The 115,343-nt window shown below is 48.5% G+C and carries 89 protein-coding genes, 4 pseudogenes and 1 other annotated feature (2 of these 94 running past the window's edge); of the genes and pseudogenes, 26 read left to right on the top strand and 67 right to left on the bottom strand.

Features of this window, described 5'->3' with window-relative positions; translation table 11 throughout:
- Together NYE36_RS01875 and NYE36_RS01870 are read left to right on the top strand one after the other, a co-directional pair.
- A protein-coding gene (locus NYE36_RS01875) for a DMT family transporter (RefSeq protein WP_039062794.1) crosses the window boundary here: on the top strand, window positions 1-342 show its end. 618 nt of this gene lie to the left of the window's left edge; the window shows 342 of its 960 coding nt (coding positions 619-960); the start codon falls outside the window, past its left edge; it ends in the stop codon at window positions 340-342.
- Window positions 339-878 carry a YcxB family protein gene (locus tag NYE36_RS01870; protein ID WP_265451400.1) on the top strand — a complete coding sequence of 180 codons (540 nt, stop codon included), beginning with the start codon at window positions 339-341 and terminating at the stop codon, window positions 876-878. The genes NYE36_RS01875 and NYE36_RS01870 overlap by 4 nt, the downstream gene beginning before the upstream one ends.
- A 34-nt stretch (window positions 879-912) precedes the next feature.
- Here NYE36_RS01870 and NYE36_RS01865 read toward each other — a convergent pair whose 3' ends face one another.
- The 8 genes and pseudogenes from NYE36_RS01865 to NYE36_RS01830 all read right to left on the bottom strand — a co-directional run bounded on the left by NYE36_RS01865 (window position 913) and on the right by NYE36_RS01830 (window position 29,454).
- A complete protein-coding gene (locus NYE36_RS01865; RefSeq protein ID WP_265451399.1) occupies window positions 913-2,223 on the bottom strand; it encodes an aminotransferase class I/II-fold pyridoxal phosphate-dependent enzyme in 1,311 nt (436 codons plus the stop codon).
- Window positions 2,224-2,344: 121 nt separating this feature from the next.
- Window positions 2,345-3,076, bottom strand: a complete 732-nt coding sequence (gene srfAD, locus NYE36_RS01860; RefSeq protein WP_265451398.1) for a surfactin biosynthesis thioesterase SrfAD — start codon at window positions 3,074-3,076, stop codon at window positions 2,345-2,347.
- 19 nt (window positions 3,077-3,095) lie between these two features.
- Window positions 3,096-6,932 (bottom strand): surfactin non-ribosomal peptide synthetase SrfAC, encoded by a 3,837-nt coding sequence (gene srfAC / locus NYE36_RS01855; protein ID WP_265451397.1) that lies wholly within the window; start codon window positions 6,930-6,932, stop codon window positions 3,096-3,098.
- Window positions 6,933-6,966: 34 nt separating this feature from the next.
- Window positions 6,967-14,508 (bottom strand): annotated as a pseudogene (gene srfAB, locus NYE36_RS01850) (surfactin non-ribosomal peptide synthetase SrfAB); the annotation flags it as partial.
- On the bottom strand, window positions 14,454-14,618 hold the full coding sequence (gene comS, locus NYE36_RS01845) for a competence protein ComS (protein ID WP_269195032.1): 165 nt from the start codon (window positions 14,616-14,618) through the stop codon (window positions 14,454-14,456). The gene comS and the pseudogene srfAB (NYE36_RS01850), both read right to left, overlap by 55 nt.
- A 16-nt stretch (window positions 14,619-14,634) precedes the next feature.
- A pseudogene (gene srfAB, locus NYE36_RS01840) lies at window positions 14,635-17,727 on the bottom strand (surfactin non-ribosomal peptide synthetase SrfAB); the annotation flags it as partial.
- Between the two features lie 21 nt (window positions 17,728-17,748).
- Complete coding sequence (gene srfAA, locus NYE36_RS01835) at window positions 17,749-28,503, bottom strand: surfactin non-ribosomal peptide synthetase SrfAA (RefSeq protein WP_265451396.1); 10,755 nt, start codon at window positions 28,501-28,503, stop codon at window positions 17,749-17,751.
- Between the two features lie 588 nt (window positions 28,504-29,091).
- A complete protein-coding gene (locus tag NYE36_RS01830; protein ID WP_014304320.1) occupies window positions 29,092-29,454 on the bottom strand; it encodes a helix-turn-helix domain-containing protein in 363 nt (120 codons plus the stop codon).
- A 231-nt stretch (window positions 29,455-29,685) separates the two neighbouring features.
- On the opposite strand from NYE36_RS01830, the gene hxlA reads away from it, so the two are divergent.
- The 4 genes from hxlA to NYE36_RS01810 all read left to right on the top strand — a co-directional run bounded on the left by hxlA (window position 29,686) and on the right by NYE36_RS01810 (window position 32,089).
- Window positions 29,686-30,321, top strand: coding sequence for a 3-hexulose-6-phosphate synthase (hxlA, locus tag NYE36_RS01825; protein WP_095352416.1), 636 nt, complete (start codon window positions 29,686-29,688; stop codon window positions 30,319-30,321).
- Window positions 30,318-30,875, top strand: a complete 558-nt coding sequence (gene hxlB / locus NYE36_RS01820) for a 6-phospho-3-hexuloisomerase (RefSeq protein ID WP_015239129.1) — start codon at window positions 30,318-30,320, stop codon at window positions 30,873-30,875. Before hxlA ends, hxlB begins: the two co-directional genes overlap by 4 nt.
- Window positions 30,876-31,232: 357 nt before the next feature.
- Window positions 31,233-31,670, top strand: a complete 438-nt coding sequence (locus tag NYE36_RS01815; protein WP_003156588.1) for a NucA/NucB deoxyribonuclease domain-containing protein — start codon at window positions 31,233-31,235, stop codon at window positions 31,668-31,670.
- Window positions 31,671-31,690: 20 nt separating this feature from the next.
- On the top strand, window positions 31,691-32,089 hold the full coding sequence (locus NYE36_RS01810; RefSeq protein ID WP_144664492.1) for a competence protein ComJ: 399 nt from the start codon (window positions 31,691-31,693) through the stop codon (window positions 32,087-32,089).
- A gap of 40 nt (window positions 32,090-32,129) precedes the next feature.
- Here the strand turns inward: NYE36_RS01810 and NYE36_RS01805 are convergent, their stop codons facing one another.
- From NYE36_RS01805 to NYE36_RS01780, 6 genes are all read right to left on the bottom strand, one after another.
- Window positions 32,130-33,566, bottom strand: a complete 1,437-nt coding sequence (locus NYE36_RS01805; RefSeq protein WP_265451395.1) for a family 1 glycosylhydrolase — start codon at window positions 33,564-33,566, stop codon at window positions 32,130-32,132.
- Window positions 33,567-33,669: 103 nt separating this feature from the next.
- Window positions 33,670-33,993, bottom strand: coding sequence for a YckD family protein (locus NYE36_RS01800; RefSeq protein WP_007409357.1), 324 nt, complete (start codon window positions 33,991-33,993; stop codon window positions 33,670-33,672).
- Between the two features lie 71 nt (window positions 33,994-34,064).
- Window positions 34,065-34,499, bottom strand: a complete 435-nt coding sequence (locus NYE36_RS01795; RefSeq protein ID WP_007409358.1) for an RDD family protein — start codon at window positions 34,497-34,499, stop codon at window positions 34,065-34,067.
- Between the two features lie 14 nt (window positions 34,500-34,513).
- Entirely contained in the window at window positions 34,514-35,650 is a 1,137-nt protein-coding gene (locus NYE36_RS01790; RefSeq protein ID WP_007409359.1) for a zinc-dependent alcohol dehydrogenase, read from the bottom strand.
- A gap of 64 nt (window positions 35,651-35,714) precedes the next feature.
- A complete protein-coding gene (locus tag NYE36_RS01785; RefSeq protein WP_064107758.1) occupies window positions 35,715-36,917 on the bottom strand; it encodes a GTP-binding protein in 1,203 nt (400 codons plus the stop codon).
- 188 nt (window positions 36,918-37,105) lie between these two features.
- Complete coding sequence (locus NYE36_RS01780; RefSeq protein ID WP_342496876.1) at window positions 37,106-38,311, bottom strand: nitrate/nitrite transporter; 1,206 nt, start codon at window positions 38,309-38,311, stop codon at window positions 37,106-37,108.
- A 180-nt stretch (window positions 38,312-38,491) separates the two neighbouring features.
- On the opposite strand from NYE36_RS01780, the gene nirB reads away from it, so the two are divergent.
- The 5 genes from nirB (at window position 38,492) to cobA (ending at window position 47,329) form a co-directional block, all read left to right on the top strand.
- Window positions 38,492-40,819 (top strand): nitrite reductase large subunit NirB, encoded by a 2,328-nt coding sequence (nirB, locus tag NYE36_RS01775; RefSeq protein WP_020955299.1) that lies wholly within the window; start codon window positions 38,492-38,494, stop codon window positions 40,817-40,819.
- Window positions 40,812-42,944 (top strand): nitrate reductase, encoded by a 2,133-nt coding sequence (locus NYE36_RS01770; protein ID WP_265451394.1) that lies wholly within the window; start codon window positions 40,812-40,814, stop codon window positions 42,942-42,944. Before nirB ends, NYE36_RS01770 begins: the two co-directional genes overlap by 8 nt.
- Window positions 42,945-43,064: 120 nt before the next feature.
- Window positions 43,065-45,482 carry an NADPH-nitrite reductase gene (nasD, locus tag NYE36_RS01765; RefSeq protein WP_094032054.1) on the top strand — a complete coding sequence of 806 codons (2,418 nt, stop codon included), beginning with the start codon at window positions 43,065-43,067 and terminating at the stop codon, window positions 45,480-45,482.
- Window positions 45,483-45,502: 20 nt separating this feature from the next.
- Entirely contained in the window at window positions 45,503-45,823 is a 321-nt protein-coding gene (gene nirD / locus NYE36_RS01760) for a nitrite reductase small subunit NirD (protein ID WP_007409365.1), read from the top strand.
- A gap of 66 nt (window positions 45,824-45,889) precedes the next feature.
- Window positions 45,890-47,329 (top strand): uroporphyrinogen-III C-methyltransferase, encoded by a 1,440-nt coding sequence (gene cobA / locus NYE36_RS01755; protein ID WP_094032053.1) that lies wholly within the window; start codon window positions 45,890-45,892, stop codon window positions 47,327-47,329.
- A gap of 54 nt (window positions 47,330-47,383) precedes the next feature.
- On the opposite strand, the gene NYE36_RS01750 is transcribed toward cobA, so the two are convergent.
- From NYE36_RS01750 to cah, 7 genes are all read right to left on the bottom strand, one after another.
- Window positions 47,384-48,394 (bottom strand): NAD(P)/FAD-dependent oxidoreductase, encoded by a 1,011-nt coding sequence (locus tag NYE36_RS01750; protein ID WP_265451393.1) that lies wholly within the window; start codon window positions 48,392-48,394, stop codon window positions 47,384-47,386.
- 196 nt (window positions 48,395-48,590) lie between these two features.
- Window positions 48,591-49,826, bottom strand: coding sequence for a PucR family transcriptional regulator (locus NYE36_RS01745; RefSeq protein WP_003156600.1), 1,236 nt, complete (start codon window positions 49,824-49,826; stop codon window positions 48,591-48,593).
- 157 nt (window positions 49,827-49,983) lie between these two features.
- Window positions 49,984-51,438: a sodium/proline symporter PutP gene (putP, locus tag NYE36_RS01740; protein WP_015239118.1), complete on the bottom strand. Its 1,455-nt coding sequence runs from the start codon at window positions 51,436-51,438 to the stop codon at window positions 49,984-49,986.
- Between the two features lie 91 nt (window positions 51,439-51,529).
- A complete protein-coding gene (gene pruA / locus NYE36_RS01735; RefSeq protein ID WP_011996302.1) occupies window positions 51,530-53,077 on the bottom strand; it encodes an L-glutamate gamma-semialdehyde dehydrogenase in 1,548 nt (515 codons plus the stop codon).
- 17 nt (window positions 53,078-53,094) lie between these two features.
- Window positions 53,095-54,006, bottom strand: a complete 912-nt coding sequence (locus NYE36_RS01730) for a proline dehydrogenase (RefSeq protein ID WP_087920787.1) — start codon at window positions 54,004-54,006, stop codon at window positions 53,095-53,097.
- 187 nt (window positions 54,007-54,193) lie between these two features.
- On the bottom strand, window positions 54,194-54,979 hold the full coding sequence (locus tag NYE36_RS01725; protein WP_122503699.1) for a nucleotidyltransferase domain-containing protein: 786 nt from the start codon (window positions 54,977-54,979) through the stop codon (window positions 54,194-54,196).
- Between the two features lie 65 nt (window positions 54,980-55,044).
- Window positions 55,045-56,001 carry a cephalosporin C deacetylase gene (gene cah, locus NYE36_RS01720; protein WP_265451392.1) on the bottom strand — a complete coding sequence of 319 codons (957 nt, stop codon included), beginning with the start codon at window positions 55,999-56,001 and terminating at the stop codon, window positions 55,045-55,047.
- 220 nt (window positions 56,002-56,221) lie between these two features.
- On the opposite strand from cah, the gene NYE36_RS01715 reads away from it, so the two are divergent.
- Window positions 56,222-57,372, top strand: a protein-coding gene (locus NYE36_RS01715; protein ID WP_342496875.1) for an IS3 family transposase whose coding sequence is annotated in 2 segments (ribosomal slippage) — window positions 56,222-56,495 and window positions 56,495-57,372 — 1,152 coding nt in all. Because the reading frame shifts where the segments join, the coding sequence is not laid out codon by codon here.
- 57 nt (window positions 57,373-57,429) lie between these two features.
- On the opposite strand, the gene NYE36_RS01710 is transcribed toward NYE36_RS01715, so the two are convergent.
- Together NYE36_RS01710 and NYE36_RS01705 are read right to left on the bottom strand one after the other, a co-directional pair.
- On the bottom strand, window positions 57,430-57,990 hold the full coding sequence (locus NYE36_RS01710) for a shikimate kinase (RefSeq protein ID WP_094032909.1): 561 nt from the start codon (window positions 57,988-57,990) through the stop codon (window positions 57,430-57,432).
- A gap of 125 nt (window positions 57,991-58,115) precedes the next feature.
- Entirely contained in the window at window positions 58,116-59,426 is a 1,311-nt protein-coding gene (locus NYE36_RS01705; RefSeq protein ID WP_039062567.1) for an MFS transporter, read from the bottom strand.
- A 219-nt stretch (window positions 59,427-59,645) separates the two neighbouring features.
- Here NYE36_RS01705 and NYE36_RS01700 point away from each other — a divergent pair, with 219 nt between their 5' ends.
- From NYE36_RS01700 to NYE36_RS01690, 3 genes are all read left to right on the top strand, one after another.
- Window positions 59,646-60,434: a sugar phosphate isomerase/epimerase family protein gene (locus tag NYE36_RS01700; protein ID WP_038463590.1), complete on the top strand. Its 789-nt coding sequence runs from the start codon at window positions 59,646-59,648 to the stop codon at window positions 60,432-60,434.
- Between the two features lie 54 nt (window positions 60,435-60,488).
- Complete coding sequence (gene tmrB / locus NYE36_RS01695; RefSeq protein ID WP_241458318.1) at window positions 60,489-61,082, top strand: tunicamycin resistance ATP-binding TmrB; 594 nt, start codon at window positions 60,489-60,491, stop codon at window positions 61,080-61,082.
- A gap of 165 nt (window positions 61,083-61,247) precedes the next feature.
- On the top strand, window positions 61,248-61,532 hold the full coding sequence (locus NYE36_RS01690) for an antimicrobial peptide LCI (RefSeq protein WP_007409062.1): 285 nt from the start codon (window positions 61,248-61,250) through the stop codon (window positions 61,530-61,532).
- A gap of 50 nt (window positions 61,533-61,582) precedes the next feature.
- Here NYE36_RS01690 and nadE read toward each other — a convergent pair whose 3' ends face one another.
- Both nadE and NYE36_RS01680 read right to left on the bottom strand, forming a co-directional pair.
- Window positions 61,583-62,401 carry an ammonia-dependent NAD(+) synthetase gene (gene nadE / locus NYE36_RS01685; protein WP_007409061.1) on the bottom strand — a complete coding sequence of 273 codons (819 nt, stop codon included), beginning with the start codon at window positions 62,399-62,401 and terminating at the stop codon, window positions 61,583-61,585.
- 134 nt (window positions 62,402-62,535) lie between these two features.
- Complete coding sequence (locus NYE36_RS01680) at window positions 62,536-63,132, bottom strand: DUF1989 domain-containing protein (RefSeq protein WP_011996295.1); 597 nt, start codon at window positions 63,130-63,132, stop codon at window positions 62,536-62,538.
- 124 nt (window positions 63,133-63,256) lie between these two features.
- On the opposite strand from NYE36_RS01680, the gene NYE36_RS01675 reads away from it, so the two are divergent.
- Entirely contained in the window at window positions 63,257-64,585 is a 1,329-nt protein-coding gene (locus NYE36_RS01675; protein ID WP_053104602.1) for an amino acid permease, read from the top strand.
- Between the two features lies 1 nt (window position 64,586).
- On the opposite strand, the gene NYE36_RS01670 is transcribed toward NYE36_RS01675, so the two are convergent.
- From NYE36_RS01670 to NYE36_RS01660, 3 genes are all read right to left on the bottom strand, one after another.
- Entirely contained in the window at window positions 64,587-65,348 is a 762-nt protein-coding gene (locus tag NYE36_RS01670) for a YqcI/YcgG family protein (RefSeq protein WP_064115801.1), read from the bottom strand.
- Between the two features lie 67 nt (window positions 65,349-65,415).
- The gene (locus NYE36_RS01665) at window positions 65,416-66,045 is read right to left on the bottom strand and encodes a LysE family translocator (protein ID WP_043021494.1); all 630 of its coding nucleotides are present in this window, start codon (window positions 66,043-66,045) and stop codon (window positions 65,416-65,418) included.
- Window positions 66,046-66,108: 63 nt separating this feature from the next.
- Window positions 66,109-66,570, bottom strand: coding sequence for a MarR family transcriptional regulator (locus NYE36_RS01660; RefSeq protein WP_032872770.1), 462 nt, complete (start codon window positions 66,568-66,570; stop codon window positions 66,109-66,111).
- Window positions 66,571-66,683: 113 nt separating this feature from the next.
- Here NYE36_RS01660 and NYE36_RS01655 point away from each other — a divergent pair, with 113 nt between their 5' ends.
- Window positions 66,684-68,216, top strand: coding sequence for an MDR family MFS transporter (locus NYE36_RS01655; protein ID WP_003156627.1), 1,533 nt, complete (start codon window positions 66,684-66,686; stop codon window positions 68,214-68,216).
- Window positions 68,217-68,257: 41 nt separating this feature from the next.
- On the opposite strand, the gene NYE36_RS01650 is transcribed toward NYE36_RS01655, so the two are convergent.
- From NYE36_RS01650 to NYE36_RS01635, 4 genes are all read right to left on the bottom strand, one after another.
- On the bottom strand, window positions 68,258-69,211 hold the full coding sequence (locus tag NYE36_RS01650; RefSeq protein ID WP_014416851.1) for an L-lactate dehydrogenase: 954 nt from the start codon (window positions 69,209-69,211) through the stop codon (window positions 68,258-68,260).
- 270 nt (window positions 69,212-69,481) lie between these two features.
- Window positions 69,482-71,461 (bottom strand): starch-binding protein, encoded by a 1,980-nt coding sequence (locus NYE36_RS01645; protein ID WP_251257338.1) that lies wholly within the window; start codon window positions 71,459-71,461, stop codon window positions 69,482-69,484.
- Window positions 71,462-71,690: 229 nt separating this feature from the next.
- Entirely contained in the window at window positions 71,691-72,179 is a 489-nt protein-coding gene (locus tag NYE36_RS01640) for a DUF6773 family protein (RefSeq protein ID WP_015416759.1), read from the bottom strand.
- Between the two features lie 91 nt (window positions 72,180-72,270).
- Window positions 72,271-73,704, bottom strand: coding sequence for a YfcC family protein (locus NYE36_RS01635; RefSeq protein ID WP_144664471.1), 1,434 nt, complete (start codon window positions 73,702-73,704; stop codon window positions 72,271-72,273).
- 133 nt (window positions 73,705-73,837) lie between these two features.
- On the opposite strand from NYE36_RS01635, the gene NYE36_RS01630 reads away from it, so the two are divergent.
- Window positions 73,838-74,959 (top strand): M20 peptidase aminoacylase family protein, encoded by a 1,122-nt coding sequence (locus tag NYE36_RS01630; protein WP_039252859.1) that lies wholly within the window; start codon window positions 73,838-73,840, stop codon window positions 74,957-74,959.
- Between the two features lie 34 nt (window positions 74,960-74,993).
- Here the strand turns inward: NYE36_RS01630 and NYE36_RS01625 are convergent, their stop codons facing one another.
- The 10 genes from NYE36_RS01625 to NYE36_RS01580 form a co-directional block, all read right to left on the bottom strand.
- Window positions 74,994-75,875, bottom strand: coding sequence for a glycine betaine ABC transporter substrate-binding protein (locus NYE36_RS01625; RefSeq protein WP_007409051.1), 882 nt, complete (start codon window positions 75,873-75,875; stop codon window positions 74,994-74,996).
- On the bottom strand, window positions 75,875-76,723 hold the full coding sequence (opuAB, locus tag NYE36_RS01620) for a glycine/proline betaine ABC transporter permease subunit OpuAB (RefSeq protein ID WP_003156639.1): 849 nt from the start codon (window positions 76,721-76,723) through the stop codon (window positions 75,875-75,877). Before opuAB ends, NYE36_RS01625 begins: the two co-directional genes overlap by 1 nt.
- Window positions 76,724-77,980 carry a glycine/proline betaine ABC transporter ATP-binding protein OpuAA gene (gene opuAA / locus NYE36_RS01615; protein WP_015416756.1) on the bottom strand — a complete coding sequence of 419 codons (1,257 nt, stop codon included), beginning with the start codon at window positions 77,978-77,980 and terminating at the stop codon, window positions 76,724-76,726. It lies immediately after the preceding gene.
- 381 nt (window positions 77,981-78,361) lie between these two features.
- Complete coding sequence (locus NYE36_RS01610; protein ID WP_025284192.1) at window positions 78,362-79,564, bottom strand: MFS transporter; 1,203 nt, start codon at window positions 79,562-79,564, stop codon at window positions 78,362-78,364.
- Window positions 79,565-79,679: 115 nt separating this feature from the next.
- Window positions 79,680-80,768 (bottom strand): toxic anion resistance protein, encoded by a 1,089-nt coding sequence (locus NYE36_RS01605; protein WP_094032903.1) that lies wholly within the window; start codon window positions 80,766-80,768, stop codon window positions 79,680-79,682.
- Window positions 80,769-80,774: 6 nt separating this feature from the next.
- Window positions 80,775-82,397 carry a YceG family protein gene (locus NYE36_RS01600; protein ID WP_094032902.1) on the bottom strand — a complete coding sequence of 541 codons (1,623 nt, stop codon included), beginning with the start codon at window positions 82,395-82,397 and terminating at the stop codon, window positions 80,775-80,777.
- A 72-nt stretch (window positions 82,398-82,469) separates the two neighbouring features.
- Window positions 82,470-83,243 (bottom strand): TerC family protein, encoded by a 774-nt coding sequence (locus tag NYE36_RS01595; RefSeq protein ID WP_003156644.1) that lies wholly within the window; start codon window positions 83,241-83,243, stop codon window positions 82,470-82,472.
- Window positions 83,244-83,281: 38 nt separating this feature from the next.
- A complete protein-coding gene (locus NYE36_RS01590; protein ID WP_038456899.1) occupies window positions 83,282-83,860 on the bottom strand; it encodes a TerD family protein in 579 nt (192 codons plus the stop codon).
- Window positions 83,861-83,892: 32 nt separating this feature from the next.
- Window positions 83,893-84,474 (bottom strand): TerD family protein, encoded by a 582-nt coding sequence (locus NYE36_RS01585; protein WP_007409047.1) that lies wholly within the window; start codon window positions 84,472-84,474, stop codon window positions 83,893-83,895.
- A gap of 23 nt (window positions 84,475-84,497) precedes the next feature.
- Window positions 84,498-85,094, bottom strand: a complete 597-nt coding sequence (locus tag NYE36_RS01580) for a TerD family protein (protein WP_053104606.1) — start codon at window positions 85,092-85,094, stop codon at window positions 84,498-84,500.
- A gap of 275 nt (window positions 85,095-85,369) precedes the next feature.
- Here NYE36_RS01580 and NYE36_RS01575 point away from each other — a divergent pair, with 275 nt between their 5' ends.
- On the top strand, window positions 85,370-86,365 hold the full coding sequence (locus NYE36_RS01575) for an LLM class flavin-dependent oxidoreductase (RefSeq protein ID WP_007409045.1): 996 nt from the start codon (window positions 85,370-85,372) through the stop codon (window positions 86,363-86,365).
- Window positions 86,366-86,409: 44 nt separating this feature from the next.
- Here NYE36_RS01575 and NYE36_RS01570 read toward each other — a convergent pair whose 3' ends face one another.
- From NYE36_RS01570 to NYE36_RS01545, 6 genes are all read right to left on the bottom strand, one after another.
- The gene (locus tag NYE36_RS01570; protein ID WP_094032901.1) at window positions 86,410-87,249 is read right to left on the bottom strand and encodes a metal ABC transporter permease; all 840 of its coding nucleotides are present in this window, start codon (window positions 87,247-87,249) and stop codon (window positions 86,410-86,412) included.
- On the bottom strand, window positions 87,207-87,902 hold the full coding sequence (locus tag NYE36_RS01565) for a metal ABC transporter ATP-binding protein (protein WP_003156655.1): 696 nt from the start codon (window positions 87,900-87,902) through the stop codon (window positions 87,207-87,209). The genes NYE36_RS01570 and NYE36_RS01565 overlap by 43 nt, the downstream gene beginning before the upstream one ends.
- A gap of 54 nt (window positions 87,903-87,956) precedes the next feature.
- Window positions 87,957-88,916, bottom strand: a complete 960-nt coding sequence (locus NYE36_RS01560) for a metal ABC transporter substrate-binding protein (RefSeq protein ID WP_032867360.1) — start codon at window positions 88,914-88,916, stop codon at window positions 87,957-87,959.
- Window positions 88,917-89,100: 184 nt separating this feature from the next.
- Window positions 89,101-90,780 carry an alpha-glucosidase gene (locus NYE36_RS01555; RefSeq protein ID WP_094032900.1) on the bottom strand — a complete coding sequence of 560 codons (1,680 nt, stop codon included), beginning with the start codon at window positions 90,778-90,780 and terminating at the stop codon, window positions 89,101-89,103.
- 83 nt (window positions 90,781-90,863) lie between these two features.
- A complete protein-coding gene (locus NYE36_RS01550) occupies window positions 90,864-91,643 on the bottom strand; it encodes a glucose 1-dehydrogenase (RefSeq protein WP_094032899.1) in 780 nt (259 codons plus the stop codon).
- A gap of 115 nt (window positions 91,644-91,758) precedes the next feature.
- A complete protein-coding gene (locus NYE36_RS01545; RefSeq protein WP_061861129.1) occupies window positions 91,759-92,880 on the bottom strand; it encodes a Rap family tetratricopeptide repeat protein in 1,122 nt (373 codons plus the stop codon).
- A gap of 109 nt (window positions 92,881-92,989) precedes the next feature.
- On the opposite strand from NYE36_RS01545, the gene NYE36_RS01540 reads away from it, so the two are divergent.
- Window positions 92,990-93,493, top strand: a complete 504-nt coding sequence (locus NYE36_RS01540; RefSeq protein ID WP_064115796.1) for a M15 family metallopeptidase — start codon at window positions 92,990-92,992, stop codon at window positions 93,491-93,493.
- Here the strand turns inward: NYE36_RS01540 and NYE36_RS01535 are convergent.
- Together NYE36_RS01535 and NYE36_RS01530 are read right to left on the bottom strand one after the other, a co-directional pair.
- Window positions 93,490-94,848 (bottom strand): YcdB/YcdC domain-containing protein, encoded by a 1,359-nt coding sequence (locus NYE36_RS01535; RefSeq protein ID WP_094032898.1) that lies wholly within the window; start codon window positions 94,846-94,848, stop codon window positions 93,490-93,492. The genes NYE36_RS01540 and NYE36_RS01535 overlap by 4 nt on opposite strands.
- A gap of 200 nt (window positions 94,849-95,048) precedes the next feature.
- Complete coding sequence (locus NYE36_RS01530) at window positions 95,049-96,449, bottom strand: YcdB/YcdC domain-containing protein (RefSeq protein ID WP_094032897.1); 1,401 nt, start codon at window positions 96,447-96,449, stop codon at window positions 95,049-95,051.
- A 126-nt stretch (window positions 96,450-96,575) separates the two neighbouring features.
- Between NYE36_RS01530 and NYE36_RS01525 the strand changes: the two genes are divergently transcribed.
- Window positions 96,576-97,571 (top strand): DUF5105 domain-containing protein, encoded by a 996-nt coding sequence (locus NYE36_RS01525; protein WP_015416740.1) that lies wholly within the window; start codon window positions 96,576-96,578, stop codon window positions 97,569-97,571.
- A gap of 43 nt (window positions 97,572-97,614) precedes the next feature.
- Here the strand turns inward: NYE36_RS01525 and NYE36_RS01520 are convergent, their stop codons facing one another.
- The 4 genes from NYE36_RS01520 to NYE36_RS01505 form a co-directional block, all read right to left on the bottom strand.
- The gene (locus tag NYE36_RS01520) at window positions 97,615-98,547 is read right to left on the bottom strand and encodes an aldo/keto reductase (protein WP_039062535.1); all 933 of its coding nucleotides are present in this window, start codon (window positions 98,545-98,547) and stop codon (window positions 97,615-97,617) included.
- A gap of 130 nt (window positions 98,548-98,677) precedes the next feature.
- A complete protein-coding gene (locus NYE36_RS01515; protein WP_015416739.1) occupies window positions 98,678-99,748 on the bottom strand; it encodes a helix-turn-helix domain-containing protein in 1,071 nt (356 codons plus the stop codon).
- A 136-nt stretch (window positions 99,749-99,884) separates the two neighbouring features.
- Entirely contained in the window at window positions 99,885-100,529 is a 645-nt protein-coding gene (locus NYE36_RS01510; RefSeq protein ID WP_007409033.1) for a triacylglycerol lipase, read from the bottom strand.
- A 195-nt stretch (window positions 100,530-100,724) separates the two neighbouring features.
- Window positions 100,725-101,840 carry a type II asparaginase gene (locus NYE36_RS01505; RefSeq protein ID WP_011996274.1) on the bottom strand — a complete coding sequence of 372 codons (1,116 nt, stop codon included), beginning with the start codon at window positions 101,838-101,840 and terminating at the stop codon, window positions 100,725-100,727.
- Window positions 101,841-102,017: 177 nt separating this feature from the next.
- Between NYE36_RS01505 and NYE36_RS01500 the strand changes: the two genes are divergently transcribed.
- Together NYE36_RS01500 and lmr(B) are read left to right on the top strand one after the other, a co-directional pair.
- On the top strand, window positions 102,018-102,584 hold the full coding sequence (locus tag NYE36_RS01500) for a TetR/AcrR family transcriptional regulator (RefSeq protein ID WP_007409030.1): 567 nt from the start codon (window positions 102,018-102,020) through the stop codon (window positions 102,582-102,584).
- Window positions 102,585-102,620: 36 nt separating this feature from the next.
- Entirely contained in the window at window positions 102,621-104,060 is a 1,440-nt protein-coding gene (gene lmr(B) / locus NYE36_RS01495; protein WP_094032896.1) for a lincomycin efflux MFS transporter Lmr(B), read from the top strand.
- Window positions 104,061-104,096: 36 nt separating this feature from the next.
- On the opposite strand, the gene NYE36_RS01490 is transcribed toward lmr(B), so the two are convergent.
- Window positions 104,097-105,224, bottom strand: coding sequence for an aminotransferase class V-fold PLP-dependent enzyme (locus NYE36_RS01490; protein WP_094032895.1), 1,128 nt, complete (start codon window positions 105,222-105,224; stop codon window positions 104,097-104,099).
- Window positions 105,225-105,295: 71 nt separating this feature from the next.
- On the opposite strand from NYE36_RS01490, the gene pcp reads away from it, so the two are divergent.
- Window positions 105,296-105,943: a pyroglutamyl-peptidase I gene (gene pcp / locus NYE36_RS01485; RefSeq protein WP_094032894.1), complete on the top strand. Its 648-nt coding sequence runs from the start codon at window positions 105,296-105,298 to the stop codon at window positions 105,941-105,943.
- Here the strand turns inward: pcp and tatC are convergent.
- The 4 genes from tatC to NYE36_RS01465 form a co-directional block, all read right to left on the bottom strand.
- Entirely contained in the window at window positions 105,940-106,665 is a 726-nt protein-coding gene (tatC, locus tag NYE36_RS01480; RefSeq protein ID WP_039062529.1) for a twin-arginine translocase subunit TatC, read from the bottom strand. The genes pcp and tatC overlap by 4 nt on opposite strands.
- 61 nt (window positions 106,666-106,726) lie before the next feature.
- Window positions 106,727-106,924 carry a twin-arginine translocase TatA/TatE family subunit gene (locus tag NYE36_RS01475; RefSeq protein ID WP_003156681.1) on the bottom strand — a complete coding sequence of 66 codons (198 nt, stop codon included), beginning with the start codon at window positions 106,922-106,924 and terminating at the stop codon, window positions 106,727-106,729.
- A gap of 12 nt (window positions 106,925-106,936) precedes the next feature.
- A complete protein-coding gene (locus NYE36_RS01470; RefSeq protein WP_064115790.1) occupies window positions 106,937-108,688 on the bottom strand; it encodes an alkaline phosphatase in 1,752 nt (583 codons plus the stop codon).
- A 263-nt stretch (window positions 108,689-108,951) separates the two neighbouring features.
- A complete protein-coding gene (locus tag NYE36_RS01465; RefSeq protein ID WP_015416732.1) occupies window positions 108,952-109,380 on the bottom strand; it encodes a cell wall hydrolase in 429 nt (142 codons plus the stop codon).
- Between the two features lie 153 nt (window positions 109,381-109,533).
- Between NYE36_RS01465 and NYE36_RS01460 the strand changes: the two genes are divergently transcribed.
- Complete coding sequence (locus NYE36_RS01460) at window positions 109,534-109,917, top strand: DUF2512 family protein (protein ID WP_003156684.1); 384 nt, start codon at window positions 109,534-109,536, stop codon at window positions 109,915-109,917.
- A gap of 63 nt (window positions 109,918-109,980) precedes the next feature.
- Here NYE36_RS01460 and NYE36_RS01455 read toward each other — a convergent pair whose 3' ends face one another.
- The 4 genes from NYE36_RS01455 to NYE36_RS01440 all read right to left on the bottom strand — a co-directional run bounded on the left by NYE36_RS01455 (window position 109,981) and on the right by NYE36_RS01440 (window position 112,602).
- The gene (locus tag NYE36_RS01455) at window positions 109,981-110,319 is read right to left on the bottom strand and encodes a thioredoxin family protein (protein WP_007409022.1); all 339 of its coding nucleotides are present in this window, start codon (window positions 110,317-110,319) and stop codon (window positions 109,981-109,983) included.
- Between the two features lie 179 nt (window positions 110,320-110,498).
- Window positions 110,499-110,888: a DoxX family protein gene (locus NYE36_RS01450; protein WP_015239089.1), complete on the bottom strand. Its 390-nt coding sequence runs from the start codon at window positions 110,886-110,888 to the stop codon at window positions 110,499-110,501.
- 130 nt (window positions 110,889-111,018) lie between these two features.
- Entirely contained in the window at window positions 111,019-111,957 is a 939-nt protein-coding gene (locus NYE36_RS01445) for a ring-cleaving dioxygenase (RefSeq protein ID WP_064115788.1), read from the bottom strand.
- A gap of 24 nt (window positions 111,958-111,981) precedes the next feature.
- Window positions 111,982-112,602: a nitroreductase family protein gene (locus NYE36_RS01440; protein ID WP_015239087.1), complete on the bottom strand. Its 621-nt coding sequence runs from the start codon at window positions 112,600-112,602 to the stop codon at window positions 111,982-111,984.
- A 428-nt stretch (window positions 112,603-113,030) separates the two neighbouring features.
- Between NYE36_RS01440 and NYE36_RS01435 the strand changes: the two genes are divergently transcribed.
- Window positions 113,031-113,924, top strand: coding sequence for a cation diffusion facilitator family transporter (locus tag NYE36_RS01435; protein ID WP_064115786.1), 894 nt, complete (start codon window positions 113,031-113,033; stop codon window positions 113,922-113,924).
- A 144-nt stretch (window positions 113,925-114,068) separates the two neighbouring features.
- On the opposite strand, the pseudogene NYE36_RS01430 reads toward NYE36_RS01435, so the two are convergent.
- The 4 genes and pseudogenes from NYE36_RS01430 to NYE36_RS01415 form a co-directional block, all read right to left on the bottom strand.
- A pseudogene (locus tag NYE36_RS01430) lies at window positions 114,069-114,262 on the bottom strand (IS5/IS1182 family transposase); the annotation flags it as partial.
- 114 nt (window positions 114,263-114,376) lie between these two features.
- The gene (locus tag NYE36_RS01425; protein ID WP_007409016.1) at window positions 114,377-114,541 is read right to left on the bottom strand and encodes a tryptophan RNA-binding attenuator protein inhibitory protein; all 165 of its coding nucleotides are present in this window, start codon (window positions 114,539-114,541) and stop codon (window positions 114,377-114,379) included.
- 88 nt (window positions 114,542-114,629) lie between these two features.
- Window positions 114,630-114,879: a binding site (T-box leader), on the bottom strand.
- 48 nt (window positions 114,880-114,927) lie between these two features.
- Window positions 114,928-115,164 (bottom strand): annotated as a pseudogene (locus tag NYE36_RS01420) (hypothetical protein); the annotation flags it as partial.
- Window positions 115,165-115,169: 5 nt separating this feature from the next.
- On the bottom strand, window positions 115,170-115,343 hold the 3' end of the coding sequence (locus NYE36_RS01415) for a DNA-binding domain-containing protein (protein ID WP_007409014.1). The gene runs 774 nt beyond the window's last position; the window shows 174 of its 948 coding nt (coding positions 775-948); its start codon lies beyond the right edge, outside the window — the gene reads right to left on this strand; the stop codon is at window positions 115,170-115,172.

Raw genomic sequence — 115,343 nt, 5'->3', positions numbered from 1 at the left:
GCGGAAGGAACGATCGGGCAGTATTTTCTGCCCTTCCGCGATCCCGGTTTTATCGCAGCGATTCTGTATTTAGGCATTTTGTCTTCTCTCATTACATCATTGATGTCAAACTACGCGCTGTCCAAGATTGAAGCGTTTAAGATGAGCGCCTTTAACAATTTGTCCGTCATCGTGACGATGCTTGCGGGTGTCCTCGTTCTCCATGAGTCACTCCGCTGGTATCATATCGCCGGCGCCGTCTGTATCGTCATCGGAGTCTTGGGAAGTAATGCTTCAGGACGGCGGAAAAAAAGCATATTACGACATAGGGAAAAAATGAAAGGAAACGAAGACGGAATATGATCAACACACGAAATGAAAATATCTATCTCGCGGGCTGCTTAACATTTGCCGATGTAAGAAAACACTTTGCTTATCATCAAGGAAAATCCGCGGCTGTCTGTTTTTTGATTATGCTGCTGGCTTCTGCCATCTGTTTTGAAATGAACGGCCCGGTTACAGGCGGCACATGGGACGTCAGAGCTCTCCTGAATTTCCTTGCAGCTGTGATTCTCTCTTTGGCAGTCACGGTGATCGCAACGGCAATCTCATTCTTCCGTCTTTACAGAACATACAAAACGAATCAGCGGCTGAAATCTGCCAGAAGTATTACGATTCATCAGCTCGGAATCAGCCAAAAACAAAAAAACGCAAGCATTCTTTTTGAATGGGATGAACTGCTCTCGGCTAGGGAGCACAAAGATATGTTTCGATTACAAACATCGGGTTACGGAACACTTCTGCTGCCGAAACGACTTTTCTATTCGCAAAAAGATATCGCCGTTTTCAGGCAAATGCTCCGGGAAAATGTGAATGGGAAAGTAAATGTAACAGAATAAAAGACAAAAAGGAGGGTGCCCCCCTCCTTTTTTGTCAGCCTGATATTTCCGCCTGTTTCTGCAGCTGCTTTGCTTCCTGATAAATTTCTTCGAACAGATCCGCGATGTGTTCCTCTTCAACACATGAAAATGCGATTCGCAAATCGGTTTCATTAATGGATATCGTCCCGATTCCTCTCTTTTCAAGCAACGATACTCTCAATTCGCCGGCGTTTATGTCTTTCAGCCGGACACACATGAAATAACCAGAGTTAAACGGGTAAGGCGTCCATACGTCATCATAGTGCTTGTTTTCTGCAAGAACGGCTTTCACTTTGTCAGCCCGTTTTTTCATGATGTTATATTTCAGCGATTTTTCTTTCTCGTATTCCGGTGACTGCATCGCCCGCAGCATAAACGTTTGGGACGGGTGCGGGGCGCTTGAAATCGTTCCCCTGATAATCCCTTTTGTTTTTTCCTCGAGCACGCGCAGCGCTTTTTCGCTTTTTGTGCTGTACGTAATAAAACCGACGCGGAAGCCCCACGCGTAATTTTCCTTCGTCGCGCCGTCTATTTTCACGCAAAGCACCCGGTCGTGCACTTGGGCGAGTTTGCTGAAAATGGATTCCTGAATGGCCGTTTCATCGTAAAACAGATTGTAATACGCATCGTCTACGAGTACGACAATCTCTTTGCCGGCTTCTGCCGCCTCCAGGATCACGCTGACGATTTCTGCCGCTTCCTCTTCCCCCGGCGTGTAGCCTGTCGGATTATTCGGGAAATTCAGCACGACAATCGCCTTTTCTTCCTGCTTTTTCAGCAGCTCGGACAGCCCCGCCGCATTAAAACGCCCATCCTGCTGAAAAAGCGGGTACGTCTCAATGGATGCCTTGCGCCGGACACCGAAAATAAAATTGTAATTTCCCCAATATTTATCAGGCAGAAGCAGCGCATCCCCTTCATTGACGAACAAGTCGGCGGCGATGCTCAGCCCGTGTGTTAAAGCATTTGTCACGATCGGCGTGCTGATGTCTTTGCCGGCTAATGAAGGATTTTCGAGACGCATTTTTTTCAGCCATTCCTGCCTGAGCGGCTCTTTTCCCTGCGGCGGAGCATAATCGTAGATATCATCGGGGTTATAGGCGGACAGTGTCTCTTGAATATGGGAAAAGTGCATGGACTCGCCCTGTGAGGTGGCGATCCCGATCGTGGCATTATACTTTCCGGCCTTGGCTTTCGCTTCCGCCGATTGTGTCAGCACCCCTTTCGGATAAAACAACTCTCTGCCCAAATCAGAAAGCATATGAAGCACGTGCGGGTTTTCTTCAGACAATGTTCTGTTCAGCTCTTTTGCTGCATCATTCATGTACGACAATCCCTTCAAAATTATATTCCATCAAATCATAACATAAAATTTTTGATAAATGAGAAAACTCGCGGGCGGATTTTGTTACAAAAAACAGACAGCGAATGCTGTCTGTCATATCCTATAACAATTGGCCTGCAGTGCTCCTGTTAATAATCTCATAGATTCGTTCCGCCACTTTTTCAGTTTCATTTAATATGAACATGTGGCCGTCCGAAAACTCATGAAATACGGGATTGTCGGCCCATTTTTTCCATCCGTCCGCATCTTTGATACATTTTTTATCTTTCCGCCCGTTAAATATATGGACGGGTGATTGAATGATGTGAGAATCAGACGGACGAAAGCTTTCAAGCGCGCGGTAGTCGGATCTGAAAGAAGGCAGGAAAAATGACATGACCTCCTTATTCTCCACTAACTCCTGCGGCATTCCGCCAAGCTCGATAATATGGGCGAGAAATTTTTCATCATCAAGATGAGACACTTTTTTCCTTTCAACATGCGGCGGCTGAATGGCTGAGATGATCACGGCCTGCGGGTAAATGCCCTCCCGCTCCAGCTTTTGCGCCAGCCTGAAAGCGACCATGCCTCCCATACTGTGGCCGAACAGCACAAACGGGCGGTCAGGATGGAGATTCAACTCCTGCTTGTATAAACTGACAAGCTGTTCAAAATCCTCAACGGGGGACATTTGATTTGTTCCGTGTCCCGGCGGTTCCGCGGCAAGCATCTCACACTCACCTTGAAGATAGGTGTGGAGCGGGCGGAATGATGCGGAATAGCCTCCTGCGAACGGAAAACAGATAAGCTGCGTTTTTTCCGTGGTATCGAACGATTTAAAGAGCTGGACCATTGGCGGGCTTCCTCCTTTTCTATCGTGAAGCTGTCAGCTTCAGATGTTCCTTCCTTAGGAATTCGAGCAAATATGCCGCATTCCTTTCGAGACATTCTCCCTGAAGCATTTCTGCGTGAGTACCGCAGCCTTTTTTCACACGGTATTCACCTGTCGTGGCTTCCTCCCACGAAGCGAGCCACGGCGGCATCGCAAAGTCCGGTTCTGACGTTAATAGATCTATATCCGCTTTGACCGTGCCGGTGCTGACGGTATGCACAAAATAAGAATAAAACGCGGTTGTTTTTTTGGCGAGACCTTCTTTGACGGCTTCGTTATTCAGCGCTTCATTGTCCCGGTTTACCTTCATCAGCGCCTGGACATCACTTTCTACGGTGCGGCCTTCTAAGTCGCTGACGCCTTGTTTTTTATAAGAATCAACCATGATCAGCCGCTCCACTTTACGTCCTTCGGCTTCAAGCCGTTTGGCCGTTTCAAAGGCGAGCGTGCAGCCTGCCGAGTATCCGAACATCTTGACCGGTCCTTCCGGCTGGAGCTGATGGATCAGCTCTGTGTAGCGTTCGATGCGGTTGTCTTCCTCGATAAAATCAAACGCACAGATTCGAAAGCCGGACAGCTGTTTTGCCAGCGGCTGGTACATCAGCCCGTAACCGAGAACCGGCGGGAACGCAAACAGTGTGTCAGACTGATTTTTATTCATGATGGTGAGATCTTTCATTCCTTTTTCTTCACCGTGAAGCAGATAACCGGCAATGTCTGCGATTGTCGTCGCTTCGAATAACAGCTGCACCGGAATGTCAGTACCGAGCTCTTTTTTAATGCGCGACGCTGCCGTCATCGCTTTTAAGGAATGGCCTCCGAGCGCGAAGAAATCATCATGAATCCCGATCTGCTGTCTGCCGAGGATGTCGGACCAGATGTGTGCAATCGTTTCTTCCGTCGCGTTTCGAGGCCCGATCCATTCTTTCGCCAGCTGAGTCTGATCCGGTTTCGGCAGCTCCCGTTTATTGACCTTCCCGTTTGTCGTTAACGGAAGCTCCTCTAAGAAAGTAAAGGTTTGCGGCACCATGTAAGCAGGAAGCTGTTTTTTCAGGTGCCTCTTTACGTCTTCAGCTGAAAGCGGCGTCCGGTTCACGAGGTAGGCGTTGATTGATGCATCTCCAGACTCATGGCGGTCCGCAACAACGACCGCATCTTTCACACCCGGGTATTCCTGCAGCTGCTTTTCGATTTCTTCAAGCTCAATCCGGTGTCCGCGTATTTTGACCTGGTCGTCAATACGCCCGGCGTATTCAATTGTTCCATCCGGCAGCCAGCGTGCTAAATCCCCTGTGCGGTAAAGCATTTCTCCCGGCTTGAATGGATTTGGGATAAACGTTTGCTTCGTCAGGTCATGACGGTTCAGATACCCTTTTGATACACCCATTCCGCTGATGCACAGTTCACCGACAGCTCCGAACGGCTGAAGCTGATTTTGCCCGTTAAGAATATAAACACTGGCATTGCTGATCGGCTTTCCGATCGGCAATGAGGAAAGGGAATCCGGGATATCATGCACGACGTGAGCTGTCGCAAACACCGTTCCCTCAGTCGGCCCGTAGCAATTAATCAGCTTGCCAGGCCCCATGATCTCAAGCGCCTTTCTGACGTGAGGCACTGACGCGCGCTCACCCCCGAATAACACGCAGCGAAGCGCCTTCAGCCACTCCTCTCCCGCATCGGTGAGAAGATTAAAAAGTGCGGTTGTCGCAAACATGACATTGACATTCTCCTGCCGGATCAGATCAGTGAGCCGTTCTGTATCAAGCAGTGTATGTTCATCTGCGATAATGAGCCGTGCCGCATTCAGTATTGATGCGTAGAAATCAAAGGTAAATGCGTCAAAGGCGTAATTGGAAACAGATAAGAACGTATCTTTTTCAGAAAATGCCATGTAGTCTACATGCTTGACCAATCCTTGAATATTGGCATGAGTGGTGATATTGCCCTTTGGCTTTCCGGTTGTGCCGGACGTATACATAATATACGCCGGATCATCGGGATCAATTGCGGCTGCAGGATCGCTTGCCTGTTCCTCAAACCGTGCTCGATCATCGATGATGAGTGTTGTTCCTGTATACGGCAGCTGAGCCGCTTTTTCTTTCATCTCCTGATGTGTCAGCAGACAGGCTGCCGCACTGTCAGCCAGCATGTACGAGATTCGGTCCTCCGGCAGCTTCGGATCAACGGGCAGATAAGCCGCTCCCGCTTTTAATGCGCCGAGAATGCCGATCACCAGCTCAAGCGAGCGCTTCGTGTACAACGCGACAACGGTGTCCTTACCCGCACCTTGCTTTTGCAAACGGCGCGCAAGACGGTTCGCTTCCTCATCTAATTCACGATAGGAAAGAGTCTGGCCGGAATACGTAAGCGCCGGTGCATCAGGATTTACATTCACCGCTTCCTTGAACCAATCCGTCAGAGGCTTCGCCTGATGAGTCTGAGCCGGCGGGTTTAAGCCGGTAAGCAGAAGCTCTCTTTCCTTTTCATCCACAAGTCTGATCGTATTGACAGGCTGATCCGGCTTCTGGATGAGCTGCTGAATCGCTGTGAGAAGCTGAGATTTTAAGCGCAGGATAAACGCCTCATCAAACACATTCCCGTTATAGGCAAGCTTAATCAGCATCTCATCACCTGGAGAAGCCATCAGGTTGAGATCATAATTCGATTTCTCAAAAACATGGACGTCCTCCATATCAAAGCCGTTTTCACTGTTTTCTTCATTTTTTGCATCCTGAAGCGGATAATTTTCAAACACAATGATGTGGTCAATCAGCTTTGGCTGATCGGCCTGGCTTTGGATGTCATAGAGCGGCACATATTGATGCGGCTCAGACTGCAGCGATTGCTCCTGCAGCTGCTTGAGCAAGCCGTTAAATGTGGTATCCTCAGACAGCTTCACCCGCCTCGGGACAGCATTGATAAACAGCCCGACTATATGTTCAACGCCTTTGATTTCTGCGGGACGCCCGGAAACGACTGTGCCGAAGATCAAATCGCCGGACTGCTGGTAGCGGCTGATTAATACACTCCAAACCGCCTGAAGCGCCGTACTCAAAGTGGTATGCTGCGATTTTGCAAGCTCGGTAAATGCTTTTGTTTCCGCCTCCGGCAGTGAGAAGAGCAGCTCTTTCGGCTCATAGCCGTCCTTTTGTTTCTTTCTTTGCTCCGCAAATGTCGTTTGTCCTTCAAAATCTTCTAAGTACCCGCGCCAGTAATGCAGTGATGCTTGTTTATCCTGCTTTTCAAGCCACTTGATATAGTCTTTATACGGTTTGACCGGCGGCAGGCTGTACGGCTTTTGTTCGCGCAGGGCATTGTATACCTTAAACAGATCCTGCACGACGATGCCGAAGCACCAGCCGTCCAAAATGATGTGGTGGTAGCTCCACACCCATTCAAAGCTTTCTTCCGATTTTTTAAAAATGGCTGCCCGCATCGGAATATCCCGCGTCAAATCAAAACCCTTGATCTTATCCTGTTCTTTGTATTCATTGATTTTGGCTGTTTGCTCGCTGTCCGTTACATGTGTCAGATCGATTTCTTCTATCTGAAACTGCCGTTTTTTCAATACGACTTGGACCGGCCTTTTTACTTTTTCGTGAATGAACACGGTACGAAATACATCGTACCGGTCCATGATCACATTCATGCTTTCTTCAAGGCATCTGATATTCAAGCTGCCTTTTACTTTCATTGTCATTTGTTCGATGTAAAAACTTTGGCCGGGATTCAGGAGAGTATGAAACAGCATTCCCTCCTGCATCGGCGACAAATAATACATGTCCTGAACCTGATCTTTGCTGAATTGGCTCATCTGCTCCGCTCCCCCCTTCTGTGATCTGTTTTTGTCACGTTAAATTCTCCTCAAGCATGTCAAAGATGTCTCCCATTTCATCCATCTCAAGATCCTGCGCGCTGAAATCGCTCGGCGTAAATTCTTTCTCCTCTTTGGCCGTGCAATGGCGGATGATCATTAAGAGATTGTCTTTAAACCGCTGCATCTGTGTTTCGACGGTGCTTCTTTCATATTCTTCCTGATTGTATGAGCAGGAAATGACGAAGCGGCCGCCTGTAACCATCCCGCTGAAGCTCAGTGCGTATAACGCCTCTGACTCTTCGCTGACTTGGACTCCCATATCATATGGAGACGGCTCAAACCATTCCGTTTTCACTTCATTGTCAAACTGCCCCAAGTAGTTAAAACTGATTTCAGGCGTGACGCCTTTTTCTGCTTCATCGGATGACAGATACCGGAGAATCCCGTATCCTACACCTTTATCAGGAACGCGCCGCACCGTCTCTTTTACCGTTTTAATGACGGAAGAGATGCCGTCTTCCTTGCTGATCTGCAGAATCAAAGGATATTGGGCCGTAAACCAGCCGACCGTCCGTGAAATATTGACATTCGGTATGATTTCCTCCCGGCCGTGTCCTTCTAAGTTGATGCCGACTTTGCCGTTTTCCGTCCATTCACCGATCGTTAAGCCGAGCGCGCTGAGCAGAATGTCGTTGATTTCCGTTCCGTACGGATGATGAACATCTGTGAGCAGCTGTGCCGTTTCTTCCTCAGTCAATTCACATTTCACGGCCGCCGTATGTTTGACGAGCCGCTTGTTCGGATCATGGTCTTTGGGCAGCGGCCGGAGTTCTTCCGCATCTGCCTGCGCCCAATAATCCGTCTGCTTTTTCAGCTCTTCTGATTGCGCAAACGTGTTCAGCGCCTCCGCCCAATCTTTAAAGGAGTGGGTTTTTTGCGGGAGGACGATGCTGTTTTGCTGCTGCGCCTGTTTATAACCTGAAGCGAAATCCTCAAGCAGAATTCTCCATGAAACCCCGTCCACGACGAGATGGTGAATCGCGATTAACAGATGATCGCCTTGTTCTGTCCGGTATTGCTCCGCTTTTAACAGCGGGCCGTTCTCCAGATCCAGACTTCCCTGAAGATGATCGGCAAGCCGCTGAATCTGGCTTTTCAGCATATCCTCGTCAGTTCCGTACAGATCAACGATTTCAAAGCTTGCCTTGCATTCTGTGACAGGGAGGTATGTCTGAATGATGCCTTCCCTTTCTTCACGGTAAACCATGCGGAGCGCGTCATGGTGTTCAATCAATGCTTGCAGGGTTTTTTCCACCAGGTCCGGATCAAAGCCGTCTTTCGCGTGAAGCATGACGGATTGGTTCCAGTGGTGTTTGTCCGTGAAGTTTTTCTCAAAGAACCAGCGCTGGATCGGCGTTAAGTCCGCTTCGCCTTCGACAGGGCCCTGGTCGGCCTGCTTGCCTTCCGTCCGCTCCACATAGGAGACGAGCTCTTCGATGGTCGGGTGCTGGAAGAGATCTTTCATCTCCAGCTTGTAGCCGTGCTGGTTCAGACGGCTCGCCATTTGGATGCCTTTGATCGAGTCGCCGCCGAGCGTGAAGAAATTATCGCTTACGCCGATCTGGTCAAGACCGAGCACTTCCTGCCAAATGTCGGAAAGCAGCGTCTCCATCTCCGTTTCCGGCGCTTTGTATGCCGCGCTTCCCGCTTCAATATCCGGTTCCGGCAGGGCTTTTTTGTCAATCTTTCCGTTCGCGGTGACCGGAAGCTCGTCCATCTCCACCCAGAACGCCGGCACCATGTAGTCAGGCAGCGTGTCTTTCAGCGCGGACTTGAGCGCTTCAATATCGTCCTGCTGAGGCGCGACATAGGCGCAAAGCGCGGTATTGCCCGCTTTGTCTTCCACGGCCGTCACCGCTGCGTCATGAACGTCCGCAAGCTGGGCGAGGCGGACTTCGATTTCTGAAAGCTCGATCCGGTAGCCCCGCACTTTGACCTGCTGGTCGATACGGCCGATGTATTCGATGCCGCACTTCGCGTTCCATTTGACGAGGTCGCCGGTCCGGTACATGCGCTCTCCGGACACGAACGGATCTGCGGTAAACCGCTTCGCCGTTTCTTCTTCACGGTTCAGGTATCCGCGCGCAAGACCGCGGCCGGCCACGCACAATTCACCGGCAATGCCTTCCGGCTGCACCTGATCGCCGTCGCCGAGAATATAAACTCTCGTATTGGCAATCGCCCGTCCGATCGAAAGCGATCCTTCCTCCGGATTGATGACGCCGCTTGTCGCGACGACGGTGTTTTCCGTCGGGCCGTAGTTGTTGACGATCGTGTACGGCTGTTTCACCGCCCGCTTCAGCTTGTCGCCGCCGACGAGAAGCATGCGGAGAGAGGTATTTTCCAGCTCCATAAATTGTTCGGCCAGCTGCGTCGGCAGGAAGGTGATGGTCACGCCGTTCTCCTCAAAATAGTGATTTAAGCGGGTGATATCCAGCCGGATCGCTTCGTCAATGACGTGAAGCTCCGCGCCGATGGTCCATATCGGGAACATCTCCCAGATGGAGGCGTCAAAACCAAAGCCCGCGTATTTGGCGCTTTTATCATCCGCCGTCATGGCGAATGCGTCGTGATGCCAGAAGCACAGGTTCACCAGCGCATGGTGTTCGACCATGACACCCTTCGGCTGTCCGGTCGTTCCTGACGTGTAAATCATATAAGCGAGATGATCTGCCGTTGTTTCCGTCTGCGGGTTCGCTTCATCGTTTTCATCAAGCGGCAGGCTCAGAATGGAGCGGCTGCCGTCAAGCAGAATCGTTTCTCCGTTGTAGCTTTCCGGCACGTCCAGCGCTTCCTGTGTGAGAAGAAGCTTGGCGCCGCTGTCCTGCAGAATGTAGCTGATGCGCTCTTCCGGGTAGTCGGGATCAATCGGCACAAATGCCGCGCCCGCTTTCAGGACGCCAAGTACGCCTGCGGCCATTTCCAAGGACGGTTTCGTCAAAATGCCGACACGTTCGTCAGCCGTGACGCCGCAGTCCATGAGAATGCGCGCAATGCGGTTAGCCCTTGCGTTCAGCTCGCCGTACGTCCATTTCGCGCCGTTATATGCCGCGGCAGGCCGGTTCGCGTAGCGGGCGGCCGTTTCTTCAAAGAGACGGTGAACCGTTTTGTCCCGCGGCACAGAAAGTGTTTTTCCTTTCCATGCGTCAAGGAGAGCTTGTTTTTCAGCATCGCTGATCAGTGAAATCTCAGGCAGCTTTCTGTCCGGACTTTCTGCCGCTTGCTTCAGAATCCGCAGGAACCCGGCGCTCCACTTTTCAATTGTTTCTTTTTTAAACAGATCAGTCGCATATTCAAACTGAAGGCCGAGACCTTCTTGATCCGTAAAGCCGCCGAGTGTCAGATCGAATTTCGCCGTGCCTTGGTTTGACTCATACGGAGTGATGCGCAGGTTCTCCAGTTCCAGTGTTTCTTTATCCGGATCTTCTGTCGTCACCATAACCTGGAACAACGGGTTGCGGCTCATATCTCTCGGCAGGTCAAGCTTTCCGATCAGATCCTCAAACGGATAATCCTGATGCGCCAGCGCGTCGAGATTGGTTTGTTTCACTCGTTCGAGCAGCCCGGCGAAGGTCTGCTCTTTGCGCGTTTCATTGCGAAGCGCAAGCGTATTGACAAACATCCCCGGCATTTCCTGAACTTCGGCGCTCGTTCTTCCGGCGGTCACCGAGCCGATAATGATATCGCGCTGCCCCGTGATTTTGCTCAAAAAGACATGGAACGCGGCGTGAAGCACCATATGAAGAGTCGCTCCCGATGATTCCATTAATTCACGCACCGCTTTTTCCGTTTCACGCCCCGCTCTGAAACGGACGGATTGTCCTTTAAAACTTTGAACCGGCGGACGGGGGAAATCGGTCGGCAGATTCAATTCAGGAAGCTCGCCGGAAAATGCGGAGAGCCAATAACGCTCATGGTCTTTCATCCGTTCGGCCTGCTCAGGTTCATTCTGCCAGACGGCGAAGTCTTTATAGTGCAGGTTCGGCGACGGCAGGCTTCCGCCTTTGTAAAGATGAGCGAGCTCTTTGACCAGCATGCTTCTGGACACGCCGTCGGCAATAATATGATGCATATCCAGCAGCAGCAGGTGTTTCTTTTCATTCAGTCTGACAAGAGCGGCCCGAATGAGCGGAGCCGCACTCAGATCGAACGGCTTAATGAATGCCTGAATGATAAGATCCGCTTTCTCCTCGTCTGCTGCTTCAAAGATGTGCAGGTCAATGTCAGCCTGTTCTGCGATCTGCTGCATCGGGCGGCCGTTTTGATCGATAAAGGACGTCCGCAAAGACTCGTGGCGATTGATCATCTGATTGAGCGCTTCCTGAAGCCTTGAAGTATTGACTTCTCCTTCCATCAGAAGAACGGACGGCATATTATAACTGATTGTCTCCCGGTCAAGCTGGTTCAGGACGTACATCCGTTTTTGGGCGGATGATAACGGATACGCGTCTGCACTGTCGGCCGGTGAGATCATCCGATATCCCTCAGATACCGCTGATTTTTCGATATATGCGGCAAGCAGGCGGACAGTCGGCTGTTCGAACAGCGCTTTTAACGGAACCGTTTTGTCCAGTTCAGCCTGAATATTGGCGAGGAGCATCATGCCTTTTAAAGAGTGCCCGCCGTAATCGAAGAAATTATCGTCGATGCCGAGCGTATCTGTACCGAGTGTCTGTTTCCAAATGCGGCACAGCTTTTCCTCCAATTCCGTTTCCGGCAAGGCTGAAGCTGTTTGCGCCGTTTGGCTGACGCCCGGTTTCGGAAGGGCGTTTTTATCGGTTTTTCCGTTGGCTGTGAGCGGAATGCGGTCTACTTGCATGAAATAAGCCGGAAGCATATGAGACGGCAGTGTTTCGGAAAGCCGTTTGCGAAGCTCAGAGCCTTTCAGCTCGCTGTCGGCTTTATAGTACGCGCACAGTTCCGGCAGCCCGCCTTCGCTGACTGCGAGAACGACCGCCTCCTGAATGCCGTTTACGCTTAACAGCACGGTTTCAACCTCTTTTAATTCAATGCGGTAGCCCCGGATTTTCACCTGATCATCCGCACGGCCGATAAATTCAATCGTCCCGTCAGGAAGCCTGCGGACGACATCTCCCGTTTTGTACATGAGGCTGTCCGGTGAAAAAGGATTTGAGAGAAATTTCTCCGCCGTCAGCTGCGGACGGTGAAGATATCCTCTTGCAAGCCCCTTCCCGGTAATATAAAGCTCGCCGCTTGCGCCCGGAGGAACGAGCTGCATTGCTCCGTCCAATACAAGCGCGCCGGTATTTGCGATCGGGCGGCCGATGACGGGTCGCTGCTCATATTGATCAAGGCGCTCCATATTGATCCGTCCGGCAATGGCGCCGATCGTCGTTTCCGTCGGCCCGTAGTGATTGATGAAGTCGGTATGGGCGTATACGTCATGAAACTTGCGGACATCGGACGTGATGATCTTTTCTCCGCCGAGCACCACTAAACGAAGCGGGCTGAAACGGCGTTCTGACGTAAAACGGGCTGTATTGACGATCATATGGAACAATGACGGCGTCAGTTTCATATACGTAATGCCGTTTTTCTGTATATACTCACCAAGCTGATCAGGCGCGGTGTACATCTCTTTCGGCACAATGTGCAGCTCTCCGCCCGCCTGAAGAATCGGGAATATGGCCGTATAGCCGAGATCAAATGCGTAAGAAGACAGCAGCACAGATTTGTCAGCTTCGGTCAAACCGGCTTCACGGCTGAACCATGTGACATAATTGATTAGATTGCGGTGCTCCAGCTGGACGCCTTTCGGTTTGCCCGTTGTTCCCGAGGTATAAATGATATATGCAAGCTGGTCGGCGCCGGGCTCCGTTTCAAGCCGGCCGGCGCTTTCGTTCTGCCATTCTCCGTCTTCCATTACGACCGTTTTTCCTTTATAAACGGCGGCCGCGGTCATGTTTCTTTCATTGACGACCAGAAGCTTCGTTCCGCTGTCTTCAAGAGAGTAGCGGATTCTCTCTTCAGGAGTCTCCGGATCAATCGGGAGAAATGCCGCTCCGGCTTTCATGACGCCGAGAATCGCGGTAATCAAGTCGGCCGAACGATCCATCATAATGGCTACGATGTCCTCACTGCCCGTTCCGCAAGCCTGAAGGTGGCGGGCAAACCGGTTCGAGCGTTCATCAAGCTCACGATATGTCAGACTTATTCCGCCCGCAACCGCCGTGAGATCAGGCGTTTTTTGCGCTTGCCGTTCAAACAGCGAAACAAAAGTGCCCTCAGGCAGATCCGCTTCCGTACGTTTTTCATCAGAAAGGAGCGCTTCCCGTTCAGGAGCGGACAGCAGGCTTGCGGCGGCCAGCTGAATATCCGGATTTTCAGCGCAGGCTTTAATCAGATTGACAAAATGAGCGCTCCAGCGGCGGATGGTTTCGTCCGCAAATAAGGCTTTCGCGTAATCAAAACTCAATCCGACCTCTTCTCCGCGTTCAGCCGCTTCTAAGGAAAGATCAAATTTAGCGACATGATGATGCATGGAGTATGAAGAAATCTCCAAATCTCCGAGCCGCAGAGCCGGGATCTCCATGTTCTGCATATTAAATAACACGCTGAACAGCGGACTCCGGCTTGTGTCCCTCGTTAACGGCAGTTTTTCAATTAATTCTTCAAGCGGATAGCTTTGATGCTCAAAAGCTTGAAGGCTCGCCGTTTTCACCTCATCCAGAAATTGTTTGAACGTTTTTTTGCCGGCAGGATGCGACCGAAGCGCAACTGTGTTGACAAACATGCCCGGCACGTCTTGGAGATCAGGATGCTGTCTTCCGGCCGCCGGAGACCCGACTATGATGTCTTCCTGCCCCGAATATTTGGACAGCAGCACTTGAAAAGCGGCTAACAAGAACATGTACATCGTCGTATCCGTATCAGCCAGCAGCTTCTTAATCTGCGCCGTCACCTGTTTATCAAGCCCGAAGATGACGCGTTCCCCTTCAAAACTGCGCTCGGCAGGACGCGGGAAATCAAGCGGCAGATCCAGCACCGGCAGATCGCCTTTGAACGTATCAAGCCAGTAGGCTTCGTGCTGATCGAGATTTGCTTTTTCACGCTGCCAGACTGAAAAATCCTTATAATGAATCTTTGGCAGCGCAAGCTCCGTGCCTTGATAAAGCTTCGCAAGATCACCGATGAAAATGCCCATTGAGCTTCCGTCCGTAATAATGTGGTGCATGTCAATCAGCAGAAGATGCCGGTCTTCTTCAAGCCGGATCAGCTTCGAACGGACAAGCGGCGCGCGGTTGAGCGCAAACGGCCTGATAAAGGCTTTTGTCAGCTCTTCTGCATCTTCTTCCCGGCCCTCGGCGGTTTCAAGCTCAAACGACACATTTTTATGAATGGTCTGCACGACTTCTCCATCTGCCATGTCAAACGACGTACGCAAGGTCTCATGACGGTTGATTAATGCCTGCATGGCCTCCTCAAGACGCTTTTTGTCTACTGACCCTTCCAGCAAAAGTACAGCAGGGACGTTGTAGCTCGTGCTGGCCTGTCCGAGCTGATTAAGGATATACATCCTGCGCTGTGCTGAGGAAACAGGATAATGCTTCTGATAAGGCGCTTGTCGGATCGGTTCAAACTGCTGTTCCTCCTCGCTCTCATGCTCCAAATAATGCGCAAGCTCCTGAATGGTCGGCTTTTCAAATAACACTTTAATCGGTACTTCTTTTTGAAAGTGCTCCTGGATTTTAGCGGTCATCATCATGGCTTTTAAAGAATGTCCGCCAATCGTGAAGAAATTGTCAGTCACACCCGCTTTCACACCGAGAATGCCTTCCCAAATGTCGGCGAGTTTCTGCTCCGCTTCCGTTTTCGGCGCTACGTATTCTTGTTGAACGGCTTCAGCCTGAGGCTCAGGCAGCGCTTTTTTATCAATTTTTCCGTTCGCCGTCAGCGGAAACTGATTCATCTGGATGAAGTGTGCGGGAATCATGTATTCCGGAAGTGATTCCGAAAGTGTTTTGCGCAGGTCTTCCGGCGAAAGGGCTTGGTCTGCGGTAAAGTAAGCGCAGATTTCATTTTCATCCGCTTTATTTTTCCGGATCACAGCCGCAGATTCCGTCACATTCTCCGCCTGGCTGATTTTCGCCTCGATTTCGCCGAGCTCGATTCTGAAACCGCGGACCTTTACTTGGTTGTCAATTCTGCCGAGAAACTCGATCGTGCCGTCCGGAAGCCACTTCGCCAAGTCCCCCGTCCGGTATATCATTTCATCCGGTCTGAACGGATCGCGGACAAACTGCTTCTCCGTTAATTCAGGCAGGTTCACATAGCCTCTTGCCACTCCGCTTCCGCCGACGCACAGCTCACCGGGCGCGCCGATCGGCTGGAGGTTGCGGTTTTCATCCATAATGTACGCAGTGGAATTTCCGATCGGCTTCCCGATCGGGACCGAACCGTCATAATCCTGATCAATGAGAAAACTCGTCGAAAACGTCGTATTCTCCGTCGGCCCGTATCCGTTCCAAAGCGACAGCTCCGGTGATGCCTTTCTCACTTTGCTGACGATATGCGGCACAAGCGCATCACCGCCGATGATGAGGTGCCGGAGCGTGTTAAACATGCCGGCATCCTTTTGGGCAAGCTGATTAAACAGCGGAGACGTCAGCCACATGGTCGTGATCCGCTGCTCTTTCAGAAATTGGGCGAATTGTCCGGCGTCAAGCAGCGTCTCTTTTTTCACCGGGTGCAATGACGCTCCGTTCAGCAATGCGCCGAAGACTTCGAAGGTTCCGGCATCGAAGCTGACGGCTCCCGTTTGCGCCATCCGGTCTTCTTCATGAACCGGCACGTAATTCGAATGTTTGACGAGCCTGATGATATTTCTGTGTTCAATCATGACGCCTTTCGGTTTGCCGGTCGATCCGGATGTATACATGATATACGCCAAGTCGTTGCCGCCGGCCGGAAGATTCAAGTCTGTTCCGCTTACCGTTTCATCCGCGCTTTCATCCAGCATGACGACCGGGACTTGCAATGCGCCCGCTTGTTCTTGATAGTCCTGAACTGTCAGCACGAGCCGAATCGAGCTGTCTTCCGCCATAAAGCGGAGACGGTCCTCCGGAAAAGCCGGATCAATCGGCACATATGCGCCGCCTGCTTTTAGGACGGCAAGCATTCCGACAACGGTTTCCGCAGACCGGTCGTTCATAATAGCGGCGGTCCGGCCTTTTTCCAGCCCGCTCTTCACAAGGTGTCTCGCCAGGCGGTTGGCCGCTTCGTTCACTTCACGGTAGGTCCATTCGCGTCCCGCTTCTTTTATCGCGATGCTTGCAGGCGTCCGGTTTGCCTGTGCTTCAAACAAACGGTGAACGGCCTCCTCTTCCGGAAGCGCCGTTTTCGTATCATTGAATATCTCAACAATCTGCCGCTCTTCTTCGCCTGAAACAAGGCCGAGTTCCCGCACGGGCGCGTCAGGCGTTCCGACCGCGGCTTTCATCATGCGGGTCAGATGGTGCGCCGTTCGTTCGATGGCATCATGAGCGAAAGCCGCTCCATTGTATTTGATTTTGACAGTCCACGTTTTTCCCGGATACACGATGAGATTGAAATCAAAGCTCGTCTGCTCAAAAGCATGTTCAACTTTAATGGAAAAGCCGAGTCTTTCCTCCATGCCCCCGTTTTCCAGCTCTTTGTCCAGCGGATAGTTTTCAAACGCGACCAAATGATTTAAGAGGCTGCCGTCCAGGGCGGAGCGCTTTTGAATGTCATAGAGCGGCACATAATCATAGCGCTCGGCTTCCACGGCGTTTTTCTGAACTGCCGCCATCACGTCCGAAAAGGCTGCATCTTTGTCAATTTTGATTCTGACGGGAATTGTATTGATGAACAGCCCCGCCATCGTTTCTATGCCGTTGATTTCTGAAGGACGGCCTGATACGACGGTGCCGAACACCACATCGTCTGTATAGTTGTATTTGCTGAGCACCGCACCCCAAACGGCCTGAAACAGGTTAGGCCCCGTGACTTGATGCCGGTTGGCGGTCTGCTGAATCTGCGCGACCAGCTCTTCATCCCAGACAAAAGAATATTCTTCATTTTGGTAGTCTTTCTTTTCTGATGCCAGACGGCCCGGGAGCAGGCTCGGCTGTTCGAAATCCGCCAGTCGGCTGCTCCAATATTGTTCCGCCTCCTCATAATCCCGGCCTCCGAGCCATTTGATATAGTCAGAGTAAGGTTTGCCCTGGCTTCCCCCGGCGGGCCGGCCGGCACGAAGCGCTTCATAGTTTTGGAACAGGCTTTTCATCAAAACGCCCATACTCCAGCCGTCCATGACGATATGATGATTGCTCCAGACGAGATACAGCTCCTTCTCACTGAGTCTGAACACCGCTGCTTTGAAGAGAATATCTTTCGCCAGATGAAAGCCCTGCTGCTGCACGCCGCGTTTATAGCGTTCAATATATTCGGTTTGGCGCGCTTCATCTAATTGACTGATATCTTCATAGTGCACCTTCGTCTTCCGCTCGGCTAATACGACTTGGCGCGGTTTTTGAAGCTGCTGGTGCACGAATACCGTACGCAGGATGTCATATGTCCGGATCAGCTCATTGACGCTTTTTTCAAAAAGCTCCAGCTGAAAACTTCCGTGAATCCTAAGCTCTAATTGTGTGAAGTAGGAGGAAGAATGCGGATCAAGCAGCGCATGATACAGCATTCCCTCCTGCATCGGTGTGAGTGCATACACCTTTTGAATCGATTTTTTGCTCATATGTCACCTCTGTCTTTTCTGTTAGAGAATTTCCATTAATTTATCAAGTTCATCAAGCGTCAGATCATCATCGCCAAGATCGCTAGGCGTAAGCTCAGGTCCGTCTTGGGCCAGGCAGTGATCTATGATTTTCAAGAGGTGCCCTTTAAAGCTGTCACTGAACGATTGAATGGTTTTTTCATGAAATTCGAGAGAATGATAGGCAAACGTCATCGTCATCTGCCCATTTTCTATAAATCCGACAATATCAAGCGCATTCGGCTTCTCTGTGTCAGGGCTCAGCGATTGTCCTGACGGCATCCCGGATCTTGTAAATAAGCCGGAATCCGACATCTCATTAAACTGGCCTAAGTAGTTAAAGCTGATATCCGGATCAATCTCAAATGAAAGATTCTCTTTATGCTCAGGCGCCGTTATATAACGCAGAATGCCGTAGCCGACTCCTTTGTTCGGGATGTGTCTGATGTCTTCTTTCATTTGTTTCAGCTGATATGAAAGATCGTCGGTGTGCTTCATCTCAAGGATCATCGGATACATGCTCGTAAACCATCCGACCGTCCGGGTGATATTCAAGCCGTCAAGAATGTCTTCGCGCCCGTGGCCTTCCAAATGAACGCCGATCGTGTCTTCACCCGTCCACTCTTTCAGCGCCAGTCCGAGCGCCGTGAGCAGGATGTCATTCATTTCGGTGTGATAGGCTTCATGTACGTTTGTCGTCAGCTGTTCAGTTTGTTCAGGCGTCAGAGAGAAGCTGACCGTTCTCGTATGTCTCATGCGCTGATCACCAGACTGCCTGTCTTTCGGAAGCTGAGTGCATACCTCTTTTTCCTCAAGCTCTCTCCAGTAATCCGCTTCTTTCAGAAACGCCTTCGTATTTGCGTATTCTTTGATTCTCTCGGCAAATTCGGCGAATGAATGTGTTTTCGGCGGCAGCGCGGGTTCATTGCCTTGCTTCAGCTGCGTATAAACGGACGTAAAGTCCTCCAGTAAAATCCGCCAAGATACACCATCCACGACTAAGTGATGGATTGCGAGAAGAAGGTGGTCTCCATCTTCAGCCCGGAAGAGCCCGGCTTTCAAGAGATGTCCTGTTTCCAGTGAAATACTGCTTTGAAGACGGTCTGCTTCCCTTTCGATACGGTCCTCATGGTCTTCAGCAGGTCCGTTCAGCTCAAAGACGTTCAGTTCAACAGACGCATCCTCAAGCCCTCTGTAATACGGTTTTTGTTCACGATAAATCATCCGGAGCGCATCATGGTGCACCGTCAGGACATGTAATGTTTTTTCTGTTATCTCCGGATCAAATCCGTCTTTCGCGTGAAGCATGACGGATTGGTTCCAGTGGTGTTTGTCCGTGAAGTTTTTCTCAAAGAACCAGCGCTGGATCGGCGTTAAGGCCGCTTCGCCTTCGACAGGTCCCTGGTCGGCCTGCTTGCCTTCCGTCCGCTCCACATAGGAGACGAGCTCTTCGATGGTCGGGTGCTGGAAGAGATCTTTCATCTCCAGCTTGTAGCCGTGCTGGTTCAGACGGCTCGCCATTTGGATGCCTTTGATCGAGTCCCCGCCGAGCGTGAAGAAATTATCGCTTACGCCGATCTGGTCAAGACCGAGCACTTCCTGCCAAATGTCGGAAAGCAGCGTCTCCATCTCCGTTTCCGGCGCTTTGTACGCGGCGCTTCCCGCTTCAATGTCAGGCGCCGGCAGGGCTTTTTTGTCAATCTTTCCGTTCGCGGTGACCGGAAGCTCGTCCATCTCCACCCAGAAAGCCGGCACCATGTAGTCAGGCAGCGTGTCTTTCAGCGCGGACTTGAGCGCTTCAATATCGTCCTGCTGAGGCGCGACATAGGCGCAAAGCGCGGTATTGCCCGCTTTGTCTTCCACGGCCGTCACCGCTGCGTCATGAACGTCCGCAAGCTGGGCGAGGCGGACTTCGATTTCTGAAAGCTCGATCCGGTAGCCCCGCACTTTGACCTGCTGGTCGATACGGCCGATGTATTCGATGCCGCACTGCGCGTTCCATTTGACGAGGTCGCCGGTCCGGTACATGCGCTCGCCAGGCACGAACGGATCGGCGGTAAACCGCTTCGCCGTTTCTTCTTCACGGTTCAGGTATCCGCGCGCCAGACCGCGGCCGGCCACGCACAATTCACCGGCAATGCCTTCCGGCTGCACCTGATCGCCGTCGCCGAGAATATAAACTCTCGTATTGGCAATCGCCCGTCCGATCGAAAGCGATCCTTCCTCCGGATTGATGACGCCGCTTGTCGCGACGACGGTGTTTTCCGTCGGGCCGTAGTTGTTGATGATCGTGTACGGCTGTTTCACCGCCCGCTTCAGCTTGTCGCCGCCGACGAGAAGCATGCGGAGGGAGGTATTTTCCAGCTCCATAAATTGTTCGGCAAGCTGCGTCGGCAGGAAGGTGATGGTCACGCCGTTCTCCTCGAAATAGTGATTTAAGCGGGTGATATCCAGCCGGATCGCTTCGTCAATGACGTGAAGCTCCGCGCCGATGGTCCATGTCGGGAACATCTCCCAGATGGAGGCGTCAAAACCGAAGCCCGCGTATTTGGCGCTTTTATCATCCGCCGTCATGGCGAATGCGTCGTGATGCCAGAAGCACAGGTTCACCAGCGCATGGTGTTCGACCATGACACCCTTCGGCTGTCCGGTCGTTCCTGATGTGTAAATCATATAAGCGAGATGATCCGCCGTTGTTTCCGTCTGCGGGTTCGCTTCATCGTTTTCATCAAGCGGCAGGCTCAGAATGGAGCGGCTGCCGTCAAGCAGGATCGTTTCTCCGTTGTAGCTTTCCGGCACGCCCAGCGCTTCCTGGGTGAGAAGAAGCTTGGCGCCGCTGTCCTGCAGAATGTAGCTGATCCGCTCTTCCGGGTAGTCGGGATCAATCGGCACAAATGCCGCGCCTGCTTTCAGGACGCCGAGTACGCCCGCGGCCATTTCCAAGGACGGTTTCGTCAAAATGCCGACACGTTCGTCAGCCGTGACGCCGCAGTCCATGAGAATGCGCGCGATCCGGTTCGCCCTTGCGTTCAGCTCGCCGTACGTCCATTTCGCGCCGTTGTATGCCGCGGCCGGCCGGTTCGCGTAGCGGGCGGCCGTTTCTTCAAAGAGACGGTGAACCGTTTTGTCCCGCGGCACAGAAATTGTTTTTCCTTTCCATGCGTTGAGGAGGGCTTGTTTTTCTGTTTTATTTACCAATGAAAGCTCAGAAAGCTTTGCAGCCGGATTTTCCGCTGCGGCTTCTAACAGTTGAAGCCAGTAATGCTTCCATGTCTCTGCCGTTTCCGGTTTAAACAGCGCGGTGTTATATTCAAGCACAAACGTTAAGCCTTCGTCTGTGTCCTCAGCCGTCATTGTCAGGTCAAACTTGGCTGTTTTTCTGTCAAACGGATGGTGCTTCAGCTCAATTCCTTCCATGACCAGATCTTCCGCATTTGCATTTTGCATTGAGAATACCGCATCAAACAGCGGATTTCTGCTCGTATCACGCTGCACCTCAACCTTTTGCAGAAGGTCTTCAAGCGGATAATCCTGCGCGTCAAATGCATGTAAAGCGGTTTGTTTTACTTCTTTAAGATAGTCTGTGAACGTTTTGTCCGCTTCCGGATACGTACGAAGCGCGAGTGTATTCACAAAAACACCAATGACGTTTGCGAGATCCGCATGTGACCGTCCCGCAACCGGCGAGCCCACAATGATGTCATGCTGTCCGCTCAGTTTTGAGAGAAAGGCGCTGTATGACGCCAGCAGCACCATGTACATGGTAGAATCCGTTTGTTTCGCAAGACTGCGAAGAGCCGACGTCTGTTCCTCAGTCAGAGAAAAGACCAGCTTGTCTCCTTCAAAGGTTTGCACGGCCGGACGGCTGTAATCAGCCGGCAGCGTCAATACCGGAAGCTCGCCGTCAAGCTCCCGAAGCCAATGCTCCTCCTGCTTGCGGTACTGCTCTGATTGAATAAATTTCTGCTGCCATACCGCATAGTCTTTATAATGAATCCGCAGCGGCTCAAGCGTTTCACCGCCATACAAGCGGGACAGTTCATCTATCAGCACGCCGACTGAAGCGCCGTCCGAAATGATATGGTGCATGTCAAACAGCAGCAGGTGGTCATGTTCAGCCAGCTTGACCAGTCCCGTTCTGACGAGAGGAAGCTGATCCAGGCGGAACGGCCGGATAAAGCTCTGAATAATCCGTTCAGCATCTTCTTCAGAGGCTTCATAATATTCCATGTTGATATCAGCTTCCGTCCATATGCGCTGAACCGTTTCTCCATCCTTTATGTCAAATGTCGTTCTGAAGGCTTCATGGCGTTCTGTCAGCTGTTTCATGACGGATTTCAGCTTTTCTGCATCAAGCTTTCCTTTTAAGCGGAGCACAGACGGCATGTTATAGCTTGTTTCAGCGCCTTCCAGCTGCTGAAGCACGAACATCCGCTTCTGCGGTGAAGAAACCGGATACGTTTCCCGCTCGGTCGCCGGTGCGATGCTCTCAGCAGCCTTCCGCTCAGCCCCTTCAATCAGCTGCGCCAGCCCCGCAGCCGTCGGAGAAGTGAACAGATCCTTTAAGGTAAGCTGCACGCCGAATGTCTTCTGGATAAGGGCCAGCAGTTTCATCCCCGCTAACGAGTGGCCCCCGATCTCAAAGAACTGGTCATGGACGCCGACCCGCTCCATTTGCAGCACCTCAGCCCAAATATCCGCCAGTTTTTGTTCTGTTTCATTGCGCGGCGCCGTATATGACACGGCATTCGCTGCGGTCACATCCGGCATCGGCAGCGCCCGCCTGTCGATTTTTCCGTTCCCTGTAAGAGGCAGTTCATCCAATTGAATAAAGACGGACGGAATCATATAAGCCGGAAGATCCTTCGCCGTATGCTCCCTCAGCTCCCGGGAAGAGATTTCCCTGAGGCCGACAACATACGCGCAAAGAAGTTTGTCACCCGCGCCCTGATCCACAGCGAGCACAATGCATTCCTGAATCTGGTCATGGCTTTGGAGCTGATGCTCAATTTCGCCAAGCTCAATCCGCTGACCGCGGATTTTCACCTGATGGTCGATACGTCCGATAAACTCGATATCGCCATTCGGAAGCCATCTGGCCAAGTCGCCCGTTTTATACATCCGTTCACCTTCCTTAAACGGATGCTTTACAAATTTTTCTTCCGTCAGTTCAGGACGGTTGTAGTAGCCTTCTACGAGACCTTCACCGCTGACGCACAGCTCTCCCGCGATACCCGCCGGCTGAATGCGTCCGGCTGAGTTCATGATGAAGACTTCCGTATTGCTGACCGGTTTCCCGATCGGAACGGAGAGCGTATCCTCTTCAATGACATCCACCGGATGGTATGTCGCAAACACCGTGCTTTCCGACGGGCCGTACATATGAAGCAGTCTTCCTTTTCCGACTGCCGCAAGCGCCTTTTTGACATGTTCTACAGACGCTCTTTCGCCCCCGAACATGATTTTCCGAAGCGTCGTCAGACAGGACGGCTCCATATCAACAAGCAGGTGGAACAGGGCCGTCGTAATCATCAGAATGCTGACGTTCTCCCGTTTGATCACACGGGACAGGCGTGACATATCCAGCACCGTATCTTTCGGGACGATCACAAGCTTTGCACCGTTTAACAGCGAACCGAACATATCAAACATAAAAGCGTCAAAAACGTAGTTTGACAGACCGAGCACTGTGTCCTCTTCAGAAACAGTCAAATAGTTCGTGTTTTTTACCGTCCGCAAAATGTTGGCATGTGTGACGATGTTTCCTTTCGGCGTTCCCGTCGTGCCTGATGTATAAGTGAGATTGGCAATTGTTTTGGAATCAAACGGCAATGCTGGATTGTGAGAGTCCTTTTCATAGCTCGCCTCATCATCAGCAAGCACAATGACGCCTTGAAAACCGGCCTTTTCCGCAAGCGGCTTGAGGCTTTGCTGAGTCAGGAGCACATTCGCCCCGCTGTCGCGGAAGAAATGCTGAATCCGCTGAACCGGATGCTCAGGATCAATCGGCACATAGGCGGACCCCGCTTTTAACACAGCCATAATGGAAACAATCATATCCATTGACCGTTCACACAGAACAGCCGCGGTTTTTCCGCCGCCTCCGACCGAAAGAATATGCCGCGCAAGCCTGTTGGCGCGTTCATTCAGCTGCTGATACGACAGGGTTTCCCCTTCGAACTGAAGAGCCGTCCGGTCAGGGTTCTTTCGGGCCTGTTCTTCAAAGATCTGCACGATCGTTTGCTCTTTCGGATATGCCGTGCGTTCCGGGTTGAACCGCTGTAATTGATTCAAAGCCTCCCGTTCAGAAAGCAGATCATATTCGCTGATTTTCGCATCCGGCTGAGCTGCCGCGCTCTCCAGCAGACGGACATAGTGCGCAAGCATGCGATCCGCAGTTGAGCGCTTAAACAGCTTCGTGCAATAATCCAAATCAAGCGCAATGCCTTCCGCTGTTTCCCGAGCCTGCATGGTCAGGTCGAATTTGGCGATGTTGAAGTTTGTTTCATGAAGAGACAGCGTCAGATTACCGATCTCCGGAATTCCGTCCGAGGCGTTTTGCAGACTGAACATCGTGTCAAATATCGGATGCCTGCTCATGTCCCGGGGCACGTTCAGCTCCTCGGTCAGCCACTCAAACGGATAATCCTGATGAGAAAACGCATCCAGCACCTGCTTGCGCACATGACCTAACAAGCCGGCAAATGTCTGATCCTGCTTCACGGAGCTTCGCAGCGCAAGCGTGTTGACAAACATCCCGATAAGCCCCTCGGTATCGGAGTGATTTCTTCCCGCTGACGGTGTTCCCACGATGATGTCTTCCTGTCCCGAATACTTAGAAAGCAGCGTATAGTATGCTGATAACAGCACCATGTAAAGGGTGGCTCCGTTTTTCTCGGCAAACTTCTGCAGCCGTTCCCGCAGCATTTTCGGCAGCTTGGCGGACACGCGGTCACCTTCAAAGCTTTGCACCTGCGGCCGCGGATAATCAGGGAGCAGCTGAAGCACCGGCAGTTCGCCGCTGAAGACTTCTTTCCAGTACGCCCGCTCCTTCTTGTAGCCTTCTTTCGCCCGTTCCGCCTGCCATACGGCATAATCTTTATATTGAATGCGCAATTCAGGCAGCTGATTTCCGCCGTAGATGTCAGCCAGTTCCTTCAGCATTATGGAAATAGACACCCCGTCAGAAATCAGGTGATGCATATCAAACAGCAGCATATGGCGATTGTGACCGAGCGTTTGGAGGCCGATTCTGAACAGCGGCGCCTCAGATAAATCAAAACGGCGCACAAAGTCCTTCATGACCTGTTCATTCGTTCTTCCGCGCGCTTCGATCATTTCAATATGAAACGGAACATGCTCGCCAATCACTTGTCTCGGCGTGCCGTCCTCTGATTGAAACGATGTTCTGAGCGCTTCATGCCTGCTGATTAAGGCAGAAAATGCACGCTCAAGCTTTTCACGGTCTAAAGCGCCCTCAATCATGGCCGCAGCCGGCATGTTATATCCGACTCCCGCGTCTTCAAATTGGCTTGCGATATAAGTCCGCTGCTGAGCGAGCGAAAGCGGATAGCTCGCCTGCTTCTCAGCCGGCTCAATTGCACTGAATGCCGGTCCTTCGTTTCGGTTTTCCGCATAATCGGCAAGCGCCGCAATCGTCGGATGCTCAAACAAGTATTGCAGCGGAATTTCAACGCCCATTTGCTTATGAATTTTCGTCAGAAGCGTCATTGCCTTTAATGAATGACCGCCTGACTCGAAGAAATGATCATAAATGCCCGCCTTGTCCATTCCGAGAACTTCCTGCCAGATGACGGCAAGTGTTTCCTCCGTTTCATTTCTCGGCGCGGCATATTCAGATGAGCTGACAGCCTGCACATCAAGCGCAAACAGCTTTTTGCGGTCCGCCTTCCCGCTTGGCGTGAGCGGAATTTCGTCCGTTTTTGTAAAGTAAGCGGGCACCATGTAATCAGGAAGGTGCTTGGACACATACTCCCTGTACTCGGCAGGGTGAAACTCGGTTCCTTTTTCCTGAACGATATATGCGCAGACATCTAAGCTGCCCTGCTGATCCGGCCGTGCCAGCACGACGGCCTGCGCCGCGCCCGGAGCTTTTCTGAGCACCGTTTCAATTTCTCCCAGCTCAATGCGGTAGCCGCGGACTTTCACCTGATCATCTTCACGGCCGATATATTCGATCGTCCCGTCCGGCAGCCAGCGCGCCATATCACCCGTGCGGTACATGCGGCCGCTTCCGTTAAACGGGTCCTGCAAAAACTTCTCTGCGGTCAAATCCGGAAGATTTAAATAGCCGCGGCCTACACCGTCACCCGCGATATACAGCTCACCGGCCGTGCCGTCGGGCTGAAGCCGCTGGTGCTTATCCAATATATACAGACGGGCGTTGCCGAGCGGTTTTCCGATCGGAACGTACGCCGCCTGTTGATTCATTCCGTTATCCGCTGACATCTGATGCACGGACGCATCTACGCACGTTTCTGTCGGCCCGTAGACATTCGTCAGACGCGGCGTCCTGCCCGATTGATGAAAGAGCGTCATCAGCTGTTCAGCAACAGCCGCGGACAGACCCTCTCCCCCAATGAGCATGTGGCGCAATTCAATTCCGCTGACATCTCCCGCCGCAGCCATCATCTGCAGATGCGCAGGCGTTCCGTCAGTGGCTTCAATCCGATTTTGACGATAATAGTCCAGCAGTGCCGAGCCATTCGTTACAGTCGTTTTCGGCACGATATAAAGCGTCTGTCCCAAAAGAAGCGAGGCAAAAATCTGTTTGACGGACGCATCAAAATGAAACGGAGCCAAAAGCGCCATTCTTAATGTCTGCTCACCGCATTGATAAATCTCCTGCTGCAGTGATTGCACCAGATGATGAACTTGCCGGTGCTCAATCATCACGCCTTTCGGCCGCCCCGTTGTACCTGACGTGTAGATGATGTAAGCCAGCCGGTCTGATTGTGTGCTGACACCGTCCGCAGCCGTCTCATACTGAACAGCCTCGTCAAAATCAATCCGTTCGGCATCCGCTGCAGGCGCCTGTATTCCGGCCTCCGTCAGAACAGCCTTCGCTCCGCTGTCCTCCAAAATGTACTGAATCCGATCCGCCGGAAAATCAGGATCTATCGGCACATAGGCGCCGCCTGCTTTCAAAATTCCCAATATTGCCGCAATGACACGCTCAGAACGGCCAAGCAGCACCGCGACAGGAGAATCGGCTGATATCCCGGCTTTAAGAAGGCGTCCGGCAATTCGGCCTGACTGTTCATGCAATGTGCGATAGGACAATGTTCGGCCTTCATACACCACCGCCGATTTGTCAGACAGTGACTTCACCTTCTCTTCAAACAGCCCCGGTATCGTCATCTCCCCGCGGTAATTCACCGGATTGCCGGAGGCCCGTTTCAGCAGCTGCTCTTTCTCGGATTCAGAAAGAAGAGTAAGTTCATCAATTATGCGATCAGGAGATGAAATCGCATCTTCAATCAGCGTGATCAAACGTTCAGAAACAGATTCAATCTCTTCCCCCTTGAAAATGTCGCTGCGATAGTCAAAATCAATTGTCAATTTCCCGGTGTCCCATCGTTCCTTCACATGAATTGAAATATCATTTGTACCGCTTCCGCTGAAAATAGGGTCTGTCAGGAAGGACAGATTCTCTTTTTTCTGCCACTGCATCACCTGGTACTCCAGAGCCACCGTAAACAATCTGCTCAGCGAACTTTTCGAAGCGCGCAAATCATTGACAAGCAGGTTATACGGATACTTTTGGTGACGGAGAATTTTCATCAGATCCTTCATCCGGCCTTTAACGAATTCCAAGAACGACTGTCCTCCGTCAACACTTGTCCGCACAGGAACTGTAGATACGAACATCCCGAGCATCTGCTTTTCTTTCGCATTCGTCCGGTTTCCCATAAACGTACCTGTGACAACGTCATCCCGGCCGGTCACTTTGTAGAGATAAGTGATCAGAGCTGACTGGAACAGAGATAGTACGCTGACTTTATGCTCCTCGCAGAATGAATGAATGCGGCCATATAAGTCGTGAGGAATTTCTTGAGAAAACCGTTTCGCATCAAGACCCGCATCTGCCTGGCTCCGTTTCAGGGACACAAGCTCCGGCACGGTCTCAAACTGCCCGTTCCAAAAATCCCGATCCTTTTTAAACCGCTTCGACTGCACATATTCCTGCTCTGTCAGCACGTGCTCGATAAAAGAAGGAATCTCCGTCTGTTCCTCACTTGCTCCGCCTGAGAGCTCCAAATAAATATCGGTAATCGCATTGCCCAGAATCGTCATGGAAATCCCGTCTGAAATAATGTGATGCACATTAACGTAGAACCAGACCTCATTTTCGCTGATGGTATACACGGAAAAACGGAATAAATCCTGATCATATAACGCCAGAGGTTTGCCAGCTTCTTCACGCCCCCATTTGGACAGCTCGTCCGCAGAGCAGCCGGCTCGCCTGATGTCTGTATGTTCGATAGTCAGCGGACGGTATTCGCTCACATATTGAACGGGCTCCCCCTCATCATCAAGCCGCAGACGGATTCTCATCGACTCATACCGCCGGACGAATTCCTGTATCGCTTTCTCAACGTAATGAGCCTGTACGCCGTCTTCAGAAATGAGTTTCCCGAACCCGGCAAGATTTGAAATACTCGTGTTCGGATAGAATTTTTCTGTATACCAGATACGTTTTTGAGCATTTGTTAAAGGATAAAAAGTTATTTCCATATGTGTGCGCCTCCCCTTTTTAAGATAAAGATGTCAATTCTCCCTTAGAAACAGCCTCCCTCAATGTCCCTAACTCATTATCAAGCCAAAAGAACCACTTACCTCCAAAACAATCCCGATTCAATCACCGCCGAAATCCGTCATCCGTTCACCCGCAAAGTCCGAAATGCGGCTCAAATTTATGAGAAATCAAGACAAGAATCCAATGTTTGTAAGCAACAGGGTTTACCTATTTCTTCATGAATTACTATATATCTACTTACGTTCACTTTATATGAAATTATTGTTTTTATCACCGAAAAATGGGTGAAAAGTTTCATTCGGCACACCGAAAAAAATTCCGACAATTCCAGAGGGTATTTTGCGGCATCCCGCAATTTATTTTTAAAAATATTATTTATGTAAAATTAAAAATCTTTAAACTATAGTATAAATCTTTCGAATATCCAGTTATGGCAGAATGAAAACAGTTTTCATATATGAGTTGATGGGAAAAAAACAGCGCAAGAACCGAAACAGGAGATTTAATCGTTCGCAATATGATTTCATTAAACCGCAAAAAAAGCACTCTATTTTACATAGAGCACTTCAAAAAGATTCCTTTATTGCAGTTTTATCAATGTTGATTAATTCCATATATTCTTTTCCCCACTTATACATGGCGTCCAAAATCGGCATAAGGGTCTCTCCTTGCTCCGTTAATGAGTACTCCACTTTCGGAGGGACGACAGGGTAAACTTCCCTGTGAACGATCAGGTCCTGCTCCAGCTCCCTGAGCTGATTCACAAGAATTTTGTGCGTAATATCCGGAATTAAAGCTTTCAGCTCATTAAACCGCTTTGTCCCTTCTTTTCCCAGGTGCCACATAATCAGCATTTTCCACTTCCCGCCTATCACGGCAAGCGTCAATTCCTTTTCGCAATTAAACGTTTTCTCATCCATTCGGCTCACGGGCCATTCTCCTTCCTCTTACTTTTTGTACGTTCATCATCTATTCATACACGCTTACTTTTTTACACAACTTTCATCAGTTTATAGTACCACGCAGTTTTGCTGAAACAAAGCGCATTGCCTGCGGGGACAGTATCCTCAAAGTAACTATTAGACTTCAAAGTGCGTACTTCTCAACATACGGGGCACTTTATAGAATGGAAATACATGAAAAAGAGGAGTGGATATAAAGTGGAATTACAGCTGGCATTAGACTTAGTAAATATCCCGGAAGCAATTGAACTTGTGAAAGAGGTCGAACCATATATAGATGTTATAGAAATCGGCACTCCCGTTGTCATTAATGAAGGCCTGAAAGCCGTGCAGGAAATGAAAACAGCCTTTCCTCACTTGAAAGTGCTTGCCGATCTTAAAATCATGGATGCAGGCGGTTACGAGATTATGAAAGCGGCAGAAGCGGGAGCCGACATCATCACCGTTTTAGGAGCGACAGACGACTCAACGATCAAAGGGGCGGTTGCCGAAGCAAAAAAACAGCAGAAAAAAATTCTCGTCGACATGATTAACGTAAAAAACCTTGAAACACGGGCAAAAGAAATTGACCAACTCGGTGTTGATTATATTTGTGTTCACACAGGTTATGATCTTCAAGCAGAAGGAAAAAATTCATTTGAGGAACTGACGGCGATTAAAAAAGCGGTCAAGAGCGCTAAAACCGCAATTGCCGGAGGCATTAAACTTGATACGCTTCCTGAAGCCATCAAACAAAACCCAGATTTAATCATTGTCGGCGGAGGCATTACGGGAGCTGACAATAAAGCGGATGCTGCTGCTAAAATGAAACAGCTGATCACACAAGGATCATGAAAACGACTGAATACTTACATGAAATACTAAATGAAATATCCCGCACCGCAGCATTAATATCCGACAGTGAAGCTGACAAGCTTGCGAATCAGATTTTATCGGCAGATCAAATCTTCACGTCCGGAGCGGGACGTTCCGGCTTTATGGCTAAAGCGTTCGCCATGAGGATGATGCACATCGGTCTGAACGCTTACATCGTCGGTGAGACGCTTACCCCTCCCCTCCAAGAAGGCGGTCTCGTCATCATCGGCTCAGGCTCAGGCGAAACAAAAAGTCTGCTTCATACAGCTGAAAAAGCCAAAAGCCTTAACGGCATCATCACTGCATTAACGATTAACCCCGACTCAAGTCTCGGCAAACTTGCGGATCTTACAATAACGATTCCCGGCTCTCCTAAGGAAGAGACCGGCGGAGACAGAAAGACGATTCAGCCGATGGGTTCTTTATTCGAACAAACTCTTCTGCTGTTTTACGATGCGGTTATTCTAAAAATCATGGAGAAAAAAGAATTGAATTCAGCAGACATGTTTACAAAGCATGCGAATCTGGAATGATTTGCTGACGGCCTTCTTATCAGATGGCCGTCTTTTTATCGTCTTGTTGCGCACGGTCATGCAGACCAAGGTTTTCGGGTCGGACACTCGCAGACGAAGATATCCTGCCGGTGAGCTTATCGCTATAATAAGTCAATTGACGATACACCCGCAACCGTTCATTTCTGAATAGGGAAACTGCAAAAAACACTTTCTGATTGAATTTTTAATGAATAAAGTTGATTTGTGCGGATGGTTTTACAGATATTCAGCTGAATTGCGGCTGAGAAATATATTTTAACAGCTTTACAGCCGGCCGATTCTGCTTTATTCTTGGACCAGCTTTACAGCAATTAAAACTGGAGGTGATTGATACTCTTGAAAACATTAAAAGCACTGCTGCTTGTTCTTATCATCATTGCCGGAGCAGTCGCGGCCCTGATCAAGGGTGATCTTTTCTCAGATAACGAGCAGACCGTTCAGAAGAGTGATTACGACAAAGTAATCTTATTTCCGTCCGATCGATATCCGGAAACAGCAAAGCATATTAAGGACGCGATAAAAGAAGGGCATTCCAGCATATGCACCATTGACAGAGACGGAGTACATAAGCGGCGTGAGCAATCTCTTAAACATGTGCCCGTCAAAACGGGATACGATAGAGATGAATGGCCGATGGCGGTTTGTAAACAGGGCGGAAATAATGCCTCCGTAGAATATATTTCTCCGGCAGACAACCGCGGAGCCGGCTCTTGGGTCGGACACCAGCTTACCAATGATCCCGACGGAACGAGAGTATTATTTAAAATCAAGTAAAAAACAGGAGGAACAGCGCATTGAATAAATCATGGAAACCGCAAGAACTGGCCATTTCTTATCATCAATTTACAATCTTCCAAAAAGATTCAGAACCGCCTGTCATCGATTGGACCGATGAAGCCATTGAAAAAGGATATGCGGAAGCTGACGGAGCTGTTTCATTTGAGGCAAGGAGAAATACGAGGGCATTTATCGTCCTCAGGCTTAACACAAGTGAACCGGTACCATCCTATGAGAAAAAAGCGACTGTTCCCTTTGAGGCTGTAAAAGATGGAATTGAGATTGAAAGCGTGATGTCAAAGCGGCTTTCTTTTAATATTCCGAAAGGCCGATACAGCCTTACCTGTTATTCACTGCCTGCCGAAATATCCGATCTTCATGCGGATACGTATATTATTGATGCAGCCGCAATGTAAAAGAAAGCCCTGAGAGAATCTTATTTCTCTCAGGGAACTTTTATAAACTTTTACCGTTTGTTTCAATTACATTCTGGTACCAATAAAAACTTTTTTTCCTGATCCGTTTCAAATCCTTTTCATCTTCTTCATCTCGATTGATATAGACAAAACCGTAGCGTTTTTGATAGCCGTTCAGCCAGCTTAACAGATCCGTGAATGACCAGCTGCAGTAGCCGATGAGATGAACTCCGTCACTAATGGCCTCTCTGCACTGTTCAAGATGGGAGCGTAAATAGTCAATTCTGTAGTCATCCTGAATTGAGCCGTCTTCTTCTATTTTATCGAATTCCCCCAGCCCGTTTTCTGTTATAAAAACCGGCAGCTCATAGCGGCTCGTTATACGCCGGAGGCCGATGCGCAGACCTATCGGGTCAATCGTCCAATCCCAATTACTCGTCACGAGGTTCGAATTCTTTTTCGTTTTAAACAGACCCGGTATACCGGTATCCTGGTTTGTCCCTTTCTGACCAGTCGTGTTCATTTTCCCCTCCGATACACCGTCAAGAGGATTTCTTTCGTACGTAATCGTCTGATAATAATTAACACCGATAAAATCCGGCTTGCCTTTTGCAAGCAATTCCATATCCCCGGCTTCAATGGCGGGCGCCCAGCCCTTTTCCTTTAAATAATTGAAAGGAATTTGCGGATAAGTCCCCCGGCAATACATATCAAGCCACCAATGATTCATAAATTCCTCTGCGTTTTCAAATGCAGTTATGTCTTCAGGATGACTTGTAAGCGGATAAGCCGGTGAATAAGCGAAGCTCGGGCCGATCATGCCGTCAGGAACATATTGTCTGAAGGATTCAATCGCTTTGGCATTAGCTAAAAATGCGATATGATTCGCTTCATAAAATCGTTTTCTGTCCTTTACGCCGGGCGGATGTGCAGCTGTAATAAACCCGTTATGAAAATTATAATTCTGCTCGTTTAACGTGACCCAGTATTTCACCTTGCCGGCAAATCTTTTGTATAACGCAATGCAGTAATCATTAAAATCATCAATAATTTTTCTTGATTCAAAGCCGCCGTATTCATCCATCAGCGCCTGAGGCAAGTCCCAATGATAAAGAGTCAGCACCGGCTCAATATCGTTAGAAATCAATACATCGATCAGGTCTTCGTAAAATGCGATCCCTGATTCGTTGATTTCCCCTCTGCCATTCGGAAAAATTCTCGGCCAGCTGACAGAAAAGCGGTAAGCTTTCAAACCCATTTCTGCCATCAAGGCGATATCTTCTTTATAACGCTCATAATGGCCAACTGCTGTATCGCCATTTGAGCCTTTAAACGTTTTATCCGGTATTTTCGTGAATAAGTCCCATACTGAAGGTCCTTTACCGTCTTTATTCCATGCTCCTTCAACCTGATAGGCAGCCGAGGCTGATCCCCATAGAAATGTATCAGGGAACAGGCCCTGTTTTTTATGTATCATGTGTTTCATCCTCCTGATGCGTATGATATTGATATCATACGTTATGAAACGCGTTTCAGAGCAATCCCGATAAAAACAAAAAAGCATCCGGCTTGCCGGATGCTTAAGAATGATGATGCCGCTTTTCCAATTTATGAGGCGGAGGCTTCGGGACAAACCCATTTTGTTTCATCATGTTAAAGCGCCTGTCCATATGCTGTTTAATATGTTCTGCTTTTTCTTTCGGCAGGACTCCGTACTCAACATATTTGGATATGACATGTTTTCGTTTTTCGAGCACTTCTTTTTCAAGTGATTCAATTTCTTTTTTCTGCTGTTCCGTGAGTGACATGGTTGAAGGCATTTTTGTTCCGGCGGCGTGTGCCGGCATTGTGAAAACCATTGCTGTAATGAAAAACGCAGCTAAAGACAATGCAGCTTTTTTCATGACTCTTTCCTCCTTTAACGTTTGTTATATGTTGCTCCCTCATCCATTTTTTATGCAAAAAAAGAGCGAAATTATTCGCTCTTTTCAATCGATTCGTCCGGCAGCGCGTATGTGACATACGTTCCCGCTACAAAATCGTGGATTGACCGTCTGTCTTCTCTCATTCCGACCATGAATGCGCTCACGATCACACCAATTCCAAACGTCACGCCATATATCAGGCCGCCCACAAGCACTCTCAAAATCATAGTGAGGAAGCCTACCTGAGTGCCGTCTTTTTTGACGATGCGGATACCGCAGATCTTTTTGCCGATAACATAACCGTTCCAGTATACAGGGAGCAAAATAGCATAAAGAGTCAAAATGATGCTGATCATTGTGCTCTCATTCGGATCTTTTCCTGTTGCCAGCATAAAAATAATCGCCAAAGGCACTGAAGTAATTAAATAGTCGAGTACCACGGCTCCCAATCTGATCCAAAATCCCGCCGGTCTGTAAATATTCATCATGTTTCTCCTCGCTATGGCTTTAAAATCACTTTAATGTTGCCATCTTCTTTTTTGTCAAATATATCATATGCAGCAGGAGCTTCCGCAAGACTCATTTTGTGTGTAATGATATCCGTCGGATCAATTTCATTTTGTTCGATCATTTGATACAGCATCGGCATCAGATGAATAACGGGTGCCTGGCCCATTTTTAAAGAAACGTTGCGTGTGAAAAAATCACCGAGCGGAAAGCCGTCCGCTTCAGAAATGTATGCGCCCGTGAGCTGCACGGTTCCGAACTTCTTAACGGCTTCTGATGCTGTAAGAATCGGACTGATCGTTCCGAACTGATTCGGTTTTTGCTCTGTTTTTTCTTTTGAAAGCGGCGTGCCGTCCATTCCGACACAATCAATCACTACATCCGCGCCCCCTGACGTTTGTTCATGCAACAGTTTCCCGATCTCATCATGTTCTGAAAAATTGAAGGTCTCTGCTCCGTTTATGCGTCTCGCATGTTCAAGGCGGTGCGGGACTTGATCAACTGCGATAACCCGGTTAGCTCCTTTTTTCCACGCGAATTTTTGCGCCATTAAGCCGATCGGACCTGATCCCAGAATCACGACTGTATCTCCTTTTTTCACTCCGCTGTGCTGGACGCTCCAAAAGGCGGTCGGCATGACATCTGACAGAAGCAGCACCTGCTCATCTTCAAGCTCACTGTCTGCCGGAACCAGAAAAGAAGAGAAATCAGCATAAGGAACACGTAAATATTCAGCCTGCCCGCCGGGATAATTACCGTTAAACTCCGAAAAACCGAATAAGCCGCCGGCATCTGTATGAGGATTTGGATTAGATTCATCACACTGGCTTTCCATCTGGTGCTTGCAATAATGACATTCTCCGCAGCCGATGTTAAAAGGAATCACGACCCGATCGCCTTTTTTCAGCTTTTTGACTTGACTGCCCGTTTCTTCAACGATTCCCATCGGCTCATGCCCGACGATATAACCCGGATCGGCGGGTATTCCGTTTTTATATAAATGAAGGTCTGAACCGCATATCCCGGTTGCGGTGATTCGAACGATGACATCTCTCTCATCTTGAATGGCGGGTGCCGGGACTTCTTTCACTTCCATATGTTCTTTTCCTTGGTATGTCAGTGCTTTCACACTTGGTCAGCTCCTTTTTCATCACTCCTTCCCTTTTCACCTGCTTCTAAACTTGGCCGGTATGTTATTCGGCCCGCTGAATATCCCATTGAAAAGGATCTTCAAGCTGCGACCAATCGGAATCGAACTCAGACGGCGTGAGCAGGCACTGATCCAATTCCTTTGTAATGGCTGCTTCATCTAAATCTGTTCCGATAAACACCAGGTTCGTATGACGGTCTCCGAATTGGTCGTCCCAATCTTCCAGAATCTCCGGTTCCTGCTGTTTGATCTGCTCCTGCTCAAGTTTCGGCATTGCCGCCACCCAATAAGAAACAGGCTCAATCGAAACCGCCGGACCCGCCTGAGACATCAGCAGCGCAAGGCTGTTGCGGGTTGCGCACCAAGCAATTCCTTTTGCGCGCACAATGTTGTCAGGCATTGATTGATGCAGCCAGCTGTCAAAACGAACGGCATGAAACGGCAAACGCCGCGAGTACACAAACGAAGTGATACCGTACTCTTCCGTTTCGGGAGTGTGCGCTTCATGACCTGCCGTCAGCTCCTTTATCCATCCTGCTGATGAACTCGCTTCCTCAAACTCAAATAAATCGGTATTCAATATGTATTCGGCGGGCACTTCTCCGCGGACGGACCGGATCAGTCTGGCACGGGGCTGTAATGCGCGAAGAACCGTTTCCAGCTGTTCAAGCTCTTTTTCGCCGACCATGTCGCATTTATTTAAAATGAGCACATCACAAAACTCGATTTGGTCAATTAATAAATCGGCAATCACCCGTTCATCCTCTTCTCCCGCCGCTTCCTTCCGGTCAAGAAGGCTGTCACCGGACTGGAAATCATGCCAGAAGCGGTTTGCATCCACCACGGTCACCATTGTGTCCAGCCTGCAGAATGTTGTCAGATCAATGCCCATTTCTTCATCTATATAAGAAAATGTCTGGGCAACGGGAATCGGTTCGCTGATCCCTGTTGATTCAATCACAATATAATCAAATCTGCCGTCTTTCGCGAGTTTCTCAACTTCGACTAATAAATCTTCACGCAGCGTGCAGCAGATACAGCCGTTGGATAATTCTACGAGTTTCTCATCCGTCCTTGACAAGCCGCCTCCCTGCTTCACCAAGCCCGCGTCTATATTTACTTCGCTCATGTCATTGACGATGACGGCAATTTTTAAACCGCTGCGGTTTTGTAAAATATGATTTAGAACGGTCGTCTTTCCGGCACCAAGATAGCCGCTCAATACTGTAACCGGAATTTTCTTCATAAAATAGCCTCCTGACAAAATAGAATGATTACGATTTATACCCCGCACCTGCTTTATTATCATCATGATGTACATTGTTGTAAATCGTAATGGTTACTATTTATTCTGATGTATTCTCCGTTTAAAATCAAGTGAAAAATAATCAATCATAAAAAAGACACGCTGTCATACGTGTCTTCCGCCCAAACTTAAACATCCGCAGGACTGTTTTCAGTGCCATAGCTTTTTCTCCAAAAATAGCCTGCGGCAAGAACAAGCACAAATGCGAGCAATGCGATACATGAAAAAGAGATAAAACCGATCGCATACGTTCCCGTCATCTGCTTCAATGATCCTAAAATATTGGGAAGGAAAAAACCTCCTATGCCGCCGGCTGCTCCGACGATTCCCGTCACCATTCCGATTTCTTTTGCAAAGTGCTGAGGGACAAGCTGAAATACCGCTCCGTTGCCCATACCGAGCGCCATCATTCCGATAAACAGCAGAACGATCACCGTTGAAAGCGGAGGCAGGCTGCTGACTCCCGCCATACACAGAGCCGCGATGACAAACAGTACAGCGAGAACTTTCGCACCTCCCGCCCGGTCTGAAATCCAGCCTCCTGCAGGGCGAAAAAAACTGCCCGCTGCGACACATATTGTGACGAAATCACCGGCATGGATTTTTGACAATTGATATTGATCAACGAAAAAAATCGCCAAAAAACTTGATAATCCCACAAAACCTCCGAAAGTGACGCCGTACAGAAGACAGAAACACCATGTTTCCTTCTGCCTGAAAACGTGAAGGTAGTTTTTAAGCGGCTGCGGTGCGGGCTGTGCAGGAGAGTCCTTCGCCATGACGATAAACAGTATAAAAACGATCATCAACGGAAGAAGCGCAATTCCCATTACACTGTGCCACCCAAACTGTTCCGCAAGGCGGGGACCGAACAATGTCGCAAACAAAGTGCCGCTGTTGCCGGCACCTGCTATCCCCATTGCAAGCCCCTGCAAGTGAGGCGGATACCACCGGCTCGCCATCGGAAGCGCAACAGCAAAACTTGCGCCCGCTACGCCCAGCAGAATGCCGATCGCATACAGCTCAGTCAAAGAACGGCCGCCGAATGCCCCCCAAAGCAGCGGGATCATCGTGATCAGCATCCCGATCAAGGCTGTTTTCTTCGGCCCGATCCTGTCCGTTAACACACCTAAAATGATCCGAAACACAGATCCTGATAAGATCGGCAGAGCCACGACAAACCCTTTTTCAAAAGAAGATAACCCGAAATCCTGAGAAATATAAACGCCGAGCGCCCCCAGCATTACCCAAATCATAAAACTCACATCAAAATATAAGAAGGAACAGAGCAAAGTGAGCGGATGACCGCTTGTTTTTAATTCCGACAGCTTCATAACATTCTCCTTTCCGGTCTTCTATCATTTCAAATTGCTGAATCAAGAATATATGACGGGCATTCACCGGAAAAGACATGTGTAAGATAATGCGACACATTTAATGCGTTAATCAGGCAATGTGCCATAATTTCTCATAGAGAAGCAATCTTACAGGCAGCTGCAAAGGAGGTTTGGCGAATGAAGAAACAACGATTAATTGCAGCAGGGAACGGAATGGCCGGAATCCGCTGTATTGAACACATTTTAAAGATGAACCGTGACATGTTTGAGATTGTCATTTTCGGAAGCGAACCTCATCCCAATTACAATCGCATTCTCTTATCCTCCGTTTTACAAGGTGAGGTTTCGCTTGATGACATTACGCTGAATAGCCGCGAATGGTACGAAAAAAACGGAATTACGCTTTACACGGGAGAAACGGTTGTACACATTGATACAGAACGGCAGGTTGTCACAACGGATCGAAAGCGCAGCATGACTTACGATCAAATCATCCTTGCAACGGGCTCCTCTCCTTATATTCTCCCCATACCCGGAGCAGATAAAGAAGGTGTGTACGGCTTTCGGACAATAGAAGACTGCCAATCCCTTATCAATGCGGCCGGCCGGTATCAAAAGGCGGCGGTCATCGGCGCCGGTTTATTAGGTCTTGAAGCGGCCGTCGGCTTACGGCAGCTCGGCATGGACATCAGCGTCATTCACCGCTCTTCCGCCATTATGCAAAAACAGCTTGATCCAACGGCATCCCGCCTGCTGCAGAAAGAGCTGGAACGAAAAGGCTTAGTCTTTCTTTTAGAGAAAGACACGGCATCCATTACAGGGAACTCACGGGCGGAAGGCATCCGTTTCAAAGACGGTTCTTCCATAGAAGCAGACCTGATTGTCATGGCCGCCGGTGTGAGGCCCAATATCCGATTGGCTGCATCTGCCGGACTTTCAGTGAACCGAGGAATCATCGTCAATCAATTCATGCAGACGAACAAACCGAATGTGTATGCCGTCGGTGAATGCGCGGAGCATGACGGGATTGTATACGGATTGGCGGCGCCGCTTTATGAACAGGGAAAAGTGCTCGCGCAGCATCTATGCGGCGTCCCGTGCGAAGGGTTTCAAGGCTTTGCACAATCTGCAGCCTTAAAAATAGCCGGTATTGATGTATGGTCGGCAGGAAAGGTGCACGAGGATGAGCACACAGCCGGCATATTGTTCCATGATGAGCATGCAGGCATCTACAAAAAAGCGCTCTTTGAGGACGATAAACCGGCCGGCTTTATTTTATTCGGGGACACGCGCGGTAAACAGCGGCTACTCGACAGTCTTGTGAAGCAAAGAGATATTTCCATCGTGAAAAAACAGCTCATGGAACCGGATCAGAGCGGTATATCCTTTAAATCCATGCCTCCCCATGAAACCATTTGCCAATGCAGCTCAGTGACCAAGGGCTCCATTGAAGAAGCGGTGAACAAATATGGCTTAAAAACCGCGGAGGAAGTGAAGCACATGACAAAAGCGTCCGGGTCTTGCGGAGGATGCAGGCCGCTCGTTGAAGACTTGCTGAAGTATATGGCAAGCGATGATTACACAAAACCCTCCTGCCAGCCTTCGTTTTGCGGCTGCACCGATTTGACGGAGGAAGAAGTCATCGCCGAACTTCGGCGCCGTCCGTTCACTGATGCCGCCGAGGTGATGGAAGTGATCGGCTGGAAAACAGAAAACGGCTGCCGCATTTGTATTCCGGCGCTTCACTATTACCTGGAAAGGACGCGGCCTGATTTTATGCAGTTCAATGAAATATCGGCAGAAGAGACATGCACCCTGATTCCGCAAATGTACGGCGGACTGACACGTGCGGCAGAGCTCAAAAACATCGCAGACGTCATCGAAGCATACAGCATCCCCGGCGTTTCGATGACTGACAGTCACCGGCTGAGGCTTTCCGGAATCAGGCCAAATGACCTTGCAAGCATCAGAAAAGCACTGAACATGCCGGTTTTCTCCCCCCGGCACCGCAGGACGATTCAAATCAGAGCATGTACGTGCGGACAGCATCGCTCCTTTCAAGAGCTGGCAAGCAGGATTGAACGAGATACCGACACGCTTGCCGTCCCCGCTTATATATCCGTCAGCTTGTCATGTGAAAACAATTGCACCGATGCTTACATTCAGGATATCGGCGCGCTTCAGACACAAACTTGCTGGGAAATTTATATCGGGGGCGTCCGCGGAAAACAAGCCCGCGCCGGCAGCCTTTTTTGTGTGACGGATAACGAAGACAGTACCGCCGCTATGATGAAAGGCCTTATTCAATATTATCGCGAAACGGCTCACTACAACGAAGCGATTTATCAATGGGTTGACAGACTCGGCCTCGTCCATATCAGAGAAATGCTGTTTGAAGAAGATATGCGGACACAGCTTCTGAAAAATCTCCGTTCAGACATATCCCTGCTGCAAAACCTGTCTGCCGGGAAAACGCCATACGAAAGGATGAAGCTTTTTGACTGAACCGATGCTCCGTTATTTCCGTGACAAACTGCAAGATGTCCAATCGGAAAAAACATATGAGACGCAATGCCCGTTCTGCAGCATGCAATGCAAAATGCAGCTTACGGAACAAACCTTCGCGGCACGGAAGAAATACACTGCAATCGGCATTGATAATCCGACGACACATGGCCGTTTATGTACAAAAGGCATGAATGCCCATCAGCATGCCGTGCACTCTTCCCGCATTACACGCCCCCTGCTTAAAAAAAACGGTGAATTTGTGCCTGTCTCTTGGGCTGAAGCACTGAATCGCATTAAGGAACAAATCAATCTGATCCAAACCGAACACGGCAATGATGCGATGGCTGTCTACGGGAGCGCCTCAATTACAAATGAAGAAGCCTATCTGCTTGGAAAGTTCGCACGGGTCGGCTTACAGACGAAATACATCGATTACAACGGGCGGCTCTGTATGTCTGCCGCAGCAACGGCGGCCGGCCAGACATTCGGCGCGGACAGGGGCCTGACGAATCCATTATCGGACATCCCGCATACACGTGTCATCATCCTGGCAGGCACCAATATCGCCGAATGCCAGCCGACGATCATGCCGTATTTTGATAAAGCGAAAGAAAACGGGGCTTACATTATCGCCATTGATCCCCGGGAAACGGCGACGACCAAAATAGCCGATCTTCACCTGAAAATCAAGCCCGGCACAGACGCAGCCCTGGCAAACGGACTCGTCAAAATCTGCATTGACGAACAGCTTACAGACAAAGACTTTATCCGCACACGCACAAACGGATTCAATAAGCTCAAACGGCATACCGACGCTTTGGATCTGAAAGAGATCTCCGAGCAGACAAGTGTTCCTTTGGAGCATATACGAAAGGCCGCCGTGAAGTTTGCCAAGGAAACATCCGGCATGCTGTTTACAGCGCGGGGGATCGAACAGCAGACTGACGGTACCGCGGCAGTGAAAGCTTTCTTAAATATGGTGCTGATCACCGGAAAAATCGGCAAGCCCTTCTCAGGTTACGGGGCGATTACCGGTCAAGGCAACGGACAAGGCGCGAGAGAACACGGCCAAAAAGCGGATCAGCTTCCGGGCTACCGTTCTATCGAAATTGAAGAACACCGGGCGCACATTGCGAAGGTGTGGGGGATTCATCAGGATGAGCTGCCGCGCAAAGGCGTCTCAGCCTATGAAATGATAGCAAAAATAGATAGCGGCGACATCAAAGGGCTGTTTCTCATGTGTTCCAATCCGGCTGTTTCCGGCCCAAATGCGAATTTCGTCAAGCAGGCAATCAAGAAACTGAGATTCTTTGTCGCAGTTGATTTATTTATTTCTGAGACCGCGGCATTCGCGGATGTGATTTTACCCGCCTCCTCTTATTTGGAAGACGAAGGCACGATGACAAATGTAGAAGGCCGCGTGACATTAAGAGAAGCGAGCCGCACCTGCCCCGGAGAAGCGAAACATGATTGGCAGATCATCTGTGACATTGCCTCGGCTCTTGGTAAAGGGCATTATTTTCCCTATACGTCGGCGGAGGAAATCTTTAACGAACTGAGAGAAGCGAGCCGCGGCGGAATTGCTGATTACTCTGGCATCACCTATGACAGGCTCAGGCGGGAAGGCGGCATTCAGTGGCCATGTCCTGAAGCGGATCACCCCGGAACCGGGCGATTGTTTGAGCACTCATTTGCCCATCCCGATCACAGAGCTGAATTAAGCGTGATTCCAAATGAACCGGCCGTCCCGAAAGAGAAACCGAGCGCCGGCTATCCGCTTTATTTAACCACAGGAAGGGTGATGTCTCATTACTTAACGGGTGTCCAAACGAGAAAAAGCTCCGCCCTGGCTGCAAGACATTTCGAATCCTTTGTGGAAATCCACCCAAAAACGGCGGCCGACTATCATATCGAAGACCGTGTTCTCGTGAAGATAGAATCCCCCCGGGGCAGCATCACGGTCCGGAGCAGATGGTCGGAGAAAGTACGAAAAGACACGTTGTTTGTTCCCATCCATTGGTCTGACACGCAAAACGTCAACGACTTAATTGGTGAAGCCTTGGACCCGGACTGTAAAATGCCCGGTTTTAAGATGTGTGCGGTACGAATCAGCCCTATATAATTTTTCATAAAATTTTTAGATTTTTTAGTATTTTTTGTTACATTTCATAACATGCATCTTAAATATTTGTTTTTGCTGTGCTACGCTAAAAAAAAACAAAGATAAGGAGCGGATCATCTGATGGGAAAAAAACAGCTAGTCCTTGTTGGAAATGGAATGGCCGGGGTAAGAGCGATTGAAGAAATACTGCGTGTTTCAAAAGACGAATTCGAGATTACAATATTCGGGGCCGAACCTCATCCCAACTATAACCGAATCCTTCTGTCAAAAGTGCTGCAAGGCGATACCGACATTCAAGACATTACGTTAAACGATTGGAACTGGTACAAAGAAAACAACATTCAGCTGTATACCGGTGAAACAGTCATCAAAGTCGACACGGAAAACAAAACCGTCATCACAGATGCAGACAGAATCCAGCCTTACGATGAACTCATCCTGGCGACAGGCTCTGTCCCTTTTATCCTTCCGATTCCGGGCGCAGACAAACAAGGCGTCACGGCATTCCGGGATATAAAAGATACCGACACGATGCTCGCCGCGTCAAAACAATATAAAAAAGCAGCCGTCATCGGCGGAGGACTGCTTGGTTTGGAAGCAGCTCGCGGACTGCTGAATCTCGGAATGGACGTGTCTGTCATCCACCTCGCCCCATTCCTGATGGAGCGCCAGCTTGACGCAGCGGCGGGACGCCTGCTGCAAAACGAATTAGAAAAACAAGGCATGACCTTTTTCCTTGAAAAGCAAACCGAAGAAATTCTCGGTACTGACCGTGTCGAAGGCGTACGCTTCAAAGACGGCACAAGCATCGAAGCTGACCTGGTCGTCATGGCGGTCGGCATCCGCCCGAATACACAGCTTGGCACAGAAAGCCGCATTCCGGTAAACCGCGGAATCATTGTCAACGATTATATGCAGACTGACATTCCGCACATTTACGCGGTCGGTGAATGTGCCGAGCACCGCGGAATCGCATACGGTCTTGTGGCGCCGCTCTATGAACAGGCAAAAGTGCTGGCCAAACATATTTGCGGCATTGAAACAAAACCGTATGAAGGCTCCGTTCTCTCCACTCAATTAAAGGTATCAGGCGTCGAAGTCTTCTCTGCCGGTGACTTTAACGAATCAGAGGACAAAAAAGCGATTAAAGTGTTCGATGAGCAGGACGGCATTTATAAAAAAATCGTCCTGAGGGGCAATCAAATTGTCGGCGCTGTTTTGTTCGGAGACAGCAGCGAGGGCAGCCGCCTGTTTTCAATGATTCAAAAACAAGCCGATATCTCTGAAACCTCCAAAATATCAATCTTACAGCCTCTTGATCAGGAAGCAGGCGCAAGCATGACCGCGGCGATGAGCGACGATGAAATCATCTGCGGATGCAACGGCGTTTCAAAAGGCGCGATTATTCAAGCCATTCAGGAAAAAGGCTGCACATCTACGGACGAAATCAAAGCATGCACCGGGGCATCCCGTTCCTGCGGAGGCTGTAAACCGCTCGTGGAAGACATTCTTCAATATACACTGGGCTCAGAATTTGACGCGTCCGCGCAAAAAGAAGCGATTTGCGGCTGCACATCACTGTCGAGAGATGAAGTCGTAGAAGAAATCAAAGCCAAAGGGCTGTCCCATACAAGAGAAATCATGAACGTGCTCGGCTGGAAAACGCCGGAGGGCTGCTCCAAATGCCGTCCTGCCCTCAACTACTACTTAGGCATGATTAATCCGGCTACATACGAGGATGACAGAACATCCCGTTTTGTGAACGAACGGATGCACGCCAATATTCAAAAAGACGGAACATACTCAGTCGTTCCCCGGATGTACGGCGGCGTGACCAACTCTCAGGATCTCCGCAAGATCGCCGATGTCGTCGACAAATATGAGATCCCGCTCGTTAAAATGACAGGCGGCCAGCGAATTGATCTCATCGGCGTCAAAAAAGAAGACCTGCCGAAAGTATGGGCCGAGCTTGATATGCCGTCAGGCTACGCGTACGGAAAAACACTCCGCACGGTAAAAACGTGCGTAGGCGAACAATTCTGCCGCTTCGGCACGCAAGACTCCATGGCACTGGGCATTGCGCTTGAGAAAAAATTCGAAGGGCTCAATACGCCTCATAAGGTCAAAATGGCCGTGTCCGCCTGCCCGCGGAACTGTGCGGAATCAGGCATTAAGGACCTTGGCGTTGTCGGCATCGACGGAGGCTGGGAGCTTTATGTCGGCGGAAACGGCGGAACCCATTTGCGCGCCGGTGATTTGCTGATGAAAGTAAAAACGAATGAAGAAGTCTTAGAATATGCGGGGGCTTACCTTCAGTACTACAGAGAAACGGCAAACTATCTGGAGCGGACATCCGCATGGCTTGAGCGCGTCGGTTTATCTCATGTCCAATCCGTATTAAACGATCCGGAAAAACGGCAGGAGCTCAACGACAGAATGAATGAGACACTCTCTGTCCACAAAGATCCGTGGCAATACTTCCTTAAAGATAAAAAAGCATCTAAAGATCTATTCGAAAATGTCGTCACGACTTCATAAAACAGTAAGGGGGAACGGACATGGTGAATAAAGATATGACAAAGGTTTGCATAGGCAAAGTAAACGAATTACCCGAGGAGTTAGGAAAAACCGTATATATAGAAGATAAAGAGCTTGCCGTATTTAAGCTTTCTGACGGGAGCGTCCGCGCCGTCGAAAACCGCTGTCCCCATAAAGGGGGCGTCCTGGCTGAAGGCATCGTCAGCGGAGAATACGTCTTCTGCCCGATGCATGACTGGAAAATCTCCTTAGAAGACGGAAAAGTCCAAGAGCCGGATCATGGCTGTGTCAAAACATACGAAACACTGATTGAAGGAGAGAATGTATACCTCCTGTATTGAGCAAAGACCGGATCACTTTTTCAAGTGGTCCTTCATTTTTTAAACTGCTGAAGGGATGACGCCATCATGAAAAACGGAATCGTATATTTTGTCGGTGCCGGACCAGGAGACCCGGGGCTGATCACCGTAAAAGGAAAACAGGCTCTGGAGAAAGCGGATATTATTTTGTATGACCGGCTCGCAAACCCAAAGTTTCTTGAATATGCCTCACCCGACTGCCGCTTCATTTATTGCGGAAAGCTGCCCGACCGCCATTTTATGAAACAGTCTGAGATAAATGCCCTGCTGATTGAAAAAGCGGCGGAGGGCTTCACCGTTGTCCGCTTGAAAGGCGGAGACCCAAGTGTGTTCGGCAGAGTCGGCGAAGAAGCAGAGGCGCTTCATCAGCACGGCATCCGCTACGAAATGGTGCCCGGCATCACCTCGGGAATCGCAGCGCCGCTGTATGCGGGAGTCCCCGTCACCCACCGTGATTTCGCTTCGTCCTTCGCGATGATCACCGCTCATGATACATCATTGCACGGCAGGCCGAATCTCGACTGGGAAGGGCTTGCCCGAAGCGTTCAAACGCTTGTGTTTTATATGGGCGTTAAAAATCTGTCATTTATATGCCGTAAGCTTACGGAGTACGGAAAATCCCCTTCCGTTCCCGTACTCGTCATTCAATGGGGGACGTGGGGGCGGCAGCGGAGCGTTAAAGGAACGCTTCAGGATATCCATGAAAAAGTTCAAAGCCAAAACATCACCAACCCTGCCATTATCGTCATCGGTGATATTGTCAATTTTCAAACACACAGCTGGTTTGAAAGCAAGCCGTTCATCGGGCGGCATATCATGGTTGTCACTCATGGCGATGAAGAACATACATTGACAGACAAGCTGCGCGAGTATGGCGCCGATGTTATTGAATGGCCGAAGCGGATCGTTAAAAAAATGCCCGCAAACGAAAACATCCTGAAACAGATCAGCACCTTTGAACAACTATTTTTCACATCACGCCTTGCGGTATGCGAATTCTTTGACACACTGGCTTTCAAGCAGATCGACATCCGCCGGGTGACCGCAAGCCTGAATGCAGCGACTGAGGCCGCAAAGACGGAACTGACAAAACGGGGCTTTCTCCTATCCGAATGTCAAATTGATTCTCCGCATTCACTCATTGTAGGAAGCCGTCAAGCAGCAGAAAACTTGTCAGACTCAAAATCATGCCCGTTTTATATCACCCATGAACACATCGCAGATGAGCGGTTCACTTCCATGATCGAACGCACGATCAGCGAGTCTCCTCTGCAAATGATTATCTGTATGGGCAAAGAATCCGCTCAGCATTTGATCAGCGCCGGAAAACAAATCGGCATATCACCGGATCCGTCAGCAAACCGCCCTCCCGTCATCTGCATGGGCGAAGACGTCCCCGCCGGCTGCGGGTTTACCGCCGTGAAAAATCAGGAACAGTTATTTGCATTTATACGAAATGAAATGAAAGACATGCTCGTTCACAGCTGATACGCCGAAATGCTTTTCTGACCCCCAGACTCAACATCGGGGGTCAGCCCTTTTTTATTGTGTCACCAATTTTTTATGGTGAGTCGAATACATCGCCATCTGATCCGCCTGCGGGTCCAAATAGGCTTTGGCGCTGTTCACGGCGGTCGGCCCCTCCGTGAAACCGCCTGCAATCAATCTGAGCTTGCTTTCATAATGGGCGGCGTCACCGGCGACAAACACGCCCGAAAGATTCGTCCGCATATGTCTGTCAGCTTTAATCCTGCCTTCTTCTATCTCAAGCCCCCAGTCCTTCATCGGACCGAGATCAATTTTAAACCCGTGGTTGATAATGAGCTCATCAAGCTTGATGACTTCAGAAAGTCCCGACTCAGTTTGGCAAACGGTGACGCTCTCGATCCGTTCTCCGGTGCCGTTGAGATGCTTCAGACGATATGGCGCAAGCACCCGCACGGAAGACCGCTTCATTTTCGCCACGCTGCTTTCCAAACCGCCGAACTCCTCCCTGCGGTGCAAGACGGTAACAGACGCCGCAATCGGTTCCAGCTCATTCGCCCAGTCAACCGCGGTATCTCCCCCTCCTGAAATCACGACATGCTTATCTCGAAACGCATCAAGCTTCTCCACCTTATAATGAAGGTTCTTTCCTGAATAACGGCTCGCATCCGCGCTGTCAAGTTCATTGACCTCAAGCGTCCCCATGCCGACGGCCAAAATCACCGTGCGCGTATAGTGCTTTTCTCCTTCGGAACTTTCAAGCACAATGGTTCCGTCTTCCAGCCGTTCAAATCCGGTCACCCGCTGATTCAACACGATATCCGGCTCAAATGTCGCCGCCTGTTCCTTCAGCTGCTTAATCAGCTGTTCTCCGGCAATCCCGGGTATTCCGCCGATATCACGGATGATTTTTTCAGGGAAAAACATAGACACTTTCCCTCCGAGCCGCGGCAAAAACTCGATCACTTTCGTTTTCAGCTCGCGCATCCCGCAATAAAAAGCCGCAAACAGGCCGATCGGGCCTCCGCCTATAATCGTGACGTCATACACCTCATGATTTTCCGCCATCGTTCTGCCTCCCGTTTATATCTATACTTCAACATTTTTAATTGAGAATCAATATCAATGAAAGTATAACACATATTGAGGAGCAGTGTTTATTCATTTCTCTCTTGCGGGAAAGGAGTGATTCAGAAGTGAGGTTCTGAGATTGATAAGCGGGAAGGTATTAAAACTGAAACCAGTACGGCGACTGGTTTCTTTTTTATCTCTTTTTCATCAGCATGATATCGAGATACAGCTGGCACCTTGTCCTGAAGTCGTTTAAATTAATTGATGTCATGTCAAGAATCTGTTTGATACGGTAGTTCAATGTGTTTTGATGAATAAAAAGCTGTTCTGCGGCTGGTTTTGTTTTGCAGTTATTGAGGAGATAGATTTCTAACGTTTTCAGCAGTTCGGTACTGCTTTCTCTGTCTTTGGCTTTTAATAATGCTAAATCATCGTTTACATATTCCAGTGAGGCGTTTTTTTCTTCGATGCTTTCAAGATAGCGGTAAATCCCGAGCTTACTGTATTCGTACGGGATATTTTCCTGGTTTCCGGTAATTTCGGCGGCCTTTATGACTTCAAGGGCCTCTATATAACTTTTGCCGAGCTTCAGGATGCTGCTGTATTCATTGCCGATTCCGATATAGATGGGAGTGGGGATCTTCTGAAAGTGAAAATGAGTCAGCAGTTTGTGGATGAATTCAGATGCTGCCGAAGTGCCGGAGCTTTTTTGCGAGAAGCTTGCGACGACGATGACAATATTGGAATCAATGGTTAAGACGTGACTGACTTTATCCCGCAAATTCAAGTACGATTTGATGTTTTCCTTCACATCTTCGACTGCCTCCCCATCCCCATTTGCGGCGTGCAGGACGACTACCGAAAAAACCGACGGCAGCACGGCGTTCATCTTTTCCGCTTCCCGCCTGAACTCCTTTTCAGAGGAGAATTGCTGAAAGATCGCCCGTTTCACCAGGTCTTCCGCTCTCTCTTCTTTTTCCTGTTTCAGCCGGTTCGTTTTATAGATGATTTTTCCGACATGGAATGAAGTTTCATATAAAAAATCGAGCTCCTCGTCCGTCAAGTTTCGGTCGAGCTCCTGAATCCAGATGTAGCCCATCACTTCCCCTTTATGTTTTGCGCTTACAACCACTCTCTGATTCAGTCCGATACTGTCTATTTTTTCGACACGGAACGGTTCAGGAACGGTTTTCAGCTTTTCGATCACCCCGTCCTTCAGAAACCTTTCAAAAATCTGCACGGGGCATTTTTTTGAAAATATCGTCTGCTGGTTGGCGGAGTCGAAGTGATTAATGTAATAAGAATTATAGGCAAGCAAAAAGAAATCCGCGCTTTCCAGAATAACGGGCTTCTGCAATTCATAACTGATGAAATCAATTAATTTATCAATGTCCGTAAATGAAAAAACTCTCTCTAAAAGCTCTTCCATACCTATTTCTCCTATGCTCTTTTTATCTTTATCATACTCTGCGGGGTGACTTTTTGTATAGAAAAAAATTCACATATTCCCAAAACGGAATTATCCGAAAGCCTGTATCGTGAAAAGAGGAAAAAGGGCGGTCCCTTCTTCCTCTCGTTCCTTGCTTTTATTGAGAAAGTGTATCACGGTACTCATGAAACTGATCTGTGACATCTTTTGACGGAGCCTGTGTCAATAAGCTGACGACAAATACAGCGGCAAGGCTTACAGCAAAGCCCGGAATGATTTCGTACAAAAAGTCTGAAAGACCGGCATTCGCCCAAATGATTACGGTAATCGCTCCCGCAATCATGCCGGCGAGTGCCCCCCATTTCGTCATCCGTTTCCAAAATAAACTGAGCAGTACGACCGGCCCGAATGAAGCGCCGAATCCCGCCCATGCATAGCTGACAAGACCAAGTATCGTGTTGTTTTTCTCCCAAGCGAGCACCAAAGCGATGATTGACACCGCAAGCACTGCCATTCTCCCCAGAAATACGAGTTCCTTATCAGAAGCCGAACGCCTGAACATGGACTTATACAAATCCTCTACTAAAGAACTGGACGTAACGAGCAGCTGAGACGAAATCGTACTCATAATGGCCGCTAAAATCGCAGAAATGAGAAATCCCGTAATAATCGGGTGGAACAGAATGTTGCCGAGCTGAATAAAAATGGTTTCCGGATCAGCCAGCTTCAGTCCGTTCTGGTGGTAATACGCGATTCCCGCAAGACCCGTAAACAGCGCGCCTAGTGCAGACAAAATCATCCATCCCATTCCGATCCGTCTGGCGCGTTTGATTTCTTTCACAGACGTGATCGCCATAAAGCGCACAATAATATGCGGCTGCCCGAAATAGCCGAGCCCCCACGCAAATAAAGAAATAATGCCAAGGACGGTCGTCCCTTTGAACATGTTAAACAGTTCCGGGTTGACGGAACGGATATCGGCAACGGTTTCCCCCGGGCCGCCCGTATGGAAAATCGTCACAATCGGCACAAGAATAAGCGCCACAAACATAATGATCCCTTGAACAAAGTCCGTCCAGCTTACCGCCAAAAAGCCCCCGAACAAGGTGTAGGCGACAACGACGCCTGTCACGACCCACAGTCCCGTGTGGTAATTCAACCCTAAAATGCTGTTGAATAAGACACCTCCGGATACCATGCCGGATGATACGTAAAATGTGAAAAAGACGAGAATGACAAGACCCGAAAACAGTCTGAGAAGCTTCGTATGATCACCGAAACGGTTTTCAAGGAAACCCGGAATGGTGATGGAATTCCCCGCTTTTTCGGTATACGTTCTCAGTCTCGGCGCCACGAAAAGCCAGTTCGCCCACGCCCCGAGCACAAGCCCGAGCACAATCCAAGCGCCGCTTAATCCTGTCGAGAACATAGCACCCGGAAGCCCCATCAAGAGCCATCCGCTCATATCCGCCGCTCCCGCGCTGAGCGCTGTGACGGCAGGGCCTAAAGAACGCCCCCCGAGCATGTAATCCGTCAGATTTGACGTCCGTCTGTAGGCGAAATAACCGATAAACAGCATACCCGCCATATAAATACAAATGGAAATAATCAACTGAATGTTTGCTATGGCATTTCCTCCTCCGCTTTATATGTTTATGGTGAAATGGACACCCCCCGCGAGGAGGATGCCCATTCAGTCCCTCTTAAAACATTTCACTGATTGTTTTCGCCTGCATGTGGAGGGCCAAATAATCCGGGCCGCCCGCTTTTGAATCAGTGCCGGACATTTTGAAGCCTCCGAACGGATGGTAGCCGACAATCGCTCCCGTACAATTGCGGTTGAAGTACAGGTTGCCGACATGGAATTCCTGTTTCGCCCGTTCAATATGTTTGCGGTTATTTGTAATGACCGCGCCTGTCAAACCGTATTCAGTATTGTTGGCCACTTCTAAAGCTTCATCAAAGTTTGACACTTTAGAAAACGCCACGACAGGCCCGAAAATTTCTTCCTGCATGAGTCTGGCTTTCGGATCAAGGTCAGCGAAGATCGTCGGCTTGATAAAGTAGCCTTTTGAATCATCTCCGGTGCCGCCGCTTACTAAACGGCCTTCTTCTTTTCCGATTTCAATGTAGCTCATGATCTTGTCGTAAGAACCTTGGTCGATGACAGGCCCCATATAAACATCTGCACTGTCAGGTTTAGCAGTTACTTTTGATTCCGTAATTTCAATGACACGCTCTAATACTTGATCATACACTTTTTCATGGACAACTGCACGTGAACCTGCAGAACATTTTTGTCCCGCGAAGCCGAATGCTGATGTAAAGATGGATTGAGCCGCCAATTCAATGTCCGCATCTTCGTCAACGACAACCGTATCTTTACCGCCCATTTCTGCAATGACGCGTTTCAGATGCTGCTGGCCCGGCTGCACTTTCGCCGCGCGTTCGAAAATTCTCGTACCGACTTCTCTTGATCCTGTAAATGTGATAAGGCTTGTTTTCGGATGGTCAACAAGATAATCGCCTACTTCTGCTCCGCTTCCAGGAACAAAGTTGACTACGCCTTTTGGCAATCCGGACTCTTCAAGCACCTCAACAAATTTTGCTGCAATAACAGGTGTAGCACTCGCAGGTTTTAGAACCACTGTGTTTCCAGTAACGATCGGCGCCACTGTTGTTCCTGCCATGATCGCAAACAAGAAGTTCCACGGCGGAATAACAACTGTCACTCCAGTCGGCGTGTATACATATTGGTTTTTCTCGCCTTCACGGCTGTTGACCGGTTTGCCTTTTGCCAGTTCGATCATTTGGCGTGCATAATACTCCATGAAGTCAATCGCTTCAGCCGTATCCGCATCAGCTTCGTTCCAAGGTTTTCCCGCTTCCTTGACGAGCAGGGCGGAGAATTCGTGCTTTCTGCGGCGGACTTTGGCAGCTGCGCGGAACAAAACGGCCGCTCTTTCTTCAGGGGATGTGTATCTCCACTCTTCGAACGCTTTCGCAGCAGCTTCAATCGCTTGCTCAGCGTGCTCCTGGGACGCCTTTGACACTTTTCCGACGACTTCTTCTTTATCAGCCGGATTGATTGAAACGATTTTCGCTTCCGTCTCTACCTTTTCACCGTTGATGACGAGCGGATAATCTTTTCCCAGATACTCATTTACCGTCGCAAGCGCTTTCTTAAATTCTTCAACGTTCGATTGATCTTGGAAATTCGTGAATGGTTCGTGTTTATAAGGTGTAGTCATTGTCATCTCTCCCTTTTTTACTTCTTAGTCATTCCTTTAAAGGCGAATGCGATGTTTGAGGGGCGTTCAGCGAGCCGTCTCATGAAATAGCCGTACCAGTCATCCCCGTAAGGCAGGTAGACTCTCATGCGGTATCCTTCTTCCACCAGGCTGAGCTGGGTTTGCGAGCGCATGCCGTACAGCATCTGAAACTCAAAACGGTCGTTTGGAATGCCGTGCTCTTTGGCAAGCTGTTTTGTAAACTCGATCATTTTGTCATCATGCGTGGCAACTGCCGTATAATGTCCTTTTAAAAGCTGTTTGCGGATGAGTCTTTTATAATTTTCATCGACGTCGCTTTTTTCAGGATAGGCCACCTTTTCCGATTCTTTATAGGCCCCTTTGACAAGCCGCAGAAACGGATTCAGCGGGCTGAGGTCATCAAGATCCTTCTCCGTTCTGTACAGATAGGCCTGCACCACGGTGCTTACATATTCATACCGGCTTCGGAAGTCTTTAAAGATATCCAGCGTCTTCTGGCATCTCGTTTCATCTTCCATGTCAATCGTCACCATGACTTTATGTTTTTCAGCCGTCTGGAGGATTTTCGTCATGTTTTCATAGACGAGATCGAGATCTATATCAAGACCTAAAGACGTCATTTTTAATGACACTTGGGAATTCAGCTGTTCATCAGCGATTAAGGCGATGGTCTGCATGCACTCCTCGGTGCGTTCTTTCGCGACATCACCGCTGTTGACAAATTCCCCCAAATGATCGACAGTAACTGACAGCCCCTGGCTGTTCAAATGTCGGATTGTCGGGATAGAACTGCGGAAATCCATTCCTCCGATGATTTTGCCGGCTGCCACACGGCTTCCCCAGCTTCGCGCCATCTTATTGAGAAAGCTGCTCTTGGATAAAAATAAGAAAAAATCTCTTGTAATCACTTCCAACCTTAACACCCCGCAATCTAAGAAGTATTTGTATGAGTCTATTGTAAATGGACAAAACATCCTCTCACAATATTCTAAAAATACAAAGATTCTGATAAATTTTTGTGGTTTTACCACAATCAGCTTCTTAGATAGCAGGCGGATTATGCCGAAAAAAGGCGGACGGAAATGACGGCAATCGTCAATTTCCGCCTTTTGCCCCCCACGCCTCTTCGACGGTCTGAATCAATAGCCGATTCAGTTCCTCCGTTATGTCAGGTTTCGGCGTTTTGATCGTTTTGACATAGTGCCCGATGCGTTCTATTTCTTCTTCTATAAATGCATGAATGATCGTATTTCTCGGTTCCGGAGCCAGCTCCTGACCGCTTTTTTTCCTTGTAAGCAGTGTATTGATTTCAGAAATGAGCGCTTCATCCGTCAATAAGGCATCGGCCAGTACGGGAAATGACATCGGCGGTACGGAGCCGAACGTTTCAATCCATCTGCAGGCAAGGAGAGGACGCAGAACATAAAAATACTTTTTAATCTTCACTTCACTGCCCCGCAATTCCGTTTTTTCATTCCGTTTTGCCATATTGAGATAATGATAGATGCCGGCTTCAGGCGAAAAGGCGCGGATTTTCAGTTTTCGAAGCTTTTCAGCCGCTGAGAAAGCTTCATAATAGATCATCTCAGAAGAGAGCCATTCCAAAAGAGGCGGATTTGATTTTTTAAAAAGCCGCAGCGCTTTTCTCAGTTCCCAGCCGCTGATGTCAAGCATGTCATGAATCGGCTCTTCTATGACATCCCTATGCGGTTCGATCGAAAAGTACCATTCCTTTTTCGGCACATAGAGAAACCGCACATCGTAGTCGCTGTCGCTTGACGGAAACCCCCATGCGCGGCTCCCTGATTCTACGGCGTAAAGCACCTTGACGCCGTGCTGTGCTTCAATTCGTTTTAATTCTTCGATGATCCTTTGTTTCATCTGTATCCGTCCTTTTCCGTGATCATTCCTGAAAAAAGCCCAAGTACTTGGGCTTTTCGCTGTCGTCAGCCTTTCAGATGCGCTTTCAGAAAGGCCAGCTTTTCCCTATGGAAAGAAGGTATGTATTCATGTCCGAAATACCGGTAAACCTTCAATTCTTTTTCCGTTTCCAGATGATTGTACGCGGCAAATACCGTCGACGGCGGGGTCACACGGTCAATCAGCCCGATGGACATGAGCACCGGAACTTTTACGCGGTCCGCCAGATTCATGATATCAAAATAGGCCAGTGTATTCATCGCGGCCTTCTCCGTTTCGGGGCTGCCGTTCTTTCTGAAAAAGGAGTTAATCTCAAGATACGGCTCATCAAGAGCGACATCAATGGCCCGCTCAAAATTGCTTAAATAAGGATAATCGGCCGCAACCGCTCTCGGAATGTCAGATAGTGCCGCCGCGGCGATTGAAAGTCCGCCTCCCTGGCTCCCGCCGATGACGGCGATCCTCGTTTCATCCACTTCATCAAAGCCGCTGATGACTTCCAAAGCCCGGACGGCGTCTAAGTACACGCCGCGGTAATAATATGTATCTTTATCTAAAATCCCTTTCGTCATCCAGCCGGGAACGTGTCCGTGCGGTGAGACGCTTGTATCTGTGCTGCTGTGCTGGCCGCGGACAAGCATGCCGAACGCGGCATATCCGTGAAGCGCCCAATTTACGATGTCATGTATATCCCCGTCATAGCTCGCGTTATAGCCGTGATATTTCACGATGGCCGGATGCGGTCCTTGCCGGTCGGGAACGGCGTACCATCCCTCAATTTCCGCCTTGCCGAAGCTTCGGTATGTCAGCCGGAATACTTTCACGCCGTCAGCCGGGTAGCTTTCAGCCTTTAATTCAGGCTTTGCCTCTTCCTTTGCAAGCTCATGTAATGATGATGCCCAAAAATCCGAAAAGTCATGAGGAGCGGTTTTATTTGGTTTATAGGTTTGCAGTTGGTCGAGCGGCAAGTCGTATAATTGCATATCCGATTATTCTCCTTTGTTTTGTAAGATTTAATTTTCTGACTCTATCTTAACACGATTTTACACTGATTTTCTAAACTTTTTAATAAACGTTTGTTTAAAAACAAAAAGCCGTGCGCTCACAGCGGGACTGACCCCATAAGATGAGACAAATAAAAACACCTTCAAGTTTGAATACGGATGATTGTTATCCGAAATTAGACTTGGAGGTGTTTTTTCTATGGGGACAAGAGTGAGTTATCCGGTTGAAGTGAAACAGAAGGCTGTAGAAATGAGATTGGCAGGCGTACCTATGAAAGAGATCCTGCAGGAGTTGAATATTAAGAATAAGACACAGGTTCAGACATGGGTTAGATGGTATAAGGCTGGTGATACACATCGATTCGAACAGCCTGTTGGAAAGCAATACACTTACGGAAAAGGTCCGGAGTATTCTTCCGATTTAGAGAAACTGCAGGCAGAGATTCGTTACCTGAGACAACAGAATGAAGTGTTAAAAAAGTACAACGAATTGGAAAGGAAGCTGATAGCGAAACGCCAGTCGAGCTTGTAGAAGCATTGCGCAGCACAATGACCATAAAGGATATCTGTATTCATTTAGGTATCTCACGAGCATCTTATTATCGTTGGAAGAAGAATCTGATGAAAGATAACCCTAAATACCATTTAGAAAAACAAATCGGCACGTTGTGCCGAGAACACAAGTATCGATATGGCTATCGGAAAATCACAGCCATATTAAAAAAGGGAATGCGTATTAATCATAAAACGGTTCAGCGCATTATGCAGAAAAATCAGTGGCAATGCCGGGTTAAGGTGAAAAAGCGCAAGAAGAATGGGCAGCCATATGCCGTGGCCGAGAATATATTAGATCGGAACTTTCAGTCTGATCGCCCTCTTGAAAAACTGGTAACGGATATCACATATTTGCCTTATGGGCAGAAACAATTGTATCTTTCCAGTATATTGGATTTATACAATGGAGAAGTGATTGCTTTTACGATTGGCGATAGACAGGACACAGACTTTGTCTTACACACACTTGATCAGCTGCCCGCACTGCCAGAGAACTGTGTGTTACATAGTGACCAAGGTTCTGTTTATACATCTTATGAGTATCAGAAAGCTGTTAAAACAAAAGGCATTACCATGAGCATGTCCCGCAAAGGGACGCCCGCTGATAATGCCTCCATCGAATCGTTTCATTCCTCACTAAAGTCTGAAACGTTCTACCTCGACAGGTTGGAAAGCACTACGACGACCATCGTAGAACAAACTGTCGAAACCTATATACACTATTATAACAACATTCGTATTCAAACGAAACTAAACAACCAGCCGCCGGTCACATACCGACAGCTGGCTGCTTAAAGGTGTTTTGATCCCTGTCTCAAAAACGGGGGTCAGTCCCCAGCGTCACGGCTCTTTTTACATCGGCTGATACAGGTCCCAGCCGATTTTTAACGTTTCTACGATATAATCGGCGATTTCTTCTGGTTCCAGATTATCCGTCGCCACTTTTGAATTATGTTTATCATAGATGCTTTGGCGCTCGTTAAAGAGCTGCTGCATTTCATCCATGGAACGGTTATGCAGAACGGGACGGCTTTCAATCAGCAGGTCAGCCCGCTGCTTCCAATTCTCCCATGATAAATCAAGATGGAGCACGAGGCAGTTTTCAAGGCAGCACTGTCTGATTTCCTCTTGTTTAAACGAACCGCCCCCAAGCGACACGATCTTGAATTTCGTATTGCGGCAGATATCTAATATATAGTCCTTTTCAGTCTGACGGAAAAAGGCTTCACCTTTTTTCTCAAACATTTCAGGGATGGACATATTGAAATCTTTCTCAATCTGCAGATCAATATCAATGAAGTCTCTGTATAATTTCTTAGCGACCAGCTGGCCGATTGTTGTCTTTCCGACACCCATGAATCCGATCAGTACGATATTTCTTTCTCTTACGGGAATGGCACGTCTTGCGTTCATCTTCGGCGAAATCCTCCTAAGAAATGAAAAAGTTATGTTTATTATATGATAACTCAATATTGAAATATAGAGATAATGCAATGAAAGAAAACCCATCCTTTATAAGAAGAGATGAGTTTTTCTTTCTATCGGAGCGTAATGCGTTCCACCTTTCCGACAATGAAAATATAAGAAAATGCCCCGATAAATGCGACAGCGCCGACAAACAGAATCGCTCCGTTATAAGAACCGGTCGCAGAAACGATAAACCCGATGATAAGCGGGGTGATAATACCGGCCATATTGGCGAAAAAGCTAAAGACGCCCCCTGCCAATCCGATTGTTTCGCTTGGCGCGACCTCACTCAGCATCGTCCAGGATATATTGGACATGCCCTGCGCAAAAGAAGCAATGGATAAGATCGTCAAAACCGCGGGAGCAGAATCCGTAACATTCGCGAGCACGATGGAGCCTGTCAGCAGAAGACCGAGGATGACGGGCGTTTTCCGGGCAACGTTCACCGACACCCCCCGTTTCATCATGCCGTCAGACCAATACCCGCCGAACAATACGCCGAAAAAGGCGGCGATATACGGAATTGATGCGGCGAAGCCGACTTTTAAGAAAGCCATGTGCTTTGCCTCCGCCAGATAAGTCGGAAACCATGTCAAAAAGAAGAACAGCGTGGAGGCTACGGCGAATTGGCCGATATACAATCCGACAAGCTTGCGGTATTTTAGAAGCTGGACGAAATCCGCCCACGATATCCTGCCGGCTGCATCAGACACCTCAGTCAGTCCGCCGCCTTCTTTAATATAATCAAGCTCCTCACGATTCACTTTCCGATACCCGTTCGGCTCGTGATACATTTTAAACCAGAAAATGGAGAAAACAATTCCGAGCACCCCTGAGGAAATAAATACGGCGCGCCAGTCAAATGCCGTTAACACCCAGAATAAAACCGGTGTGGCAAACGCCAGCCCGACATATTCCCCCGCCGTATAAACACCCGTCGCAAAGGCGCGTTCCCGCCTTGGAAACCATGTCGTGACAATCCGGTTGTTTGCCGGAAACGCCGGCGATTCAGCTATCCCGATGAGCAGGCGGCAGCCGAATAGAAACCCGAAACTTGTCGCAAAAGCTTGTACTCCGGTAAAAACCGACCACACAAATAAAGAAATTCCGTATGTCCGTTTTGACCCGAATTTATCCAAAATGAGCCCGCCTGGAATCTGCATCCCCGTATAGGTCCAGCTGAACGCAGAAAAAACGATGCCCAAAAGCGCGGGGCTTAGGTTCAGCGAATGTTGAATGGATGGGCCGACAATAGATACACTGGCTCGGTCTATATAATTAATCGCAGTGATAAAAAACAAAAGAACCAATATCACATAACGAGCGCGAGTCGGTTTATTGCGGACGGGACTGAAGGCCCTCAGCTCCGTTTCTTTTTTCAATGGCTTCTCCCCCCTTACTCGAATGAAATTAATTGTACAACACTTCGGTTAATTATTTAATACTTTGACGCAAAAAAGCGTTAAACAATTTGTGTACCGCACTGACCTGATGCAGACACACCCCGCTTATAAAAAAGTGTCTGCCCTTTTCACCTGTTTATCCGTATCGCACCCGGGGAAAAAGTACACATATGATAGACAGTTACGGGAGGATTATCGATGAAACTGAGTTTTTGCACGACAGGATTTAAGAAAAAGCATATTTTCGACATCATTTCTTTCGCGAAGGAGCACTCCTTTGAGGGAATCGAACTGTGGTACGGACACGCTAAACAATATATAGAGGAAATCGGCCCGCTCGACAGGCTTTATCAGCAGCTTCAGGAGGAAGGCATCGGGGTGCCTGCCGTCAGTTTGTACACTGACTTCGCCACTCAGGATGAAAGGCAGGCGTTAAAGGATGTTCAAAGGGCATTAAGCGCGGCACGACAGCTGCACAGTCCCTTGATCAGAGTCTTTGCCGGCAATCTTCCTTCGCACCGGACGTCACCGGAAAAGTGGCAACGTGCGGTTGATCAATTTCAGCAGGCGGCACGGCTCGCAGATGACTATGAAGTCGATATCGGGCTTGAGATTCATTACGATACGTACGCGGATACACCGGAGGCGGCGCTGGCATTTTTGGAGGATGTCGGACATCCGCGGGTCCGCACCATTTTTGACGGCTCCAACCTACACGTCAATCACGTTGACCAAATGTCCGCTTTGGAAAAACTGTATCATACCGTCAGCCACATTCATCTGAAAAACTATCACTGGAATTTTGACAACTGGTATCTCAGCAAGCCAACTCCGATTTTTCAAGGAGATCTCGATCAAAAAGCATTTTTAAAAGAGCTGATGAACAGACAATATGACGGTTTTGTTTCTCTTGAGTATTTTGGGGAACATGCCTTTACGCATATAAAGGAATCGCTCCGCGAATATACGTCTGTTTTTTCCCGCTGACTCTTCGATCGAAGGGTCTTTTTTTGTATCATATAGAAAAAGGGGGATATCATGATGATCATTTGGATAAATGGGGCTTTCGGTTCCGGAAAAACACAAACAGCGTTTGAACTGCACAGAAGACTGAAACCGTCTTACATATATGATCCTGAAAAGATGGGGTTTGCGATGCGTTCGATGATACCGCCGGATATCGCTGAAGATGACTTTCAAAGCTACCCTCTGTGGCGGGAATTCAATTACAGCATGCTTTCCTATTTGTCAGATACATATCAGGGCATCATCATTGTGCCCATGACCATTACGAACGATCAATACTTCCATGACATTATCAGCAGGCTGAGACAGGATGGCCGGACCATTCACCACTTTACCCTGCTGGCTTCAAAGGAAACATTGCTGAAACGCCTGCGCACCAGAGCGGAAGGAAAAAACTCCTGGGCCGCAAAACAAATCGACCGCTGCATCAGCAGCCTGTCTGATAGCCTCTTCACAGAACATCTCCATACAGACCAAATGTCTATTCAGCAGGTCGCAGAAACGATCGCTGCCCAAGCAAATCTGCCTCTTGAGCCTGATTCGAGAGGAAGCCTTCGAAGATTCACCGACAGATTGATGGTGAAGCTGAATCATATCCGTATCAAATAAAAAAACGTTTTGAAAACATGTCCCTGATCCATGCAAATGGATCAATAAATAAAAAGCCCCTCTGAAGGTTAAGAAAAAAATTTTAGAAATGAAGAAGGAATTTTATGGATAATAATCTAATTATTAACACTGTGACACATTTCATTTGAAAAGGGAGTGCTCGAAATGAAATTCAAAAAAGTGTTAACCGGTTCTGCGCTGTCTCTTGCCTTACTGATGTCTGCCGCTCCTGCCTTTGCCGCATCACCAACAGCATCCGCATCCGCGGAAAATAGCCCAATCTCAACGAAAGCAGATGCCGGCATTAATGCCATCAAACTCGTTCAAAGTCCTAACGGCAACTTCGCTGCTTCTTTCGTTTTAGATGGGACAAAATGGATTTTCAAAAGCAAATACTACGACAGCAGCAAAGGGTATTGGGTAGGGATTTATGAAAGTGTAGATAAATAAAAATGAGATAAACAAAAAACCTCCCTTTCAAAAGGGAGGTTTTTTTCATTCTATTTCCACCAATCATCAAACATCGATGCCGGCACCTGGCGCTTATGCTCTGTACTGAGGTAGCGTTTTTCCAGCGCCTCAATCACTTCGGAAGAAACGTCCTTGCCTTCTAAATAATCATCAATGTCATTGTATGTGATGCCGAGTTCGGTCTCATCAGTCTGCTGCGGTTTTTCATCAAGCAGATCGGCCGTCGGTAATTTCAAATACAGGCGTTCCGGCGCGCCGAGCTCTTCTAATAAACGTCTGCCCTGGCGTTTCGTTAATCCGGTCAGCGGCAGCAGATCAGCTCCGCCGTCACCGTATTTCGTGAAGAAACCGGTCACCGCCTCGGCCGCATGGTCGGTTCCGATGACAAGCAGCCCCTCTTGTCCGCCGATGGCATATTGAGCGATCATTCTCATTCTGGCCTTTACATTTCCTTTGTTAAAGTCAGACAGCTGATCGCCCGTGTCTTTCTTATACTGATCAGCGAACGCGCTGACAGCGGACTTAATATCAAATGTCCATGATTTATCAGGTTTAATGAATTTGAGCGCCAATTGGGCGTCATCCTCATCCTGCTGTGTGCCGTGCGGAAGACGGACGGCGATAAATTCAGCGTTTCCGCCTTCTTCTCTGATGCTTTCAGCCGCCAATTGGGCGAGGCGTCCCGCAAGCGTGGAATCCTGCCCCCCGCTGATGCCGAGCACAAAGCCTTTGGCACCTGTTTTTTTCAAATATTGTTTCAGAAAGTTCACTCTGTCCTCAATTTCTTGTTTCGGATCAATTGAGGGCTTTACATGGAGATCATTCATAATTTGTTTCTGGATGCTCATCCCAATCACTCCTCCTGCATTGTTTCTTTATGATCCATTTCCCGTTCATGCTGAAAATGAATCATGCCACTATGTACGACTCTCTGTTAAATATAGCACAGGTGCAGATTTTAAGTGAATCAAATACACCGGGATCAGCTGATTTCCACCCGCAGCGCCGTGATGCTGTCTCCGTTGCATTTTCCTTTTTCAATCGGACAGGATGAAAACGCGACGACGAGATCCATTTCCGCACGGAGCCGTACATAATCACCCGCGTCAGAAAGAGGCGTTTCGACTGATAAGTTCCCCTTCTCATCGAGCACCGTGTTCATAAAGATGGCAAATGGGTAATGCATATGCGGCCGCGGCACCCCGAACGGTTCAAGCGCCCCGCTCATATTGTCATAGCACGTATCCTGGAGCTCGTCTTTATGCTTTCCGTATAAAAGCCTGTTCATATCCGGACGGCAGGCGGGAAGCAGCAGGTCATGCTTGCCGACTGTATCCTCAATCAGCGTCAGCATCGGCTTGTATAAATTCGAATAAATATGATCACCCGTTTTTACATGAATGGACTGGTTGGCATCAATCGTCGCGCCCTGATCAAGATGTTCATAAAAGTCCTTGGCATGATACGCCGTAAAATCAGCCACCTGCTGCCCTTCCACATCGACTACTTTTATAATCTGCCCTTTGTGAACCTTCAGGCCGAGCCCTTTTTTCGGCGGTACGATAAATTGCTGTGTCATCAGACTGCTCCTTTTTTTCTTCTATTATGAACCCCGGCCGTTTGTTTCATGTAAAGCAATTTATTGGATGTATATTCCCCTTCTGACGGCCGCAATCTAAGCTTTGATAAAGGGGTTGAACTTCATGGGTAAATCACAGGACCAGCCTAAAGGGAATCTCGCTTGGTGGCAGCTCTCCTTAATCGGCGTCGGCTGCACAATCGGGACGGGCTTTTTTCTCGGGTCCAGCATCGCTATTGTCAAAAGCGGATATTCCGCGCTGATCTCATTTCTTATTGCCGGGCTTGGCACCTATTTTGTCTTTGAGCAGCTCGCGAAGCTCTCGGCCAAACAGCCCGAAAAGGGGTCTTTTTGCGCTTATGCGAGAAAGGCTTTCGGCACTTGGGCCGGTTTCAGCAACGGATGGGTGTACTGGTCGTCCGAAATGCTGATCACTGGAAGCCAGCTGACAGCGATCTCGCTTTTTACGAAGCATTGGTTTCCGAATGTGCCGCTGTGGATTTTCGCCTCCATATATGCGGTGCTCGGTCTCTTGATTATATTTACGGGGCTGTCCGTTTTTCAAAAAACGGAAAATGTGCTCGCTGTTGTCAAGACGGCGGCGATTGTTATGTTTATCGTCATCGCCATATTGGCGCTGTGCGGTATATTTTCTCATAAACCGGATGTACAGGTGCCGAACGAATCAAAGGATTTGTTCCCGCACGGAGCGATGGGGTTATGGACCGGATTGATTTATGCGTTTTACGCCTTCGGAGGAATTGAAGTCTTGGGGCTGATGACCGTGCATTTGAAAAAGCCGGAGGAAGCCTCAAAATCAGGCCGGCTGATGCTTGCCGTTCTTGCGGTGATTTACGTCATTTCTCTCGGCCTGGCGCTGCTGTTAGTGCCGCTGGGCAAATTCACCGAACAGGACAGCCCGTTTATTACATCGCTGAAGGGTTTTCATTTAGATATCATTCTTGATATTTTTAACGGGATTTTTATTATTGCGGGATTTTCCACGCTCGTCGCCTCGCTGTTTGCCGTGACGACATTGCTTTGTACGATGGCAGATGACGGAGATGCGCCGAAATGCTTCAGATTAAAGGAAAACAAAAAAATCTGCTGGCCTGCGCTCGGATTGACGTTTGCCGGACTCATCGTCTCCATCATCCTGTCATTGGTGCTGCCGAAAAATATATATGAACACATGACAACCGCGGCGGGACTGATGCTTCTTTATACGTGGCTGTTCATTTTGTTCTCGGGCAAGAAACTGCTCGAAACGACAAAGATGGGAACCGTACAGATTGTTATCGCCCTTGTGCTGATTGTCGCGGCCGTCTCCGGGACGCTGTTTGAGAAATCGAGCCGGCCCGGTTTTCTGGTCAGCCTTTGTTTTCTCGCCGTCATTGCGATCGTGACATGGATCGTACAAAAAAAGCAGGGACACAGCCCTGCCGGATCATAGCTTATTTCGTCGGTTTAAACAGTCTCTTCAAATAAGAAAAGGGACACTTTGACACTTGCGTCTCATCATCACGGAGGAAATATTGCTTCCATTCTAAATTGTCTTTTCCTCCGTACCACCCCAATCGGGGATGAAGAGGAGCTTCATCATACGCCTCTAAGCGTTTTCTGATCAGCCGGCTCATGTTTCGTCCGAACGCGGTTGAATCATTTAATCCTTCGAAAACCCATCTCGGCTGAAACGCGAGCATAAAAAACGGGAAGCTTCTGCTTTGTCTCGCTTCATGCGCAGGCGTCGCGCACAGAATAAAATACGGCTCGCCGTCAAAGCAGAACTCCCATTTATAATGTTCAGGGTCTTCCGGTATGTCTTCCGGCCAGTCTTTCGGGTCGCAGCCGCTCAGCCGGTTTAAAAAAGACCAGAACAGCTCTTCATACGCCTCAACGGAATAATGCTCAGCTAAATCCTCAGGCGTATCAAAAATCACAAGCAGCGACGCGTATTTTCCGGTATTCCTTGAGATCTTTCCGTACTCGGACAGCAGTAGTCCCACTTCCTCCGGGGTTCCCTCTTCGCGGGGATCACCCGCAAAGGATATCCGGAGCTGATCTGTCAAAAATCCCTGACGTCCCGGAATGCACGGAAACGCGTCCGCTTTATCGCCTACTTTTTCTGATAGAAGCTCAAAAGCGACTCTCTGCCAATTTGGCAGATCCAATAACTTTTCCTCAAGGCAACTTTTTGTGTACAGCTCGCTTGCCATCAGCCCACCTCCAGTATCGTCAGGATACGTTATGATGGAGACAGGCGATGGGTGACAGTCCTTCTATTTATGAGATGAGCATTTGAATCCCCTGCCAGCCGAAATAAAATCCGAAAACGATCAAAGACACACCCGCCGCTCCCGTCAGCCAGCGAAGCGCTGTTTCATGAAGAAGATTTCTGAAAGTGCTCGCGGCGATCGCCATGCAGAAATCCCAGATCAAAATGCCGAGAAGAATGCCGGAGCTGTAAATCAAAAGCTGATTTGCATCGAAGGATTCAGCGGTTTTAGCGAGGATGCTGCCGTATATGCCGAGCCAGAATAAAATGCTCAGCGGATTGGAAAGAGAAATAAAAAATCCCGCGCCGAATGTTTTGTAAAAAGCCGGTTTTCCTTTTCCGCTTCTGACATTCATGGCTTCCCTGATATTTTTTAACGTTTCGACTCCCGTATAGGTCAGCACGAAAAAACCGAAGAGCCACAAAAACGTTTTTACAAAAGGAGCGGTCAAAAATTGAGACAGCCCGAAATAGATCAGAATCATATACAGCCCATCCGCGGCCATGGCGCCAAGACCGAAAATCCATGCATGCCAAAAGCCGTTTTTGATGCCTTTGTCAATTTGCGCCGCATTGACCGGTCCGACAGGTGCTGACAATGACAGCCCGAGAACGATGTAGCTTAAAAAGATGTTCATTGGCTTCCCCCTCATTCATGCAACTTGTACAAGTTATTCATGAATGGGCCGCGCTATGATATATTATTTTAATTTCTCAAGCTCGTCTTCCATCATGTCCGTCGCTTTTCCTAAAAAATCGAATATCAGCTGCAGTTCTTCTTCTTTATATTGCCGGCAAAGGCTGATCGTGGACTGGGATAAGGAGCTGAACAATTGCTTCACATTCGCTTTTCCGGCCGTCAGCGGCACGATGATCACCCGCCGTTTGTCTTCCGGGTCTTTTTTCCTCATGACATATCCCGCTTTTTCGAGCCGGTCAATGAGCGCCGTTACCGAACCTGTGCTGAGACCGGTTTTTTTCCCAAGCTCGCCTGCGGTCATCGGGCCTGCTTCATTTAAGATATCAGCTGATTTTAAATCGGTCGGAAACAGACCGAGAGATTGAGCGGCCGCCTGATGAAACAGGATCGTCCTTGTGGCCATCTTTCGGAATAACTGTATGGCGGTTTCCTCCGTCTCGCTTCTGGTATTTCTTGTTGACAACTGACAGGCCTCCCTATAAAATCAATTTATCTTGACGATCAAGATAATTTTCGGCAAATCTAATATGATCATAGCAAATTTAATGATCAAAAGTAAGTATGGGAGGAAAAAGCATGGAACAAACAGCCGCTAAGGACGCCTCGACGAAGTTTGTCGTCATCGGTCTTTTACTGGGCATTTTAATGTCGGCTATGGATAATACAATCGTTGCCACTGCGATGGGAAATATCGTGGCGGACCTCGGAAGTTTCGACAAGTTCGCGTGGGTGACGGCATCATACATGGTAGCCGTTATGGCCGGTATGCCGATTTACGGAAAACTGTCCGATATGTACGGACGCAAGCGTTTCTTTTTATTCGGTCTTATTCTTTTCTTAATCGGATCTGCATTATGCGGAATCGCCCAAACAATGGATCAGCTCATTATTTACCGCGTCATTCAGGGAATCGGCGGAGGCGCGCTGATGCCGATCGCCTTCACGATCATTTTTGATTTATTTCCGCCCGAAAAACGCGGAAAAATGTCGGGCATGTTCGGTGCCGTTTTCGGCCTGTCCAGCGTTCTCGGGCCGCTTTTAGGCGCGCTCATTACCGACTCCATCAGCTGGCACTGGGTGTTTTACATCAACGTGCCGATCGGTATTTTATCATTGTTTTTCATTCTTCGTTATTATAAAGAATCCCTTGAACACAAGAAACAGAAAATCGACTGGGCCGGCGCAATCACGCTGGTGGTTTCCATTGTCGGTCTGATGTTCGCTCTTGAGCTCGGCGGAAAAACGTATGATTGGAACTCCGTGCAGATCATCGGTCTGTTCGCTGTGTTCGCCGTGTTCTTTATCGCCTTTTTTATTGTGGAAAGAAAAGCGGAAGAACCGATTATCTCATTTTGGATGTTTAAAAACCGTTTATTTGCCACGGCACAGATTCTGGCGTTCCTTTACGGAGCCACGTTCGTCATTTTAGCGGTGTTTATCCCGATCTTCGTTCAGGCTGTGTACGGAAGCACAGCGACAAGCGCGGGCTTTATTTTGACGCCGATGATGATCGGTTCTGTTATCGGAAGTATGATCGGCGGAATTTTCCAGACGAAAGTGCGGTTCCGCAATTTAATGCTGATTTCCGTGGTCGCTTTCTTTATCGGAATGCTGCTGCTTTCCAATATGACACCGGATACGGCGCGTACGATGCTGACGGTATTCATGCTGATCTCAGGATTCGGCGTCGGCTTCAACTTCTCACTGCTGCCGGCCGCGTCCATGAACGATCTGGAGCCGCGTTACCGCGGAAGCGCCAACTCAACAAACTCGTTTTTGAGATCATTCGGTATGACGCTCGGTGTGACGATTTTCGGAACCATCCAGACGAATGTGTTTACCAATAAGCTCACAGATTCATTCAGCGGCATGAAAGGAGCGGGCGGCGCGATGCAGAACATCGGAAATCCGCAGGAGATTTTCCAGGCCGGCACGCGCGCTCATATTCCGCCGCACATTCTGGATCGCATTATTGACGCCATGTCGCAAAGCATCACATATGTATTTACGCTTGCGCTGGCGCCGATCGTCATTGCGGCCGTTACCATTTTGTTTATGGGAAAAGCGAGAGTAAAAACCTCTCAGGAAATGGCGAAAAAAGCGAATTAAAAAAAGCAGTACATGGCGTTTGTCATGTACTGCTTTTTTGTTTACTCTGCGAAATGCGGAGCGAGAATATCTTTCAGCACGTTTGCGCTGCGGCTGAATTGAGCCTGTTCCGTTTCATTCAGCTCAAGTTCCGTCACACCTGCGATGCCGTTCCGATTGACGACGGCCGGAACGCCGATAAAGACGTCGTTTACACCGTATTGGCCGTCCAGATATGTGCTGACGGTTAAAATGCTGTTTTCATTACGCAAAATCGCTTTTGTGATACGGGCAAGGCTCATCGCCACTCCGTAATATGTCGCGCCTTTTTTCTCGATAATATGGTAGGCCGCGTTTTTCACATCGTCAACGATCTGATCCAGCTCGTCCTGTTTGTAAGCTGCATTTTTCTCCAGCAATTGCTGCACCGGCACTCCGCCGATATTGGCGTGACTCCATACAGGAAGCTCGGTATCGCCGTGCTCGCCGATAATGTGGGCGTGTACGTTTTGCGGAGCGGCTCCGAAGTATTCACTCAGCATATAACGGAATCGGGCAGAATCCAGTGTCGTGCCGCTGCCGATGACGCGTTCTTTCGGCAAGCCGCTGAATGTCCAAGTCGCATAAGTGAGAATGTCGACCGGGTTTGTGGCAACGAGGAAGATGCCGTCAAATCCGCTTGCCATTACTTCACCGACAATGCTTTTAAAAATGGCGAGATTTTTTTCGACCAGCTCAAGTCTCGTTTCGCCCGGTTTTTGATTGGCCCCTGCACAGATGCACACGATATCGGCATCCTTGCAATCCTCATATGTGCCGTAAGACGTTTTGACCGGATGAGGCGCAAATGCCTTTCCGTGATTTAAATCCATGACATCTCCCATGGCTTTTTCTCTATTTACATCAATGATCACAAGCTCATCTGTGATCCCTTGGTTAATTAACGCAAATGCATAACTGCTTCCAACAAAACCTGCTCCGATTAATGCTACTTTGTTCACTCGTTCGTTCATCATATATGCTCATCCTCCAGTGTTTCGTGGTGTCTGTTTTTATCTTGTGAAGTATTTCACATTTATATTGTGCAACACTTCACAAACTTTTGCAAGAGAAAAGTTTGATTTTTGAACAAAAAAATATCGGTGATGGTTTCCAGATTTTTGACAACATCCTAAAACGGTTCCGTTTTAGGATGCTGTCATCTTTTCAGCGTGATTGAAGACGCGCTGTCCCTTTCCCAGAAGCGGGGGTTTGCCCGCACGCTGATGTGATGATGGCCCTATCCATTAATGCGGAAGATAACCGTTTAAACCGGAGTTGTTATACAAACCATTCTGCACATAATCAAAGCCGGGCTGGTTCTGTCCGGGCACTTGGGCGCTGCCATTGTTAAAAATCACTTTGGCGTTGGCCGTATCCGCATTCGCAGGCAGCGTCAGCGTGTACATTCCATCTGCATTCTTAGTCATGGCTTTCCCCGGCCACGATCCGGTTAATTCTATGGCCCTGCCTCCATCATGTTTATAGATATACGCATTTACCTGGCCCCAATGGTCCGGATTCTGATAGCCAATGATGTTGGTTTGGGACGGGTCTTTTTTGACAAACGTGTATTCTTGGGTTCTCGCTGCACCCTCGCCGTTCGTTCCGGTTAACTTGATGTTGTATGTCGTGCCGATTGGATCTTTTTTCCCGATCGTTAATCGGTCTCCATCCTTAAATGCTGTCTGCTGCCCATTATTGATTTGGTAAACGGCTTTTGTTGTTTTCGCATTTGCACGCAGGGTGACCGTCACCTGATCATTGAAAGAATGGACTGCCCCCGTTTGGTAATTCTCAAGAAAGACATGAGGCGCATTTCCAATATCATCAGGATAAAGAACAGCCGCGGATCTGGCATTGATCGTACCTGTCAGTTTGCCGTTCGCTACTTGAAATGAACCGGCGCCGGCCCTATTATCATACCTGCCGTCAGGTAATTTCGTTGAAGTATTGATGGTGACAGAAGACGATCCTGCATTTGCCAGCACAACGCCTTTTGAGCCGCGCTGATTCATAAATATTTGATTGTTCCCATTCGGATTCGAGAGTTCCTCAGGCTGCCCGGCCATTTCATTGTGAAATTGATTGACCGCAGTGATCGCCTGATCTTTAAATAAGGCGCTCCCGCGATCTCCTATTTGACTTTTTCCGGGAAATCTTACACCATTTCCTCCGCCCTCAGGTCTGGAAAAGAAAAGAGGCGTGCTTCCTGAGCGGGAACCAATCACTGCCCAGCCTAAACGAATATCGTCATCACTCATCCATGTGGACTCTTCATCATCATTGGCATACGTATCATGTGATTCCACCCATGTGACTAACTTGTCCGCAGACACGTCAGATGCATAACGGGAGATATTCGACACACTCAGATTACGGTTCTTTAAAGCGGATCTGATGGAATGCCCGTAGTTAGAAGCCGTCACATTCATATAATTCGCATAAGCAGTATCTCTGGACGCGCTGTCTTGCAGGATTTCTCCGTATTGGAACTCCGCTGATGTATTTGTGATATTCGGCCAAAATTGGCTGCCGTAATTCCCGTCATCCGGAAGCTCTATATGCTTGGCGGCATCATAGCGGAATCCGTCTGCTCCGTCATTCAATGCTCTTTCCAAGAAACGTTTCAGATAGGCCTGCACCTCAGTATTCTGTGTATTCCAATCATATAGCCCAAGCAATGAATTTTGAGTGACGTCCCATCGATCCGACCAATTTTTAATTTGTGTGTTTCCATGGGTCCAGTTTGGAATACGCTTAATCTCGTCAGAAATCGCGCCATAATCGCTGGTAGTATGATTGATAACCGCATCGACAATGACTTTTACACCATATTTTTCCGCGGCTGCACACATGTCCTTAAATTCTTGTTCAGTGCCTAAGTAACGGTTGCCGATTTGGTACGATGTCGGCTGATACAGCCAGTACCAGTTCCTCATGCTTTTATCTCCTTGGTTCCCTTCCTTTACTTGGTTAATCGGAGACGTCTGAATGGCTGCATAGCCCGCATCACGAATATCTTTCATATTTTGTGTTAACGTATTGAACGACCAATTCCATGCATGAAGGATGGTCCCGTTTTTGACCGATGACGCGGTCACCTTATTCGATTTGTTTGCAGTTTCAGCGTTTGCAGCCGCCGGGCCTGACAAAACCAAATGAAACAGCAATAAAAATCCGGCGAATAACGGCAGTAAAGAGGTTTTGAATCGTTTTTCAAACATTTTTGACACTCCTTATTTCATATTTGAAGACTGACTGCGGAGTCAAAAATTCCTCTTACTCTTTCTTCAGCTCCTTTCAACTGTTGTGAAGACTGGATAATTTTGTTAACGCTTACATTTCAACTTATCACACTCTCTCTATCAAAGCAACGTGGCAGAGTGAATTCAAATCTATATTCCTATCAATTAAAAAGACTTCCCGCTTTCAAACAAAAAAAGAAACCACCTGTCAAGATGATTTCTTTTTTATTTCTTTTATCGCTCTTCTGTAAGACAGCTTCACAATGACATACCGAAGCAGAAACAGAATGCCTCCGCAGACGATAAAAAGAAAGATCATTTTCAGCCAAGCAAAGAATGTATGGGGAAACCCCCTGTCGTACATCGTAATCGCCGCTACCGCAAAAGTGACCGCAATTGAATCTATCCGCTGCTGCTTCACCCGCTTTTGCAGTTCTTCTTTGGTGTCTATTCTCGGCATGAGCATTCCCGACGCCCCCGCCCTGATGCAATAATAAACAATTATAATGAAGAAAACCGCCAAGCTTCCGGCCCATTCCCTAAACGGACAGTTCAGAACAAGTCCGCGTACGATGATGTCAAGCAAAGACAGTGTGCCCACAAGCATTCCGACTTCTGACCAAATCATTCGTTCTTTCTCTTTCACACTCTCACTCTTTCCATTCACGTTTGAAAGTCTGTTCCGACGCTGATTCATGACTTCCTCCCGTACTATTAAGAATGGCTTACAACTCCCATTATATCTTGCCGATTCATAATGATAAACCGAAATATCATTGACAAAAATGTTAATAAGGGCCCCAATTGATCAGGACGCCTATGCAGATAAACACGAGACCGATGACAAACCAAATCAGCGCCAGCGGAATCATGAAGCGAAGCCACTTTACGTACGGAATGCCGCTGGCAGCCAGTACGGCCATCAGCACGCCGGAAGTCGGATTGACACAGTTTACGACGCCTTCTCCGAGCATGACCGCTTCAACCGCGACCTGTCTCGTGATGCCCATCAGATCGGCAAGCGGCGCCAAGATCGGAATAAATACGACCGCCTCCCCTGAGCCCGATGAAATCAGAAAATGAAGCAGGGCGCTGGAAATATACATTCCGATGGCGCCTGCCATCGGGCTGAAACCGTGCAGCAGTGACGCAAGTCCATTGACTACCGTATCAAGCAGCTTTCCATGTTCCAGGATAACGGAAATGCTTCTCGCCATTCCGACGATCAGCGCACCGTAAACGAGCCCCTGACAGCCTGTAATAAACGTTTTTGCGATATCATTTGCCGCCATTCCTGCAATCAGGCCGGACACGATTGAGATAAAAATGAACACGGCGGCCATCTCTGAATCAGACCAGCCAAGAGTAAGCGCGCCGTATAAAAAGCCGGCAAGCGACAAAGCCGCAACAGCCAGAATCAATTTATGGCGGACGGTAAACGGGACATGCTTGTCCTCCGGCTCAGAAACCTGCGGGACTGAACCTGCCGCCGGAAACCAATCGTTCCCCAGCAGACTGGCATCCTTTGCTTTTCTGAGTTTTCTCGTATACCGATAAATATATAAAATAGATGATAACAGAAAACAAATGTAGACGGCAATCCGCAGGCCGATACCGGAAAACAGCGGCAGCTCCGCGATGCTTTGTGATAATCCGAGCGGTGAAGGTGATAAAATCGTCGCGTTAAACCCGGCATAGCAGCCGATATAAATGACGGCCGCTCCGGCCACGGCGTCCCATTTCAGCGAGCGGGCGACGATCAGGCCGATCGGAATAAAACCGATCACGGAATTAACGACGATGCCGGTTGTGCCGAGGATCGAAAATAGAGATCCGACAATCGCAATAAACAGCAGCTGTTTTGTGCGGAACGTACTGATGACATTACTGATCAATCCATTGATGGCGCCCGTTTTCTCCAAAATCGCAATGGTGCCGCCCGTAAACAGGATTAAAAAAATAATCGGCGCGGAACTTGTCATCCCTTCCTGAATCGCGGTAAAAAAAGCGATCGGGCTGACAGGAGACCGGTCTAAAGAATGATAACTCCCCGGGACGGCGGACGTCACACTGCCCTTTGTCACCCTGTCAAATTCCCCCGCGGGAACGATGTACGACGCTATCGCGCATAGTAAAGCGACAATGAACAGCAGCACATAAGCATCAGGCATCACAAACAATTTCTTCTTTTTCAATACAGGTTCGGCCTTCGGCACAGCCATAACATCACCATCCCGCTTTAAATTTATAAACTATTCAGAAAATACAGATATGTGCTATATTATATACAGACCGATTGCCTGTTTTCAATATCAAAAATAAAAAACAGACAGCTTTTGAAGGAGGACTTACGGCATGAACAGACTCACAGCGCATGAAAAGCAAGTCATTATGGATATTTTTGACCACCTGCACGCCAATCCCGAAGTAAGCTGGAAAGAATATCAAACAACTGAATATCTGACTGAAAAACTGAAAGAGGCCGGCTGCCGAACCCGCACGTTTGATGATTGTACCGGTGTTGTCGGCGAAATCGGAGAAGGCTCGCCCGTTGTGGCTGTCCGGGCGGATATTGACGCGCTGTGGCAGGAAGTGGACGGTGTCTTTCAGGCGAACCATTCATGCGGACATGATTCACATATGACGATGGCGCTCGGCACGATGATGCTTTTAAAGAGTCAGCCGAAACTTCCGAAGGGCACCATCCGCTTAATTTTTCAGCCGGCGGAAGAAAAAGGCGGCGGAGCGCTGAAAATGATTGAAAAAGGCGTACTGGATGATGTTGATTTCTTATACGGCGTGCACGTGCGCCCCGTACAGGAAACGGCAAACGGCCGATGCGCACCGTCCATTCTGCATGGCTCAAGCCAGCATATAGAAGGCCTGATTATCGGAGAAGAAGCCCACGGCGCGAGACCGCATCTCGGCCTTAACAGTATCGAAATCGCCGCCCTTCTCGTCCAAAAACTCAGCTTCATTCATCTTGATCCCGGCATCCCGCATTCCGTGAAGATGACAAAGCTTCAGGCAGGCGGTGAGAGTTCCAATATCATTCCGGGAAAAGCATCGTTCAGCCTTGATCTCCGCGCACAAACCAATGCCGCCATGGAGAAATTAACCGCCGAAACCGAAAGAGCCTGTGAGGCGGCGGCTGCCGCATTCGGCGCAAAAATCGAACTGCAAAAAGAACACAGCCTCCCGGCAGCCGAGCGAAACAAGGAGGCGGAAGCCATCATGGCATCTGCGATAAGCGGCATTCTCGGAGAAGAACATGTGGATGAACCTCTTGTGACAACCGGAGGAGAGGATTTTCACTTTTACGGGTTAAAGGTGCCGAACTTAAAAACGACGATGCTCGGCCTAGGATGCGGTCTGCAGCCGGGGCTTCACCATCCCCAAATGACATTTGACCGAAGCGCCATCTTTACAGGCGTTGAGATATTAACGGCTGCCGTCCTCAAATCGTTTGAAGCATAAAAAAAGCAGCCCGTTACAGGGCTGCTTTTCTTCGTTATTTCTTCAAATCTTCAATTGAATTGACGTTTTTCATATACTGAGGAACGACCAGACCCATCTTGACGCCTGTCAGACTCGTTCCTACATCTTCATATTTGCCTTTATATTTAGACGCATATGCCTTATGGGTATTCGGAAGCCAAGCAGACAATGACGCATCCGCGCTGCCTGTCGCAATCGCAGTCCACATCGGTCCTGCCTCCACTTGCGTCAGCTTCACGTCATAGCCGAGGTCTTGAAATACTTTTCCGATTACATTCGTACTTGCGATTTCACTGTCCCATGCCACATAAGCCAGGTTGATTTTATCACCTTTGACTTTATGGGCGCCTTTTGTCCATTGAGCCACTTGGTCTTTGTGTTTTTTCACATATTCAGCTGCGGCTTTGGCCGGCTTTTCGCCTTCCTCAACGGCAATCATGACTTCTCCCATATCGTCCTGCGTCCATTTGAACTGGCTGAGAACTTTGGCCGCGTTAGGCTGTTCCTTACTGAAGCCGGTTCTTGTAATTGTATGAATTTGCTCGGCAGTTCCATACGTTTTTTTCGGATCATCAAGGAACTTCAGCTTGTATCTGGAGAACATCCAGTGCGGCGTCCAGCCCGTTACGATGATCGGCTTTTTCCTGTCATATGATTTCTTCAATGTCGCCGTCATGGCAGCACTTGACGCCGTGACGACATTCCAGTCTTTCAATCCGTAATCCTTCACAGCCTCATCCGTCAGGGCCATGATCCCCGATCCCGGATCAATACCGATAATGGTTTTGTTCACCTGGTCCGCAGCCGTTGCCTTACCATCAGTCTGCGAACCGCAGGCAGCCAAAGAAAGAGCCAGCGCAGCGGTAACGCCGACACCGATGATTTTCTTAAGCATCAGGCATTCCCCCTGCTCTTCTTCTTCACTTTAATGTTTTGCGTGATACGGTCGAGTGTAATCGCTACGATGACGATCGCGATACCCGCTTCCACTCCGACACCGGTTTTCAACTGTGTCACGGCGCTGTATACTTCAGAACCGAGACCCGGCGCACCGACCATGGCCGCGATAACGACCATTGACAAAGCAAGCATGATGCTTTGGTTAATACCGGCAAGAATTGTTTTTGTGGCAAGCGGAAGCTGAACCTTGAACAGACGCTGAGACGTCGTTGAACCGAATGCTTCCGTCGCTTCAATCAGATCAGCCGGAACCTGTTTAATACCGAGAACCGTCATGCGAATCGTCGGAGGCATCGCGAAAATAACAGATGCCACGACGCCTGGCACAACCCCGATATTAAAGAAGAAAATTGCAGGCAGCAGATATACGAAAGCCGGCATGGTCTGCATTAAATCCAGAATCGGTGTAACAATGCGGCGGACCGTTTCTTTCTGAGACGCCCATATGCCGATCGGAACCCCGATAATAATGGAAATCAAAACAGATGTGACGACAAGCGCCAACGTTTGCAGCATCGGCGACCAATAGCCCAAATAATCAATAACAAGGAATCCGATTAACGTAAAGAGTGCAATTCCTCTCGTACTGATCCACCAAGCGAGAGCTGCAAAAATAACAGTCAATAAAATAGACGGGATGAAACCCAAACCGCTCACAATCGCGTTTACGAAAGCGGCCAAACCGTTTGAGATTCCGTCAAAGAAACCTCCGAACGTCATGGTAAGCCAGTCAACAAACCGGTCAACGATATCTGCTAACGGAATTCTAGGCAATCTGTCCATTTACTTCACCCCCTGAACAGAAGAATCCTGAGCTTGTTCAGCAGAATCTTCAACATTTATATAATCGTTATTTCCTGAAAGCGCGCCGATTAATGCGCCTTTTACGACAATGCCTTTCATGCGGTCCTTATCGTCCGTGACGGCGATCGGAATATTCGCATCAGACACGACATCGAAAATTTCCGTCAAGTACGTGCTTTCGTTTACAGTCGTAAATTCAGTATTTAGAATATCCTGAAGCGATAAGTCGGATTCCACCGCTTTTTTCGCATCCGCCGCGTGAATGACGCCGAGAAGCTGTTTCTGTTTATCAACGGCGTAAATAGAAGAAATACCGAGATTCTTCATGAGCTGCAGCGCTACACGAGGCCCTTTGTCAATCCGCACGGTTTCAGCGCGCTTCATGATGTGGCCCGCTGTCAGAACTTTGGATAAATCAACGTCCTCAACGAATTTCTCAACGTATTCATTGGACGGGCTCATCAGAATTTCTTCAGGCGTCCCGATCTGAACGATGTTACCGTCTTTCATCAGCACGATTCTGTCGCCGATGCGCAATGCTTCATCAAGATCATGCGTGATGAAGATGATCGTCTTGCCGACAGAGTCATGAAGGTCTAAAAGCTCATCCTGCATGTCTTTGCGGATCAGCGGATCAAGCGCACTGAAAGCTTCATCCATCAGAAGAATGTCAGGATCATTCGTCAATGCGCGGGCAAGTCCGACACGCTGCTGCATTCCACCGCTGAGCTGATCAGGAAATTGGTGTTCAAAGCCTTCAAGACCGACAAGTTTAAGCGAATCAAGCGCTTTTTGCTCACGCTCTTTTTTGTCGACGCCTTGAAGCTCCAGGCCGTATTCCGTATTTTCAAGAATCGTTCTGTGCGGAAACAGTGCAAATTTTTGAAAGACCATGCTGATTTTTTTCCGGCGCACTTCCCGGAGCTGGTCTTTTGACATATTTGTTATCATGTCACCATCAATATAAATATTCCCGGCAGTCGGTTCAATAAGCCGGTTTAACAGCCGAACTAAAGTTGATTTACCGCTCCCCGATAGACCCATGATGACAAATATCTCCCCATCATATACATCAAAGTTTGCTTGATTGACACCAACGGTTGATCCGGTCGCTTTCAGGATCTCTTTTTTGTTTTTTCCGCTGGACAGCATCTGAATGGCTTTTTTTGTCTGTTTTCCGAAAACCTTAGATACATTTTCGACTTTTATCTTAATTGGTTTCTCATCCAAATTCATATTTTCCCTCCATAATAAGCAATCTTTAATACCGTAACACGTTTGTAATAAGTCAAACAAACATCATAATCCCGTTTATTTTGTATCATTACTTTAAAAACATCCCTGTGTCTTATTTTCCTCTGGTATGCTTCTAAATACTCTCTAATCCTCCTTATTGAGGATAAATTATAAAGGAAATCGGGCTTTTATCAGGCTTGAGAACGCTTCCATCGAATGTGCTGCAAACTGATTTCCTATCCTTTTTTTACAAAAACAAGAATTTTTTCGCGACATTGTCCCGGAAAAAGAAGTTTTCCCCTCCTAAAATAAAGGAATATTAAGGAAAAATATAGGTCTGTCAACAGACAGCTCACTAAAAAAAGCACCCCAAAAGGGTGCTCATTGCGCAAGCTCTGTCTGTTTCGTTTCTTTTCCGAGAATAATAATGGTGATGACGGCAATCAGGATGGCCGCACAAAAGACGGCGAAAATCACTGTAAACGAAACGTTCCGGGCTGCAAGCGATCCGACGAGAAGCGGACCGAAAATGCCGCCGATTCTGCCGACGGCCGCCGTTGTGCCGGAACCGGTCGCACGGATCGCCGCAGGATACTGCTCCGGTGTATAGGCGTAAAGCACGCCCCATGCGCCGAGATTGAAGAAGGACAGCAGCATGCCCGCTGTGAGCAGCATGGCCAATGAATCCGCGGCACCGAAGAAATAAGCGCTGCCCGCCGTTCCGAGCAAATAGATGACTAAGATGGTCTTCCGCCCCGCTTTTTCGATCAGCCACGCCGCAGAGAAATATCCGGGAAGCTGGGCAAGTGTCATCAGAAGGACGTATTCGAAGCTCTCAATCATGCTGTAGCCTTTCATCAGCATCACGCTCGGCAGCCATAAAAACATGCCGTAATATGAAAAGACGACGCAGAACCAAACGACAGACAGCAGCACCGTCGGCCGGATATACGGTTTCGTCCAGACACTTCCCGCCTGCCCGCGTATGCTTTTTTTCTGCGGCAATGCCTGATGCGCCGGTGATTCCGGAAGGCTTCTCCGCAAGTACAGCGCATAAAATGCAGCCAGCGCCGTTAAGAGCAGCGCGGCCTGCCAGCCGAATGACGGTATGACAAAGTAGGAAATCACCGCCGCAAGAAGCCAGCCCGCGGCCCAAAAGCTCTCAAGCAGCACGATGATCCGTCCCCGCTTTTCGGGAGCGGACGCTTCTGACACGAGCGTCGAGGCGACAGGCAGTTCCCCGCCAAGCCCCATTCCGATCAGAAAACGCAATATGAGAAAAACCGTCAATCCCGTTGCGAAAGCGGATATGCCGCTTCCGACAGAAAAGAATAACAGCGTGATCATAAACACTTTTTTCCGGCCGATCCTGTCGGCCAGCATTCCGAATACAAAGGCGCCCGCTGCCATACCGATGGAATTGACGCTTCCGATCCATTTCATTTGATCGGGTGTTAAATTCCAATCAGTGTGAAGCGCGGCGATAATAAACGATAAAATTCCGACATCCATCGCATCAAACAGCCAGCCCATTCCGGCAATCGCCAGAAGTTTTCGCGGAGTGACGGCAGGTTGTTTATTCATGAGCAGCACCTCAAATCGAAAATGATTACCGTATAAGTTTACACCTGTCTTTACACATTGTCATTATCTTTTTTCGCAAAAAAATCCCGCTTGCCGTAAGCAAGCGGGGTGTGTGTTAATTCTTTAAGACTGCGTTTTTAATATTATCCTGAAGCTGTTGAATCCGTTTCGCGCCGTCTTCTCTGATACGTCTGTTCTCTTCTTCGATCTGTTTCGTTTCCTGCATACCGCTGACAATCGTATTCCAAGACGTTTCAATCGTCTCAATGTCAATGCTCGGACGGCCTGCCATACGGGCAATCTCCACGCTTTGGTTTGAAATATTTTCAGCGTTTCGCTTCAGCATTTCATTCGTGCGGCGGTCCAGCTCGCTCATTGAATCAGCCACAAGCTTTTGCCGTTTGACTGTGACAGCCTGAATGATGCCGTTTTTGAAAATCGGAATCGTAATGACGAAAGCGGAATTGATTTTCCCGATGAGCTTCGTATTTCCGCGCTGAAGGAGGCGGATCTGCGGCGCCGTTTGCAGCGCCACCATCCGCGCCATATCTAAATCATAGACACGTTCCTCAAGCGCCTGAAGCCCGTCACGCAGCGTATCAAGCTGCATTTGCGCAAGCTGGTTTCCGCCTGCCGCTTTTTCTTCATAAGAAGGAATGAGCGCCTGCATTTCCTCAAGCTTCATCTGCCCGGCAACGACATATTTTTCAAGCTCCATGTAGTAGTTAATGTTGTTTTCATACATCTCTTCAAGCGTATGGTTCGTCTTTGCCATTTCATCTTTGTATTTTGAAATTTCGACGTGGATTTTTTCAATTTCTCCGCCCAGGGTGCGGTACTTTTGAAAAATCTTTTCAATCATACTGTTGCCGCGTTTGAACATTTTAGCGAGAAATCCTTTTGGTTCATCGAAATCATTTTTGTCAAAACGGTCCATGATTTTTCCGAGCTGCGTCAGCATTGTGCCTGAATCCGTGACACTTGTTGTTTTCAACATATTTAAGATGCGGTCGGAGAACTTCGAGATTTCAACTGCCGGTTCTTTTCCGTACTCAAGCAGCTCCATTTGGTTTTTCACGTCAATCTGCTGCGAAATGCGCTGCACCTCAGGGTCTTGGCGCAGCTGCACCCTGATGTCATCTGCTTTTTGTTCAGAAATCTCTTCATTTTTATCAAGAACAAGCGGATTTTGATTTTCTGTCATGTTTATTTACTCTCCCTGCTTTTGCGTAATGGTTCTAAACAGCTTTCTTACGAGTGACGGCTCCTTATATTCCTGCCGAAACACCATGTCCTCCAGCCAATGGACATCAAATTGGCTTTCTTCTATATAATGCTCAATATCTTGATGCCCCGGCGGATTATACAAGATGATATCGACGCCGAATTTATTTAAAAACAACAGAGCGGCGGCGTCAGAACGTGTGAGTTCACCATTTTGTTCCGTATGATATAAAACGAGTTTCGGAACGGTTTGGGCGTAATCAAACGTCTGAATCAATTGCAGCAGCGAAGCGGGCAGGTTCGTCGCCTGGCGGAACAAATAGATTGCGGCATCCCTTGCCTGCTCGCCGGGCAAAGCCTTCAGTCCGGGGTTTCTGCACATGTCAGAAATCACATTGGCGATGGCGTTCTGCACGCCTGACGGGAGGTGCTTGTACTGCCAGATGTTGCTTTTTTTCAGCCTATCCGCGTCAATCACTCCTTCTTCGTTCAAAACCTGACTGTAGTGATACTGGTAGTTGGCTTTCAGCTCTTCCGTAAACGGGAAACTGCGGATCATGTGTGTCTCCTGATAGTCCGCGGCGGTATGGAGTCTGTTCCAATATTCTTTCGTATCTTTGGAAACCCCCATCACTTTTGCAAAAAGGTTCGGAACGGCCACCCGCTCCCTGTCCGCTTTAAATTGCGGCCGGATAAACGCCCGCTCCTTCGCAATGAGAAATAACTCATCATACGTCGTTTTTAAGGTCACGGACTGCGGGGTATGATCCCTGAACTGCCAAGGTTTATACATCATGGATTCCTCATGGTTCAGCACATGCTCAATTTCTTTCGTTGACCGGTAGGCCGTCGTGGACGTTCTGTCCGGCTTTTCTTTCGGGAATGGCTCAAGGCCGCCTGTTGCGGGGAGCTTTATCACAAAGCTGAGTTCCTCATCCGGATCAATCAAGCTGAACGGATCTTCCGCAGCCGGATGAAACAATAGGACGTCACAGCCGATCAGCATTATATAATAGAGAAAATAGAGCTGGCTTTTGGCAGCGTCTCCATACCACACCACCTTCGGCATCTCACGCTCTATATCGGCTTGTTCGAGCCATGGATTCAGGTGGTTCAGCGAAAACTTTGACACATCCAAGAGCACACGCCGGAAATCGGGATGATTCAGCCCGTTTTCATGCCGGTCCGCAAAAGTTTCCAAAAGCGTCATAAACGCGGTCCTCAGCCGGCGGTGCATAAGCGGATCAGCATGTTTGGCAAGCAGCCTGCCCCCATCGAGAAACGCGACAAATCTGGAAACCGAAAGCCCTTTCTCTTTTTGATTGACCGAATGGATGTGCTGGAGCGCCTGAAACGTTTCAGGCGCGATGGTCTTATCCAGCGTCTCGCTTAACACATGGATGTTTTCATGAGAAGACAGCTCGAAAAGCTTATTGTAATACTCCGTCTCATCATAAGGAGTGCCCAAAATCCGGACGGCAAGACGGGTAAACGCCAGCCCGTTTTCCCGCTCGTAACCGGGACGTTCCGGCAGCGGCCGCATCAGAAACGTTTCCCAGTCATCGTTTTCCGGCTCGGCCTTTCGGATCACCAATTCTTCCTGCTTCATCATTTTCCTCCTTTCTCTTCATGATGATCGGTACAAAAAAGGAAGGAAATGAACTCTCCCTCCTTTTTTGTTTTATTCTTCTTTAGATGCAGCCGTTTGCTCCTGAACCTGCTTTTGTTTGTTGAAATAGTGGATAATAAACGTTACCACAAACGCAGCGATGATGATTCCGAAGAACACCACGTGCGGCATTTCATAATCAAAGGCGCTCGCCGCCATTTTCACGGCGATAATCCCGATCAGCACAAAAGCCGTATTTTCAAGCTCAGGGATTTTATCAATTAAAACAAGGAATACTTTTGCGACTGTACGCATCATGAGAATGCCAAGCATACCGCCGATCAAGAGCACCCACACTTTTTCCGATACCGCAAACGCAGCCAGAATGCTGTCAACAGAGAAGGCCAAATCCATTAACTCAACTGAAACGACAGTGGCCCAGAAAATTCCGAACGTACGGACCATCCATGAATTTTTCTTCATGCCTTCCGTATCGTCATCACCTTCTCCGATCCAGAAATGCTTAATGACGAGCCAAGCCAGGTACAGCGCGCCAAGCACTTTAATCCACCAGAACTTAATGAGCAGCATTCCGATCCCGATAAAGATAAAACGGAAAATATATGCCCCGAACAATCCGTATGTTAATGCTTTCTTCCGCTGTTTTTCAGGCAGATGCCTTACCATCACCGCAAGCACTAACGCATTGTCGGCCGACAGCAGCCCTTCCAGCAGAACCAAGGAACCGATCAGCCCCCATGATACAGGGTCAGTCAGCACTTCACCCCACATTTTCCAATCAAAAAAGGAAGCGTAGGTCGACATAATATGATGTAGAAAATCCAAGTTTTTTCCTCCTATTTAGTAAAACGGTAATTTCCTGCTTACACCTGCAAGCCGTAATTCCGGCAAAGTGATGCCAGACCGCCGGAAAACCCGCTGCCGATGGCGTTAAACTTCCACTCAGCCCCATGGCGGTAAAGCTCACAAACGACAACCGCCGTTTCAATCGAGAAGTCTTCCCCTAAATCGAAACGAAGCAGTTCATTCTGGGTGTTTTCATCGACGACACGCACGAACGCGTTCGACACTTGTCCGAAATTTTGGCCGCGCGCTTCCGCATCATGAATCGTGACGGTGATGCCGATCTTTTCAATATTTGCGGGTATTTTTGAGAAGTCGACGATAATTTGTTCATCGTCTCCCTCGCCCTCGCCCGTCCGGTTGTCTCCCGTATGGATGACACCCCCGCTTGGGTGTTCCAGGTTATTGTAGAAAACAAAATCAAGATCATTTACACAGTTGTCATGGGCATCGACAAGAAAAGCCGACGCGTCAAGGTCAAAGTCATGCCCTCCGGAGTACTTGTTCGTATCCCAGCCTAAGCCGATCACCGCTTTTGTAAGGCCGGGGTTCGTTTTTGTCAGATCAACACGCTGTCCTTTCGCCAATTGAATAGCCATGTGCCGTCTCTCCCTTCTGTGTTTGATATGGTTCAGCCGATTTGCAGGCCGTAATCTGTCGCAATACGGGCCAGTCCGCCTTGGTAGCCTGAGCCGATCGCGGAAAATTTCCATTCGCCGTTATGTCTGTAAAGCTCCCCTGCGATAATGGCTGTTTCAATTGAGAAATCTTCAGCCAGATCATAGCGGATCAGCTCTTCATTTGTCTCTTCATTGACAATGCGCACGAACGCGTTGGAAACTTGTCCGAAGTTTTGGCCGCGCGCTTCCGCTTCATGAATCGTGATGACGAATGAAATTTTGTCAATAGCCGCGGGCACTGCGCTCAGGTTGACTCTTACGCTTTCGTCATCGCCCTCGCCCTGGCCTGTCAGGTTGTCGCCTGAATGTGCGACAGAGCCGTTTCCGCCTTCAAGCTGATTATAGAAAATGAAATCATCGGGCGACGCGCATTTTCCTGCTTCATTTAATAGAAAGACGCTGGAATCTAAATCAAAATCATGTCCGCCGTCGTATTTGTTTGTATCCCAGCCAAGGCCGACAACGACTTTAGAAAGACCCGGATTTGTTTTAGTCAAATCTACTTTTTGTCCTTTTGCCAATGAAATTGCCATGTGTGCACTCTCCTTTTTATCGTTTAGGCGTATCGGTTAACGATATCGCCGATTTTTGTATCGTTTGTGCCTTCTCCTACTGCGGCGAATTTCCACTCGCCGTCCTGGCGGTAGATTTCAGCCGCGATCAGGCTCGTTCTGCCTGAATAGTTATCTCTTAAATTGTAAGTCACCAGTTCTTCGCGGTTAGCCTGATCAACGACGCGGATGAACGCGTTTTGAATCATGCCGAAGTCCTGTTTTCGTCTGACGCAGTCGTAAATATTGACGACAAACACAAGTTTATTAATCTGAGCGGGCACTTTCGCCAAATCGATGAGGATTTGTTCATCATCGCCGTCGCCTTCACCCGTCAGGTTGTCACCCGTATGTACGACACCGCCGCACCGGCTTTTCAGATTGCCGAAATAGATGACGTTTTTGCTGTCTATCATTTTATCATTTTCAAGCATCAGTACGGAAGCGTCACAGTCGATATTGGCACCGCCTCCGCCGAACAGCTTTCCGAAAAAGCCCCCGGATGATACAGGGTCCCAGCCGAGTCCGACCAGCAGTTTTGACAGACCGGCTTTTCCTTTTGTTAAATCAATCCGCTGTCCTTTTTGTAAAGAGATCGCCATATGATTCACTCCTATTCTGTAAGGGTGCCGCTAAGCACGCCGCAAGTGCGCATTTTTACTAAATTCCGGGACAAGAATCCCGGTGTTTATTAAGATATACGTCTTTTATTATATCAAAGTTTCATAAAACATAAGAATTTTTGGCGAAAAACGGCGAAAAATTACTTCCTATATTCTCCTTCGTTCCGGAGAGAATAGAGAAAACAAAGAAATTGACGGGGACTTAACATTTTTCCTATCCTTGTATCAATACATGTCAGGAAAGGGGCAGACGAGTGATTGATTTAAGCATACTTGATCAGGCGCCCGTATCCAAAGGAAACGGGCCGCACGAGACGCTCCGCCGTTCAGCGGAGCTCGCCCGTCTCAGTGAAGGATGGGGCTATAAGCGGTACTGGTTTGCCGAGCATCACGGCACAAGAGGGCTCGCAAGCGTTTCGCCGGAAATTATGATCGCTCATACCGCCGCAGCCACAACGTCCATCCGTGTCGGATCAGGCGGCGTGCTGCTGCCGCAGTACAGCCCCTATAAAGTCGCGGAAACTTTCCGTCAGCTTGAGGCACTGCACCCGAACCGGATTGACCTTGGGGTCGGACGCTCACCGGGCGGCACGACGAAAATCCGGCTCGCCCTCACAGACGGGGTAAAGAAAAGCATGACCGAGTTCAACAGGCAGCTTCAGGATTTATCATCCTTTCTGACAGATTCGGTTCCCTCAGACCATGCTTATGCAGGAATAAAAACAGCGCCTTTGATTGAAACAGCCCCGCAGCTTTGGGTGCTCGGCCTCGGGGAAAACAGCGCCAGACGCGCCGCTCTTCAAGGTGCGGGCTATGTCTTCGGCCATTTCATTAATCCGGAACGCGGGGAAAAAGCTTTTCAGATCTATCGGGACCATTTCCGGGCCTCCGCCCATTTTTCCGCTCCCGCCTCGCTCTGTGCCATTTTCGTCATATGCGCGGCTACGGATGAGAAAGCGGAAGAACTCGCCTTAAGCCAGGATTTATGGCTTCTTCGTGTCGGAAAAGGCGCCGACAGCCGCGTGCCGAGTGTGGAGGAAGCGAAAGCTTATCCGTATTCGCCGGAGGACCGTAAACAGATAGAAGAAAACAGGAAGCGGATGGTGATCGGCTCTCCTGCCGCAGTGAAACGCCGTCTGCTTGAACTTTCCGAGCGGTATCAGACAAAAGAGATGATGGTGCTGTGCAACGTCTTTGATTTCGAAGCAAAAAAAGAGTCATATGAGCGTCTTGCTGATATATTTCTGTGAAAAAAAGCCGTCAAACGGAGCAGCAGATGAGACTGCTGCACCGCTTAACGGCGGTTTTTTCGTTCTTTTCCTTTTTTAAACGCATTCCAAATCCCCTGCAGCGTAAACCCGAGCAGAAGCAGAATGATTAACAGTAAAGTGATTGACGGCCCCGGAGGCGTTCCGAGCTGGTACGAAGACGTCAGCCCCATGAACACACTGAAAAGAGAAATAATAATGGCTACCGCAAACACCCATTTAAACCCTTTGGCGATACGGATTGCAAAAGCCGCGGGCAGTACGAGGAGCGCGGAAACGAGCAGCACGCCGATAATCGGAATAATGACCGAAATCGCCAGCCCCGTCACGATGCTGAATGACATTGACAGCAGGTTTGTGTTAATGCCTGATGTCTTCGCCGTCGCCTCGTCAAAAGTAAGCAGATAGAGCGGTCTGTTTAATATAATGAAATAAAGCAGAATCAGCAGGGTAATGCCTCCGATAATATAGACCTGCTGCTGGCTGACCGTGACAAGCGATCCAAATAAATATTGATCGATGCTCATCGACGCGCCGCCTTTTGACAGGCTGATCAGAAACATCGCAAACGACAGCCCGGCCGCCATTAAGATTGCGATAGATACCTCTGAATATGTACGGTACGCCCGCCGCATGTATTCAATGCCGATCGCTCCGATCGTGACGACAACGATGCTCGCCGCCGTAATATTGGTACTGAGAAAAAAACCGATGGCCACGCCCGACAATGAAATATGAGACAGCGTATCCGCCATCAGCGCCTGTCTTCTCAGCACGAGATATACGCCTAATATCGGCGCCATAATTCCGATCATGCTTCCCGCTAGAAAAGCTCGTCGCATGAATTCCAAGTCAAACATTTCCATCCGCCTTTTTCCCCCCTCTCAAGCCGTATAACTTTATCCAGATACTGCTGTACTTCGTTTTGTTCGTGTGTCACCATGACGACGGTGCGGTTGTGATTTTTCACCTGATGGTGCATAAATTCGTAGAAACCCTGCCTGCTTTCATAATCAACCGCGGTTGTCGGCTCATCAAGCATCAGCAGATCCGGATTGCTCGCAAGCATTCTCGCAATGCAGATTTTCTGCTTCTGTCCGCCGGATAAATCGCCGATTTTCCGGTGGCGGAAATCCCACATTTCCACCATCTTCAGCGCGTTTTCCACCTCGTGGTGATCCGTTTCGTTCAATCGTTTAAACCATTTTCCCTTCGTATAACGGCCTGATTGCACAAGCTCCAGAACCGTGCTTGGGAATCCTGCGTTAAATGAAGAAATCTGCTGCGGAACATAGCCGATTGTCAGGCGTTTTCCAGCTGCGTTTTTTTTACTGATCTCGGCCGTTCCTTCCCAAGGTCTGAGCATGCCGAGCATGACTTTCATCAGCGTCGATTTTGACGCGCCGTTCGGTCCTGTAATGCCGACGAATTCGCCGCTTTTGATTTCCAGCGAAACGCCGTCAAGCACGGGTGTATGCGAATAACCAAAAACGATATCCTGTAATGTAACGAGATTCATGCTGACCTTCCTTTCCCGCATAGAAATAGTGTGCACCCCGCGGCGCACACTATGTTATTTAACCAATAGCGAATCTTTCAGTGCATCAAGGTTTTTCTCCATAATGTCGATATAACCGATGCCTTTATCCCGTTCTTTTTGGCTTAAACCTTCCAGTGTATTGAGCACTTCCGTTTTCGCGCCGATTTCACCGGCAAGTGTATCTGCAACTTTAGGCGATGCAACTTCTTCAAAGTAGATGATCTTCACATCATGCTGTTTGGCAAACGTTTTGAGATCCGCCAGTTTGGCCGCACTCGGCTCTTCTTCAGGAGAAAGGCCTGCAATCGCGACTTGTTTTAAGCCGTATTCTTTGGCGAGATAGCTGAATGCCGCGTGCTGTGTGATCAGTTCTTTTTTCGCCGCTTTATTTAATGTTGTACGGTATAGTTTATCAAGATCCTGCAGTTTTGCAATATATTCTTTACTATTTTTCTCATAGTATGCTTTATTCTTCGGGTCCTGTTTTACGATCTGCGCCGTAATGGTTTTGACCTCTTTTTGCGCAAGAACCGGGCTGAGCCACACGTGAGGGTCCATGCTGTGGCTGTGGTCATGACCGCCGTGTCCATGTTCCTCTTCCTCTTCATCCGAACCTTCGAGTAAGTCAATTCCTTTCGACGCCTTTACAAACTTCGCATGATCAGAGCCCATGCTTTTTTCCGCTGAAGGAACCCATGTCTCCATATATTCGCTGTTGTATACGAAAAGATCGGCGTTTTGAATGCCGGCGATATCCTTCGGCGTCGGCTCCCAATCATGGGGTTCGACCGAAGACGGGATGAGAATGTCTACATCGCCTTTGTCTTTGACAATTTGTTTCGTGAATTCGTACATAGGATAAAAGGTCGTCACGACGTGCAGTTTGCCGCTTTTTGAAGAACCTGACGAACCTTTTGAAGATGAATTGCCGCAGCCCGCCGCGATTAAAAAGCATGCCGCAATGACAATGATTCCGCTCCATTTTTTAAACAAGCCGTTTCCCCCTGTTCTGTAAATCAGAATGATGACGATTTCCAAAGCGTTCTTTCTCGTTCATTTGTTACCTATACCATAATAAAACGAAGTAATTACGTTTTGCAAGATATTTTTTCTAAATTAATATCCAATTTACCTAAAAAGCCCCCGCCATGTATGGACGGGGGAGTCCTATCACATATCAGGCAAGCAGATAAACTCTTGTTTCGTATGGGCGGAATGTGATGCGGGATTCCGTGCCGCCGTCATTATCATAGTTGCTGAGAAGCAGCTCGGCCCTTTCAGGTTCGGAACCGTCCGGCCAATAAAAAGCGGCTTCTTCTTTCGATACGTTGCTGATAGACATGAGTTTTTGTCCGTTTGCCTGTCTTTCATACACAAACAGCTGCGGGTCATCAGGAAGCAGCAGCGTGTAGCTGCCTTTTATGATATCAGCATACTGTTTTCGCAGGCGGATCAGTTTTTTGTAAAAGTTCAATATAGAATCGGGATCATCCTGAGCCTCGGCCGCATTGACGGTTTTGTAATTGGGATTGACCGTGAGCCACGGTTCGCCCTCCGTAAATCCGGCATTCTTGCTGCCGTCCCACTGCATCGGTGTACGGGCATGGTCCCGGCTTTTCGCCATAATGGACGCCATGACTTCTTCCCTGTTCCGACCCATTTCAAATACCCTTTTATGATACATATTGACGGTCTGAATATCTTGATAATCCTCTATTCTGTCAAACGGAGCGTTTGTCATGCCGATTTCTTCCCCCTGGTAAATGTACGGCGTGCCTTTCATGAAATAAAGCAGGGCGGCAAGCATTTTGGCGGATGCTTTGCGGTATGTGCCTTCGTCTCCGAAACGGGATACGATCCGAGGCTGGTCATGATTGCACCAATACAGCGTATTCCAGCCTTGATGTTCCAGTTTTTCCTGCCAATCTGTGAGCACTTTCTTCAAATCGGACAGCTCAAGCGGTTTTACATCCCAATGCTCTTGGCCCGGCTTTTGATCAAGCTCCATATGCTGAAAATGAAAAATCATATTCAGTTCATGCTCATCGGTTCCCGTGTAGACCAGCCCTTCCTCAGGCGTCACTGATCCGGCCTCGCCGACCGACATCACGTCATATTTGGAAAATACCTCTTTCGTCATTTCTTTTAAGTAATCATGTATCCGTGCTCCGTTTGGCCGGAAAGGCTTCGGATCGGCCCGGCGGGCGATGTAATCTTCATATGGCGGCAAGTATTCTTTTTTTGACAGAAGATGGAGCTGGTCTATTCGCAATCCGTCCACGCCTTTATCGAGCCAAAATCTCATCATCTCGTATACTGATTGCCGAACTTCGGGGTTTTCCCAATTCAGATCGGCTTGTTTGACGGCGTTCATATGCAGGTAATATTCGCCCGTATGTTCTTCGTACTGCCAGACGGATTGTCCGTAATCCGACACCCAATCGGTCGGCGGGCCGTCCGCGGTGCCCGGCCGCCAAATATAATAATCGCGGTATTTGCTGTCCGGATTCATTTCCGCCTCTTTGAACCAAGGATGCTCTGTGGATGTATGATTTAAGACAAAGTCCATCACAAGCTTTAATCCGCGGCTGTGGCATTCTGTAAGCAGATCGTGAAAGTCCTCCATCCTTCCGTAAGATTCCATAATCGCTTGATGATCCGTCACATCGTAGCCGTTATCGACGTTTGGCGACGGGTAAATCGGGCAGATCCATATCACATCAGCGCCAAGTTCTTTTATATAATCGAGACGCGCGATAATCCCCCGCAGGTCGCCAATGCCGTCGCCGTTCGTATCTTGAAAGCTTCGCGGATAGATTTGATAGACAACGGCGTCTTTCCACCAGTCATTCTCCATCTTGCGGCCCCTCCTGTTTTTTAGAGAACCATTTCCTTTATAATCCTTTCCTAAACAAAAAAGAGAAGGTTTCCCCTCCTCTTTTAACTTTCCAGCTGAGACGGATAAAGCGTCATGCCTCCGTCGACGAAAAGTGTCGTTCCGGTTACGTAACTCGCTTCTTCCGACACCATCCATGCGGCGGCCGCGGCGACTTCTTCCGGTTTTCCGAAGGCGTTCATCGGAATTTTTTTCAGCTGGGCCTGTTTATGTGTTTCATCTTCCAGATCCTTATTGGACTCCGTGGCGATCGTGCCGGGAGCGATGGCATTCACCCGGATGCCTTTGTCTGCGTAATTGAGCGCCATCGTTTCCGTCATCATTTTGATTCCGCCTTTGGATGCCGAGTACTGCACGTTTTCAGGACGCGGTATTTGCTGATGAACGCTCGATATGTTTAAGACCGTTCCTTTTTTGCCGCGATCGAGCATATGTTTCAGTGCCGCTTTCGCCCCCAAAAAGGTGCCGGTCACGTTGACGTCGATGACCCTTTGCCAATCCTCCAAGCTCATTTCATGGGGCATCGCTTCGGCCCCGTTAAAGCCGGAATTGTTGACCATCACGTCCACACCCCCGAAATGCTCCTGGGCGGCATCAAACAGCGCCTGAATCCCTTCTTCTGAGGATACATCGGCTTTTACGGTGACGGCTCGGCCTCCCGCTTTCTCAATGATGTCCGCCGCTTCTTCCGCTCCGGCGGAATCACCGAGGTAGTTCACAACCACATTCATCCGCTCCTTGCCGAAGCGTTCGGCAATGGCTTTTCCGATTCCTTTCGAAGAACCTGTTACGATCGCTGTTTTTCCCTGTAAATCCTGATACATTGTCTCATTTCCTCCCTGATGTTAATACAGAGCATGTACCCGGTTTTAATCGGCTGAAAACAAAAGGAATCATAAAAAGAACGATGAAACCGAAGCTCCCTCGTTCTTTTTTTCATTATGCGTAGTTGTTCATTTGCAGCCTTTTTTGCACGCCGACAAGCCTGCTGAAAAAATAAGATGCCGCTTTGTAGTTCTCCCGTTGATGAAAGAAATGAGCCGCGTCCTGAAGCAGTTCCTCTGTGTCAGCCAACAGCTCTTTTGATTCCAGAATGTCAAAATACTCTTTGAGCGAATCCTGTCCGCCTTCCCCCTGATAAAGCTCTTTAATCAGACGGAATTTCGTCATATAGATCTCATCTTCCCACTCCGCCGCGCTTCTCATGCCCCGCGCGCAGCTGGCGGCGGCTTCACTGTATTTTTCCGTTTTAAAGTAGATATGCGTGAGTGAAAAAACAGCCTGGATGACCTGCCGGAAGCTGTGTGCTTCAAATCCGGCAGCCGCCCGTTCAAAATCCTCCGCCGCCTTGCAAAAATCACCCAGACTGTACATACAGTGCCCGATATTATAATAGGCCGCAGCAATCATATATTGATCATCAAGCCGCTCCGCGTGTTCCAAGGCGCATTTGAGGTATTCCAGCGCTTTTTTATGCTGCTGGGCGTCCATCAGATTTCCGGCAATGATAAATTTGCACTGCACCCTTCTCATTCCGTATAATTCATATTTCTTGTAAATATCAAGCGCCTGCCCCGCGTAATTCATCGAAAAGAAAGTCTGCTTGATATGATAGTACACCTCAGAAATTTTATACAGAAACTCGGCTTTCTCTATGTCATCTTCCACATATTCAAGCTTTTCCTCAGCCCGCTTATAATGAGAAATCGCTGAGATGAAGTTTTTCTGCTTAAATTCATACATTCCCCTGAAATAGTAAAAATAATATTCCAGTAAGCCGGTCAGCTTTTGCTGGTTCATCTCAATCTCAGTGAGCATTTCAGAGAACGGAGGCTGGCAGTCGCCGTCTTTCATGGGTTTTAATTTATCCAGCATGATGCGGTGCCGAAATTCCATCAATGAAAAATACAACAATAAATCCTGGTTCTCTTCCATATCTTCGAGTTCATATTGAATCTCCCGCTTCAGCGCTTCAGCTTGATCGGCTTCAAACGCGCGGATCAGCTTATACCATTCATTCATCTTTACGGCCACTTCTTCAGATGGAATCTTGGATTTCATAGATTTGCCTCCTTCCTCCGGCTACTAATTATGTTATATTTTATCATAGCAAATTTATGGCAGTGAGCAAACAAAGATTTTAATCAATTAAAGAAAGAGAGAATTCACCATGAAACGACCATTCAGAATTGCGCTGCTTTTGATCCTCTTCTTTTCCGCAGACCTATGTTTTTCCTATGTGCAGAAAGAATTGAGGCCGCAGACGGCATTACAAGACAGAGCCATTCCAAGCGCTCTTCATCCGCTCGTGAAACAGAATGCGGAGCTATTGCAGACGGCCGCTCTGAAAAAAGGCATCACCGTCGTTATCACAGAGGGTTTCAGATCAATTGAGGAACAAAACGAATTGTACCGTCAAGGACGTTCAAAAAAAGGAAATATCGTCACCTACGCAAAAGGCGGGGAATCTTACCACAATTACGGCCTTGCGATCGACTTCGCCCTGCAAAAAAAGGATGGAAGCCTAATTTGGGATATGACGTACGACGGAAACCGAAACGGCACGCCCGATTGGCTTGAGGTCGTATCGATTGCCAAAACGCTCGGTTTTGATTGGGGAGGCGATTGGAGAGGCTTTAAAGATTATCCTCATTTACAAATGATCCCTGGCTAATAAAACCTTTTCTTTTTTCGCTTTTGCGCATCAATGTACGGAGGATAGACAGGCCTGTACACAAGCTTATATCCTTCATTGCCGGACGGCGTAAAATCGCGCTGCCACTCCAGCCGCAGATGGAAATCGGATAAAAAAGCGGCCTTTGCTTCTTCGGGAGTAACGGCCGGGACCGGATTGATCTTCTCCAGCTGCTCCGGGTCAATGTCAGGCGCCATGTAAGCTTCCACAAGCCCCGTTACGGGACTGACAAGTATTCTCGCAGCGCCGAACCGCAGCGGAATATCCTGATGCCATATGGAAAAATGGAAGCGGAACCTGCCCCTTCCGTCCGTTTTCACCGGGTTCATTTTAAAAAACTCGTCCGCTCTCGGATAAAGTTTGTATAAAAATTGAAGCGCGACGGCCTCACACTCTTCCGCAGAATAAAAGGCCGGGCCCTGATGCTCAATAAAAGATTTAAAGGCTGTCATTTTCCCTGTCTTTTTGTCCGTTTTCATCTTCATTGTATTTTTGTTGCTGCTTTCAAAATAGCTTTCGATACTCAAATCTTTCCGTTCCGGAACCGACCCTTTCCGCCATGTCGTTCCGATCTCATCCCCGAGATCGCGCCGGCGCGTCTGAACCATATCCGAGGTAAACCCCATTAATTCATCCAGGCTGATTTCCCGTTTATGTTCAAACGCGGGAAGCGGTTTTGCCGGCTCATTCCTGTCTTCGCAAAGCTGCTGATCCGGCACGATATCATCTTCACCGGCCGGATAGCTGTAAGCCGGCAGAATCGGTTCATAGACGAGACGCGGTATTTTCTCAAAATTGACCACATCATAGACGAGACTGAATGTCAGCACACTCATGTAATGCGAGACGACTTTTTCCCGATCGACGAATGTTTCCGGGACGGGCGCTTCACCCTTATCCCCGTAATAGATAAACTGCACGACGAAGCCGCTCCTGGTTACATCAACGAAAAAACCTGAATCGGGAAGCGGCCGGCCGAGCACTTTTTTTGTATAGATAAATCGGATGCACCCATTGCGTTCTTCCCTCGCCTGAAAGATGAAATTCATAAAAGTAAGCGGGCGGTGTCTCGCCGCAAACCGAAGAGCCGTCAGCTTTAATTCGGCGTCTGACAGCTTCATGTCTGAACCCGGGCAGTCGTTGCGTGAATAGGTAAGCAAAGATCCGTCGTCGCCCAGCTCAATCGTGACCGTTTTATCCGGATGGTTACGATCTTTCCATATATAATAGGCTCTCATTTTTTGTTTTTCATCATAATCTTCTATTTCAAGCTCATAGTGCGGCGGTATGTTCCCGATATCCAGCGCTTTTTTTCTTAGATGTTCTTTCAGCAATGGGGTCATCCTTTCAGAAGAGTGTATAAAAAAGAACTGTTTTTTATTATATAAAAACGTCCTTATCCTTTTAAAGGGAAGAAAGTGCCTTTTATGTGTCTATTTTTAGCAAAGAGGGAAAAGAGCCGTATTCTGAGCGGCACTTTTTCATACAAATGTCACATTCCCCGTGAAAGCCCCGGGACGGACGCCCATGACCTTCAGCCTATTAAACTCGTGATCGCTTCTCCCGTATGAGCCTCAATAAACCGCGGGAAAACCGGCTTGTATACGAGCCTGTACACTTTTCCGCAGCTGCCGTCATCGTAACAATGGTCCCAAGCGAGCTCTGCTTTGATGGCCCGGCGGATCGCGTCCTTCGCCTCTTCCATTGTCAATGAAGGAACGGGATCGATTTCCTGAAGCTCTTTCGGATCAATTTCCGGCGGCATATAAAAAGTGACAAGACCCGTCTTTTTGCTGACACAGATTCTTCCCTCTCCGAATCGCAAATCAACGCCGCCCGAACAAGCCTTATATGTAAGTCCCACGTTTTCTCCTTCATCATCCGGTTCATCATATTGAACCCGGAAATACTGATCCGCTTCCGGAAACATGGCGAATAAAAAGCGGATGGCCATGTGATGGCATTCTTCCTCGGAAAACACCGATTCACCTTCAACTTTTATAAATGACATCACCCCGGTGAGCCGGCCCGATTCTTTATCATATCTTGTTTTCAATACGTGTTCATTCCGTTCTTTAAACAGACTTTCAAAGCTTTTATCTTCCCGCACGGATTTTGTTTTTTCAGGACGCCAGGCAATGCCGATACAGCCCTCTCCAAGATCGCTTTCCCTCTCTTTATAAAAACCGTCGTGCAGCCCGATCATGTCATTGATGCTCATCTTTTCCGCTTCAGGTGCAGGGCGTGAAATCGGGACATACGGCCGCGTGCCGTCTTCCAGCTCTTCATATTCGTCTAATTCTGCATTCTCTTCCTTCAGGTCGGCCGATATCGGCCGCGTCGGAGACACGATTTCATAGACGAGATGGGGCTTGTCATCCCCCTGCACATAGACGGACTGATGCAGGACGGTGAACAACAGCTCTGCTTCAATATGTTTGACAAAGTGAGCCAATGCTTCCCGCTTGTCCGCAATTGTCTCCGGTCTTAACAGATCATCGGCCTTCCCATGGTAAGAAAAGCCGGTTACTTCCCCTGTCACAGCCAGGTCGATGTAAAACCCGGTCAGCGGAAGCGGCAGACCGTCAGCCATCTGAACATAGGAATATCTCACATCGCCATCATTTGCGGGTCCGTTTTTTTCCGGTTCAAACTCAGCCAATGCCCCCGGACGATGGGTTTCTAAAAACGCCCGCATCCGTTCTTCTATGTCCGATTCCGAAAGAGCCGGCAGATCAGTCTGGAAAGCCGGACGGGATAAGTATTTCAGTTTTCCTTCCCGGTCTAATTCGACCATGATGCCGGCTTGCGGATCATTCTTATCTTCCCACCAAAACAGAACCTCATCTTCCTGGTATTCTTCCACATTACTCTCGTAGCGGGCAGGTACGTTTCCGATTCGGAGAGCCAGCTGTTTCAATTCTTCTTTATTCATCATAACACTTCCTTTTCTTCCAAAAAGATTGATGATTACCAAGACTCTTTTATACAAAACTAGTATAATTAACCTGTCTGTCTTCATGACTATCGAATTAATCATTAACAACAGGGGGTAAACCAGATGTCCATCAAAAAAATGAGCGCCGTGTTTTTCATTCTGCTTCTCACGGCATTTACCGCCGCATGCAGCAGCGAAACGAGCGGCGGCCAGGAAAGCAGCACGGCGAAAGTGAAAATAAAAGAGACGGCATGGGCCGCTTCAGACGATACTGAACATCCGGCCGCGCTGAAAGTAACGGTCACCGTCAAAAATACGGGCAAAGACCCGCTTACCGTCAAAAGCAGCGACTTCTCACTTTATCAGGATGACGCGAAAACAGCCAAGGCCGATAAGGAAGACTTGATGCAGAGCGGCACGCTTCATGCCGGTAAGACAGTGACGGGCAATCTGTACTTCACGGCTGACGAAGGCAAATCCTATGAATTGGTATATCAGCCGCAGGCAAAAGACGCGAAGCCTTTATCTTATAAACTGAAAGTCAAAGGCACAGCCTCCAACGCAAAACCTGACCCGGCGGACGCATTATCCGCATACATTGATGTGATGCTGTACGGCAAGCACAATAAAGATTTCACCCGCCTGACCGGTGTAAATGAAAAAATGACGGCCGCCGCATATCAGGAATCGGCGAAAGCCAGCTTTATCGCTTCTGCAGGCATTTCACAAGAACAGGCGGATTCAAAAGCCATTTCCGCTATTATTGACGCCATGTCATCAGCGCTTCGGGATAACACAGAGCTCAAGGTGCATACCAAATCCATGTCAGGCAAAAAAGCCGTCCTTGAAGCAAAAGTGACGCCGCTTGATATGTCTCCGCTTGCGGGCCAGCTGCAAGACCGCGTGCAAGACTATGCCGGAAAGCACCCTGATGCTGATGAAAACGAAATTGTCAGCCACCTGCTTTCTGTCTATCCGGAAGAGTTTATGCGCCTGAAACCGGCTTCTTCTTCTGTTACAAGAGAAATTGAGATGAAGAAAAACGCCCGCGGCCAGTGGTATCTGGATACAGACGCCGATCTGGAAGGATTGACAGAAGCGTTTTTGAAAACGTCCTGACAACAAGAAAGGAAATAGCGCAGGCTATTTCCTTTTTTTATTTTCACTTAAAGATGTCACTGATATATTGAACCTCATCCTCGGTTAACTGCACATGAAGCGCGTCCAGATTGTGTTTCAGCTGGTCGGGGCGTTTGGCTCCGGGAATGATCGCATCCACCGCCGGCTGCGACAGAAGCCATGCGAGTGCGATATGCGCTGTCTGCGCCCCTTTTTCCTCCGCAACGGCCCGAAGCTTATCCACTCGCTCCAGATTTTGGTGAAAAGCTTCTCCCTGAAACGGCGGCCTGTTCTTTCGGCTGTCCTCAAAGACTGTGTCTTTTGTAAACTTTCCCGTCAGCAAGCCGGAAGCAAGCGGAAAATAAGGAATAAAGGAAATGCCGTTCTTTTCACAATAAGGCAGCAGATCATGCTCCGCCTCACGCTGAATCAGTGAATATTCCGATTGAAAAACCTCTAAATAGCCATCGGCGTTAAACTCCTGCAATTGCCGGAAGCTGAGATTGGACGCGCCGATTGCTCTGATTTTCCCTTCGTCCTTCAGTTCTTTTAGCGTGCCCGCCACTTCGGAGAGCGGTGTTTTGCCGTCAGGGAAGTGGACGTAATACAAATCAATCACGTCTGTTTTCAGCCGCTTCAGGCTGTTTTCCGCCTCACTCCGGAGAAATTCACGGCTGTTGTCCAGCTCGATTTGTCCGTTGACTTCTTTATGCGCGCCTTTTGACGCAATCACGAGGCTGTCCCGCACGCCGCGCTCTGCGACAACTTCACCGATTAACTCTTCGGAACGCCCCAAACCGTATATAAACGCCGTATCAATAAAATTGACGCCGCCGTCCAATGCTGTGCGGATGAGTTCTTTTCCCGTTTCATCATTAAGATTCGGAAACAGATTATGTCCTCCGACCGCATTTGCGCCAAAACCGATACGCTTTACCCGTAAATCCGTCCTGCCCAGCGTACGTGTCTCATCCATGGCTCAGGCTCCCTTCTTTTTATCGCTCTGTTTAGTATTAGATAGACGGTAAGAATTATCCTGCCTGAGAGCCTATCTACAGAAAAAACCTTGAAAAGCGTTTGCCCTTCAAGGTTTTTTTGGCTGTGTATTAAGATGTCAGAGCTGCGGCGAAGCGTTCGGCTTCATCCGTGAGAGCACCCTCGATTTCCTTATAGCGGCTGGAAATCGTTGAGGCGCTGACGCCGTACTTCTTCGCCAGCTTCGCTTGAGAAACGGACGCGCCGTTCAGAGAAATGCTGTTTACGTAATATTCGACCGCCGCCGCGAAAGCTTCAGGCTTTCTGATCGTCGGTGTTTTTTTGACACAGAACGTTTTCCACAGATCAATAACGGCCGGAACCAGCTCAGCCGGGTATTCATCCCCGCTCAGGCCTTTTTCAATGGCGTCTGCCGTTTCCTTCTCCATGTCGTTGGCCCACTCTGTCTGTTTTTCTTCAGCAGCCTGCTCAGGCTCTTCCGCCGTTCCTAAAAGAGCGGCCAGCACAATGTCGAAGTTGTCCTGCATAAAGCGCTCAGGCGATTTTCCTTCCGCAAGAGCCGGGGCAGCCGCCTTTTTCACTTTGCTGATTAGAGCTTCGGTCCGCTTCACAGGGAAGATCGTAAATTGCATGAAGAACTCCGCTTTTTCCGCTTCGTGGATCGGATAGCCGAGAATCAGGCTTCCCGCCGGCGGAAGATCCTGCTGGCTGACGTCCATTTCCACTTTGAATTGTTTTTTCGTCATCACATCTTCAAAGTGAATCATTCCTTCTTTCACATCTTCAAGCACCATAACGGCAGGTGTCATGCTTTTCCATGATTCAACGATTTCCCGTGTTTTCGGGCGGTTGATGCCGCCGGCTTTTTTCTGAAGATATTCTTCAAAAATCGTCTTGCCGCCTGCCAGCGGACGGAAGAAAATTCCCCAGATGCCGAGGTTGAAGACTCCGATGTCTTTTGTCTGTCTGTCCAGCTCCGTAATGAACGCGTGCTGGTTAATAAATGATGATATGCCGTCTCTATGTGCTGTAAAGGCGTACTCCATTAGGCTTTCCTGAATCTGTTTCGCTTCTTTTGCCGCGATGTCTGCCGGAATGGCAGCTTCTTTGCTTCCGCAGCATTTTTTATATTTCTTCCCGCTGCCGCATGGGCAAGGGGCATTTCTTTTCACTTTTCCCACAATAAACCCTCCGAATTCTGATATAACTTTATTATTTTAACAAAAATAACTTCAGAGGGCTTGGTTTACGGCGAAAAAAGAATATGGAAGAAAAAAAGACCCCGGGATATTCTCATTCTCCGGGGCTTTGAAACTGTTAATTTGTATTTTGTCCGCCGCCGTTCAGACCTTCTTTAATCAGCCCGTTTACTTGGCTGTTCATCAAAAGTCCGATGTGTCCGACACCGTGAATCTGCACGTTTTTCCCGCCGATCAGCCGTGACAGCGGGTTCAGGACGATTAAGTCCGCTGAGCTGTAAATCGATGTATATAAAATCTTTTGGTTCGGATCAGTCCCCGGAAGCGCCCGGTTGGTCACAAGGCCGTTCGCTCCGCCGAGTGTGACGACGTTTGCGATTTTGTCTCCGCCGTCAAGATTTTTAATGTAATAGAGCGTGTTGGCGCCGCCCATGCTGTGCGCGACGATATCGACTTTTTTCGCACCTGTTTCGCTGAGCACTTTTTTCACGTAATTGGACAGTCTCGGTGCATTGTGTCTGTTGTTTCCGGTTTTGTCCAGAAAATCAATGGCGTACATCTCATTTCTTGACCAGCCTTGGGATGCCAAGTACGTTTTGATTCCCGCGAAGTTAAAGGACGCCCCGCCGATTCCGTGGACCATGACAACCGGGTTATGCTCTGAGGAGGCTTTCGATACGGTCGGCTGGAAGGCAAATACGGAAATGACGGAGAGCATGCAGACTGTAAGGATCGCTAGGATTTTGCTTTTGATTTGTTTCATGAACTTTCCTCCTGTTATGTAATTTTTTGCAATTTTCATTTTATTAGAGAAGAAAAGGAAAAAATAGAGTATTTTTTACTGTTTTCAACAATTGAAAAAGAGGCGGAAAAATGAGAAAGACGCCCCTTTCCCGAAAGCACACTTATACTTTAATACGGCAAACAAAAAAAGGAGAGAACACCCGGTTCTCTTCTCCTAGTACTCATTGAAATAGGTTTGAATCCGCTTAGGGTCATGCGTTTTTGTCAGCGCGAGCATCAGCAGAATCCGCGCTTTTTGAGGGTTGAGAGAGTTTGAAGCTGTCAAATGGTCTTTTTCATACTCTCGATTAGGTGTTACCGTTCCGTTTCCCGTCCTTGTGGAGCGGACGACCGCCAGCCCGCTTTTGACCGACTTTACGGCGCCTTTTTGCGCCGCATCAGACATTGAGCCGTTTCCCGGGCCTGCAAAAATAATGCCTTGCGCCCCTGATTTTACGGCAGCTTCAAAGAGATAGCTTCCGTCATTTTGATAGCCGTATATAATATCGACTTGCGGCAGTTTATCAAGTTTGTCTATCTTGAAATCTGTATCCTTCGTATGCTTTCGGGTCATGATGTTATTAAAATAGATGTCATCAGCAATTGTTCCGATATAACCCATCTCTTCCGATTTGAATGTGTCTGCCGCGGTTGTATTGGTTTTTGTCACATAGCGCGCCGAAGCGATTCTGTCATTTAATACGACAAGCGTCCCCTTACCTTTCGCATCAGGCGCAGCCGCTGTTTTTACAGCGTTATATAAGTTGGACGGCCCGTCTGCTCCGATCGCAGTGGACGGCCTCATTGACCCGGCGACAACAACGGGCTTGTCACTTTTGACCGTCAGATTGAGAAAGTAGGCGGTTTCCTCAAGTGTGTCTGTTCCATGTGTAATGACAATGCCGTCTGTATCATCAGACTTGAGCAGCTTGTTTACCCGTTTTGCAAGTTTCAGCAGTGTCTCGTTATTCATATTCTGGCTGCCGATATTCACAACCTGTTCTCCGCTCACATGCGCGACCTCTTTTATCTCCGGAACGGCCTGAATCAGGGCATCAACTCCGATTGCCCCCGCCGTGTACTCCGTAGCGGACGTCTTTGAAGGAGCAGCGCCTGCAATTGTGCCGCCGGTGGCAAGAATTTTAACATTCGGAAGTCCGTCTTTTTTCGCTGGGGCTGCGGCTGCCATCCGGGGCGGTGTTTCTTTCGCTTGAGGAGATTGGGAGCAGCCGGCCGCGATGAAGAGCAGAGCCGTGATAAATGTAATAAAGGGCATGAATTGTTTTTTCATTCTTTTCTCTCCTTTTCTTTATTTATGAAGATTTTCCTCTCACCGGTCAACGCGCTTGTCAGGCAACCTCCCGAAGAAAATAACCGTTAAAAAACCTTGACACCGTCATGTGAAATCAAGATAATAGACCAGTCACTATATTTTAAATTTGTCAAAAATCAGTAAGGTGGGAACATTATGAGCTATGGAGATTCTCGTGAAAAAATCCTCGCCGCGGCAACCAGGCTGTTTCAGCTTCAGGGATATTACGGCACGGGGCTGAATCAGATTATTAAAGAAAGCGGTGCGCCGAAAGGTTCTCTTTACTATCATTTTCCGGACGGCAAAGAGCAGCTCGCCATTGAGGCTGTCAATGAAATGAGCCATTATATCCGTATGAAAATAAAAGAAAGCCTTGATGCCCATCCTGATCCTGCGGAAAGCATTCAAGCGTTTTTACAGGACTTATCAAGCCAATTCACATGTCCGGAGAACTTTGAAGGGTTTCCTGTCGGTTTACTGGCTGCCGAGACTGCTTTAAAGAGCGAAAAGCTCCAGCAGGCCTGTCAAAGCGCTTATCAGGAATGGGAGAATCTGTTCGCGGGCAAATTGAGATCAGCCGGTTTTTCTGATGAGAAAGCGGCGGAAATCAGCACTGTTTTAAATGCCATGATAGAAGGCGGCATCATTGTGTCCTTAGCCAAAAAAGACAAAATGCCGATCCTCCATATTTCTAAACAAATCCCCAACCTGCTGAAGACATAAAATACGAGAGACATGTACGTATAGAAAGAGAGGAGAATGATTTTGGAAAACGCTCAGCCTTCCAAACAATATAAAGTCATGCCGATCATGATTTCTTTACTGACGGCAGGGTTTATCGGCATGTTCAGTGAAACGGCGCTGAATATCGCCCTGACTGACCTGATGAAGGAGTTACATATCACTCCTGCGACCGTCCAGTGGCTGACGACGGGCTATCTGCTCGTTCTCGGTATTCTTGTCCCGGTATCGGGTCTGCTTTTGCAATGGTTTACGACGAGACAGCTGTTTATCGTTTCACTCGCTTTTTCCATTATCGGCACGCTGATTGCAGCGCTTGCGCCGAGCTTTCCGTTTCTTTTGGCGGCGAGAATCGTGCAGGCTTTAGGAACCGGGCTGCTGCTGCCGCTGATGTTTAATACAATCCTCGTCATCTTTCCGCCGCATAAACGCGGAGCGGCGATGGGGACGATCGGGCTTGTCATCATGTTCGCTCCTGCGATCGGTCCGACATTTTCAGGGCTTGTGTTAGAGCATTTGAACTGGCATTGGATTTTCTGGATTTCTCTGCCGTTTCTTGTGTTGGCTCTTTTATTCGGCATCGCCTACATGCAGAACGTGTCTGACATTACAAAACCGAAAATTGACGTGCTTTCCATTATTCTGTCTACGATCGGGTTTGGCGGCATCGTATTCGGATTCAGCAATGCGGGCGAAGGATCAGACGGCTGGTCAAGCCCGACGGTTATCGGTTCGCTCACTGTCGGTGCGATCGCGCTCATCTTATTTTCCATCAGGCAGCTGACAATGAAGCAGCCGATGATGAATCTGCGCGCTTTCCGCTATCCGATGTTTGTTCTCGGTGTCGTGATTGTATTTATCTGTATGATGGTTATCTTATCAACAATGCTTCTATTGCCTATGTATTTACAAAGCGGACTGATGCTGACGGCGTTTACGTCCGGACTCATCCTGCTGCCGGGCGGTATTTTAAACGGCTTTATGTCTCCGGTGACGGGGCGCCTGTTTGACAAATACGGACCGAAGTGGCTTGTCATTCCCGGGTTTGTCATCACGGCCGCCGTACTTTGGTTTTTCTCAAACATTACCGGCACTTCAACGGCCATTCTCATCGTCGTGCTCCACACATGCCTGATGATCGGCATTTCCATGATCATGATGCCGGCGCAAACGAATGGCTTAAACCAGCTGCCGCCGGAATTTTATCCGGACGGAACGGCCATTATGAATACGCTCCAGCAGATGGCCGGCGCAATCGGCACTGCGGTGGCGGTCAGCATCATGGCTGCCGGCCAGAAGGATTATATGAGCACCGCGAAAAACCCGAATGATCCTTCCGCATACTCTCACGCGCTGATTGCGGGCGTCCAGCACGCCTTTATCTTCGCGATGATTGTCGCCGTTATCGGCTTGATCAGCGCTTTCTTTATGAAACGGGTCAAAGTGAATCACTCATAAGAAAAACAGCAGGCTCCCCGTGAGTCTGCTGTTTTTTTATATACCGCGCGCTTCAGCCAGTTCATCAATCGCATAGATCAGATCGTCAGCCGTGTTATAGAAATGAGGCGCCAGCCGGATGATTTGTCCGCTGGGTGCGCATACGATGTTTTTCCGTCTCAACAGCGCAGCCGTTTCCGCCGCTTTTTCATCCCGTATGGAAATCATGCCGGGTCTGTCATCGGCAGACGGCGGCCCTGTGAGATTCAGTCCTTTTTCAGAAGCGTATTCATACGCAAATGCACTGAGTTTTTTTACTTCTTGGTGAATGCGGTCTGTGCCGGCATCGTTTACTAGAGATAAAGCCGCCTGTGCCGCATATATGCTGATAAATGCCGGGGTTCCGGTCTCAAAGCGTTTGGCTCCGTCCGCATAAGAAAAACGGGTTAAATCCAGCATCGACGCCCGCTGCTGCCCGAACCACCCGGTGACTTTCGGCTTCAGCCGTTCGGCAAGTTCCTTTCTGACATAAAGAAACGCCGTTCCCGGTATGCCGAGCATATACTTTCTCGCACCCGCGGCCAGCATATCAACTCCCCATTCTTTTACATCAATCGGGATGTGCCCCGCCGATTGATAAGCATCGACAAAAAGAAGCGATCCCTTCTTTGCGGATATCTCGGCAATGCGCTTCATATCCTGGACAAAACCGGACGTATATGACACATGGGGCACACAGGTGAAAAGCGTCTGTTCCGATATGTACGTCTCATACCGCTCTAACGGGATCATTCCGTCTTCAGATGGCACGACTGAAAGCTCCATCTCAGTCTGTGCCTTCAAAATGTGGGCGATCGCCGGAAAATCCAATTCCGTATACACCGCCTGTTTCTTTCGGCAATCCGGCAAAGCAGAAACGACGGCAGAGACAGCAGCCGTTACTGAAGGTAAAACGGCGATTTCTTCAGGATGGGCGCCGATCAATTTCGCAAATTCACACCTTGCCTGCTCCGTTCGTCCAATGGCTTCTTCCCAGTTTCCGCCATGCTGAAGCAGGCTTTCCTGATAGTCATTGATCGCTTTTGAAACCGGCAGGGCAAGAGCGCTTTGAGAGCAGCTGGCGAGCATCGTATGTGTGCGGAGCGCCGGAAATAAAGATCGGTATTGCACCAGAGGCGAGTTCAAGACGTGTTTCCCCCTTCGGCAGGAATATATGTCCATTATAGAGTATGGTAAAAAGAAAAGGAGGGTTTTATATGGAGAAAAAAGTATTGCTGACAGGCTTTGACCCCTTCGGCGGGGAAACGGTCAATCCTTCATGGGAAGCGGTCAAACGGCTGAATGGTGCCGCTGAGGGCCCTGCCTCTATCGTATCTGAACAAGTGCCGACCGTTTTTTATAAGTCTCTTGCCGTACTGCGCGAGGCGATCAAAAAGCATCAGCCTGACATTATCATCTGTGTCGGACAGGCAGGCGGCAGAATGCAGATCACGCCGGAACGGGTCGCGATCAATCTTAATGAGGCGCGCATACCGGATAACGAAGGAAACCAGCCTGTCGAGGAAAACATTTCTCAAGACGGTCCCGCGGCCTATTGGACCGGCCTTCCGATCAAACGGATCGTTGAGGAAATCAAAAAGGAAGGCATTCCCGCGGCTGTATCCTACACGGCGGGGACGTTTGTATGCAATCACCTCTTTTACGGCCTGATGGATGAAATCGCCTGCCGCCATCCGCACATCCGCGGCGGGTTTATACACATCCCGTACATCCCGGAGCAAACCTTGCAAAAGTCTGCGCCGAGCCTCAGCCTGGATCTCGTGACAAAAGCGCTCAAAATCGCCGCGGTGACCGCCGCGGCGCATGAGGACGATATTGAGACCGGCGGAGGCGAACTTCACTAAGCTGCAGACGCCGCCTCGGCCCATTTCTTCCGGTAAACGATGCGGGACAGCGTCACACTGATTTCATAGAGGACGAGCAGCGGAATCATGACGAGAAAGTCAGACATAAAATCCGGAGGCGTAATCAGCACCGAGACGACGATCAGCACAAAATACGAAAGCTTCCGCGCCTTTGCCAGCCGGGTTGGATTCACGATTCCGAGCCGTGTCAGAAACATGACGGCCAGAGGCATTTCAAACAAAAATCCGAACGGCAATGTAAGATTCAGCATAAAGGTAAAATACTTGTCCGCCGTAAATACCATGTCAAAATGGCCGGCGGATAATTGTGTTAAAAATCCGAGCACAATCGGAAACAGCACAAAATACCCGAAGGAAATTCCGATGATAAACAAAACCGAAAGCCCCGGAATGTAAAGCAAAGCGGCGCGGCGTTCAAACGGGGTCAAAGCCGGCGCCGTAAAACGCCAGAGCTGAAAAGCGGCAACCGGAATCGCTGCCGTAAGGGCGCATATTCCCGCAATCATCATATACACCCATAAAATCTCGCTCGGCCCTAAAACGGCCAGCCTGCCATCCAAATCCTTGATCAGCCAGTCATAAATATCCTGCACAAACCAGCAGGCGCCGATAAAAAACACGAGAAAGGCGATAACGGTTTTTATGAGACGCTGCCGGACTTCCTCTAAATGCCCGATCAAGTGGGTTTCTTTTTTATCCAATCGTACATCCTCCTTATAGAGAAAGAGGCAGAAGCGGATTCGTCTGCCCCCATGTCAGGATTCAGCCTGCCGTTTTGTCTTTCTCAGCCGTCTGCTTGTCCGGCTCTTCATTTGAGACCAGTGTTTTTGCGGCGCTTTTAAATTCAAGCAGCGTGCGGCCGGCGGCACGGCCGATTTCCGGAAGCTTTGAAGGCCCGAAAATGATGAGAGCGATGACGAAGATCAGGATCAACCCGGGAATGCCGATATTTGAAAACATGAGTGTGCCTCCTTATTGTGAGATTTTGGCCCGTTTCTTTCTCATTTGCTTTTCATGCGCATTGTTATGGGCGAAGAAACGATCCTCTTCCACCTCGTTTGACTGCTTTACACCGCCTGCAACCGCAGCTTGAGAGACCTTCCGAATCCCCGTCTGGTCTTTCTGATAAATGAATGAGGCCCGCGTGGATACCTCAGCCCCCGGCTCCGTCACGTACGGCACCACTCTGTAATCCGCTCTCCATTGGGCAGGGGTCACCGTACAGCGGACATAGCCGCGGTAATCGTTGAAAAACTTAATATGCGGGTTTTGTTTTAAGATCTGATCCGTATCGGCCCGTTTATCCGCTCCGTTTCCTCCAGATGTAATGGAAGTTCCGACGAATTCGGCTCCGAAAATCTTTGAATTCGTTTGATTAAAATCGGTATGCAGGTTTGACGCCCAGCTTGCGTGAACATCACCCGTCAGCACGATGACATTGTTCAGGTTTTTGCTTTTTATAAAATTGATGACCCGCTCCCGCTGAGCCGGGTAGCCGTCCCATGAATCCATGCTGTATATCGGATTGGCGGTTGTTCCGAAATTCCATTGCGCGAAAAAGATTTGCTGCGCCAGCACATTCCACTTCGCTTTTGAGGCGGCTAAATTTCCGAAGAGCCATTGCTCCTGTTCTGTCCCCATCAATGTACGCTTCGGATCTCTCCACTCATCAGAAGGCGGCTTATTCCCGTCGCCGTTGGCCTGATCATCTCTGTACTGTCTTGTATCAAGCACATTGAACGATGCTAAATTGCCATAAGGAAATTGCCTGTACAGTCGCATATCAGGACCGTTCGGCAATGACATGCGCCTGAGCGGCATGTGTTCATAATAAGCCTGATAAGCTGCGGCCCTCCTGAGCACAAACGCTTCAACAGATTGGCCTTTTTCAGGGATAATATTGGCATAATTGTTTTCCACCTCATGATCGTCCCACGTCACGACCCACGGAAATGCGGCGTGGGCGGCTTTCAGATTGGCATCAGAGCGGTATTGGGCATGACGGTTGCGGTAATCTGACAGTGTATACACTTCAGCGCTGCTGTGCGTCCTGACATTTCCCGTTTTTGACACATATTCGTTCGGTCCGTATTCATAAATGTAATCTCCGAGATGGAACACGAGATCAAGCTTTTCCTTCGCCATATGTTTATACGCCGTATAATAGCCGTGTTCATACTGCTGGCATGAAGCAAATGCAAACGTCATGGCGGATACGTCAGCACCGGGAGCGGGCAGCGTTTTCGTCCGGCCGACGGGACTGAGCTCATGCCCGCTTTTAAACCGGTAATAGTACACTTTATTGGGCTTAAGCCCGTCCGCCTCGACATGGACGGAGTGTCCGAGATTCGGCTTGGCCATTGCCGTTCCGCGTTTGACGATGTGACGAAAATGTTCATCAGCGGCGATTTCCCATTTTACCGGCACGGCCTGCTTCGGCATGCCGCCCCCATTCAGCGGGTCAGGGGCAAGACGCGTCCAAAGAATGACGCTGTCAGACAGCGGGTCGCCGGAGGCTACGCCGAGGGTGAACGGATAGTTTGAAAATTTCGGAGCGGCATTCACTTCAAACGCGCCGATGGATTGCGCGATCGCTAACCCGAGGGAAAGACCGGCGATTTTCCCGGCGCCCTGTATAAATGCGCGGCGGTCAAACGTATTGTTCTGAAAGCTTTTGTTCTCCAATTCCTTGATCCATTCATCTAAACGGCCGTCATGTGTCATGTCAGTTCCCCTTTCGTCTCATTGATCGCCCTTATTATAAAAAAGAAATGTTAAACCGCTATGAAGAAGTGTGAAGGGTTTGTAAGGCTGAAAAATGGACGGCGGGAGACATTTTTCACATTGTTTCGACAAACCTTGCCCCGCCGGGAGAAAACCCCCTCTGTTTGTTTTTGGCTTGTCATCCGTCAAGCGCACTTTTTTCCTATTTTTCTTCACAAAAAATTAAAAAAACACCGTTCATTCTCAGAACGGTGCGCCCGGGATTAAAATGTATTGTACACGTTTTCGCACGTCTCACCTGTCGGCTGATAGAAGCAGTGGGATTTGAATCTGGCGACAAATGGCTGGCCATACCAAGTCTGCGGGCAGTTGCCCGGAGGCTTAAAATACCACAGGCTGAATTTAGCCGGCCAAAACCGTTCTCCGTTAATCGTCCGGCGGGCAAGCCTCCGCTCGGATTCACGCGGTCTCTGGTAAAAGTATCCGTGAGTCACCGCTTCAAACGCGTGCGGCTGAAACACCATCTGCCTGATGGTGCGCAGGCCTTTAAAATCAGAACAATTCGCCCGCACCCGATTGATTCCCACATTGCCGACCAAAAGCATTCCCTGCTTCCCTTCGCCTTCCGCTTCCGCCCTGAGCAGCCTTGCCATTAGATCCAGATCGGCGCTCGACGCTTTTACGACTGCCATCATGACACCTCCCGTATTTTCTCCCTTCATCATATTCAGCCGCGGCCCAGTGATGACAGACAAAAGCCAGAAAACAAATGTTCACGAAAAAAGGGTTTATATTTCACGTTATGAGGAAACATACTAACATGATTTCCATAAGGAGGAATTCGCATGGAACACATTAAAGCGCTTGCCATTAAAGGCATTATGACCATCATTATTCTGTATCTGATACTCGGCTTAGGTTTTCGCTTTACATTCGGCGACGTGCTGCTGATGACCATTGTGCTGGGAGCCGTTTCCTACTTTACGGGCGACCTGTACGTGCTTCCGAGATGGAATAATATCACGGCGGCGTCCGCTGATTTCGGAATCGCGTTTCTTGTTGTCTGGCTGATGGGAATGCCGCTGTCCATGGGCATTTCCGGAGGAAGACTGGCGTTTGCCGCTCTTATTTCCGCCGTCATCATCGCCGTCGGAGAATATTTTTTCCATATCTATCTGATGAGAAAAGACTTGGGCGGGTCCCGTTTTTTAGAACCCCGGTCCGAATAACGTAAAAAAGGCCGGATAAAAGCCCCTTTAAAGGGGGCTTTTTATTTGTAAAGTATAAACGCTTTATACATCTTGATATAACTGATAAACCCTTTTCAGCCTTTCTTCGAGCTGTTCAAAATGAACAAAGCGGGCTTCTCTCAGAAACTCAGTCCCATCAATGAACAAAAGAAGCACGGGAACAGTGAAGACTGAAAATCTGCCGGCCACCTCTTCTACCTCGTCAGCATTGATATGCCCCAATTTGATATTCGGAAACTGATCCAATACTTTTCTGAGCTGCGGCAGAACAGCGTGACATACTGTACAGGCGGGTCTTGAAATGTAGATAAAACTGAATTGATGCTGTTTAATAAAATTCTCGATAGAATCTAATGAATGTAATTCTGCCATCTCTTTCATCAAAACCCTCCTCCAAATCGGCTCGTCTTTTATGACCAAGCTCATCAATACTCGTACATTCACTATACACATTTATATTGAACATATCCGCTTTTTTGCTATTCAGAGCACCTGAACGTTGTGCTTGAAAAATAAAAGAACAGTTACCGCTTTTCAGTTACTGTTCTTAGATACTTATATTAAAAATGCAGAGCGTACGCCCCTGAACCGATGAGTGCAACTCCGATGGAGACTGCAATCAGCACCAAGTTATATTCAAAACCGCCGGCACCGTTGGCAAATCCTTTCGCTCCATGGACTTTTACGATGGCACCTAACATAATAATCGTTATAATAGCAGCTCCGAGCGGGAGGAAAACACCTAAAATAAATAGAATTCCGCTTGCGAGTTCCCCGAGACCTGATAAAGCGGCCGCGGCATTGCCTGGTTTAACTCCAATTGACTCGAACCATTGTCCGGTTCCTTTAATTCCGTATCCGCCAAACCAGCCGAATAATTTTTGTGATCCATAAAACAGAAACACCACACCAATTATGATTCGAATAAGTAATAGTCCTGCATCTTCCATTTTTATCTCTCCTTATTTTTCATATTATATGATGTCTGCAAGGCAGCTGTTTACCAACAGTCACTTCCAGCAAACATCTGTTAAATGTATGTCTTTTTATTTTTCTTCATGCTTCACGTTCATCTATCAATCAATCTAATTCTCTCACTTCAAACGGCAGCAGCCCTTGTTCAATTTGTGCCCGGTGCGGTTCATACTGCTCAGGGAGCATCAGTTTTCCGCCCATTGTTTCTTGTGACTCATCATGGGCAAAGCCCGGCGGATCAGTTGCGATCTCAAATAAGATTTCCCCGTGTTCTCTGAAGTAAACCGCATTAAAATAGTTTCTATCCTGAACAGGAGTCACACCATATCCGTGCGCAGCAATGAACCTCTGCCAATCTAATTGATCTTCGTCATCCTGAGCCCGCCAAGCGATGTGATGGACCGTGCCGACCCCCATTTGCCCGCGGCCGATAGGCGTTAACTTAAGGTCAATCACATTTCCGATATCACCGGCAGAACGATAACGAACGAAGTCTCCTTCTTTACCGACTCGCTCAAGCCCCATGATGTTTTCTAGCAGTTTACCTGTTTTTTCAGGCTGTGCTGATAACAGGGTCGCACCGCCAAAGCCTTTAATGGCAACATCCGGGGTTACATCTCCGAACGTCCATGTATTGGCTTCTCCTTCTTCTCTTTCCACGATTTCCAAGTGCAGACCGTGCGGGTCATCAAATTCTATATATTGTTCTCCAAAACGCTCGATTTTTGTGTATGGAATGTTGAACTTTTCAAGTCTCTTTTCCCAAAACGCCACGGCACCCTTCGGCACGGCGTAAGATGTCACGCCAACCTGTCCGTCTCCAATGATGCCTTGGCGGGCGCCCGCCCACGGAAAGAATGTGATGATTGTTCCCGGCTTCCCGCCTTCATCCCCAAAATAAAGGTGATACGTACCCGGATCATCAAAATTGACCGTTTGCTTAACCAATCGCAGCCCCAGCACTCCAGCGTAGAAATCAGCATTCTCTTGAGGGTGACCGACAATTGCCGTAATATGATGGATGCCCATCGTTTTTTTCGCCATTTTTATTTGCTCCTTTACAAATAGTTAAATATACTCCACAAACTCATTCACAGGCTTTCGGTAGCCGCGCGGCCTTCTGCTTTCTATTTTTTCTTTCCCGATTGTAATCATCATGACGACCTCAAATTGATCATCTATCTTCAAAATCTGTTTCACGGCTTCAGCATCAAACCCTATCATCGGACAGGTGTCCCAGCCTTTTTCCTTAGCACTCAGCATAAACATCATCGCAGAAAGTGAAGCATTTCTTATCGCCTCATCTCTCTTAAATGGTTCTCCCCTGTTTTCATAAAACGAAACGGTGTCTTGAACCATGTGATCATACTCTTGTTTATTTAATACCCCCAGCGTCTTCAATCCTTCATAGATGTCAGCCGCTTGCTGATATGCCTGCTTATCCCCTAAAACCAAAAGAACAGCTGATGAGCTAAACACTTTATATTGTCCGTTTGCGGCCTGTTTCAGCTTTTCTTTTACATTCGGGTCAAGAACCGCCACATATTTTGTATGCTGCAAATTAAAAGCTGATGGAGCCAACCCAACCAATTCAAACATTTCGTTGAGTTCATCTCTTGTGATTGGATGTTCTGGAAGAAAGTTGCTTGCAGATCTTCTTTCATTCACTAGCTGTACAAATTCAGCCATTTCTCTCGCACCCCTTTTATCTCGAATCCGAGATATTATAGTATAAAAAATCAAATAACGTATGATTAAAAAACGAAACGTTCTCTTCACTGATCTTTTCGTGATTCAAACGATCGGCAGGTTCTTATACTGCACTCTAATTAAATTATCTTGAATTAAAAAATCTTGAATTCGAGATAATAATAAAAGATAAATACTCAAATGTCAACAGTTCTTTTTTTAATTCAGCCCCAATTTGTCTGTGTACTGTTTAGCCCTGCTCCAACTTTTTTTCTGTCACCTTATTTATTAGTAAACAGGAAAAAACCTTGCTATAGACCCACTCGAAACTGAATTGGTACGATAAGCAAAGTGATTACACAAGAAAGGATACGGAGAGCGAATCAAAAGCGCCTCTATTTTTTTGTGCAGTTTTATAGGAGGAAAAAATGACAAGTGAAAGAGAACAAATAAGCAAAAAAGTTGCTTTGATTGCATTGATAGCCAATCTGATCTTAATGGCAGGAAAGATCTTTTTTGGACTGATAGGCGATAGTGAAGCAGTTTTTGCCGACGGTATACATTCTGCAGCGGATGTCGCGGCTTCAATTGCTGTCCTGGCCGTCATCGGCATTTCTAATAAGCCGCCCGATCAAGACCATCCTTTCGGGCATGGCAAAGCTGAGGTCATCAGCGAAGCGATTGTAGGAATCATATTAGTGCTCGTTTCCGTGTATATTCTGATAGAAGCGATTTCGTCCTTTGTTGAAGGTCCAAGCATCCCGCAATACAGCGCATTGTTTGCGGCTCTGATATCCTACGCGGCTAAGCAGATCTTATATCGTTATTCGATCAAACAAGGGGAAAAATGGAACAGTAAAGCGATTATAGCGATTGCATACGATCATAAAGGCGATATCGTTGCCTCTCTTGCCGCTTTTATCGGCGTCCTATTGGCGATTATCGGGAACACACGCGGATGGTCCTATCTGTTGTACGCCGATGCAATTGCCAGTGTCATCGTGGCGTACCTTATTTTTAAGATTTCAATGGAATTAATCAGGCCGTCTGTTGACGTTCTCATGGAAAAAAGTGTTGATCCCGAACTGATAGACGAATATAAAGCCGTTATTTTGCATTGCCCTCAAGTCAAACGGCTCGATAAAATCCGAGCAAGAGAACACGGCCACTATAAATTGCTTGATGTCCGGTTATCTTTGGATCATGATTTGACGATTAAGCAGGGACACGATATTGCCCGCGAAATCCGAAATGAAATCCAAAGACACTTTTCAGATGTTGAAGAAGTGCTCATCCATGTGAATCCTTATTTTGAAGAATGAAAAAGCAGCTTGTAGAGAAAATGATGTTTTTCTACAAGCTTTTTTGTTTTGTGCTGTTTCTTTACATATTCATTTGATTTCAGGTGCAGAAAAAGCACTCCCACATGCCTAGCTTTGCTTGGCTGGGTATGTGGCAATCTTCAACATCATTTTGAATAAGATCAGCGGATCAAGTGAGGGGGGGCTTTATTTTCGCTGCAGTAAGGTTTGACCTTTTCAACGATAAAAGAGAAGTCTATGTATTTATCAATTTTTCGAAGAAGGTGATCCTCTTCGACGAGTTGGTCAAACAGAACGAATTCGGCTGTGTTTTGAGAAAAATTTCTTGTGTGGAACATGAGAAAGAAACCGTTTTTTCAGTCTTTCTTTTATTTTATGACAAGGGAAACATAAAGGCTGTCGAGGTTTTCTCGACAGCCTGAAGGCCGGATAACGGCCTTTTTCGTTTGATTTCACTGATCAATATGCTTTCTGATAAAATGCAGCAGCGTGTTTCCTTGAGCGGTCAATATGACGCCCTTCGCGCCGCACTTCGGACAGGGCGTCCCTTCCTTCTCCTCGCCGGTTCCTTCACAATGCGGACACGTGAGCTCAAGATCGTCGGTTGCGATCACCATGAATATCCCTCCTTTTTTGATTGTCTGTCCGTCTCCAGTCACTTTCCATGGCCATCACCTCCTTAACAATACAAAAAAACCCCGTCCATCAAAGGACGAGGTTTTCGCGGTGCCACCTTTATTAACGGCTGATAAGCCATTCTCTCAAAAAGTACAGAAACACACGGTTTCAATACTCCTTTCTTGATAACGGGGAAGAATCCCGGCACCGCCTACTGTCATTTCAGCGCAGCAATTCAGAAGCCCATTCGGCACCGGACGGGGATCGGTTCACAGCGGCCACCGACTCTCTGAACCCCGCGCGCTGATGCGTACTTACTCTTCCTCAGCATTGTTCATCCGTTCTTTTATTTTAAAATGTATCATACGCTGTCATCCGGCGGAAGTCAATAACCTTTCGGATCGGTCAGGCCGAGCATGTCCCGCGCCATTTGCATATGCTCCTCTTGCCCCGTCTGAAGCGCGAACTTCGCCGTTTCCACAGGGTAAGCGGCCTGCCATTCTGTCACATGCTGATTTTCGTTTACAAAAATATGCGGAGGATGCAAGTCGCCATGGATCAGCACGGAAAAATCAGGCCAGTACGAGCTGTCATTTATCCACGTTTGCCATCTTTTCCAAAGCCAGCTTACCGGCTGCCTCCGCTGACAAATTTTGATCCTTCGCGTAAATCTTTCGCCTCCAAAAAGAAGACGTGAATGAATTTTTTCATATTCACTTTAACCGGAGAAAGCGGCACGGTTTCCTTAGCCTGCATTTCTTTCATTCTCTTGCTGACAGCGGGGAAATCAAAGAATTTCGA

It is taken from the genome of Bacillus sp. FSL R5-0593, from assembly GCF_038603755.1.
In the GTDB taxonomy this organism is placed as follows: Bacteria; Bacillota; Bacilli; order Bacillales; family Bacillaceae; genus Bacillus; species Bacillus velezensis.
Note: the sequence above shows the minus strand (reverse complement) of the source record. Positions and strands in the feature narration are given on the sequence as shown.

Coding starts and splice junctions, on each gene's coding strand:
- NYE36_RS01530 (WP_094032897.1), bottom strand. CDS start 96,449: ATGAATAAAGAAGAATTGAAACAGCTGGCTCTCCGAATCGGAAACGTA.
- pcp (WP_094032894.1), top strand. CDS start 105,296: ATGGAGAAAAAAGTATTGCTGACAGGCTTTGACCCCTTCGGCGGGGAA.
- NYE36_RS01865 (WP_265451399.1), bottom strand. CDS start 2,223: ATGAATGATGCAGCAAAAGAGCTGAACAGAACATTGTCTGAAGAAAAC.
- NYE36_RS01710 (WP_094032909.1), bottom strand. CDS start 57,990: ATGAACGCAAGACGTGCCATTCCCGTAAGAGAAAGAAATATCGTACTG.
- NYE36_RS01725 (WP_122503699.1), bottom strand. CDS start 54,979: ATGAAACAAAGGATCATCGAAGAATTAAAACGAATTGAAGCACAGCAC.
- hxlB (WP_015239129.1), top strand. CDS start 30,318: ATGAAAACGACTGAATACTTACATGAAATACTAAATGAAATATCCCGC.
- NYE36_RS01565 (WP_003156655.1), bottom strand. CDS start 87,902: ATGAATCTCGTTACATTACAGGATATCGTTTTTGGTTATTCGCATACA.
- srfAC (WP_265451397.1), bottom strand. CDS start 6,932: ATGAGCCAATTCAGCAAAGATCAGGTTCAGGACATGTATTATTTGTCG.
- NYE36_RS01745 (WP_003156600.1), bottom strand. CDS start 49,826: ATGGAAGAGCTTTTAGAGAGAGTTTTTTCATTTACGGACATTGATAAA.
- NYE36_RS01600 (WP_094032902.1), bottom strand. CDS start 82,397: ATGAAGCAGGAAGAATTGGTGATCCGAAAGGCCGAGCCGGAAAACGAT.
- NYE36_RS01550 (WP_094032899.1), bottom strand. CDS start 91,643: ATGTATCAGGATTTACAGGGAAAAACAGCGATCGTAACAGGTTCTTCG.
- pruA (WP_011996302.1), bottom strand. CDS start 53,077: ATGACTACACCTTATAAACACGAACCATTCACGAATTTCCAAGATCAA.
- NYE36_RS01625 (WP_007409051.1), bottom strand. CDS start 75,875: ATGCTTAAGAAAATCATCGGTGTCGGCGTTACCGCTGCGCTGGCTCTT.
- tmrB (WP_241458318.1), top strand. CDS start 60,489: ATGATCATTTGGATAAATGGGGCTTTCGGTTCCGGAAAAACACAAACA.
- NYE36_RS01800 (WP_007409357.1), bottom strand. CDS start 33,993: ATGAAAAAAGCTGCATTGTCTTTAGCTGCGTTTTTCATTACAGCAATG.
- NYE36_RS01525 (WP_015416740.1), top strand. CDS start 96,576: ATGTCCATCAAAAAAATGAGCGCCGTGTTTTTCATTCTGCTTCTCACG.
- srfAA (WP_265451396.1), bottom strand. CDS start 28,503: ATGGAAATAACTTTTTATCCTTTAACAAATGCTCAAAAACGTATCTGG.
- NYE36_RS01640 (WP_015416759.1), bottom strand. CDS start 72,179: ATGAATCAGCGTCGGAACAGACTTTCAAACGTGAATGGAAAGAGTGAG.
- srfAD (WP_265451398.1), bottom strand. CDS start 3,076: ATGGTCCAGCTCTTTAAATCGTTCGATACCACGGAAAAAACGCAGCTT.
- NYE36_RS01610 (WP_025284192.1), bottom strand. CDS start 79,564: ATGAATAAACAACCTGCCGTCACTCCGCGAAAACTTCTGGCGATTGCC.
- NYE36_RS01585 (WP_007409047.1), bottom strand. CDS start 84,474: ATGGCAATTTCATTGGCAAAAGGACAAAAAGTAGATTTGACTAAAACA.
- NYE36_RS01605 (WP_094032903.1), bottom strand. CDS start 80,768: ATGACAGAAAATCAAAATCCGCTTGTTCTTGATAAAAATGAAGAGATT.
- NYE36_RS01460 (WP_003156684.1), top strand. CDS start 109,534: ATGGAACACATTAAAGCGCTTGCCATTAAAGGCATTATGACCATCATT.
- NYE36_RS01580 (WP_053104606.1), bottom strand. CDS start 85,094: ATGGCGATCTCTTTACAAAAAGGACAGCGGATTGATTTAACAAAAGGA.
- NYE36_RS01645 (WP_251257338.1), bottom strand. CDS start 71,461: ATGTTTGAAAAACGATTCAAAACCTCTTTACTGCCGTTATTCGCCGGA.
- NYE36_RS01475 (WP_003156681.1), bottom strand. CDS start 106,924: ATGTTTTCAAATATCGGCATTCCCGGGTTGATCCTGATCTTCGTCATC.
- NYE36_RS01445 (WP_064115788.1), bottom strand. CDS start 111,957: ATGGCGAAAAAAACGATGGGCATCCATCATATTACGGCAATTGTCGGT.
- NYE36_RS01630 (WP_039252859.1), top strand. CDS start 73,838: ATGAACAGACTCACAGCGCATGAAAAGCAAGTCATTATGGATATTTTT.
- NYE36_RS01540 (WP_064115796.1), top strand. CDS start 92,990: ATGAAACGACCATTCAGAATTGCGCTGCTTTTGATCCTCTTCTTTTCC.
- nadE (WP_007409061.1), bottom strand. CDS start 62,401: ATGAGCATCCAGAAACAAATTATGAATGATCTCCATGTAAAGCCCTCA.
- comS (WP_269195032.1), bottom strand. CDS start 14,618: ATGAGAGCGAGGAGGAACAGCAGTTTGAACCGATCCGACAAGCGCCTT.
- NYE36_RS01690 (WP_007409062.1), top strand. CDS start 61,248: ATGAAATTCAAAAAAGTGTTAACCGGTTCTGCGCTGTCTCTTGCCTTA.
- NYE36_RS01680 (WP_011996295.1), bottom strand. CDS start 63,132: ATGACACAGCAATTTATCGTACCGCCGAAAAAAGGGCTCGGCCTGAAG.
- NYE36_RS01555 (WP_094032900.1), bottom strand. CDS start 90,780: ATGGAGAATGACTGGTGGAAAGACGCCGTTGTCTATCAAATCTATCCG.
- NYE36_RS01650 (WP_014416851.1), bottom strand. CDS start 69,211: ATGATGAACGAACGAGTGAACAAAGTAGCATTAATCGGAGCAGGTTTT.
- NYE36_RS01465 (WP_015416732.1), bottom strand. CDS start 109,380: ATGGCAGTCGTAAAAGCGTCGAGCGCCGATCTGGATCTAATGGCAAGG.
- NYE36_RS01675 (WP_053104602.1), top strand. CDS start 63,257: ATGGGTAAATCACAGGACCAGCCTAAAGGGAATCTCGCTTGGTGGCAG.
- NYE36_RS01440 (WP_015239087.1), bottom strand. CDS start 112,602: ATGGCTGAATTTGTACAGCTAGTGAATGAAAGAAGATCTGCAAGCAAC.
- NYE36_RS01785 (WP_064107758.1), bottom strand. CDS start 36,917: ATGAAGAAAATTCCGGTTACAGTATTGAGCGGCTATCTTGGTGCCGGA.
- opuAB (WP_003156639.1), bottom strand. CDS start 76,723: ATGGACAGATTGCCTAGAATTCCGTTAGCAGATATCGTTGACCGGTTT.
- NYE36_RS01665 (WP_043021494.1), bottom strand. CDS start 66,045: ATGAACATCTTTTTAAGCTACATCGTTCTCGGGCTGTCATTGTCAGCA.
- NYE36_RS01655 (WP_003156627.1), top strand. CDS start 66,684: ATGGAACAAACAGCCGCTAAGGACGCCTCGACGAAGTTTGTCGTCATC.
- NYE36_RS01805 (WP_265451395.1), bottom strand. CDS start 33,566: ATGATACATAAAAAACAGGGCCTGTTCCCTGATACATTTCTATGGGGA.
- NYE36_RS01450 (WP_015239089.1), bottom strand. CDS start 110,888: ATGGAAGATGCAGGACTATTACTTATTCGAATCATAATTGGTGTGGTG.
- NYE36_RS01435 (WP_064115786.1), top strand. CDS start 113,031: ATGACAAGTGAAAGAGAACAAATAAGCAAAAAAGTTGCTTTGATTGCA.
- NYE36_RS01455 (WP_007409022.1), bottom strand. CDS start 110,319: ATGAAAGAGATGGCAGAATTACATTCATTAGATTCTATCGAGAATTTT.
- opuAA (WP_015416756.1), bottom strand. CDS start 77,980: ATGAATTTGGATGAGAAACCAATTAAGATAAAAGTCGAAAATGTATCT.
- NYE36_RS01795 (WP_007409358.1), bottom strand. CDS start 34,499: ATGAATATTTACAGACCGGCGGGATTTTGGATCAGATTGGGAGCCGTG.
- NYE36_RS01545 (WP_061861129.1), bottom strand. CDS start 92,880: ATGAAATCCAAGATTCCATCTGAAGAAGTGGCCGTAAAGATGAATGAA.
- nasD (WP_094032054.1), top strand. CDS start 43,065: ATGGGAAAAAAACAGCTAGTCCTTGTTGGAAATGGAATGGCCGGGGTA.
- NYE36_RS01870 (WP_265451400.1), top strand. CDS start 339: ATGATCAACACACGAAATGAAAATATCTATCTCGCGGGCTGCTTAACA.
- NYE36_RS01520 (WP_039062535.1), bottom strand. CDS start 98,547: ATGGATGAGACACGTACGCTGGGCAGGACGGATTTACGGGTAAAGCGT.
- NYE36_RS01470 (WP_064115790.1), bottom strand. CDS start 108,688: ATGACACATGACGGCCGTTTAGATGAATGGATCAAGGAATTGGAGAAC.
- nirB (WP_020955299.1), top strand. CDS start 38,492: ATGAAGAAACAACGATTAATTGCAGCAGGGAACGGAATGGCCGGAATC.
- NYE36_RS01505 (WP_011996274.1), bottom strand. CDS start 101,840: ATGAAAAAACAATTCATGCCCTTTATTACATTTATCACGGCTCTGCTC.
- NYE36_RS01635 (WP_144664471.1), bottom strand. CDS start 73,704: ATGGCTGTGCCGAAGGCCGAACCTGTATTGAAAAAGAAGAAATTGTTT.
- cah (WP_265451392.1), bottom strand. CDS start 56,001: ATGCAATTATACGACTTGCCGCTCGACCAACTGCAAACCTATAAACCA.
- NYE36_RS01510 (WP_007409033.1), bottom strand. CDS start 100,529: ATGAAACAAATCAAAAGCAAAATCCTAGCGATCCTTACAGTCTGCATG.
- NYE36_RS01700 (WP_038463590.1), top strand. CDS start 59,646: ATGAAACTGAGTTTTTGCACGACAGGATTTAAGAAAAAGCATATTTTC.
- NYE36_RS01670 (WP_064115801.1), bottom strand. CDS start 65,348: ATGGCAAGCGAGCTGTACACAAAAAGTTGCCTTGAGGAAAAGTTATTG.
- NYE36_RS01570 (WP_094032901.1), bottom strand. CDS start 87,249: ATGGAAATGTTTGACTTGGAATTCATGCGACGAGCTTTTCTAGCGGGA.
- cobA (WP_094032053.1), top strand. CDS start 45,890: ATGAAAAACGGAATCGTATATTTTGTCGGTGCCGGACCAGGAGACCCG.
- NYE36_RS01780 (WP_342496876.1), bottom strand. CDS start 38,311: ATGAAGCTGTCGGAATTAAAAACAAGCGGTCATCCGCTCACTTTGCTC.
- NYE36_RS01425 (WP_007409016.1), bottom strand. CDS start 114,541: ATGGTGATCGCAACCGACGATCTTGAGCTCACGTGTCCGCATTGTGAA.
- NYE36_RS01500 (WP_007409030.1), top strand. CDS start 102,018: ATGAGCTATGGAGATTCTCGTGAAAAAATCCTCGCCGCGGCAACCAGG.
- nirD (WP_007409365.1), top strand. CDS start 45,503: ATGGTGAATAAAGATATGACAAAGGTTTGCATAGGCAAAGTAAACGAA.
- NYE36_RS01750 (WP_265451393.1), bottom strand. CDS start 48,394: ATGGCGGAAAATCATGAGGTGTATGACGTCACGATTATAGGCGGAGGC.
- NYE36_RS01590 (WP_038456899.1), bottom strand. CDS start 83,860: ATGGCTATTCAATTGGCGAAAGGACAGCGTGTTGATCTGACAAAAACG.